At 63.0% G+C, this 115343-nt stretch carries 106 protein-coding genes and 7 tRNA genes (1 of these 113 only partly in view); 85 read left to right on the forward strand and 28 right to left on the reverse strand.

Annotation, left to right across the window (positions count from 1 at the left end):
* The 3 genes in view from rapZ to whiA are tightly spaced (at most 1 nt apart) and all read left to right on the forward strand, a layout consistent with a single transcriptional unit that may run on beyond the window.
* Window positions 1-796: the 3' portion of an RNase adapter RapZ gene (gene rapZ / locus C2L71_RS03240; RefSeq protein WP_103264357.1), read on the forward strand. It extends 233 nt beyond the left edge of the window; only the last 796 of its 1029 coding nucleotides appear in the window; the start codon falls outside the window, past its left edge; its stop codon occupies window positions 794-796.
* A 1-nt stretch (window position 797) separates the two neighbouring features.
* Window positions 798-1931 carry a gluconeogenesis factor YvcK family protein gene (locus C2L71_RS03245; protein ID WP_239926277.1) on the forward strand — a complete coding sequence of 378 codons (1134 nt, stop codon included), beginning with the start codon at window positions 798-800 and terminating at the stop codon, window positions 1929-1931.
* The gene (gene whiA, locus C2L71_RS03250) at window positions 1910-2842 is read left to right on the forward strand and encodes a DNA-binding protein WhiA (protein ID WP_103264358.1); all 933 of its coding nucleotides are present in this window, start codon (window positions 1910-1912) and stop codon (window positions 2840-2842) included. Before C2L71_RS03245 ends, whiA begins: the two co-directional genes overlap by 22 nt.
* 87 nt (window positions 2843-2929) lie before the next feature.
* Here whiA and C2L71_RS11905 read toward each other — a convergent pair whose 3' ends face one another.
* Entirely contained in the window at window positions 2930-3877 is a 948-nt protein-coding gene (locus tag C2L71_RS11905) for a LysR family transcriptional regulator (protein ID WP_170042422.1), read from the reverse strand.
* 230 nt (window positions 3878-4107) lie between these two features.
* Between C2L71_RS11905 and C2L71_RS03265 the strand changes: the two genes are divergently transcribed.
* The 12 genes from C2L71_RS03265 to C2L71_RS03320 all read left to right on the forward strand — a co-directional run bounded on the left by C2L71_RS03265 (window position 4108) and on the right by C2L71_RS03320 (window position 16581).
* A complete protein-coding gene (locus C2L71_RS03265) occupies window positions 4108-7245 on the forward strand; it encodes a molybdopterin-containing oxidoreductase family protein (RefSeq protein ID WP_129588469.1) in 3138 nt (1045 codons plus the stop codon).
* Entirely contained in the window at window positions 7245-7823 is a 579-nt protein-coding gene (locus tag C2L71_RS03270; RefSeq protein ID WP_103264361.1) for a 4Fe-4S dicluster domain-containing protein, read from the forward strand. Before C2L71_RS03265 ends, C2L71_RS03270 begins: the two co-directional genes overlap by 1 nt.
* A gap of 2 nt (window positions 7824-7825) precedes the next feature.
* Entirely contained in the window at window positions 7826-8704 is an 879-nt protein-coding gene (locus tag C2L71_RS03275) for a DmsC/YnfH family molybdoenzyme membrane anchor subunit (protein WP_157938920.1), read from the forward strand.
* Between the two features lie 76 nt (window positions 8705-8780).
* A complete protein-coding gene (locus C2L71_RS03280; protein ID WP_103264363.1) occupies window positions 8781-9467 on the forward strand; it encodes a TorD/DmsD family molecular chaperone in 687 nt (228 codons plus the stop codon).
* 1 nt (window position 9468) lies between these two features.
* Complete coding sequence (locus C2L71_RS03285; protein WP_103264364.1) at window positions 9469-10143, forward strand: 4Fe-4S dicluster domain-containing protein; 675 nt, start codon at window positions 9469-9471, stop codon at window positions 10141-10143.
* A 34-nt stretch (window positions 10144-10177) separates the two neighbouring features.
* Window positions 10178-11041, forward strand: a complete 864-nt coding sequence (locus tag C2L71_RS03290) for a 4Fe-4S binding protein (protein WP_170042424.1) — start codon at window positions 10178-10180, stop codon at window positions 11039-11041.
* A 215-nt stretch (window positions 11042-11256) separates the two neighbouring features.
* Complete coding sequence (gap, locus tag C2L71_RS03295) at window positions 11257-12258, forward strand: type I glyceraldehyde-3-phosphate dehydrogenase (protein ID WP_103264366.1); 1002 nt, start codon at window positions 11257-11259, stop codon at window positions 12256-12258.
* A 185-nt stretch (window positions 12259-12443) separates the two neighbouring features.
* Window positions 12444-13631, forward strand: a complete 1188-nt coding sequence (locus C2L71_RS03300; protein ID WP_103264367.1) for a phosphoglycerate kinase — start codon at window positions 12444-12446, stop codon at window positions 13629-13631.
* A gap of 61 nt (window positions 13632-13692) precedes the next feature.
* Window positions 13693-14463 (forward strand): triose-phosphate isomerase, encoded by a 771-nt coding sequence (tpiA, locus tag C2L71_RS03305; RefSeq protein WP_103264368.1) that lies wholly within the window; start codon window positions 13693-13695, stop codon window positions 14461-14463.
* 32 nt (window positions 14464-14495) lie between these two features.
* Window positions 14496-16106 carry a 2,3-bisphosphoglycerate-independent phosphoglycerate mutase gene (gene gpmI / locus C2L71_RS03310; protein ID WP_103264369.1) on the forward strand — a complete coding sequence of 537 codons (1611 nt, stop codon included), beginning with the start codon at window positions 14496-14498 and terminating at the stop codon, window positions 16104-16106.
* Window positions 16107-16152: 46 nt separating this feature from the next.
* Window positions 16153-16410: a preprotein translocase subunit SecG gene (secG, locus tag C2L71_RS03315; RefSeq protein WP_103264370.1), complete on the forward strand. Its 258-nt coding sequence runs from the start codon at window positions 16153-16155 to the stop codon at window positions 16408-16410.
* 82 nt (window positions 16411-16492) lie between these two features.
* A tRNA-Leu gene (locus tag C2L71_RS03320) sits at window positions 16493-16581 on the forward strand.
* Between the two features lie 110 nt (window positions 16582-16691).
* Here C2L71_RS03320 and C2L71_RS03325 read toward each other — a convergent pair.
* Window positions 16692-17591: a LysR family transcriptional regulator gene (locus tag C2L71_RS03325; RefSeq protein WP_103264371.1), complete on the reverse strand. Its 900-nt coding sequence runs from the start codon at window positions 17589-17591 to the stop codon at window positions 16692-16694.
* 107 nt (window positions 17592-17698) lie between these two features.
* Between C2L71_RS03325 and C2L71_RS03330 the strand changes: the two genes are divergently transcribed.
* The 3 genes from C2L71_RS03330 (at window position 17699) to C2L71_RS03340 (ending at window position 20443) form a co-directional block, all read left to right on the forward strand.
* Complete coding sequence (locus C2L71_RS03330; RefSeq protein ID WP_170042426.1) at window positions 17699-18613, forward strand: DMT family transporter; 915 nt, start codon at window positions 17699-17701, stop codon at window positions 18611-18613.
* A 230-nt stretch (window positions 18614-18843) separates the two neighbouring features.
* The gene (locus tag C2L71_RS03335; protein WP_103264373.1) at window positions 18844-19749 is read left to right on the forward strand and encodes a cation diffusion facilitator family transporter; all 906 of its coding nucleotides are present in this window, start codon (window positions 18844-18846) and stop codon (window positions 19747-19749) included.
* Complete coding sequence (locus C2L71_RS03340; RefSeq protein ID WP_103264468.1) at window positions 19739-20443, forward strand: HAD family hydrolase; 705 nt, start codon at window positions 19739-19741, stop codon at window positions 20441-20443. The genes C2L71_RS03335 and C2L71_RS03340 overlap by 11 nt, the downstream gene beginning before the upstream one ends.
* 181 nt (window positions 20444-20624) lie before the next feature.
* Here C2L71_RS03340 and C2L71_RS03345 read toward each other — a convergent pair whose 3' ends face one another.
* The 6 genes from C2L71_RS03345 to C2L71_RS03370 all read right to left on the reverse strand — a co-directional run bounded on the left by C2L71_RS03345 (window position 20625) and on the right by C2L71_RS03370 (window position 25725).
* Window positions 20625-22013: a radical SAM/SPASM domain-containing protein gene (locus C2L71_RS03345; protein WP_103264374.1), complete on the reverse strand. Its 1389-nt coding sequence runs from the start codon at window positions 22011-22013 to the stop codon at window positions 20625-20627.
* 207 nt (window positions 22014-22220) lie between these two features.
* A complete protein-coding gene (locus tag C2L71_RS03350; RefSeq protein WP_103264375.1) occupies window positions 22221-23669 on the reverse strand; it encodes a sodium-dependent transporter in 1449 nt (482 codons plus the stop codon).
* A 235-nt stretch (window positions 23670-23904) separates the two neighbouring features.
* Window positions 23905-23980 (reverse strand) — tRNA-Gly (locus C2L71_RS03355).
* A gap of 42 nt (window positions 23981-24022) precedes the next feature.
* Window positions 24023-24096: transfer RNA gene (locus tag C2L71_RS03360), tRNA-Cys, on the reverse strand.
* 65 nt (window positions 24097-24161) lie between these two features.
* Window positions 24162-24237 (reverse strand) — tRNA-Gly (locus C2L71_RS03365).
* A 192-nt stretch (window positions 24238-24429) separates the two neighbouring features.
* Entirely contained in the window at window positions 24430-25725 is a 1296-nt protein-coding gene (locus C2L71_RS03370) for a CaiB/BaiF CoA transferase family protein (protein WP_103264376.1), read from the reverse strand.
* A 326-nt stretch (window positions 25726-26051) separates the two neighbouring features.
* Between C2L71_RS03370 and C2L71_RS03375 the strand changes: the two genes are divergently transcribed.
* Window positions 26052-26126 (forward strand) — tRNA-Val (locus C2L71_RS03375).
* A 162-nt stretch (window positions 26127-26288) separates the two neighbouring features.
* Here C2L71_RS03375 and C2L71_RS03380 read toward each other — a convergent pair.
* Window positions 26289-26432 carry a zinc ribbon-containing protein gene (locus C2L71_RS03380; protein WP_103264377.1) on the reverse strand — a complete coding sequence of 48 codons (144 nt, stop codon included), beginning with the start codon at window positions 26430-26432 and terminating at the stop codon, window positions 26289-26291.
* Window positions 26433-26637: 205 nt separating this feature from the next.
* Between C2L71_RS03380 and C2L71_RS03385 the strand changes: the two genes are divergently transcribed.
* Both C2L71_RS03385 and C2L71_RS03390 read left to right on the forward strand, forming a co-directional pair.
* On the forward strand, window positions 26638-27834 hold the full coding sequence (locus C2L71_RS03385; protein WP_103264378.1) for a GAF domain-containing sensor histidine kinase: 1197 nt from the start codon (window positions 26638-26640) through the stop codon (window positions 27832-27834).
* The gene (locus C2L71_RS03390) at window positions 27831-28475 is read left to right on the forward strand and encodes a response regulator (RefSeq protein WP_103264379.1); all 645 of its coding nucleotides are present in this window, start codon (window positions 27831-27833) and stop codon (window positions 28473-28475) included. Before C2L71_RS03385 ends, C2L71_RS03390 begins: the two co-directional genes overlap by 4 nt.
* 61 nt (window positions 28476-28536) lie before the next feature.
* Here C2L71_RS03390 and C2L71_RS03395 read toward each other — a convergent pair whose 3' ends face one another.
* From C2L71_RS03395 to C2L71_RS03420, 6 genes are all read right to left on the reverse strand, one after another.
* Window positions 28537-29445: a 4Fe-4S binding protein gene (locus C2L71_RS03395; protein ID WP_103264380.1), complete on the reverse strand. Its 909-nt coding sequence runs from the start codon at window positions 29443-29445 to the stop codon at window positions 28537-28539.
* Complete coding sequence (locus C2L71_RS03400) at window positions 29442-29699, reverse strand: chaperone NapD (RefSeq protein ID WP_103264381.1); 258 nt, start codon at window positions 29697-29699, stop codon at window positions 29442-29444. Before C2L71_RS03400 ends, C2L71_RS03395 begins: the two co-directional genes overlap by 4 nt.
* A gap of 135 nt (window positions 29700-29834) precedes the next feature.
* Window positions 29835-30167, reverse strand: a complete 333-nt coding sequence (locus tag C2L71_RS03405) for a nitrate reductase cytochrome c-type subunit (protein ID WP_103264382.1) — start codon at window positions 30165-30167, stop codon at window positions 29835-29837.
* A gap of 5 nt (window positions 30168-30172) precedes the next feature.
* Complete coding sequence (napA, locus tag C2L71_RS03410; protein WP_239926279.1) at window positions 30173-32776, reverse strand: nitrate reductase catalytic subunit NapA; 2604 nt, start codon at window positions 32774-32776, stop codon at window positions 30173-30175.
* A gap of 65 nt (window positions 32777-32841) precedes the next feature.
* Complete coding sequence (locus C2L71_RS03415; RefSeq protein WP_103264384.1) at window positions 32842-33450, reverse strand: 4Fe-4S dicluster domain-containing protein; 609 nt, start codon at window positions 33448-33450, stop codon at window positions 32842-32844.
* A gap of 266 nt (window positions 33451-33716) precedes the next feature.
* A complete protein-coding gene (locus C2L71_RS03420) occupies window positions 33717-34487 on the reverse strand; it encodes a teichoic acid transporter (protein WP_103264385.1) in 771 nt (256 codons plus the stop codon).
* Window positions 34488-34929: 442 nt separating this feature from the next.
* Between C2L71_RS03420 and C2L71_RS03425 the strand changes: the two genes are divergently transcribed.
* The gene (locus tag C2L71_RS03425) at window positions 34930-36030 is read left to right on the forward strand and encodes a TerC family protein (protein WP_103264386.1); all 1101 of its coding nucleotides are present in this window, start codon (window positions 34930-34932) and stop codon (window positions 36028-36030) included.
* 22 nt (window positions 36031-36052) lie between these two features.
* On the opposite strand, the gene C2L71_RS03430 is transcribed toward C2L71_RS03425, so the two are convergent.
* On the reverse strand, window positions 36053-36961 hold the full coding sequence (locus C2L71_RS03430; protein ID WP_103264387.1) for a diacylglycerol/lipid kinase family protein: 909 nt from the start codon (window positions 36959-36961) through the stop codon (window positions 36053-36055).
* A gap of 72 nt (window positions 36962-37033) precedes the next feature.
* On the opposite strand from C2L71_RS03430, the gene rnd reads away from it, so the two are divergent.
* The 5 genes from rnd to C2L71_RS03455 all read left to right on the forward strand — a co-directional run bounded on the left by rnd (window position 37034) and on the right by C2L71_RS03455 (window position 42247).
* Entirely contained in the window at window positions 37034-38182 is a 1149-nt protein-coding gene (gene rnd, locus C2L71_RS03435) for a ribonuclease D (RefSeq protein WP_103264388.1), read from the forward strand.
* 262 nt (window positions 38183-38444) lie between these two features.
* Window positions 38445-39116: a zinc metallopeptidase gene (locus C2L71_RS03440; RefSeq protein WP_103264389.1), complete on the forward strand. Its 672-nt coding sequence runs from the start codon at window positions 38445-38447 to the stop codon at window positions 39114-39116.
* Between the two features lie 11 nt (window positions 39117-39127).
* Window positions 39128-40582 (forward strand): exodeoxyribonuclease VII large subunit, encoded by a 1455-nt coding sequence (xseA, locus tag C2L71_RS03445; protein ID WP_103264469.1) that lies wholly within the window; start codon window positions 39128-39130, stop codon window positions 40580-40582.
* On the forward strand, window positions 40579-40836 hold the full coding sequence (xseB, locus tag C2L71_RS03450; protein ID WP_103264390.1) for an exodeoxyribonuclease VII small subunit: 258 nt from the start codon (window positions 40579-40581) through the stop codon (window positions 40834-40836). Before xseA ends, xseB begins: the two co-directional genes overlap by 4 nt.
* Window positions 40837-41005: 169 nt before the next feature.
* Window positions 41006-42247, forward strand: a complete 1242-nt coding sequence (locus C2L71_RS03455) for an acetate/propionate family kinase (RefSeq protein WP_103264391.1) — start codon at window positions 41006-41008, stop codon at window positions 42245-42247.
* Window positions 42248-42403: 156 nt separating this feature from the next.
* On the opposite strand, the gene C2L71_RS03460 is transcribed toward C2L71_RS03455, so the two are convergent.
* Window positions 42404-42763 carry a histidine triad nucleotide-binding protein gene (locus tag C2L71_RS03460; protein ID WP_103264392.1) on the reverse strand — a complete coding sequence of 120 codons (360 nt, stop codon included), beginning with the start codon at window positions 42761-42763 and terminating at the stop codon, window positions 42404-42406.
* A 314-nt stretch (window positions 42764-43077) separates the two neighbouring features.
* On the opposite strand from C2L71_RS03460, the gene C2L71_RS03465 reads away from it, so the two are divergent.
* Window positions 43078-43566, forward strand: coding sequence for a DUF1269 domain-containing protein (locus C2L71_RS03465; RefSeq protein WP_103264393.1), 489 nt, complete (start codon window positions 43078-43080; stop codon window positions 43564-43566).
* A gap of 151 nt (window positions 43567-43717) precedes the next feature.
* On the opposite strand, the gene pta is transcribed toward C2L71_RS03465, so the two are convergent.
* Window positions 43718-44719: a phosphate acetyltransferase gene (gene pta, locus C2L71_RS03470; RefSeq protein ID WP_103264394.1), complete on the reverse strand. Its 1002-nt coding sequence runs from the start codon at window positions 44717-44719 to the stop codon at window positions 43718-43720.
* Window positions 44720-44921: 202 nt separating this feature from the next.
* Between pta and glf the strand changes: the two genes are divergently transcribed.
* The gene (glf, locus tag C2L71_RS03475; RefSeq protein WP_103264395.1) at window positions 44922-46136 is read left to right on the forward strand and encodes a UDP-galactopyranose mutase; all 1215 of its coding nucleotides are present in this window, start codon (window positions 44922-44924) and stop codon (window positions 46134-46136) included.
* Window positions 46137-46140: 4 nt separating this feature from the next.
* Window positions 46141-47163, forward strand: coding sequence for a glycosyltransferase family 2 protein (locus C2L71_RS03480; RefSeq protein ID WP_103264396.1), 1023 nt, complete (start codon window positions 46141-46143; stop codon window positions 47161-47163).
* Window positions 47164-47214: 51 nt separating this feature from the next.
* Here the strand turns inward: C2L71_RS03480 and C2L71_RS03485 are convergent, their stop codons facing one another.
* Entirely contained in the window at window positions 47215-47553 is a 339-nt protein-coding gene (locus C2L71_RS03485) for a transporter (RefSeq protein ID WP_103264397.1), read from the reverse strand.
* Between the two features lie 133 nt (window positions 47554-47686).
* A complete protein-coding gene (locus C2L71_RS03490) occupies window positions 47687-49393 on the reverse strand; it encodes an OPT/YSL family transporter (RefSeq protein ID WP_103264398.1) in 1707 nt (568 codons plus the stop codon).
* Between the two features lie 139 nt (window positions 49394-49532).
* Between C2L71_RS03490 and C2L71_RS03495 the strand changes: the two genes are divergently transcribed.
* Window positions 49533-50411 (forward strand): type III pantothenate kinase, encoded by an 879-nt coding sequence (locus C2L71_RS03495; protein WP_103264399.1) that lies wholly within the window; start codon window positions 49533-49535, stop codon window positions 50409-50411.
* Window positions 50412-50478: 67 nt separating this feature from the next.
* Here C2L71_RS03495 and yfcE read toward each other — a convergent pair whose 3' ends face one another.
* The 3 genes from yfcE to C2L71_RS03510 form a co-directional block, all read right to left on the reverse strand.
* Entirely contained in the window at window positions 50479-51024 is a 546-nt protein-coding gene (gene yfcE, locus C2L71_RS03500) for a phosphodiesterase (protein ID WP_103264400.1), read from the reverse strand.
* A gap of 41 nt (window positions 51025-51065) precedes the next feature.
* Window positions 51066-52289: a deoxyguanosinetriphosphate triphosphohydrolase family protein gene (locus C2L71_RS03505; protein ID WP_103264401.1), complete on the reverse strand. Its 1224-nt coding sequence runs from the start codon at window positions 52287-52289 to the stop codon at window positions 51066-51068.
* Between the two features lie 118 nt (window positions 52290-52407).
* Window positions 52408-53574, reverse strand: a complete 1167-nt coding sequence (locus C2L71_RS03510; protein ID WP_103264402.1) for a baeRF8 domain-containing protein — start codon at window positions 53572-53574, stop codon at window positions 52408-52410.
* A 230-nt stretch (window positions 53575-53804) separates the two neighbouring features.
* On the opposite strand from C2L71_RS03510, the gene C2L71_RS03515 reads away from it, so the two are divergent.
* Both C2L71_RS03515 and dnaG read left to right on the forward strand, forming a co-directional pair.
* Window positions 53805-53996, forward strand: coding sequence for a hypothetical protein (locus C2L71_RS03515; protein ID WP_103264403.1), 192 nt, complete (start codon window positions 53805-53807; stop codon window positions 53994-53996).
* A 10-nt stretch (window positions 53997-54006) separates the two neighbouring features.
* Entirely contained in the window at window positions 54007-55890 is a 1884-nt protein-coding gene (dnaG, locus tag C2L71_RS03520; protein WP_103264404.1) for a DNA primase, read from the forward strand.
* A gap of 47 nt (window positions 55891-55937) precedes the next feature.
* Here dnaG and C2L71_RS03525 read toward each other — a convergent pair whose 3' ends face one another.
* Window positions 55938-56606 carry a 5-formyltetrahydrofolate cyclo-ligase gene (locus C2L71_RS03525; RefSeq protein WP_204600450.1) on the reverse strand — a complete coding sequence of 223 codons (669 nt, stop codon included), beginning with the start codon at window positions 56604-56606 and terminating at the stop codon, window positions 55938-55940.
* Window positions 56607-56794: 188 nt separating this feature from the next.
* Here C2L71_RS03525 and C2L71_RS03530 point away from each other — a divergent pair, with 188 nt between their 5' ends.
* From C2L71_RS03530 to C2L71_RS03655, 26 genes are all read left to right on the forward strand, one after another.
* The gene (locus tag C2L71_RS03530) at window positions 56795-57223 is read left to right on the forward strand and encodes an NfeD family protein (RefSeq protein WP_103264406.1); all 429 of its coding nucleotides are present in this window, start codon (window positions 56795-56797) and stop codon (window positions 57221-57223) included.
* Window positions 57220-58149 (forward strand): SPFH domain-containing protein, encoded by a 930-nt coding sequence (locus C2L71_RS03535; protein ID WP_103264407.1) that lies wholly within the window; start codon window positions 57220-57222, stop codon window positions 58147-58149. Before C2L71_RS03530 ends, C2L71_RS03535 begins: the two co-directional genes overlap by 4 nt.
* Before the next feature lie 183 nt (window positions 58150-58332).
* Entirely contained in the window at window positions 58333-58887 is a 555-nt protein-coding gene (def, locus tag C2L71_RS03540) for a peptide deformylase (protein ID WP_103264408.1), read from the forward strand.
* A 2-nt stretch (window positions 58888-58889) separates the two neighbouring features.
* Window positions 58890-59843, forward strand: coding sequence for a methionyl-tRNA formyltransferase (gene fmt / locus C2L71_RS03545; RefSeq protein WP_103264409.1), 954 nt, complete (start codon window positions 58890-58892; stop codon window positions 59841-59843).
* A 103-nt stretch (window positions 59844-59946) separates the two neighbouring features.
* A complete protein-coding gene (locus C2L71_RS03550; protein WP_239926282.1) occupies window positions 59947-61302 on the forward strand; it encodes a transcription antitermination factor NusB in 1356 nt (451 codons plus the stop codon).
* Between the two features lie 56 nt (window positions 61303-61358).
* Window positions 61359-62330, forward strand: a complete 972-nt coding sequence (glpX, locus tag C2L71_RS03555; RefSeq protein WP_103264411.1) for a class II fructose-bisphosphatase — start codon at window positions 61359-61361, stop codon at window positions 62328-62330.
* Between the two features lie 153 nt (window positions 62331-62483).
* Window positions 62484-63068 carry a helix-turn-helix domain-containing protein gene (locus tag C2L71_RS03560; protein WP_103264412.1) on the forward strand — a complete coding sequence of 195 codons (585 nt, stop codon included), beginning with the start codon at window positions 62484-62486 and terminating at the stop codon, window positions 63066-63068.
* A 122-nt stretch (window positions 63069-63190) separates the two neighbouring features.
* The gene (locus C2L71_RS03565; protein ID WP_103264413.1) at window positions 63191-64972 is read left to right on the forward strand and encodes an AMP-binding protein; all 1782 of its coding nucleotides are present in this window, start codon (window positions 63191-63193) and stop codon (window positions 64970-64972) included.
* Entirely contained in the window at window positions 64969-65730 is a 762-nt protein-coding gene (locus C2L71_RS03570; RefSeq protein WP_103264414.1) for a hypothetical protein, read from the forward strand. The genes C2L71_RS03565 and C2L71_RS03570 overlap by 4 nt, the downstream gene beginning before the upstream one ends.
* 92 nt (window positions 65731-65822) lie before the next feature.
* Window positions 65823-66029, forward strand: coding sequence for a 4Fe-4S binding protein (locus C2L71_RS03575; RefSeq protein ID WP_103264470.1), 207 nt, complete (start codon window positions 65823-65825; stop codon window positions 66027-66029).
* A 3-nt stretch (window positions 66030-66032) separates the two neighbouring features.
* Window positions 66033-67097: a 3-methyl-2-oxobutanoate dehydrogenase subunit VorB gene (locus C2L71_RS03580; RefSeq protein WP_103264415.1), complete on the forward strand. Its 1065-nt coding sequence runs from the start codon at window positions 66033-66035 to the stop codon at window positions 67095-67097.
* A 1-nt stretch (window position 67098) separates the two neighbouring features.
* Window positions 67099-67938, forward strand: a complete 840-nt coding sequence (locus C2L71_RS03585; RefSeq protein ID WP_103264416.1) for a thiamine pyrophosphate-dependent enzyme — start codon at window positions 67099-67101, stop codon at window positions 67936-67938.
* Window positions 67935-68471, forward strand: coding sequence for a 2-oxoacid:acceptor oxidoreductase family protein (locus C2L71_RS03590; RefSeq protein WP_103264417.1), 537 nt, complete (start codon window positions 67935-67937; stop codon window positions 68469-68471). The genes C2L71_RS03585 and C2L71_RS03590 overlap by 4 nt, the downstream gene beginning before the upstream one ends.
* 51 nt (window positions 68472-68522) lie before the next feature.
* Window positions 68523-69074, forward strand: coding sequence for a helix-turn-helix domain-containing protein (locus tag C2L71_RS03595; RefSeq protein ID WP_103264418.1), 552 nt, complete (start codon window positions 68523-68525; stop codon window positions 69072-69074).
* A gap of 235 nt (window positions 69075-69309) precedes the next feature.
* Window positions 69310-70983, forward strand: coding sequence for an AMP-binding protein (locus tag C2L71_RS03600; RefSeq protein WP_103264419.1), 1674 nt, complete (start codon window positions 69310-69312; stop codon window positions 70981-70983).
* 185 nt (window positions 70984-71168) lie between these two features.
* Window positions 71169-72023 carry an aminoglycoside 6-adenylyltransferase gene (locus tag C2L71_RS03605; RefSeq protein ID WP_103264420.1) on the forward strand — a complete coding sequence of 285 codons (855 nt, stop codon included), beginning with the start codon at window positions 71169-71171 and terminating at the stop codon, window positions 72021-72023.
* Window positions 72024-72247: 224 nt separating this feature from the next.
* Complete coding sequence (locus C2L71_RS03610) at window positions 72248-73108, forward strand: aldo/keto reductase (RefSeq protein ID WP_103264421.1); 861 nt, start codon at window positions 72248-72250, stop codon at window positions 73106-73108.
* Between the two features lie 74 nt (window positions 73109-73182).
* Window positions 73183-74211, forward strand: a complete 1029-nt coding sequence (gene nudC / locus C2L71_RS03615; protein ID WP_204600451.1) for an NAD(+) diphosphatase — start codon at window positions 73183-73185, stop codon at window positions 74209-74211.
* Between the two features lie 212 nt (window positions 74212-74423).
* Window positions 74424-74921 carry a DUF5067 domain-containing protein gene (locus C2L71_RS03620; RefSeq protein ID WP_103264423.1) on the forward strand — a complete coding sequence of 166 codons (498 nt, stop codon included), beginning with the start codon at window positions 74424-74426 and terminating at the stop codon, window positions 74919-74921.
* A 101-nt stretch (window positions 74922-75022) separates the two neighbouring features.
* A complete protein-coding gene (locus C2L71_RS03625) occupies window positions 75023-75442 on the forward strand; it encodes a transcriptional regulator (protein WP_103264424.1) in 420 nt (139 codons plus the stop codon).
* A 30-nt stretch (window positions 75443-75472) separates the two neighbouring features.
* Entirely contained in the window at window positions 75473-76813 is a 1341-nt protein-coding gene (locus C2L71_RS03630) for a serine/threonine protein kinase (RefSeq protein WP_157938921.1), read from the forward strand.
* A gap of 123 nt (window positions 76814-76936) precedes the next feature.
* A complete protein-coding gene (locus tag C2L71_RS03635) occupies window positions 76937-78430 on the forward strand; it encodes an APC family permease (RefSeq protein ID WP_239926284.1) in 1494 nt (497 codons plus the stop codon).
* 41 nt (window positions 78431-78471) lie between these two features.
* Window positions 78472-79680 carry a putative ABC transporter permease gene (locus C2L71_RS03640; protein ID WP_239926286.1) on the forward strand — a complete coding sequence of 403 codons (1209 nt, stop codon included), beginning with the start codon at window positions 78472-78474 and terminating at the stop codon, window positions 79678-79680.
* Between the two features lie 191 nt (window positions 79681-79871).
* On the forward strand, window positions 79872-81293 hold the full coding sequence (gene amrA, locus C2L71_RS03645; protein ID WP_103264427.1) for an AmmeMemoRadiSam system protein A: 1422 nt from the start codon (window positions 79872-79874) through the stop codon (window positions 81291-81293).
* The gene (gene amrS / locus C2L71_RS03650) at window positions 81286-82164 is read left to right on the forward strand and encodes an AmmeMemoRadiSam system radical SAM enzyme (protein WP_239926288.1); all 879 of its coding nucleotides are present in this window, start codon (window positions 81286-81288) and stop codon (window positions 82162-82164) included. The genes amrA and amrS overlap by 8 nt, the downstream gene beginning before the upstream one ends.
* A 171-nt stretch (window positions 82165-82335) precedes the next feature.
* A tRNA-Sec gene (locus tag C2L71_RS03655) sits at window positions 82336-82432 on the forward strand.
* Window positions 82433-82592: 160 nt separating this feature from the next.
* On the opposite strand, the gene selB is transcribed toward C2L71_RS03655, so the two are convergent.
* Both selB and selA read right to left on the reverse strand, forming a co-directional pair.
* The gene (selB, locus tag C2L71_RS03660; RefSeq protein WP_103264428.1) at window positions 82593-84527 is read right to left on the reverse strand and encodes a selenocysteine-specific translation elongation factor; all 1935 of its coding nucleotides are present in this window, start codon (window positions 84525-84527) and stop codon (window positions 82593-82595) included.
* 11 nt (window positions 84528-84538) lie between these two features.
* Window positions 84539-86062: an L-seryl-tRNA(Sec) selenium transferase gene (selA, locus tag C2L71_RS03665; RefSeq protein ID WP_103264429.1), complete on the reverse strand. Its 1524-nt coding sequence runs from the start codon at window positions 86060-86062 to the stop codon at window positions 84539-84541.
* A gap of 135 nt (window positions 86063-86197) precedes the next feature.
* On the opposite strand from selA, the gene C2L71_RS03670 reads away from it, so the two are divergent.
* The 6 genes from C2L71_RS03670 (at window position 86198) to C2L71_RS03695 (ending at window position 91795) form a co-directional block, all read left to right on the forward strand.
* Window positions 86198-87457, forward strand: coding sequence for a glycosyltransferase (locus C2L71_RS03670; RefSeq protein ID WP_103264473.1), 1260 nt, complete (start codon window positions 86198-86200; stop codon window positions 87455-87457).
* A 159-nt stretch (window positions 87458-87616) separates the two neighbouring features.
* Window positions 87617-88453, forward strand: coding sequence for a formate/nitrite transporter family protein (locus tag C2L71_RS03675; protein ID WP_187143245.1), 837 nt, complete (start codon window positions 87617-87619; stop codon window positions 88451-88453).
* A gap of 239 nt (window positions 88454-88692) precedes the next feature.
* Window positions 88693-89436: a formate dehydrogenase accessory sulfurtransferase FdhD gene (fdhD, locus tag C2L71_RS03680; RefSeq protein WP_157938922.1), complete on the forward strand. Its 744-nt coding sequence runs from the start codon at window positions 88693-88695 to the stop codon at window positions 89434-89436.
* A gap of 308 nt (window positions 89437-89744) precedes the next feature.
* Window positions 89745-90374 carry a sulfurtransferase-like selenium metabolism protein YedF gene (gene yedF / locus C2L71_RS03685; RefSeq protein WP_103264475.1) on the forward strand — a complete coding sequence of 210 codons (630 nt, stop codon included), beginning with the start codon at window positions 89745-89747 and terminating at the stop codon, window positions 90372-90374.
* 35 nt (window positions 90375-90409) lie between these two features.
* Window positions 90410-91552, forward strand: coding sequence for an aminotransferase class V-fold PLP-dependent enzyme (locus C2L71_RS03690; RefSeq protein ID WP_103264431.1), 1143 nt, complete (start codon window positions 90410-90412; stop codon window positions 91550-91552).
* A gap of 3 nt (window positions 91553-91555) precedes the next feature.
* Window positions 91556-91795, forward strand: a complete 240-nt coding sequence (locus tag C2L71_RS03695; RefSeq protein WP_103264432.1) for a putative Se/S carrier protein — start codon at window positions 91556-91558, stop codon at window positions 91793-91795.
* 265 nt (window positions 91796-92060) lie between these two features.
* Here C2L71_RS03695 and selD read toward each other — a convergent pair whose 3' ends face one another.
* A complete protein-coding gene (selD, locus tag C2L71_RS03700; RefSeq protein WP_103264433.1) occupies window positions 92061-93116 on the reverse strand; it encodes a selenide, water dikinase SelD in 1056 nt (351 codons plus the stop codon).
* Window positions 93117-93668: 552 nt separating this feature from the next.
* A tRNA-Pro gene (locus tag C2L71_RS03710) sits at window positions 93669-93745 on the reverse strand.
* Window positions 93746-94425: 680 nt separating this feature from the next.
* Here C2L71_RS03710 and C2L71_RS03715 point away from each other — a divergent pair.
* The 20 genes from C2L71_RS03715 to C2L71_RS03810 all read left to right on the forward strand — a co-directional run bounded on the left by C2L71_RS03715 (window position 94426) and on the right by C2L71_RS03810 (window position 115261).
* On the forward strand, window positions 94426-95688 hold the full coding sequence (locus tag C2L71_RS03715) for a RidA family protein (protein WP_103264435.1): 1263 nt from the start codon (window positions 94426-94428) through the stop codon (window positions 95686-95688).
* Between the two features lie 242 nt (window positions 95689-95930).
* Window positions 95931-97397, forward strand: coding sequence for an MATE family efflux transporter (locus tag C2L71_RS03720; RefSeq protein ID WP_103264436.1), 1467 nt, complete (start codon window positions 95931-95933; stop codon window positions 97395-97397).
* 243 nt (window positions 97398-97640) lie between these two features.
* Window positions 97641-98960 (forward strand): electron transport complex subunit RsxC, encoded by a 1320-nt coding sequence (rsxC, locus tag C2L71_RS03725; protein ID WP_239926292.1) that lies wholly within the window; start codon window positions 97641-97643, stop codon window positions 98958-98960.
* Between the two features lie 3 nt (window positions 98961-98963).
* Window positions 98964-99968 carry an RnfABCDGE type electron transport complex subunit D gene (locus C2L71_RS03730; protein WP_103264437.1) on the forward strand — a complete coding sequence of 335 codons (1005 nt, stop codon included), beginning with the start codon at window positions 98964-98966 and terminating at the stop codon, window positions 99966-99968.
* A complete protein-coding gene (locus C2L71_RS03735; protein WP_239926294.1) occupies window positions 99965-100600 on the forward strand; it encodes an RnfABCDGE type electron transport complex subunit G in 636 nt (211 codons plus the stop codon). The genes C2L71_RS03730 and C2L71_RS03735 overlap by 4 nt, the downstream gene beginning before the upstream one ends.
* Window positions 100597-101304 carry an electron transport complex subunit RsxE gene (gene rsxE / locus C2L71_RS03740; RefSeq protein WP_239926296.1) on the forward strand — a complete coding sequence of 236 codons (708 nt, stop codon included), beginning with the start codon at window positions 100597-100599 and terminating at the stop codon, window positions 101302-101304. Before C2L71_RS03735 ends, rsxE begins: the two co-directional genes overlap by 4 nt.
* Window positions 101301-101897, forward strand: a complete 597-nt coding sequence (locus C2L71_RS03745) for an electron transport complex protein RnfA (protein ID WP_187143247.1) — start codon at window positions 101301-101303, stop codon at window positions 101895-101897. The genes rsxE and C2L71_RS03745 overlap by 4 nt, the downstream gene beginning before the upstream one ends.
* Window positions 101898-101911: 14 nt before the next feature.
* Window positions 101912-102715 (forward strand): RnfABCDGE type electron transport complex subunit B, encoded by an 804-nt coding sequence (locus C2L71_RS03750; protein ID WP_103264438.1) that lies wholly within the window; start codon window positions 101912-101914, stop codon window positions 102713-102715.
* A 313-nt stretch (window positions 102716-103028) separates the two neighbouring features.
* Complete coding sequence (locus C2L71_RS03755; RefSeq protein WP_187143249.1) at window positions 103029-104945, forward strand: NADH-quinone oxidoreductase subunit 5 family protein; 1917 nt, start codon at window positions 103029-103031, stop codon at window positions 104943-104945.
* An 18-nt stretch (window positions 104946-104963) separates the two neighbouring features.
* Window positions 104964-105842: a complex I subunit 1 family protein gene (locus C2L71_RS03760; RefSeq protein ID WP_103264440.1), complete on the forward strand. Its 879-nt coding sequence runs from the start codon at window positions 104964-104966 to the stop codon at window positions 105840-105842.
* Between the two features lie 12 nt (window positions 105843-105854).
* Entirely contained in the window at window positions 105855-106298 is a 444-nt protein-coding gene (locus C2L71_RS03765) for an NADH-quinone oxidoreductase subunit B family protein (RefSeq protein ID WP_103264441.1), read from the forward strand.
* A gap of 1 nt (window position 106299) precedes the next feature.
* A complete protein-coding gene (locus C2L71_RS03770; protein ID WP_103264442.1) occupies window positions 106300-107013 on the forward strand; it encodes an NADH-quinone oxidoreductase subunit C in 714 nt (237 codons plus the stop codon).
* 1 nt (window position 107014) lies between these two features.
* Complete coding sequence (locus C2L71_RS03775) at window positions 107015-108103, forward strand: hydrogenase large subunit (protein ID WP_103264443.1); 1089 nt, start codon at window positions 107015-107017, stop codon at window positions 108101-108103.
* Between the two features lie 6 nt (window positions 108104-108109).
* Complete coding sequence (locus C2L71_RS03780) at window positions 108110-108502, forward strand: 4Fe-4S binding protein (protein WP_103264444.1); 393 nt, start codon at window positions 108110-108112, stop codon at window positions 108500-108502.
* 107 nt (window positions 108503-108609) lie between these two features.
* Entirely contained in the window at window positions 108610-109260 is a 651-nt protein-coding gene (locus C2L71_RS03785; RefSeq protein ID WP_103264445.1) for a CDP-alcohol phosphatidyltransferase family protein, read from the forward strand.
* 397 nt (window positions 109261-109657) lie between these two features.
* Window positions 109658-111607 (forward strand): VanW family protein, encoded by a 1950-nt coding sequence (locus C2L71_RS03790; protein ID WP_239926298.1) that lies wholly within the window; start codon window positions 109658-109660, stop codon window positions 111605-111607.
* Window positions 111608-111682: 75 nt separating this feature from the next.
* Window positions 111683-112993: a phenylacetate--CoA ligase family protein gene (locus C2L71_RS03795; RefSeq protein ID WP_103264481.1), complete on the forward strand. Its 1311-nt coding sequence runs from the start codon at window positions 111683-111685 to the stop codon at window positions 112991-112993.
* Window positions 112990-113418 carry an ACT domain-containing protein gene (locus tag C2L71_RS03800; RefSeq protein ID WP_103264446.1) on the forward strand — a complete coding sequence of 143 codons (429 nt, stop codon included), beginning with the start codon at window positions 112990-112992 and terminating at the stop codon, window positions 113416-113418. The genes C2L71_RS03795 and C2L71_RS03800 overlap by 4 nt, the downstream gene beginning before the upstream one ends.
* Before the next feature lies 1 nt (window position 113419).
* Entirely contained in the window at window positions 113420-114793 is a 1374-nt protein-coding gene (locus tag C2L71_RS03805) for a D-alanyl-D-alanine carboxypeptidase family protein (RefSeq protein WP_103264447.1), read from the forward strand.
* A 24-nt stretch (window positions 114794-114817) separates the two neighbouring features.
* The gene (locus C2L71_RS03810; protein ID WP_103264448.1) at window positions 114818-115261 is read left to right on the forward strand and encodes an FHA domain-containing protein; all 444 of its coding nucleotides are present in this window, start codon (window positions 114818-114820) and stop codon (window positions 115259-115261) included.
* Window positions 115262-115343 lie beyond the last annotated feature (82 nt).

Here is a 115343-nt window from a genome sequence, read left to right on the forward strand (position 1 = left end):
CTTTACAAACTTGAACAGCGAGCTGAAGAAGCTCAAAGCGCTCGGCATCTATTATAGGGTGCTCTTCCTCGATGCTGACGACGAGAAGTTGGTTGCGCGCTACAAGTCGAGCCGCCGCCGACACCCGCTTTGCACGGACGGCTCCTCCATCGCGCAGGGTATCGAGCGCGAGCGCGACTTGCTGTTCGAGTTGCGCGAGAGCGCCCATCACGTGGTAGACACCACCGACATGCTCCCTGCGCAGCTCCGCGCGACCATTCGGGCTCTGTTCGCACCCGGTTCCGAGCAGCAGGGACTGTCGGTGACCGTCTACTCGTTCGGGTTCAAGCATGGTGCGCCGCTCGACGCCGACCTCGTCATGGACGTTCGCTTTCTGCCGAATCCCTACTACGAGCCGCAGCTGCGTGGCCTCACGGGCCTCGATAAGCCGGTTCGCGATTTCGTGCTGTACCGTCCCGAGACCGAAGAGTTCGAAGCGCGCTGGCGGGCGCTGCTCGACTGCGTCATGCCCGGCTACGTTGCCGAGGGCAAGCAGCAGCTCGCCATCGCTGTGGGATGCACCGGTGGGCAGCACCGCTCTGTTGCGCTCGCGGAGTCTACAGGCGACTACCTGAAGACGAAGGGCTACCGCGTGAGCATCGCGCATCGCGACCTGGCGCTTGCCGAGGGCGCCGACGGGCGCCTTATCGCCGATCCGCGAGCAGCGGCGCCTGGCTCGTTCGAGGATCCGTGCTCCACGGGGCCGGCCTCGGACGATTCTGCGAGTCGCGTGCTCTCGCCGGATTCGAAGGCATAGGATGTCGACGATGGAAATGCCTGCATTCAGTCACGATCCTTCAGCTACCGCTGCGTTCGCGGCGCTCGAATCCGAGCGTTCGGTCGTCGTGCCTGGCGAGCGCCTCCGTGCTGTCGTCATAGGTGGAGGCACGGGCGCTCCGGTATCCATCAGGACGCTTTTGTCCATGGGATTGGAGACGAACGCCGTCGTGGCGATGGCCGACGATGGAGGCTCCACCGGCATCCTGCGCGAGGAGGCCGATGTGACGCCGCCGGGCGACGTGCGCAAATGTATCGCCGCCATGGCCTCCGATGCGAGCGATCCGCTCACGCGCGCATTCAAGTACCGATTCTCCTTCGCACGCAACCATACGCTCGGCAATCTCATGCTCTCGGCGCTCGAGGATGCGGCAGGATCGTTCCCCGAAGCCGTCGCCATCTGCGAGCGGCTGCTGAACGCGCGCGGGCACGTGTACCCCTCCACGCTCGATCGGGTGACCCTTGTCGCGCGAACGCGCGACGGCCGCTACATCGAGGGCCAGGCGGTCGCGTGCCATTCCCGCACGGCGCTTGATCAAGTGGCGCTCAGCGCTGCCGATCGCATCGTTCCCTATGCGCCGGCTCTCACAGCCATCCGCGAGGCCGACCTCATCGTGTTGGGTCCGGGATCGCTCTTCACATCCATCATCCCGAACCTCCTGGTACCTGGCGTCGTCGATGCCATTCGCGCTTCGAAAGGCGCTACCTTGTTCGTGTGCTCGCTCGCCGATATGCAAGGCGAGACGTGGGGTCTGACGGCACGCGAGCATGTCGAGGCTCTTATGGATCACGGGATGCAGGGGCTCGTGGACTACATGCTGGTTCATACTGTCGTACCCCTCCGGCCCGATAGCCCGGCGACGGGTCTGTTCAGCGCTGTCACGGGCGCAGAACCAGAGCATGCCTCGACATCTGGGATGGACGATGCGGTGCTGTCCGGGCGCATTCGCCCTGTACGCGTGAGCTATCATGACGTGCAGGCCATTCAGGCGCAGGGACCGGTCGTTATTGCTCGCAACCTGGTGGATCCGATCCGTCCGACGTGGCACGACCCGAAGGCTCTGCGCGACGCGTTCTCGGGGGTGTTGAAGCTATGTCGTTCACGTCGGAGGTAAAAGACGAGCTCGCACGCGTTCCCCCGGCGTGCACGCATTGCGAGAAAGCGGCGCTTGCCGCACTCGTGCGCATCGAGGGGACACTGTTCCTCAGCGGGCAGGGAGCCTATCGGCTTGAGGTGGCCACCGACGCTCCCGGCGTCGCACGTCTGATTATCAGACTCCTTCACGAACTCTACCATGTTAAGACCCATCTCACCGTGCGTCGCAGCGTGCTGCACAAGACCCCGAACTACTTGATCGAGGTGCCGTCGCAGCTGCATCTGGCCGAGTCCCTCGCGGATATGGGAGTGCTTGCCGACGACGGCGGACTCGAGATGGGGGTCAAGCCTGACCTTGTCGAGAAGCAGTGCTGCTCGGCCGCCTACCTACGCGGTGCGTTTCTAGGCGGCGGGTTCGTCGCCGATCCGCGCGGCGATTTCCACTTCGAGATCACGGTCGAAAACGAGGCTTTAGCCGAAGGCATCGTGGAGCTGCTCGACCAGAAGGGCATCAAGGCGCGCATCATGCAAAGGCGCAGTTCCTACATGGTCTACCTCAAAAGCGGCAGCGCCATTCTGGAGTTCCTTGCCTTTACGGGCGCACATCAGAGCGCGCTCGCTATGGAAAACGCACGCGTTATCAAAAGCGTCCGCAACGATGTGAACCGCATGACGAATGCCGAAGTGGCGAATCAGGCAAAGGCCGCGAGTGCGTCGGTGGATCAGCTGTTCGCCATACGCGTCGTGCTCGAGGCTCACGGTATGGAGAACCTGCCGCCCGCCTTGCAGGAGTTCATCAGGTTGCGGGTGACGTACCCCGATGCCACGATCAAAGAGCTTGGTGAACGCGCAAACCCGCCGCTGTCGAAATCGGCGGTCTACCATCGCGTGCGCCGCATCGAGCAGATGGCGAAGGAGGCGCGAGGGTAGGGCGCTCTTCGGGATACCGACGGACTTGATGCGGCGAGGCGGCGCACGCGCGGGCTCGCCGTACGCCGAGCCCGCCGGTCCCGCAGCTCACACACGTCCACGCGCAAGCCAATGAGCGTTGATCGGACAGATGCTTTCCGAGATGTTCAGCAGTACCTCCCGAAAGATCGTGATCTGGTCGGCCTGCTCGTTCTTGCGCCAGATGAGGTGGTAGGGGAAAGCCGCGTCAGGCTCTTCGATGGGCAGGGGAAGGTAGTCATCCAGCGAGCCGGGAAAGAGCCGCTTGGAGAAATTCGAGCGCGGGGTCACCAAGATGCTTTCCTCCAGATTCGAGAACGAGAAATCGCGCGTTGAGTCGGCGAAGATAAGCTCTTGCTCGACAACGACGCCATGGCGGCGGAAGAACTCGTCCACGGCAAGGGTTCCGCGCGCGAAGCCGAGGCTGCCGATGGGGTGTACGACCAACCGTCCCTCCAGATCATGCACGGATATTGCTTCGCGATCCGCCAGCGGGTGCTGGCGACTCACGATGGCCACCAAAGGCACCGTTGCCAGAATGCACGAATCGCAGCGCGGATCGGTCTCTTCGTCTTGCAGGGCGACCTCGACAAACAGATCGATCTGCCTCGACGCAAGCTGATCGAAGGGCGACTGGGTGCCGCAATGCGCCAAGGAGAGCGTGAAGCCGGGATCGTGCGCAGCCAGATATGCTTTCGCCTCGGACACCAACCTCACCATAGCGTCGTCCTCGATGCTCCCCGCCAGGCGGACTTCGCGCGTCGCGGATCTCACGTGCCGTTTGGCCTCATCGTAGAGATTGAGCATCTTCTGCGCGTCGATGCTGAAGACGCGCCCCTGCGAGGTCAGTTCGATCCCCTGGAGGTTGCGTTTGAACAGCGTGCAGCCGAATTCCTTTTCAAGCGCGGCCATGTGCTTGCTCAACGAGGACTGCGTGAGATTGAGGTACTTGGCTGCTGCGGTGAAATTCATATGCCGAACAACGACGAGAAACTCGTTCAGATAGCTTGAATTCATGTCCCTCTCCCCGCGAGGCGCTTCGTTTTGGAATGGCATGATTCCATTGCGCGATCGCATTGCGCTCGAATCGTCATGTCTTTGATTCCCCTTCTGGTAAGTATAAATGATTTCAGAGGCATCGTCGTGAAAGGGGGACGTGCCAAAAGACAGCGAATACGAGCAATCTTGAGGCTCGGGGGGATTCGAGAGGCGCTCTGAGCCGTCGATCGAAGAGGAGGAGATGCAACTTGTCAACGAATACCATGAGTCGGCGCACATTCGCCAAGGTGGGCGTCGGATCGGCCCTCGCCGCGGTTCTGGCTCCGGGCTCACTGACCGGATTGGAGCAGGCGAGCGCCGAAGAGCTCAATGCCGACAACGGAGAGGTCAAGCGCATCCGCAGCCACTGCCGCGCCTGCGGAAAGATGGAATGCCCGATCTGGGTCAGCGTGAAGAACGGGCGTGTGATCAAGATCGAGGGGGACGAGTCGGCTATTTCGTCGCATGGCAACTGCTGCTGCAAAGGCCGCGGCGCCATGCAGGCGCTATATCATCCCGACCGCATCAAGTACCCGATGAAGCGCACGAATCCCAAGGGCGAGGATCCCGGCTGGGTGCGCATCTCGTGGGATGAGGCCATCCAGCAAGCGGCCGACGGGCTGAGGAAAATCGTCGAGGATCCGAAAAACAACGGGTGGCATTCCATTAAGATTCTGCACGGCACCGGCCGTACCACCACATACGCCACCGAGAGTCTGCCGGCGGTGGTGGGGACTTCCAATCAGGGCTCGACCGCGGGGCAGGTATGCAAGGGTCCGCGTATTGCAAGCGGCGCGATGATCGCCTATGCATCTCCGCACTGGGTGGCCAGCAACGATGGTGCGAAGTGCTTCTTCCAATGGGGTACCAACCAGGAGGTTTCGAACTACGACACGGCCGGCAAGGTGGCCGCTGAGATGAAGTCCAATTCCGAGGTGTCGATCTGCGTTGGCCCGCGGCTGCAGAATCTGGGCAAGGAGTGCGACTATCAGCTGCATCTTCGGCCCGGCACCGATGATGCACTTGCGCAGGCCCTGATCAACGTCATCATTCAGAATAAAACCTACGACGAGCTGTTCATCAAGCGCTGGACCAACGGCCCCATGCTCGTGGTGGACGATCTCGAGCCGAGCGGGTTTGCATGGACGAACAAGTACGAGATGCCCGGCGCCTATCCACTCAATATACGCACCCGTCTGCTCAAGGAGAGCGATATGGTGGAGGGCGGTTCGCCGCAGAAGTTCGCGGTGTGGAACGCCAGGCAGGGCAAGGTCACCTTCTTCGACGCGCCGTCGGGTTTGTGGGAAGGCGAGACGGGCCCGACGTATCCCGACCCGGAGAAGGACTGCGAGGTGCTGCATCCCAGCTACCTGACTCCCGAGGACGACAACTACGACGACACCGCTGCTTTGAACACGATCGATCCGGGCTTTCCCGAGGCGCTTAACCTCGACCCGGCGCTTGAGGGGGAGTTCGAGGTCACGCTGAAGGACGGCAGGACGGTCAGGGCCGTCCCTGTGTGGCAGCGGTTCGCCCAGCGCGTGGCGTACTGGACGCCCGAGCGCGCCGCCGAGCATTGCTGGCTTGACGCCGACCTGATCCGCGAGACGGCGCTTGCCTACAGCAAGGAGCCGGGCATGGGCGGCATCATGTACAACCTACCCATCGAGCATACTGGCAACGCGACCGAGACGTGCCGCACCATCTTGTGCCTGAGCGGCGTCACCAACAATATCGACACGTTCGGCGGCAATCGCGGAAGCGACCTGCTCTACTTCTTGTACAACACCTATTTCCAGTACCATACGCCCTTTGTCGACAATAAACTGACGCCGGACCAATCGGGCCAGTGCGCCGGCGCGGTGGGCGAGGACGGCACGCCGGGCGCGGGGCGCTTCCCGCTCATCCCCTGGGCCGGCCAGGTGGGCAACGCAGCTATCTTCCACGATCAAACCACCTGCACCGACCAAATCATGTCGGGCAAGCCCTATCCCATCCGCGGCATGATCTCATGCACGGGCAGCCACTTCCATTCCGGCAACGCCGTTGCCAACTGGGAGGCATTCAAGACGCTCGATTTCTACCTGGGCTGGGAGCTGTGGTGGACGCCGACCATCGAGCTTGCCGACATCGTCTTGCCGGCGCGCCACTTCTTGGAGAATACGTGCGTGCGCGCTTCGCAGAACGGCGAAGGCGGTTTCGGAGCCATGGTCAAGATCGTCGAGCCGATGGCTGAAAGCAAGTGGGACAGCCTCTCCCTCATCAACGAGCTGGCTCCCGCGCTCGGCGCACCCTGGTGGCCCGCGGATAAGTCGCAGGTCCCGTTCCTCGGGCAGTTCGGCGACGCGCAATGGCCAACCGAGGAGCAGGCGCTCGACATGTCGGTCATCACCATGAAGCCCATGGACTTCATGGGTGGACACGTCATGCAGGCGGGCGGCCCGACCGAGCTGGGGCTTGACGGCGCCCCGTTGCAGTTCGACAGCTACCAGGATTTCTGCGACAAGTTCCAGGAGCATGGGCAGTGGTCGCTCAAGAAAATGTCGCCGTTTGGCTATTACAAGCGCTATCTGTGGGGTTGGCTGCGCTCGGTTGAGGGGTACTTCGATTCCGAGAGCGAGGACTTCATGGTGACCGGTAAGCCCGGTCCGCTCGGATTCCCCACGCCGACGGGCAAGTTCGAGTTGTGGTCGACCGTCTTGGAGTCATACCCCGCCGACACGCAGGGCGTGGAGCGCGAGGTCGGCCTTGAGGACGATTACCTGGCGGCTCTGCCGATCGTGCGCGAGCCCTACGAGAGTCCCTATCAGACCCCCGAGGTCTACGAGGAGTATCCGCTCATCATGACCACCGGGCACCGCAACCCACTGTACTTCCATAGCGAAGGCCGTCAGCAGCCCTACATGCGCGAGCTCTACCCCGTGCCGCATTTCCAGATTCACCCCGACACGGCCGCCCAGCTCGGCATCGAGCAAGGCGACTGGTGCTGGATCGAGTCGCGCCGCGGAAGGGTCCGCGAGACGGCCGATCTGTTCGCCGGCATCGACCCGAGGATCATCGAGGCGGATCACGGCTGGTGGTATCCCGAGCTGCCCGCGCCGAAACACGGCTGGGATCTCTCGAACGTCAACGTCCTGGTCGATCAGTACGCCCAGGACCCCGTTCTGGGCAGCACGACTCTGCGCGCCTATCTGGTGAAGGTTTACAAGGCTACGCCGGAGAACTGCCCGGACGGCCATGTGGTGCCGCGCGATCCCGACACCGGGATCGAGATCATCACCTCGGGCGACGATCCGCGTCTGAGGGAGTGGATGCCCCTGACCGAAGAAGAGAAGGAGGCGCTGTAATGCAGTATGCGATCGTAACCGAATGCAACAAGTGCGTATGCTGCTATGCATGCACGGTTGCCTGCAAAGTGGAGAACAACCCGCCTCTGGGCAACCATTGGACGAAGATCCTGCGCGTCGGCCCCAATCCCATCAACGAAGGCGATACGTTTCCCGACGTGGAGATGTACTACCTGCCGATGAAGTGTCAGCACTGCCGCACGCCGGAATGCGTGAGCGTCTGCCCTACGGGCGCCTCGCAGAAGCTGGAAGACGGCACCGTGCAGATTGACAAAGAGAAGTGCATCGGATGCCAATTCTGCGTGATGGCGTGCCCCTATGATGTGCGCGCGCTCAACAAGGAAACGAAGGTCGTCGAGAAGTGCACGATGTGCGAGCAGCTGATCGCGGCCGGCGGGCAGCCGGAATGCGTGAGCGCCTGTACCGGAGGCGCCCTGCACTTCGGCGACCTCGATGACGCGTCGAGCGAGGTATCAAAGCTGGTCGCCGAGGCGGGCGACAGGGCCCATACCCTGCCCGACGTCGGCAACGGGCCGACAAACATCTATATCCTCGACAAGCAGAAATGGAGGCTGTGAACATGGAGCTCCAGTGGCCTCTCGTAGTCTTCACCACATTCATATGCCTGTCCGCCGGGACGTTCGGGTTCATCTCCGTCGCCTCGATGAAGAAGGAGTATGCGCGCATACAGCTCCCCGGCCTCATTACGGCGTTTGCCGCGCTCGTGATCGGAGGACTGGCAAGCGTTCTGCACCTCCAGACGCCGGCGCGCTACTTCGGCCAGTTCGGCAATATCACGTCGGGCATCAACCAGGAGCTCATCGCGCTTGGCCTGGTTGCCATCACCATGGTGGTCTACTTCGTGCGGCTCAGGCGAAAGGGCGATGTCGGAAGGGCGGTCAAAGTCGTCTCGGCGCTGCTCTCGGTCGTGCTCGTGCTCGTGATGAGCCATTCCTACATGATGGCGTCCATGCCCGCATGGAACACCATTTTGCTGCCGCTGTACTACCTGTTGGATGCCGCCTCGCTGGGAGCGCTTGTCATGGCGCTGCTCATGGCCGTCTGCACGGAGGATGACACGGCTTGCTCGAAGGCGATCGTCGTCGCGATTGCGGCCGTCGTCCTGCTCGCGCTCGCAGTCGTGGCCTTCGCTGTCTTTTTCTGCTCGCTTGCCGGCGCCGGATACACGCAGGCGATGCACGTCGATCTGCTGACGGTGCCTCCTGTCGATCCCGCCTCGATTGGCGAGCGGATGCTCTCGGGCGATCTTGCCATGCTGTTCTGGGGCGGCGTCGTGGCGGTGGGACTCGTCCTTCCGCTGGCGGCCCTGGTCGTCTCGCGCAAGGCACCCCGGGCAAGCGTTGGGGCGACGGCGACGGCGGTCGTCCTGGTTCTTCTGGGCGGGCTGGCCTTCCGCGCGTTGCTCTACTGCGCCGGCGCCTCCCTGCTGGTTTACTGACATTGAGCGATTCCGCGCGCCCGCCTGCCACGCGCACGGGCGCGCGGATACGCGCGGCACCTGAGAGGATGCAGTTATGGAAGCAACGAATTTGGCGGAGCTTGACGACGCCATGCGCCATCGTATGGAGATGTACGCCTTGCTGGCGCGCCTGTACCGCGAAGAAGTCGACGGGGATCTTCTGCAGATGCTGCAGGAAGGCGGCGTGACGGTCTCTGGGGACGCATCGCTTGACGAGGGATTGTATCTCATGCGGCGCTATCTCGCATCGTCCGATGCATCGACGCTCGATCTGGCGAAAGACTACGCCAAGGTATTCTGCGGCGCCGCTTCGACCAACAAGACCGCGGCCTATCCCTACGAGTCGGTCTTCACGAGCGAGAAGGGCCTTCTCATGCAGGAGGCTCGCGACGAGGTGCTTGCGTGGTACCACCGTTACGGCCTCGGGCGAAGCGAACGGTATCACGAGTGCGAGGACCACGTTGCGCTCGAGTTCGAGTTTTTCGCATTCCTCATCGGCAAGTATCTCGATGCGTCCGCGTCCGGGCAAGCGGCCTCGGCCGAACAGCTGCTGGCCGCACAGCGGGATTTCATGCAGGGACACCTGGTCAATTGGGTGCCGGCGTTCTGCCGGCACGTGAACCTCCGAGCGAAGACGGACTTCTATCGCGGCTTGGCGCAGTTGACGGCGGCCTACGTGAAGCGGGATTTCGCCGCATTGAAGGAGACGGCGGGCGCATTCGCGAGCGCGGAGCGGTGCTAGCATGGCTGGCGAAGCGGGCTCGGCGAAGCCGAAGGCGCCTCATGGCCCGAGCATGGGCCGCCGGGATTTCGTGTACGCAGCCGGCGCGATAGCGGGATTGGCGTGCGTGGGCGGCGCCGCGAAACTCGCGCCCGGAGACGAGAGTCTGATTCGACCGCCGGGAGGCGGCGACGAACAGGAGTTTTTTGCCCGGTGCACGCGCTGCGATCGCTGCCGCAGCGCGTGTCCCACCCGGGTCATCGCGCCGGCGACGCTCGAGGACGGACTGCTCTCAATTCGAAGCCCCAAGATGAACTTCAAGTTGGGATGGTGCAATTTCTGCGGGGCGTGCGCCGAAGTCTGTCCGACCGGCGCGCTTGCGACGTCGGGCGGCGCGCGCTTCGCGTTCGATCCGATGCCCGATGACGAGTTCTTCGAAACGTCGCTCGTGCTGGGGCATGCGGTTGTCAACGAAGACCGCTGCATCGCCTGGAAGGGGCAGAGCGCATGTGTTCTGTGCTCGCAGGCGTGTCCCTACGAAGCGATATCGCTTGACGAGTACGACAGGCCTGTGGTCGATGAGAACGCATGCAACGGCTGCGGGGTCTGCGAAAACCGCTGTCCGTCCTCCCGGCTGTTGAGCTATGGGGGAGGGGATGTGCGCGGCATCGAGGTGGAGCCTGCGCTCGTGCGCTGACGGAGCACCTCTCCTTCGAGAAAGAGTGCGTGTCATGAAAAGAAAGATTCCGGTGACGTATCTCCGCGTGGCTGCCATGCTTTTGTTTTTTGCGCTCGTGCTTGTCGGGCTTGCGACGAACCTTGCGCCGGGTACCCCGTCCTCGTTCGGATTCGGCAGCATCGCGGCGATATGTCCGCTCGGCTCGCTTGAGGTGCTCATCGCATCGAAGACGTTCATCCCGCTGGCGGTGGCCTCCTTGGCGTGCCTGATCATCATCGCCTTCGTGCTGGGCAAGGTGTTCTGTGGCTGGGTCTGTCCCGTGCCCCTGTCCCTGCTGCTCGCCCCGAAAAAGGAGCGCGAGCTTTCCCGCGAGGCCGACGACGAGGACGGCGACCCCGTCTTGTCGCATCCTCATCCCGAGACGAGGGCGCGCCCTCGTTTTGATTCACGCTTCGCGGTGCTTTTGGGTGCGCTGGGTTCAACGGCGGTGTTCGGATTTCCGGTTTTCTGTCTTGTGTGCCCGATCGGCCTGACGTTTTGCCTCGTCATCGGGCTGTGGCGGCTCATTGGTTTCAACGAGCCATCCTGGCTGCTCATCGTGTTCCCGCTGCTTCTCGCCCTCGAGCTGTTCGTGTTCAGAAGGTGGTGCCATAAGATATGCCCCCTGGGCGCGATCATGTCGCTCGCGAGCAGTCTGAACACGCGGCTGCGGCCCCATGTTGATCGAAGCAAGTGCCTGCGCACCACCGAGGGCATCGCCTGCACCCGATGCAAAGACGTCTGCTTTGAGGAAATCAACCTGCACGACGTTGACCATTCAAGGCCCCTGTGCGAATGCACGAAGTGCAAGGACTGCTCGTCGGTTTGCCCGGTCGGCGCCATCAGTTTCGGCAAGACGAAGCAGCCACGTCCTTAAGACGCTGTCCGCTCAAACGCCATAAATCCATACATGCATGCTGTCTGCATACGCGCAGACAGCGGTTTTACGGCTGAAATCGGCCGTTCACCTTCGTGCTCGACATATCGGGCAGGTGGCGATCGAGAGACGCGGCTAGAATGGTGCGCGTTCGTGTTGTATCATCGTATTCGTGCCGTAATTGAGTAAGAGTATCTTTATGAAAGGGGATACGCATGGCAACCAAAGTAGGCATTAACGGATTCGGTCGCATCGGCCGCCTGGCGTTCCGCGCGATGGTGGACGATCCGGAGATCGACGTCGTTGCCATCAACGACCTCGGCGACATTCCGACGATGGCCCACCTGCTCAAGTACGATTCCATCCACGGGCGCGCCTTCGACACGGTCGAGGTCACCGAGGACGGCTTCGTGGCTGACGGCCATGCGGTCAAGGTGCTCTCCGAGCGCGAGCCGGCAAACCTGCCCTGGGGCGAGCTGGGCGTCGACGTCGTCGTCGAGTCCACGGGTTTCTTCACCGACGGCACGAAGGCCAAGGCGCACCTCGATGCGGGCGCCAAGAAGGTCGTCATCTCCGCGCCGGCTAAGAACGAGGACATCACCATCGTCATGGGCGTGAACGACGACCAGTACAACAAGGACGAGCACAACATCATCTCCAACGCTTCTTGCACGACGAACTGCCTGGCCCCCTTCGCGAAGGTGCTCATGGACAACTTCGGCATCAAGCGCGGCTACATGAACACCATCCACTCCTACACCAACGACCAGAAGATCCTCGACCTTCCCCACAAGGACCTGCGCCGCGCCCGCGCGGCCGCCATGTCGATGATCCCCACCACCACGGGCGCGGCCCGCGCGGTATCGCTCGTACTGCCCGAGCTCAAGGGCAAGCTCGACGGCTTCGCCACCCGCGTTCCCACGCCGGACGGCTCAATGGTCGACCTCACGGTGGAGCTTGAGAAGGACGCCACCGCCGAGGAGATCAACGCCGCGATGAAGGCCGCCGCCGAAGGCCCGCTCAAGGGCATCCTGGAGTACACCGAGGACCCGATCGTCTCCATCGACATCGTGGACAACCCGCACTCCTCCATCTTCGACAGCAAGCTCACCATGGTGCTGGGCGGCGAGGGCAACTTCGTCAAGTGCATCTCCTGGTACGACAATGAGTGGGGTTACTCGAACAGGGTTAAAGATTTGGTTAAAATCCTTCTGTAGAAGATTTTAACCAAATCATGACGCTGCGGGGCACTGTGGCACCCGATCTTCGCACGATGCCGCGGACTCGCGTACCCAAGTACGCGTCGCCCGCGCCATCCCGCGAACCTCGGGCACCACAGTGCCCCTCGCTGTCTTACTAGTGCCAACCTGTTCGACAAAAGGAAAACCTTTAGGAGGGCCCCATGGCCGACATCAAAACCATCGACGAGCTGGACGCGCACGGCTTGCGCGCGCTCGTGCGCGTCGACTTCAACGTGCCGGTGAAGAACGGCGTCGTCACCGACGATACGCGCATCCGCGCCGCGCTGCCCACCATCGAGAAGCTCGTCGCTCAGGGCGCGCGCGTCGTGCTCATGAGCCATCTCGGCCGACCGGCGGGCGAGGGCTGCGAAGAGGCGTTCTCGCTGCGCCCCGCCGCCCAGAAGCTCTCGGAGCTGCTGGGCAAGCCCGTCGTGTTCGCAACCGACACGGTGGGCGACGACGCGCGCGCGAAGGCCGCGTCGCTGCGCGACGGCGACGTGCTCGTGCTGGAGAACCTGCGCTTCGATGCGCGCGAGAAGAAGAACGACCTCGCGTTCTGCGAGGAGCTGGCCGCGCTCGGCGACGTGTACGTCAACGACGCGTTCGGCACCGCGCACCGCGCCCATGCCTCCACGGCCGGCGTCGCGGCGCTGCTGCCGGCGTACGCGGGCTACCTCATGCAGCGCGAGGTGGGCACGCTCTCGGGCATGCTCGAGGAGCCGCGCCGTCCCTTCACCGCCATCCTCGGCGGCTCGAAGGTGTCCGACAAGATCAAAGTCATCGACGCGCTCATGGACACGTGCGACACGCTCATCATCGGCGGCGGCATGTGCTTCACGTTTCTGCTGGCTCAGGGCAAGCAGGTGGGCACGTCGCTCAAGGAAGAGGACTGGGTGGAGCGCGCGGCTGCCATGATCGAGAAGGCCGAGGCGCGCGGCGTGAAGCTGCTGCTGCCGGTGGACGTCGTCGTCGCCGACCGGTTCGCGGAAGATGCCGAAACGCTCACGGTTTCGGTCGGCGACATCCCCGGTGATATGATGGGCCTCGATATCGGGCCCGAGACGGCGAAGCTCTACGCCGATGCCGTGGCCGAGGCCCGGACCGTGTTCTGGAACGGCCCCATGGGCGTGTTCGAGATGCAGCCGTTCGAGGCCGGCACGAAGGCCGTGGCCGAGGCCGTGGCCGCCAACGCCGACGCGGACACCGTCATCGGCGGCGGCGACAGCGTGGCCGCCGTCAACAAGTTCGACCTGGCCGACAAGATGACGTTCATCTCCACCGGCGGCGGCGCCTCCATGGAGCTGGTGCAGGGCGAGGCCCTCCCGGGCGTGGAAGCGCTTAAGAAGTAGAAGATGTCCCGCACGGGGGCTTGCCCTCCATGCGGGATGTTTCGATGGAAAGGAAGACCTAATGGCACGCAAACCCATGATGGCGGGCAACTGGAAGATGAACAATACCGTGGCGGAAGCTGTGGTGCTCACGCAGGAGCTGTCCAATCGCTACAAAGGGTCATGGTCCGACCGCGCCGAGGTGGTAATCTGCCCGCCGTACGTCGACCTCAAACCGGCCGTGACCGTACTCGATTTCGACAAGACGAAAATCGCGGTGGGCGCGCAGAACGTATACTGGGAGCCGAAGGGCGCATTCACCGGCGAAATATCCATTCCCATGATCAAGGAGATCGGCTGTACGCACTGCATAGTTGGCCACTCGGAGCGCCGCGAGCTGTTCGGCGAGACGAACGAGGACGTCAATCGTAAGGTTAAGGCGTTGCTCGCGGCCAATATGACCCCCATCGTGTGCGTGGGCGAATCACTTGCGGTGCGCGACGAGGGCACCACTGACGAGTACGTCACCGCGCAAGTGCGTGCGGCCTTCGCGGGCGTCGAGCCCAACGATGTTGCGCGCAGCATCGTTGCTTACGAGCCCATCTGGGCCATCGGGACGGGTCGAACGGCGACGCCCGAGCAGGCTGAGACCGTGTGTGCCGCCATCCGCGTCACGCTCGCCGAACAGTTCGGTCCTGAGGCTGCGGAATGCGTCCGCATCCTGTACGGAGGCTCCGTCAATCCCGGCAATGTTGAGGGGCTCATGGCGAAGTCGGATATCGACGGGGGGCTCGTTGGGGGCGCAAGTTTGGATGCCGCCTCGTTCGCCCAGCTCGTCGAAGCGTGTCTGTAGTCCCGCCTTTCATTCTGAGCGGAGTGAACGAAGTGAATGCAATCGAAGGATCCCATGCGGCTTCGGTCGACGATCTCGCCTTGCCGGCATGCCTCATTATAATGGACGGATTCGGCTTAGCTCGGCCCGGTTCCGGCAACGCCATCTCACTCGCCGACACCCCGAACCTCGATAAGATGTTCGCGGAGCGCCCGTGGACGCGCCTTGAGGCGTCGGGTGAGGCTGTGGGCCTGCCTGAAGGGCAGATGGGCAACTCGGAGGTGGGGCATCTCAACATCGGCGCGGGGCGCGTGGTGTTCCAGGAGCTCACGCGCATCAACCGCGCCTGCGCCGACGGCTCGCTGGCGGCGAACCCCGTGCTGAACGACGCGTTCGCGGCGGCCGCGCGGCCGGGCGCGGCGCTGCACCTCATGGGGCTCGTGTCCGACGGCGGCGTCCATTCGATGAACGAGCACCTCTACGCGCTCGCGCGCGCCGCGAAGGCGGCCGGCGTGGGGCGCATCGTGGTGCACTGCTTCATGGACGGGCGCGACGTGCCGCCGAAGAGCGGCGCGGGCTACCTCGAGGAGCTCGAGGCCGTGCTGGCCGAGCTGGCCGACGACGCGTGCATCGCCGAAGTCGGCAGCATCTCGGGGCGCTATTACGCCATGGATCGCGACAACCGCTGGGAGCGCGTCGAGCAGGCGTGGCGCGCCATCGTGGCCGCCGAGCCGTGCACGGACGCGACGCCCGCCGAGATCATGGCGGCCTCCTATGCCGAAGGCGTCACCGACGAGTTCGTCGTGCCCACGGCGCTCTCCGACCGCGGGATGCGCGAGGGCGATGCGGTCGTGTTCTTCAACTTCCGTCCCGACCGCGCACGCGAGATCACGCGCGCCCTGGTGGACCCCGGGTTCGCTGGCTTCGATCGCGGCGCGTACCCGCAGGTGAGCTTCGTGTGCCTGACCGAATACGATCCAGAGATTCCCGCGCCGGTCGCCTTTGCGAAGGAGTTTCCCGAAAACGTCTTGGCCGATACGCTGGCCGAAGCGGGTCTTCGCCAATACCACATCGCCGAAACGGAGAAGTATGCTCATGTGACGTTCTTCCTGAACGGCGGCCGCGAAGAGCCGAAGGCGGGGGAGGAGCGTGCGCTCATCCCGAGCCCTAAAGTGGCCACGTACGACCTCAAGCCCGAGATGAGCGAGCCCGATGTGGCCGCCACGCTGGCCGCGGCCATCGACGACGGCGTGGCCGACGTCTATATCGTGAACTTTGCGAACTGCGATATGGTGGGCCATACGGGCGTCATCCCGGCCGCCGTGGCCGCCGTGGAGGCGGTGGATGCGGGCGTGGGCGAGGTGCTCGCAGCGCTCGAGCGCGCGGGCGGCGTGGCACTTATCACAGCCGATCATGGCAATGCCGACAAGATGATCGCCGAAGACGGCAGTCCCTTCACGGCTCATACGACGGCGCTCGTGCCTCTCGCGCTCGTCGATTTTTCGGGACGGGGACGAACGCTCGACGGCTCCGAGGGCGCGCTCTGCGACATCGCACCAACGCTTCTGGACCTTGTAGGTCTCGAAGCTCCGGCTGCTATGACGGGCAGAAGCCTTCTCGTGTCGGCGCATGCTTGCCCCGATCCGCACGTTTCGCTATACTGAATAACTCGCATACCGATATCACTTTGAACGAAAGAAGAGACCAACCTTGAACCCGCTTCTCATCATCACGCTCATTCTGCTCGTCGTTTCGGGCGTCGGCCTCATCGTATTTATCCTGTTGCATTCCGGCAAGGGCACGGGAATCTCCGATATGATCGCCAGCTCGGTGTACTCCACGCAGACCGGCACGAGCATCGTCGAGAAGAACCTCGACCGCATCACCATCGTGTTCGCGATTGTGTTCATGCTGTCGCTCATTGTGCTCATGATCATCTACCCGCATGGCACGATCGCATCGAGCTAGACGGCAAAATTGACGAAAAAGGTTCTTCACAAGGGGAGTCAGTTCGGGTAGAATAACCTGCGTTGCGCAAAGCGCGAGCAATGTCGGAGTGGTGGAACGGCAGACACGCTAGCTTGAGGTGCTAGTGCCCACACAACGGGTGTGCGGGTTCAAATCCCGCCTCCGACACCAGCAAAATCGAAACACCTGCTTCTGCAGGTGTTTTTTGCATTCGGGCCCAAAACTCCTGCATCGCAGCCTCAGGTCCGCCCTGCGTTCTGCCGCCTGGTGCATTCGGTCCATCACCGCGTATCTTCCGATAGGGTTTGGTGCGGCTTTCCGTCGTCAGTCGCGAAGTCGAGGAACGTGCGGACGATCGGAGACGGTTTGCGTCGTCGGTTCCAGGCGATTCTGATCTCTCGATATGCGGGGTGCTCGAGGTCGGTTGTAACGACCCGGTATGGGGCGCGCAGCAGGCTCAGCTCGTAATCGAGGCTTATGCCGAGTCCGCTTTCCACCATGGCTACGGCTACAGCGTCCTCGCGCACGCTGTAGTCGATGCGAGGGCGAATGCCATAGGCGCGGAAGTACGATCTGAATCGATTGCCGTCTCCCTCTTCGATCATAATGAAAGGATGCTTTTCGAATTCCGAAAGAGGGAGCGGGCAGTCTGTCGGACCGTCGAAATGCTCGGGAAGCACCGCGACGATTTTGTCGCGGAAGAAAAACCGGCTTTCGAACTTAGCATCGACCGGATCGACGAGAAAGCCAAGATCGACACGGCCCTCATGCAGCCAAGTCTCGATGTCGGAATAGGTGCCGTGCAGTATTTCGAAGTCGATCCCCGGATAGTCTGCTTTGAACGAGCCGATGATCCGGGGGAGTGCGTGGGTGGAAACACTGCTGAACGACCCGATACGCACCAGTCCCGTTTCCAAGCCTTTGCAGGCGTCGATCTGCTCATGAAGCGCTTCTTCGGCTGCGACGAGGTCTTGGACGAACGGAAGCAGCCTCTCGCCGTCCGACGTCAACGATACGCCGTTGCGGTTACGTGCGACGAAGGTCACGCCCCATTCTGCTTCGATCGAGTTCAGAAGATGGGTGATGCCCGATTGCGTGTAGCCGGTCTTCTCTGCGGCTTTCGTGAGGCTTCCGAGCCTCACGACTTCGATAAGCGTGCGATAGCGTCTGCTCATAAGCATGCAGCTTTCTCATGAATAAAATTATAAACATGCGTTTCACAAATATACAGCAGCCGCTTACCATATGTTTGGCAAAGATGCGGTCTATCGAAAAAAGGAGCAGCAGCATGTCTCAGAGGAAGAGCGAGCTTGTGCTTATCAGTATCGCGATGGCATGGGGTCTTTCGTGGCTGTTCATGAAGATGGGCATCGAGAGACTCTCGCCGCTCGATATCGTGTTCCTGCGCTTCTCCGTCGCCTTCATCGCGGTCGCCGTCGTATTTCGCCGCCGGCTGCGCGGCATCTCGCGTTCCACGGCGCTCTGCGCCTGTGCGAGCGGAGCCGTCCTTTTCGGGGTGTGTACGAGCGTCCTGTACGGACTCGGCACCACCATGGCCTCCACGGGCGGCTTCATAATCTCCGTCCAGGTGGTGTTCGTCGCTGTTTTTCAAGCCGTGCTCGTCAGGAAGCTGCCGCGGCTGGGGATTGTGATAGCGGCCGCGCTCTGCATCTCGGGCGTGTGCTTCCTCACCGATGCGAATCCGCTCGACTTCGATGCCGGCTCGCTATGGATACTGCTTGCAGCTTCCCTCAATGCGGTGTACATCGTGTTCGTCGGCTCCGTCTCACATCGGGTGGACTCCTTTCAGCTTGGGGCGTTGCAGCTGGGCGTCGCGGCGCTTCTTGCAGGCGCAGGGACGGTATGCTTCGAAACGATCGTGCTTCCCGCGACGCCGCAGCAGTGGATCGCCGTTCTCGGGCTCGGGCTTCTGTGCAGCGCATACTGCTTCGTGATGCAGCCCGTCGCGCAGCAGAATTCGACGCCTGAACGCGCGGGCATCATCTGGTCGTCGGAAGCATTGTTCTCGGCGGTGTTCGCGTTCGTCTTGTTGGGCGAGCGGTTTGCGCCGCTCAACTACCTCGGTGCCGCGCTCATGATGTCCGGTGTGGCGATCGCCTTGACGGATTGGGATCGAGTGCGAATGCGGCTGCGCGCCCCGACCGCGTGCAGTGCGGTCGACGGCGCCGAAGCATCGCGTTGATCGACTGGCCGAAGAGCGGCGAGGGCGGCGGCAAGGAGCAGGCGACGGCTTGTCGCCGACAGCCTCATTTTCATCCGACGGTTTCGAAAGTGCGCTATGATGGTCGGATCCGCCCGCATGTGGCCTTCGAGGTAAAGAGCGTCGCGCAACCCGTGCAGGCAGCCTGTCGGAGGGCCGGCCGCTTGCGAGGGACGGCGATTATTCCGTTCGAGCACGAAAGAGGACGCGCCATGGCCAAGGCGTTCGCATCGAAAAATCCCGTATCGCAGCGTATGCGCTCCATCAGGCGCGTGCTCTGGATCGTCCTCATGCTCAACCTTGCCGTCGCTGCGGCGAAGTACGTCTACGGCGTGATCAGCGGTTCGGCTTCCATGCAGGCCGACGGTATTCACTCGGTGTTCGACTCTGCCGGCAACGTCGTTGGGTTGGTAGGCATCGCGCTCGCGGTGCGCCCGGCGGACGAGGGGCATCCTTACGGTCACGCCAAGTTCGAGACCTATGCGAGCCTCGCCATCGGCGCATTGCTGCTTCTGGCTGCCTTCGAGGTAGGCTCGAGCGCGATCGCGAAGCTTGTTTCCGGGGTCTTTACGGTCGAGGTCACGCCGATCTCTTTCGCTGTCATGATAGGAACGCTTGCAGTGAACCTGGGCGTGACGACGTACGAGCGCCGCTGCGCGAAACGGCTTAAAAGCGAAGTGCTTGCGGCAGATGCCAATCACACGCTCTCCGACGCGCTCGTATCGGTGGGGGTTATCGTTGGACTCGTCGCGGTTTCGCTCGGATTTCCCATAGCCGATCCTATCATGGCGCTGGTGGTCACGCTTGCCATCCTCGCGACCGCCTACGATGTCTTCAAGCATGCATTCGCCACGCTTTCAGATCATGCGCGCATTCCCGAGGACGATCTTCGGGCGACGGCCATGTCGATTGCGGGTGTGCGGGGCGCCCACCGAATCCGCACGCGCGGCACGGAGGGCGAGGTGTACGCCGATCTGCATGTGCTTGTGGCTCCTGACATGACGGTGGTTGCAGCCCATGAGCTGGCGGAAGCGGTCGAGTGCTCTGTCCAGCGGCGCTATCCGAATGTGGTAGAGGTTCTCGTGCACATCGAACCCGATGACGGCCATGAAGAGTAGGACGATACAAGCGGTGTGTTTCGACGTGGGCTCGACGCTCATCAGACCGTGTCCCTCGGTGGCTGAGACGATGGCGCGAGTGGCGGCGGAGCGCGGTCATGACCTCACGGTGCGCGATTTCGAGCCGTATATGCCTGCGATGGACGCCTACTACGAGGCCGAATACTTGCGCGATGGCGACTTCTGGTGTTCGCACGAAGGGTCGACGGCCATCTGGCTCGATCAGTACCGCTACGTGTGCCATCTGGTCGGCATAGGACACGATGCTGACGGCATGGCTGGCGAGGTCCATGCGGCGTTCGAACGTTCCGACCACTGGGAAGCCTATCCCGATGTTCTGGGATGCCTGCGCGCGCTCAAGGAACTCGGGTTGCTGCTTGCCGTCGTCTCGAACTGGGACGCGGGTTTAGAAGATCTGCTGCGCGGCATGCAGCTGCTGCCGTACTTCGACGAAGTGGTGTCATCGGCAGTCGTGGGCTACCGCAAGCCCGATCCCGTCATATTCGATCTCGCATGCGAGCGCTTGGGTGTCGGGGCGGCGCATGTTGCTCATATCGGCGACCGTCCTGACGCCGACGGCGACGGGGCTTCAGCCGCAGGAATCCGCCCCATCATCATCGACCGTCGCGATGCGGAAACCGACTGTCCTCACGTCCGCGTGAGAACCCTTTCGGACATTCCAAGCTTGCTGTAGGTGATGCTTCACACGTCGAAGCCCCCCGGCCGGTTCGGACGCCCGGGCCCGCCGGCAGCGAAAGAGCTCCAACGAGCAGGCGGCTCTTGCGGGCGGAGGCGCATGGGATGAGGGGCTTTCGCACCTGCTCGGCGCCTCCGCACGTCCTCTCCCTGCGAGAGTCGCCTCGTAGGTTGCAGGTCTACTTGCGCCTTCCCGCGTTCGGGCCGCTCGTCCAGTGCCCCTCCTCCCAGAGGCTCTGCGCTACGGGCGCCCAGTGGTCGGCCGTAGCGTGCGTCTTGGCGCAGAGCGCTGCCGCGTCCTCCGGCTCTTCCAGGTCGGTAGAGTGCGCGCCCGAGGCAGCCACCATCTGGGCCAGGCGGTCTTTGTTGTCTAGCACGGGGCAGGGGCGCAGGTGGTTGTCGTTGAACGGCTGGTTGTCGTGGTAGGCCATGAACAGCGGCCGCTTGAGCGCTTCGAGGATAGGCGTGGTGCGGATGTTCGCGTCGGAGAAGTGGATGAACGCGCAGGGCTCGATGTCGCCGTTTGCATTGATGTGCAGGTAGCGCCGCCCGCCGGCGATGCAGCCTTGCGTGAACTCGCCGTCGTTCCAGAAGTCCATGGTGAAGATGGGCTTCGTCTTACGGAAGGCTCTGATCTGGCGGTACATGAACGCACGGTCCTCGGCTGTGGCAAGGAGGTCGGTCGGCGCCGAGGCCCCCACGGGCATGTAGGTGAAGAACCAGGCGAACTTTGCCCCGCGCGCCACGAGGTCGTCGATGAACGCCTCGCTGCCGATGGAGGCGGCGTTCTCGTGCGTGTAGCAGCATGACACGCCGAAAGGCAGGCGGTGGCGCTTGAGCACGGCCATGGCGTGCACGACGGCCCGGTACGTGCCGGAGCCGCGGCGGGCGTCCGTGGCCTCCTCGAAGCCCTCCACCGAGATCGCGGGTATGAAGTTCCCCACGCGCAGCATGTCCTCGGCCAGCGTGTCGTCAATGAGGGTCGCGTTTGTGAACGCCGTGAACGCGCAGTCGTCATGCTTCTCGCACAGCCGGATGATGTCCCGCTTGCGCACGAGCGGTTCGCCGCCCGAGAACAGGTAGAAGAACACGCCCAGCTCCTTGCCCTGCTCCACGATGGAGTCCAGCTCCTCGAACGAGAGGTTCAGCCGATCGCCGTACTCGGCAGCCCAGCAGCCGGTGCAGTGCAGGTTGCAGGCGCTCGTGGGGTCCACGAGCATGGCCCACGGCACGTTGCAGCCGTGCTCGGCCGCTGCGGCGTCCTGGCGGCGCAGGCCGATGAGGCTTGCGTTCACGAGGAAGTTCTCGATCGCCTTCTCGCGCACGCCGGGATCGATATCGGTCCACAGGCTTCTTAGTAACGTCATCCAGTTGTTGTCGGGATCGTCGATTACCTGGTGGAACAAAGCACGTTGCTCCACCAGGTAATCGTTGGGCATCAGCACGTCCACGGCCCTGAGGATCTTGGGCAGCTGCACATCCGGGTCGCCCCCTTGCACGTATCCGAGGATGGTTCGCGCGATCGCTGCCTGCGCGCTTTCGGCCAGCGTCTTCTTCGTTTCCGCCATGTACCGCTCCTTTGTTGTAGAACCCCGTTCGCCCCAAGGGCCGTGCTGCGCGCCCGTCGCAGCGAAGGCCGCCGTAAACGGCGGCCTTCAATATCGACCGGGCACGTCGGTTTTTCGATACAGCAGTATAAAAACGATGTTTTACACGAGCATTGCAAAGGCGGATCGTTCAACGAATCGTAACGCGCACGTGAAGATGCGTCTGCGTTAGACCATCCCGAGCCACACGGCGATCTTCGGAACGTAGCCCATCGCAAAAATCGCCAGGATGAGCGCTGGGATGCCGAATTTAAGCCATAACCGTGACCAGGCTGGGAATCTTGCGCCTTTGCCGGCGTCTGCTTCAGCCAGAAAATTATCCCAACCCCAACCGCTCTTTGTGACACAGAACAAGACGAAAAACAGGCTGCCGAGCGGCAACAGGTTGTTTGAGACGATAAAGTCCTCGATGGATTGGATGTCGCCAAGAGCGGGCACGGTCACGCCGGAGAGCACGTTGAATCCGAGGGCGCACGGCAAGCTGAGCACCGTAACGATACCGGCCGTGCGTGCAACGGCTGTTCGGCGCGTCCAGCCCCACTTGTCCATCGACCAGCTTATGAGGTTCTCGAACACCGCGATGATGGTGGACAGCGCGGCGAAGCTCATGAACACGAAGAACAACGCGCCCCACAGCTGGCCGAGCGGCATTTGGTTGAATACGCTGGGCAACGTGACGAACACGAGGCCCGGCCCGCTGTCAGGCTCCACCGCGAATGCGAAGCATGCCGGGAAGATAATGAGGCCAGCCATGAGCGCTACGGCTGTGTCCAGCCCGCAGATGCGCAGCGCCTCGCCGGTGAGCGAGCGCTCCTTGCCGATATAGCTTCCGAAGATCTCCATGGCGGCGATGCCCAGCGACAACGTGAAGAACGCCTGGCCCATGGCTGCGAATACCGCGTTGCCGAACGTGGCCCATTGTTCTGCAGCCGTTGCGCCTGCAAACAATTTGCCGAAGTCCGGAACGAGGTAGAACGCAAGGCCCTCCAACCCTCCCGGCAGCGTGACGGCGCGTATCACGAGCAGCGCCATGATGCCCAGCAGGCACACCATCATCGCTTTCGTGATGCGCTCGACGCCCTTCTGGAGTCCCAGGTTGCACACGAGGAAGCCCAGCACGATGACCACGAGCATCCATCCCACGAGTTCAGTGGGATTCGCCAGCATGCCGTTGAACACGGCGCCGACGCCCGCGCTGTCCAGGCCGTTGAACGCTCCCGTGCCCATCTTCACCACGAACGACAGCATCCAGCCGCCCACCGTGGTGTAGAACATCATGAGCACCATGCACCCGATGTAGCCCCACCATGAGAACCAGTGCCATCTACCTGACGGCTGCAGCGTGTCAAAGGCCTTCGCCGCGCTCTTTTGGCTGGCGCGCCCCACGGCGAACTCCATTACCATGACGGGAAGCCCCAGGATGACAAGGAACACGAGGTACATGAGCACGAAGGCCGCGCCGCCGTATTCCCCCGTGATGTAGGGGAAGCGCCACACGTTGCCCAGGCCGATAGCGCATCCTGCCGATATCAGGATGAATCCCAATCGCGACCCGAACCGCTCCCGTTCGCCGGTCGTCTCGATCTTCTCGGCTCCGGCGGCTTCTGCTCTCGCCATACCACGTCCCTTCGCAGCTTGTCTTGTACAAGATTGCCCTGTTGGCAAAACGTTGCAATTGTACAGCAAACAGATTCGGAAGGGGAGGCGGATAGGGGAAGGACGGGGAGCGGCGGAGTCGGGGAGGACGGGGGCTTCTCGCTCGCATATCAGTCAGAAGCTTCTCGATGGTTCGAGAACGACGGAATGAAAGAAAAACCCGCCGCGCGTTGCCGCATGGCGGGTCATGGTTTCGTGGAGCGGACGACGGGGTTCGAACCCGCGACCCCGACCTTGGCAAGGTCGTGCTCTACCAGCTGAGCCACGTCCGCTTATAGGGCTGTACAACATTCGCAGGCACAAAGGAAAGCGAATGGAGGCGACGCCCGGATTCGAACCGGGGGTGAAGGCTTTGCAGGCCTCTGCCTTACCACTTGGCCACGTCGCCACGCAGCGATCCGTCATGAAAAGGCCGGTCAAACCAAGTACGAATGACCGGCCTTGCACTGACGATGGAGCGGACGACGGGGTTCGAACCCGCGACCCCGACCTTGGCAAGGTCGTGCTCTACCAGCTGAGCCACGTCCGCATCGCGAGGAAATATGATATCCGAACGTACCGGGGCGCGCAAGTCCTTTTTTCAATTCGGTAGAAAATCAGGTTTCGGAGCCGGTCCGTGTGTCGTCGGTGCGGCAGTCGGGCGGAACGTGCTCTGGCTTGGGCTTGATGCCGGTTCGCCTTCGGCGAGAGCGTTTCGGTTCAGGGCCGCGCCTATCCACAACTATAGCCCCGCAGGACCGAAGGAGGGCTCTTCGATGGACTCGGGAGCTTCGCCATCGAAGCAGCGGACCCAGTTCATCTCGACAAAGCGCTCGACGTCCTCGCTGCTGTAGCCGAGTTCCTCCATGACGGCGGCGGTGTCGTAGCCTACTGGCTTCGCGCGCGTGATGACCGGGTCGCCCACGCTTTTCAGTCGCACGGGCGTCGTGGTGATGGCATGCTCGCCGATGCTGTCGTAGCGGATGGGCCGAAGGATGTCATTGGCGTAAGCTTCCTCATCGCGCATCACGTCGTCCATGGTGTTGCACATCGCATAGGGGACGTCTTTCTCCTTGAAAAGAGCCTCCCAGTACGCCCAGTCGTGTTGCGAGAAGGCATCGGCCATCATTTGGATGACGGTGCGCACCTCTCCGTTTGCATTGATATGGGCGCAGTTTGCGAAGCGTTCGTCCTCGGCGTACTCCTCGAGGCCGATCAGGCGCATGACGAAGGGATACCATGCATCGTACGATCCGTAGCAGATGAGGAACCACACGCCATCGGACGTCTGGTAGGCGTTGTTGGTGGGGCAGGGGGCCTCTTTGCGGTTCTTCGGGAACGGCACGCCGAAGGGTTGGGAGACGACGGGTACTTGCATGGCCCACAGCGCCATATGGTGCAGGTTCACGGTGACCAGGTCGCCGACGCCGGTTTTTTCCGCACGCCAGAGCGCGCTCATAAGGCCCATGCCGAGCGCGATGCTCGCGTTCCAATCGCCGAACGCCGCCGGCATATTGCCGGGCTGGAAGTGCTCGTCATCCTGCGGAATGGACATCAAAAGCCCACCGCGTGCCGAGTAGCAGGTGGCGTCGAAACCCTTGGCGTCCTTCATGGGGCCGCGTTCGCCGTAGCCGCGCATCTGGCCATAAACAAGTTTGGGGTACTTCTCATGCAGGGTCTTGTAGTCGTAGCCGAGCCGCTGGAGCGACGGATTGCGAAGGCTCGTCACGAAGATGTCCGCTTTGTCCAACAACTTCGACATGATTTCTCGTCCGCCTTCCGTGCGCATGTCGAGCGAAAGGAATCGCTTGTTGGCGTTGCTCATATCGAAAGCGGGGTTGTCCATGCCGAGCTCGGGCATGCCGAAGCCCGGCCCGTCCATGCGATGAAGGTTGCCCGAAAGCGTCTCCACCTTGTACACGGTGGCTCCGAGTTCGCCGAGTTGCCGTGGACAAGCTGGCATGGCAACGTAATCGCCCAGTTCGACGACGACGAGGCCCTCGAGACCGCGAGGGACGGTTTCTGGTCGTTCGGTCATGTCCATCTCCTTTGCATTGGCACACGTTTCTAAACCATGGAGACAGTATAGGCGAGGGGCGGCGCCACGTCTCTGAGAGATGGCTGGATCTCTCCGGAAGCTCGACAACGAGCGAGTTCGAGGTTCGTGAGAGGCGCACAGGGCATCCCGAGCTTCAAAGGATCTGCATGCGGCCGATCGTTGCGTTGTTGAATCGGGGAGAGGGATGATGCGTTGCGGCATGCGAGGTGGCTGCTGAATTTTTTAAAAACGGTCTTTGCCGCGCGGCTTCGTTCTGGTAGACTGTCTCCTTGCTGATGCGAAAACGCATCGCACTTCATCAGCATGGGCGATTAGCTCAGGGGGAGAGCACTACCTTGACACGGTAGGGGTCACAAGTTCAAATCTTGTATCGCCCACCATGCATATGATAGCCGGGAACCTCAGGTTCCCGGCTTTTTTATCGGCCGAACCCTGGGCGGTTTGCCTCCGGCGGCAAAAAGCGAATTCGATACGGAGGCGAGCATCGTTCTGTCCGGATGGACTCGAAGTGCCCGGCTTGCAACCGCCCGCTCAGGTGTCGGCTAATCCTTTTTCTCGAACTCATGGTGCCCGCAGTTGGGGCAGGCGGGCAACGCCTCGGTCTCGCTTGTGATGCGGACGATGTACCCGCAGTTCTTGCAGCGGTACGATCCCTCGCCCGGCTTGTCTCCAGTCTTGTACTCCATGAAAAGCTCCTTTCATCGGGTGCGTGCAGCCGAAAGACTATCACGCTCGTATTCCCGTCGGGCAGCGGTCGGAACCCGGATGCGCGACGGTTTGTTGACGGCGGGATCCTGGCCGACCGTGCAAAACAGCTCGACTTGGGGGATAATGGGTTGTCGAAGGGGAGCGCGACATACCCTGTGCTGCGACAGAGGGAAGGAGGGCGAGGTGGGCGCCTCGAATTTCAGCGACTATGTCCTGGCGGGTAAAGATGAGACGTATGCGGAGGCGGTCGCTGCCCTGAGGACGCGCCATGGTTTCGATTTTGTCGCGCTCGGCCTTACAGCATTCATCGGCGCGCCGCTCAAATGGGTGTACAGCGCTGGCGCGACAGGGGAGCGCTATCGTCGCATCGTGCTCGCACCCGGTCACGGTATCGGCGGCATCGTGATCAAAGCGGGCAAGCCGATGATGTTCATCGACATCGATGAAGAAATCGATCCGCGGGAATACTCGTCGTATCCCATCGTTTTCGCCGAGGATTTGCGCAGCTTCTGCGCACTGCCGCTCATGCAGGAAGGACGCGTGGTCGCCGCGTTGCTCTGCGCGTACCGCTCGGTGAGCAGTCGTCACGAAAAGGCCTACCGGCGGCTGATCGAAGATCTGGGCGGTCAGATGTGCGATCTGGACGTCGTGTCCGCCGACTTCATGGATTTCGAGCGCATCGCGTCCGGGAAACGTGCGGATTCCGCGCGTAACCCCATATACGTTCGTTCGGAGCTCTCGCGCGTCATCGCCGCACAGGAGGATGAGCGCAAGCGTATTTCACGTGAACTGCACGACGGCATCGCTCAGGAGTTGCTGGCCGTTTCGTTTTTGCTCAAGCGTCTTGATGCCCACGTTGACAGCGAAGGTGCCGCGCTCGTCTTCAACGCGGCGAACGACATCGATCGCATTCTAGATGAACTGCATAACATATCGGTGGAGCTCAGGCCCTTGGCGCTCGATCATCTGGGCTTCGTTGCGGCGTTGCGTTCCCAGGCGGCGGTATTCGAAAAGACTTACGGTGCTGAGATTTTGTTCGCGGGTGGTCTCTCGTGCGACCGGTTCGACCAGGCGCTTGAGACGCAGGCGTACCGCATTTGCCAAGAGGCCATTCTGAACGCGTGCAAGTATTCCGACACCGATCGCATCTATGTAACGCTTGAGGACTCCGATGGTTGGCTGCACGTGAGCGTGGTGGATCATGGTTGCGGGTTCAATGCCGATGAGCCTGAGATCAAGGGGAGCGGATGCGGGATGCTCGGCATGCAGGAGCGCGCCAATATAATAGGAGCGACGTTGGACGTTGCGTCGGGGCAGGATGGGACGAAGGTTACGCTCGTTGCTCCGATGCATGCGACGGAAGGCAAGGAGGGGGCATGATACGCATCATGCTGGCCGACGACCACGAGGTGGTGCGTGCGGGCTTCAAGATGATACTCGAGCAAGATCCCGAGCTCGAAGTGGTGGCAGAGGCCGCCGATGGAGCCCAAGCGTACGCGGTGGCGGCGCGCGAGAAGCCCGATATCCTCCTTATGGATATCTCCATGCCGCCGGGGCAGAGCGGGCTTGTCGCATGTGAAAAGATTGCCAAGGACTTTCCTGCAACCAAGGTCATCGTTCTCACAATGTTCGCCGAGCCGGAGTATCTCTTCTACACCCTGCGCGGTGGCGCATCGGGTTACGTATTGAAGAACTCAACCTCCGAGGAGCTTATCGCTGCGGTTCGCGCCGTGGCCGGCGGAGGCAGTTACATCCATCCTAAGATGGCAGCTCTCCTCACAAAGCACCTCGTGGACGGCGGCGAAGAGCATGATCGCTCGTACCAGCAGCTATCGAATCGCGAACTGGAGATATTGCAGCTGTTGGCCAAGGGCTTCACGAACAAGGAGATATCGGAGCAAATCTACCTATCCGTGAAAACCGTCGAGGCGCATCGCAGCAAGATCTACCAAAAACTCGGTTTCAAGACCCGAGCCGACCTCGTAGACTACGCGCTGCGCCACAAGCTGCTCAACGTGTAAAAACGCTCAGGAGCACGCGCATTCGGTCTCCGCCTCTGCCCGTTACGGGAGCATGCGGCCTTTACGCTTGCTCGGCCGCGGGTTCCTCCGTCTCCGCAGGCTTCGCACCGCGGCCGAGCCCGAAGGAGAGCGCTTTGGTGGGGCAGGCGTCGATGCAGGCGCCACATGCCATGCAGTCTCCTGCGCGGACGACTGCATCCTCGCCTGCGAGCGCGGGCTCGAGGATGACCGGATCCGCCAGGCAGGAGCGCTTGCAGGCGTTGCAGTGGATGCAGGCCTCCTGATCGAGTTTGACGTTTACCAGGCCTGCGCGTCCAAGCGCCTCGTAGAAGCCTCCCAGCGGACAGAGCGCGCGGCACCATACGCGATGACCCCAGAACAGCTCAGCGAGCATGATGGCGGCCAGCATCCACAGTCCCGTGACCGCGCCGAACAGCACCCCCTTGTTGAGCGCGCTGATGGGCGAGAACGCCTCGAATACGGGAACGCTCGTGAGGGCCGAGAGTGCAAGCACGCCCAATGCGATCCAGAGCTTAGCCCGGCGTGGAACGGGCGCCTCGCGCACTTCGATGCCCAGCTTGCGTCTGAATGCGTCCTCGATCTCCAGCACGAGATTGACCGGGCATACCCATCCGCAGAATGCTCGTCCTCTGATCAGGCCGTATACTAACACTATTGGCAGCGCGGCCAGCAGCCACTCGACCGGCGCAGTCTTCGAGGCGACGATGACCTGCAGGACCCCGAATGGGTCTAGAAGGGCGAGCCCGCCGACGGAGGAGGAGGAAAGGCTGCCGAAGAAGGACAGGTCGGCAGGAGTGGAGAGCGGGTCGTCGCCGCCGACGGAAGCCCCGAACAGGCTCCAGCCCGCTATGAGCACCGGTGCGGCAAACAGCGCTATTGCCGCCACCTGCACGATGTGGCGGAACCAGGTCCAGCGAAACGAGCGAGACGCATCCGGGGTGGCGCTCATCGCGATCCGGCCTCGGCGAGGGTGGGGTCGTCTTCGAAGTTGGCGTACACGAGGTTGATGCCCGTGACGCCGGGAATGTCGATGAAACCGCTCGCGATGGCATGCGAATCATCGACGGTCTCAGCTTCGATGGTGACGACGATCTTGTAACCGTTCGTCTCGTGCACCTCGACGCCCGCGCGCTCTGCGAGCTCGGCCGACACCTTGTCGGTGCACTCGGGCTTCGTCTCCACGACCAGACTCGATATTACCATGATGCTCCTCGCCTTCGTACTTGTTGCTTCCGGTATCCGTGGGTCGGACCGGAGAGGGAAGGACCGGGAGGGTTGTGCGCCCTCCCGGTCTGCGCGTCCAAAGGCCTTCGGGCCGATGGGGCGCTCGGGCTCTCGCTATCCCTGCACGTGGCAGGTAATGCACTGCGTGCGGGTGGGTTCGAGTTCCTTCGAATTCGAACCGCCGTCCGCGTAATGGTCCTCAGGCAGCGCGACCGATCCGTTGAGCATGGGATTCGCCTGATCGTTCGCACCGTGGCAGCCATAGCATCCGTTCGCGCCGAGACTGTCGAAGCGTCCATCGTGCGTGGCGGGCATGAGCGGCGCGGCCCCTTCGGGGATGCTTGCGTTGACGTCCGCTTTTGCCGGCTCGCTGCTGCAGCCTGCCACGGCGCCCAGCCCCGCGGCCATCGTCATGACGAGGGCCGCCGTAATCAAAGACTTCTTCATCGGTTTCACCCCTCGATCTTCGCGATGGACACGCAGGTCTTCTTGTAGTCGGGTTCCTTGGACAGCGGGCAGTACGTGTCCTGCACGGCCAGGTTGATAAGTGTTTCCTCTGCGAAGAAGGGAGCGAACACCGTGCCTGCTGGCGGTTGGGTGCGCCCGGCTGTGGACACCTTAATGTCGAATTCTCCGAACCGCGATGTCACTTTGACCATGTCGCCGTCCTTCACGCCCAGTGCAGTACAGTCCTCCTGGCTCATGTTGAGCAGTGCCTCGGGCAGCGCTCGGTCAAGCTCGGGTATGCGGCGCGTCATGGTGCCGGTGTGCCAGTGCTCGAGCAAACGGCCGGTGACGAAGTAGAACGGGAACTCGCTGTCGGGCGTTTCCGCTGGCGGTTCGTAAGGGCGGAACACCACCGAGGGCTTGGATTTTGCGGATTTGTAGAAGCTGACGTCGTTCGCAAGTCCGGGGGTGCCATACTGGGCGACGCCCACCTCGTCGAAGCCGTCTTCCTGCGCCCCGTTCGAGAAGCGCCACTTCGTGGGCAGCCACGTGCCGTCGACTTCGCGCACGGGCCAGGTAAGGCCGTGGTGGGCCAGGTACTCGTCATAGGGAGCAAGCTGCTTGGCCTCCATCTTCAGCTTGCCTTCGAACGTCCCGTCGGCATTGTCGTTGATAGCCTTGGCTTTTTCGTTCATGCTCGGGTTCGAGAAGATGCGGTACTCCTCCCAGATAGCCCGGTTCGTCTCGCGATCGTCGCCCTTGAAGTCAGCGGCATCCTTGTCGTAGATGAAGCCGAAGAGGTGGTCGAAGGCGTCCTCGCCGTCGATCTGCTCGCCGTCGAGGACGCGGCGCGCCACTTCCATGATGGCCCACAGATCCCACTTGGCCTCTCCCGGAGGATCGACGGCCTTCTCGAATACAGAACTGCGACGCTCGGCGTTTCCGAACTGGCCCTCGCGCTCGACCCACAGCGCTACGGGGAACACCACATCGGCGTACTTGGTGGACATCGTCGGATACACCTCGTTCACCACGATGAACGTGTCGAAGATGCCCTGGTTGTCCTCGCCCTTGCCGAGGAAACGCGTGAGGTTGGGCATGGACTGGGCCCAGTTGTTGTGTGCCGTCCACAGAAAGCCGAGATTGCCCTTGGACATCTCGCGGAATATCTTCACCGTGTGCATGCCGGGCTTCTGAATTTCGTCAAGGTAGCCTTCCGGAAGATCCCAGATGGCTTCGGTGTAGCGGCGGTGCTGGGGGTTCTTCACCACGAGGTCGGCCGGTAGACGGTGCGAGAACGTGCCCACCTCGCGCGCCGTTCCACAAGCGGAGGGTTGTCCGGTGAGCGAGAAGGGCCCGCAACCCGGCTTGGCGATTTTGCCGGAAAGCAGGTGGATGTTGTACAGATTGTGGTTCATCCACGTGCCGCGATTGTGCTGGTTCACGCCCATCGTCCACAGCGACATGACTTTGGCATCCTTGTCCGCGAACACCTTGGCGAGTTCTTCGAGGTCCTCGACGGGCACTCCGGAGAGCTCGGAGGTGTATTCGAACGTGTAAGGCGCCAGGCGTGCCGCGAACTCGTCGAACGTGATAGGGGCGACATCGTCCACCGTCTTGCCGACATCGGAGGCGTCGTAGCCGTCGTCGGTGGCATTGCCGATGTTCTCTGTGCCTTGTTTGAACTGGAGGTGGTCGTTCACGAACGCCTCGTCGTAGAGCTTGTTTTGCACCAGGTAGTTGGCGATGCAGTTGGCGATGGCCAAATCGGTGTTGGGCTTGAAGAGCATGGTCTTGTCGGCGCTCTCGCTCGTGCGGGTTTTGATGGTGCCCAAGTCGTAATGCCTGACCCCCTCGCCGGAGAGCTTGCGGGCAGTCAGGCGCGAGTAGAGCATCGGATGTGCTTCGGCCATGTTCGCGCCCCAGGTAACGAACACGTCGGCGTTGTCGAAATCCTCGTAGCAGCCGGCGGGTTCGTCGGTCTGGAACACGTTCATGAAGCCCACGACGGCGCTGGCCATGCACAAACGCGCGTTGGGATCGATGTTGTTGGACAGCAGTCCCGCTTTCCAGAACTTTGCGGTGCAGTAGCCTTCGGTGATGGGCTGTTGGCCGCTTCCCCAGAACGCCAGGCGGTTCTTGTCGTTCTTCCATGTTTCCTTGAGCTTGGACGACACGAGTTCGAGCGCCTCGTCCCACGTCGCTTCGCGCAAACCCTCGTCGGTGCCCTTTGTGGAGCTGTCATCGCGGATGAGGGGTACGGTCAAGCGGTCTTCGCCGTACAGGATCTTCGCTAAGTAGTACCCTTTGACGCAGTTGAGGCCGCGATTCGACTGGTTGTCCGGGTCGCCCGTGACACTGATGAGCTTGTTGTCCTTCACCTCGCAGATGACGCCGCAGCCGCATCCGCAGAACCGGCAAACGGCCGTGTACTTCTGACCTTCGCCTGCCGCGCCCGCCGTTGCGTTTCCGCTTGAGCAGCCCATAAGCGACGACATCGTTCCCGCCGCTGCGGCGCTTGCCAGCGCGACGGCCGTCGCTTTGACGAATCCTCGTCTTGAGATGTCCATGACACCCCTCCTTCTGTTCCCGTCGTTCTGTTCGTCCATGGTTTCCTCGTCCTTCAACGGTTCTGAGCCGTTCTTGCAGGCCGCGATTCGCTGCGCAGCAGCCGTCAAGCCTCGCCTCCGTCCGCACGTTCGGCATCCGTTGCGATGCGGATGGGTACCTCGGGTTCGCTTACCACGCAACGCTCCACGCACAACCCGCATCCAACGCATTGCTTCTCGTCGATGACAGGGGCGAACACCGAATGGATGGCGTCGCCTTCGCGGAGGCGATAGTCGATTGCGATGGCCTTGTCGATAAGGGGGCAGACGCGATAGCACACCTCGCAGCGCATGCCCTGGAAAGCGATGCAGGCGTCCTCGTCGATGACGGCGACGCCCATGCGGACGTCAGAACGCTCGTCGATGTCGCGCAGTGCGCCGGTCGGGCATGCTGCGACGCAGGGGAAGTCCTCGCAGAGGCGGCAGGCCTGAGAACGTGCATCGACGATCGGCGTGCCCACAGCCATGCCCACGTCGCTGCCGGCGGGCCGGATGGCGAGGTAGGGGCAGGCCTGCATGCATGCGCCGCACTTGATGCAGTGCGCCGAGAAATCCGATTCTCCGTGTGCTCCGGGGGGCCGCAGCAAGAAGGTCTCGCCGCGCGTTGCGCAGTATGCGGCTTGGAGCACGACCATTGCTGCCGATGCGCCTGCTACGATGCTCGATATCCTCATGCACTCCTCCTTGTCGAAATGAATCATGCACCTGCGGGCGCTTTGCGCCTATCGGGGTATGCGCGGGGAAGGAGAAGGCAAAACCCTTCATAGGGGAAGGGTTTTATTCTATTTTTAGTTAAGAATAATATTGACGTGGGAAGAGGCGAGGTTATCTGCAGGGCGGAACGAGGATCGTGCAGTGCAGGTTATCTTCGCATGGAAGCACACAAAACGCCGGACTCGCCGAGGCGTCCGGCGTTTTGCCGGTCGAGTCGTGGAGGGCTTTACGCGGTTATGCGCACGCCGACATACGTGGCGCTTTCGGGCAGTCCGGATATGCTGTAGACCTCGGAAAGCGCGATGGCCGAGACGCGCCACGAGTACGTCGTGCCGTTCACGTCGATGGATCCGGCGCGGAAGGTGTTGCCCGCCTCGTCAACAGCCGTCTCGCTCGCCGTGGATACGTCGAAGCCCTCCGCCGCGATGGCGGCTTCGACAGCGGCATCGACGCCTCCAGATGAAAAATCGGTGTAGCGCAGGCGCATGCCCAACGCGTTCTCGCGTTCGACCGTGAACGTCCATGACCCGTTGAGCAGGCGCGCGGCGTCGGGCGCATCGAGGTTCGCGACGCCTTGCTGGTAAAGCAGGCCCGCCTCCGCCAAGCTCACATCGGAAGGCAGCTTGACGAGTTCGAAACCGGCGCCGTCCTCCGAGGGCGAGGGCTCGTAAGTGGTGAAACCTGCATCGGCGAAGGACTGCTTGATCGAGGCGTCGTCAAGCTGGATGAGCGACGGCAAGCTCGGCAGATCGTAGGTCACTTCGCGTGCGAGGTTCTCCTCAACGCTCGCCTGGGAACGCGCCGCGCTGCCCTGTATGGAATCCAGCACGTTGAACAGCAGCACGCCGCCAATGAGAGCGGCGATCGCTACGAAAACGGCCATGAGAGCCAGCTGGCGTCGGGGCATATCGAGCGGTCTGAGCAGGCCGCTGCCGTCCAGGTAGCGAATCGGTCCTTCGTTGTCGATGTATTCTTTTCTCTGTGGCTCGAATAGCATTGCGACTCCTGCTGCGGTTCTCGTTTCGTGTGGGCACGTCGTGCGTTCTGCGCATTATAGCATTGCCGGGCAGAAGCCCTTCTGCGGAATGCGCCCAGCCAAAGCCGGGCGCATTCCGATGCCCGGTGGACGACGTGGGCGCTGCAAGGGTCTATGCCCTGGCAGGTCGAGATCGCCGCGAAAGGAGACGGGGTTGTGTGCTTTGCCCGGTTCCGCATTGTGGAGCTGCTCGCCTCGTGTTAGGATACGTCTCGCCCGTGGGGGAGTAGTTGGCATGCGGCGCAGAGCGCATGCGGCACGTTCAACATCATGGCCTGAACAGCCTGGCGTGTCTGAAATAACGAGACTCACGGCGCCGCTGCACGATCGTGCAGCGGCGCCGTGAGTCTTTTTTTATGGAGATGCCCCGGCGGTGAAGCGGACAAGACAGAAGGAGCATTCGGTGGACCTTTCGATTTTCACGACGCCTGAAGCATGGATCAGCTTGGTGACGCTTTTATTCCTCGAGATCGTGCTCGGGGTTGACAACCTCGTGTTCATCTCGATCACGACGAACCGCCTGCCGGCGGACAAGCAGCATATCGGCCGTAAGATGGGCCTTGCCGGCGCGCTTCTCATGCGCATCCTGTTCTTGTGCTTTGCCTCGTATCTTGTGCATATGACAACGACTCTGTTCTCCGTGAATCTCGGCGCATATGAGCACGGCTTCTCGGTGCGCGATCTCGTCTTGCTTGCTGGTGGCGCGTACCTCATATACAAGGGCATCGATGAGCTGCGCGATACGCTCAAGCTCACCGAGCTCAAGGCCGAGCACTGCGAGGAGCACAAGGCGCTGCACATGATAGGCCTGCCGCAGGCCGTGGGCACCATCATGGTCATGGACCTGGTATTCTCAATCGACTCGGTCATCACGGCCGTGGGACTGGCCGACCACCTCATCATCATGATCATCGCTGTCATGCTGGCCGTGATACTCATGATGATTTTTATTGATCCTATCTCCGACTTCATCAACGGGCATCCCGAAATGAAGATGCTCGCTCTCACATTTATCGTGGCTATCGGTGCGCTTCTGGTCATGGACGCAGCCGGGTTCCACACCGGTATCGAACTGCTTCACATGCCGCTCGAGAAGCTTATTGTGTACTTCGCCATGGTGTTCTGCATCGTGCTTGAACTCATCCAGATGCGCTACAATGCGAACGTTCTCGCATGGCGCAAGGAGCGTTGGAAGAACGAGACGGCTGCGCAGATCGAAAGCGTGCGCACCGGGATGCTCGAGGAGCTGCGCCGCGACGCTGCCGAGCAGGACAAGGTCTCGAAGCAGGCCGATGGGCGAGCCGAGCGCATCACACCGGTCATCATCGGCAACAACGTGTACGTCATGATGCCAATGGACGGGGAGGACGCCGCCTCGTTCAAACAGCTCATGCTCGAGTCTGCTCAAGCTACGAGTGCATTCGCCGATCCGCTTGAGATCGAAGCCGAGACCGTGGAGGATGCGGGTTCGGAACCGTCGTACGAGGTGCCCGAGAAGAAGTGAGTTGTCCGGATGGGGCCCTCCGTCACGCTCCGAAGAGCTCGTAGCCTTCCTCGGAGACGAAGAAGCGCGCGGCGCGCGGAAGGATGCGAGCCGAGAAGGGCGTCGTAAGCCGTGTGGCTTCTCCGTCGTACTGCACTTCCATGGGCGGGTCGGCTACAACGTGCACGGTGCGGGCGCGGTGCAGCTCGAGGGCTTCGGTGCGGTCGGGGAAGTCGCCGCCGCGGTCGAGCAGCCCGGCAAGCACTGCGGGGATGAGCTCGAAGGCGTTCTGGGCTTTAAGCACCACGACGTCGAATACGCCATCGCGCGGTTCGTTCTCGTGGGTGACCGTGATGTCGAACTGAATTTTCGAGAAGTTGACAAGCAGGATGCCCAGTCCTTCGCTCTCGATGGTGGTGTCGTCCAGCTCGATGGAGAAACGGGATTTCTGCGGCAGAGGGTTCGCGATGGCTGCAGAGAGGTAGGCCATTGGACCGAACAGACGCTTGGCCGGTTCGGCTCCGTGCATGATAGCGGCATCATAGCCGGCTCCGGCCATGATGCCGAACCCGAACCTTCTGCCAGCCACTTCGATCTCGCCGAGGTCGAAGTCGAGCGTTCGTCCCTCGCGAACCATCTTTGCCAGGGCGTGGGGTTCCATCGGCGAGGCGAGGTTGAGCGTTAGCAGATTTGCCGTGCCGGCGGGGAACGGAAGGATGGGGATGCCGGAATTTGCCAACAGGTAGCTGACCGTCGCCACGGTGCCGTCTCCGCCGCTTGCCACCACGGCGTCGAAGCCTTCGGCACCGGCGAGCAGAGCGCCGACGTCGGTTGTGCCGTCGGTTGAGCGCAGACACACCTCGTCGCCGTCACGGGCGAAGGATCGTACGAAGTCGTAGACGGCCCCTTCGCCGAAGCCCGATGCAAGGTTGTTGATGACGAGCAGTTTCACAGATTCCCTTTCAGTTGCTATGATGGCATGGTACAACATGGAGCGAGAGTCGCACAAGGTAAGGAACAATCGGTGTACATAGCAAACCAGGAAGATTTTGCGGCGTTCGCCGAGCGCGCCGCTCGTTCGAGCGTGCTCGCCATCGACACGGAGTTTCTGCGCGAGAAGACCTATTATGCAAAGCTGTGCCTCATCCAGCTTGCCACCGATGACGAGACGGCTATCGTGGACCCGTTCGCGGTGGACGATCTCGGCATACTCGCCCCGCTGCTCCTGAACGAGAACGTCGTGAAACTATTCCACGCCGGCAGTCAGGATCTCGAGATTCTACTGCGCGAGGTGGGCGTTCTGCCGAAGCCCATCTTTGACACGCAGACGGCGGCGGCGCTTCTGGGCCATACCCAGCAGATCGGATATGCGGCCCTCGTGCATGCCGAATGCGGGGTCACGCTCAAGAAAATCGACTCGTTTACCGACTGGTCGCGTCGGCCGCTCTCCGATTCACAGCTCGACTACGCCGCCGACGACGTCGTGTATCTGCCGCGCATGTACGAGCGCATGCGCGCAGAACTCGAGCGCAGGGGCCGGCTCGCATGGTTGGCGCGAGACTTCGAGGATATGAGCGACCCGGCGAAATACGCAGCCGACGAGCGCGGCCGCTATCGACGCCTCAAGCGCGTCTCGCAGCTGTCTCGCCGTCAGCTCTCGGCTGCGCGCGAAGTGGCGGCATGGCGGGAGCTGGAAGCCCAACGGCGAGACGTGCCGCGCAAGTGGGTGATCACCGACGAGCAGATCGTCGAGGCTTGCAAGCGCGAAGCGCGCACCATCGACGAGCTGTTCATGGTGCGCGGCATGCGCGAGCGACTGTCCACGCGCGATGCGCGTGCGGTGGTGGCGCTCATGGTTACGGCGCTCGACGCTCCGCCCGAGACCTGGCCCGAACCCGATCGGTGCGCCAAGAGCGAGCCGAACGTCGATGCGCAGCTCGATCTCATGACCGCCATCGTGCGTCTGCGCGCTAAGGAAAGCGGGGTGGCGATCCCGACCCTTGCAAGCCATGATGATCTGGCCCGTGTCGCGCGAGGCTACCGCGAGGGCGTTGACCTTTTGCGCGGTTGGCGACGCTCGCTGGTGGGCGAGGAGCTGCTCGATCTCCTCGACGGCAAGATTCGCTTGAGCCTGGACGGCGCCGAGCTGAACGTGGAGCGTCGGGAGGCGTGATCGGTTCGGCGGGCCGGGAGCTTGCGGCCGATGCGCGCCGGGCGGTGTCGTTCAAGTTTCGGGAACCGCGTCGATAGGAGGGGCCTCGCGTTGCCACCGCGATGCCGAATCGTGGCTGTTTCGTGAACGAAAGTTACGGAAGTTTGACGCTCGGGCCCGGCCTCCCGGGGGCCTGTGCGGCGCTCCAGTATAATACGGAATCGTACGTGGAATGCAGTCCGAGAGGCTGCGGAGTCTACCCCTTTGAAGGAGTGTTCGACCTATGTTCGGATTGAGCTCGGGCTACCTGCTGCTGATCCTGGTGACGTTGGCCATCGGCGGCTTCGCGACCTGGTATGTGAACTCTCAACTCAAAAAGTACAAAAGGGTGCCCATCTCCACGGGGATGACCGGCGCCGAGGCGGCGCGCCGCATGTTGCAGTACTATGGCATCTCGGGTGTGGAGGTGCGCCGTGGCGGACCCGGCCAGGACTTTTTCGATCCGCGCACGAACTCCGTTACGCTTGGGCCGGATTCCTTCGAAGGCCGATCGATCACGGCGACGGCGACTGCGTGCCACGAAGTGGGACATGCCTACCAGTACGCCCAGGGGTACGCGCCCATGAAGATTCGCGGCGCGCTCGTGCCCGTGGTGAATCTGGCCTCGAACGCCTGGATGTTCCTGCTGCTGATTGGCATCGTCATGCAGTTGACCGGCCTCATCGACCTTGCCATTATTCTCTATGCGTTCGCGGTGCTGTTCCAGATCGTCACGCTGCCGGTCGAGTTCGACGCTTCCCGCCGCGCAATGGTCTACATGCAGGCGACGGCTCTGCCTCAGGCGGAGCAAAGCGGCGCGTTCAGCGTGCTGCGCGCCTGCGCGCTCACCTACGTCGCCGCTGCTCTCACCTCCATCTTGCAGCTGCTGTGGCTCCTCGGCCAGCGTCAGGACTAGCAGGCGTGATTGTGAGGGCTTCGGAGGAAGGGGAGCGGGCGGCGGCGCTCGGCGACGCGCTCGCACGCGCGCGGGCGGCAACCTCGCGCGGCGCAGTCGTCGACGACAGGTCCGATCAGCCGCTTAGCGTGTCGGCGGCGATGGCGCTTGCAAAGGGCGCGCTCGAGGGCGTGGCCGTGCGTTTGGTGGGCGAGGTGTCCGAGGTGTCGAACAAGCCCGGGTACAAGGCCGTGTACTTCACCGTGAAGGACAAGAGCGCGGCGCTTCCCTGCATGATGTGGAACAACCGGTTCCGGGCTGCGGGAGTGCCGCTGCGCGTAGGGCAGCTTGTGGAGCTGGCCGGACAGTTCACGCTGTTCGCACCCAAGGGGCGCATGAATTTCGACGTGGTCTCGCTCAAGCTGGCGGGCGAGGGCGATCTTCGGCTCAAGGTTGCCGAGCTCGCGCGAAAGCTCGAGGCCGAAGGGCTCATGGACGCAGCCCGTAAGCGGCCGCTTCCGATTTATCCGGACGTCGTCGGACTGGTCACATCGCCGCGCGGTGCCGCCGTCCACGACGTGCTGCGCACGCTGCGCCGCCGGTTTCCGCTTGCGCGCGTGCTTTTGGCAGGCGTGGCCGTGGAGGGCGCCGCCGCGCCTGCGGGCATCATGGAGGGGATGCGTCAGGTGGTGGCAGCCGGGGCCGAAGTGGTGCTCGTCGTAAGGGGCGGCGGCTCTTTCGAGGACCTGATGACGTTTAGCGACGAGCGGCTCGCGCGTACCATCGCACGCTGCCCCGTGCCGGTGGTGACGGGCATCGGGCACGAGCCGGACACCACCATCGCCGATATGGTAGCCGACGTGCGTGCTTCGACGCCGACCGCAGCAGCCGAGGCCGTCAGCCCTGCGCGCGAGAGCCTCGAACGGCATTTTTCAGCGCGGGCGCGAACGCTTGCCGCCTGTGCCGGGCGTGCGGTCGAACGTGCGGGCGCAGACGTGCGCCGTTGCGCGACGAGACCGCTGTTCTGCGATGCACAAACGGTGTTTGCCGCCGAAGCGCAGACGCTCGATATGATGGGCGACCGCCTGTCCAGGGCGCTGCCCGCAAATCTTGAGCGCGACAGAGGGCTGGTCGTGCGTCAGCGCGAGCGGCTTGCGCGCGTCATGCCGGCGGCAGTGGAGCGCGAAGGCGCGCGAATGGCGCGCTGCCGCGAGCGTTTGGTCGCCTGCGGGGGTTCGATCGTGCCGCGGTTCTCGCAGCAGGCGGCTGTGGGCGCCGCGCGCTTGCACGACCTCTCGCCTCTCGCCGTGATCGCGCGCGGCTACGCCGTCGCGCGCACGGCTGCCGGGACCGTAGTCAAGAGCGTGGAGGATGTTACTGCGGGCGACACGGTGGACGTGTCCGTGACCGATGGCGTGCTGAATTGCCGCGTCGAGCGTACGCGGCGTGTCGATACGGAAACAGTCGAGTGGGAGGATGCCGTATGAAGGAGCAGGAGGACGCGAGTCCTATCGATGAGCTGACGTTTCGCGAGGCTATGGCCGAGTTGGATGGTATCGTGCGCGTGCTCGAGAGTAACACGCTGGAGCTGGAAGACAGCCTGCAAAGCTACGAGCGCGGCGTGGCCTTGCTCGCGTCGCTGCAAGGCCGTCTTGCCGAGGCCCAGCAGAAGGTGGACGTGCTGATGGGCGAGCTCGCGGCCGATGCCGACGACGCCTCGCGGGATGCTACGCTTTCGTAAGCTTCCTCGTCCACGGGGCCGTTGCCGGAGGAGAAAGAGGGCGTGCTAACCGGGCTTTTTCGGTGAGCGGCATGCCACTGACCGAATCAAGTGGTGGAAGCCTTTTAACGACCACAGGCCTTACCTACAATTGTCTTTCGAGCGAACGACAGGTTAAGGAGGCAGGCCGTTGAACGTACTTGTCATCAATGCGGGATCATCTTCCTTGAAGTACCAGCTGGTCAATCTGGAGCGCAAAGAACTGATCGCGAAAGGCATTTGCGAGCGCGTCGGATCGAACAGCGCCTTCCACAAGCATGGCCTCGACGAGAACGAGGTGGTTATCGATGCCAAGATGGCGGATCACGATGACGCCATCGCCCTCGTGCTGGAATCGCTCACGAGCGGATCTGCAAAAGCCATCGACTCGCTTGACGAGATCGATGCGGTGGGGCACCGCATAGTGCAGGGCGGCAAGTACTTCGATCGCTCGGTGCTCATCGATGAGGACGTCGTTGCGAAGATTGACGAACTCGCGGAACTCGCCCCCTTGCACAACAAAGCCGCGCTGATGGGCATACGCGCCTGCCAGAAGCATATGCCCAGCGTCCCCATGGTGGCCGTGTTCGACACGTCGTTTTTCCAGACGCTGCCTCCGAAGGCGTACATGTACCCCTTGCCCTACGAGTTGTACGAGAAGTACGCCATTCGCAAGTACGGTGCGCATGGCACGTCGCACCGCTACATCGCGGAGCGGGCCGCCGCCGTCCTCGACGAGCCGATCGAGGACTTGAAGCTCATCACGTGCCACCTGGGCAACGGATGCTCCATGGCGGCAATCGACCACGGTGTGGCCGTGGACACCTCGATGGGGCTGACGCCGCTCGATGGCCTCATGATGGGCACGCGCTGCGGCGCCATCGATCCGGCCATCGTGCCGTTTATCATGGAGCACGAAGGCCTTTCCACTGCCGAGGTCAACGATCTCATGAACAAAAAATCGGGCCTGCTGGGCATCTCGGGCATCTCCAACGATCTGCGCAGCGTTCGCGACGCGTCCGAAAAGGGCGACGAGCGCGCCATGCTCGCTTACGATATGTACTCGAACTCCGTGAAGAAGTATATCGGCAGTTACATAGCGGTCATGGGCGGTGTGGACGCCATCGTGCTCACGGCTGGCGTCGGCGAGAACTGCAAGAAGATGCGCCGCATGATTTTCTCGGGCCTGCAGCCGCTCGGCATTATCCTTGACGAGGAAAAGAACCGCGCTCGCGGTTTCGAGCGCGAGATTTCATCGGAGAACTCGCAGGTGAAGATCATCATCATCCCCACGAACGAAGAGTACATGATCGCACGCGACACCTATGACATCCTGCATGAGAAGGTGGGTGTCGAGGGCGGCGTCTTGGATGAGGTGCCGATGCTTGCATAGGCGGCTGGAACGAAGAAGCGCGAAGGGCGCGTTGTAAGCCTTCGAAGAAGCGCGAGCGAACGTTCGAACAACCATCGGCGGCCATGCGGTCGCCGATGGTTGTTTTCATGCTCTGTTTCCAGTTTTCGGAGCCGTTCGATGCGGCTCTTCTGCGGCTTATTCCGCCCGCTGGGAGTTCTCGAAGGTGAAGCGTCCCATCTTCACGCCTCCAAGAAGATGGATGTGGAGGTGGGATACCGTGGCCGCCGAATCCTCGCCGGTGTTGATGACGCAGCGGAAGCCGGACTCGCCGACGCCTTTGAGATCGGCCACGTTCGGCGCGACGGACAGAAGGTGGCCCAGCACGTTGGCGGGCACGTCGTCCTGAAGGTTGTCGTAGTGCTTCTTGGGAACGATCAAGGTATGCACCGGGGCTTCTGGCTCGATGTCGTCGAACGCGAAGCACACATCGTCCTCGTACACCTTTCTGGCTGGTATCTCACCGGAAATCAACTTACAGAACAAGCAGTCGCTCATGGTCCGAAACCTTTCTTCTCGCGATAGGGCGTGCCTCGGGGGCGCCTGAATATTGTACCCCGGCTCGCAGCGCTGGACGAGTCGGTTTCCGGTTTGCGCTTGCTGCGTGCTGAAAAGAGGGTCGATAGGGCCGCCTGTGCGGCGTCCGCCGCAGAAGCGGGACCGAGCATAGCGCTCTGTTGTCCCGGCGATGCGAACACCGCAGGGCGCTTACATGGCGATGCCAGGCTGATTGCGGATGCGGGTTCCAGCGCGCTCCAGATCTCCAAGACGGTAGAGTTGAGGTATCTGCGAACCATCGAAAGGAGTCCCGCATGAGTACGCTTTTAGTGCTCGGATACCCGAGCGAGGCGGAAGCAACGTCCGCCTATCAAAAGATCCTCGATCTTGACAAGAACCTTATTGTAAGCCTGCAATCGATCGCCGTCGTGGCCCGTCGCGCCGACGGCAAGTACGACGTCGTCACGCCTGGCTCGAAGGTGGGGACCTCGGCCGTTTGGGGTCTGTTCTGGGGCGCCCTGTTCGGCCTTTTGTTCTTCGTGCCGGTCTTCGGGGCTGCGCTCGGAGCCGGCATCGGGGCGCTTACCGGCGCTATCGTGAAGCGCGGCGTCGACAAGGACTTCCAGGAGCGCGTCCGCAACCTGCTTTCCTCCGATGACAGCGCTGCCGTGTTCATGGTGGTCGACGAAATGACCACCGATAAATTCGTCGACGCCATTAAGCCGTTCGGCGGCGAGGTGCTGCAGACTTCTCTCTCTGTGAAGGATGAAGAGGAGCTCAAGCACGCCCTGTTCAAGGGGTAGGTAACGGCTTTCAGCCGAATGGCTGGGCCTTCCGGCAAAACGAACGAGCGGGACTGGAACGAGGATTTCCAGTCCCGCCTTTGTTTTTCGCTTGCGGCGCCGCACCGCGCCGGCGCGGCAGCGAGCAGATCGGACCGGCTCGTCTTGGCCGCTATTCGGCTTTCATAGCCTGACACTGCACGCAGGTGATGGCGATGACGCCCACGATGTCGTCGGCCGTGCAGCCGCGCGACAGGTCGTTCACGGGCTTGGCTATGCCTTGCGTGACGGGACCGTAGGCTTCGGCATGTGCGAGGCGCTGCACGAGCTTGTAGCCGATGTTACCGGCGTCAAGGTCGGGGAACACGAGCACGTTGGCGCGGCCTGCTACAGGTGAGTCCGGCGCCTTCGATGCGCCCACGGAGGGCACGATGGCGGCGTCGAGCTGCAACTCGCCGTCGAGGGCCATCTGCGGCGCGAGCTCCTTTGCGAGCGCGACCGCCTCGATCACCTTGTCGCGGTCGGCGTTGGCCACAGTCGAGCCATGTGTAGAATGGGAGAGCATGGCGACGGCCGGCTCGGTGCCCATGAGCGTGCTCCACGAGCGGCCGGAGTTGACGGCAATGTGCGCGAGCTTTTCGGCGTCGGGCTGGATCTCCAGTCCGCAGTCGCTGAAGAGAAACGTCCCGTTCTGTCCCAAATCGCAATTCGGGACGACCATGACGAAAAACGAGCTGACGAGCTTCACGCCCGGCGCGGTCTTGAGAATCTGCAGCGCAGCGCGCAGCACGTCGGAAGTGGCATGGCAGGCGCCGCATACCATGCCGTCGGCATGCCCGAGCTTCACCATCATGGTTCCGAAGTACAGCACGTCGTCGACGAGGCCGAGCGCTTTCTCTTCGGTCATCCCCTTGGCACGACGCAACTCGAAGAGGGCCGCGGCGAACGCCTCGCGCTCGGGGGCCGTGCGAGGATCGATGATGCGCGCGCCGTCGAGCGCGTAGCTGCTGGCCTCGATGGCGGCGGCATCGCCGAGGATGACGAGGTTCGCCACATCGTCGGCGAGGATGCGTTCGGCCGCGGCGAGCGTGCGCTCGTCATCGCCTTCCGCCAGGACGATCGTCTGGCGGTCGGCTTTGGCGCGGGCAAGCATGGAATCGAGGAATGAACTCATGGAAAGCCTTTCTCTCATCGACTGGGCGACGCTACCTGTGCATTCGCTCCTGGTTTTGTCCACTTTGTATGATAATCCACGCACCCTGTTCGCTTGCCGGTAAAATAGCTTCCGGCGCGTTTCGGCGGGCAAGAAGCCTGCTTGCTTATACGTTTGAGAGAGGGGCAGCTTCGAAGCTGCCGTGGACGAGGAAGGTTGCCTCATGGGAGTTCGGTACTGCGACTTCAAGGATATTGACAGGGGAGACTTCGACGCAGTGGTCGTCGGCAGCGGGTTTGCGGGCGGCGTGGTGGCGCGCGAGCTGGCCGAGCGCGGCGGCCAGCGGGTGCTCGTGATCGAGAAGCGCTCCCACATCGGCGGCAACATGTACGACGAGGCCGACGACGCCGGCATCCTCGTCCATCGCTACGGACCGCATATTTTCCACACCAACGACAAGCGTGCGTTCGACTACGTGCGCCGCTTCACCGAGTGGCGCGACTACCAGCACGAGGTGCTGGCCGATTGGTACGGCACGTACCTGCCGGTGCCGTTCAACAAGAACTCGATGGAGATTGCTTTCGGCAAGGAGAAGGCGGCGCGCCTCACGGAGAAGCTCATCGAAACATTCGGCGACGAGCGCAAGGTGACCATCACCGAGCTGCGCGCCCAAGACGACCCCGAGCTGTCCGAGATCGCCGACTTCATCTACAAGAACGTGTTCCTCTACTACACGCAGAAGCAGTGGGGCCTTACGCCCGAGGAGGTCGACCCCTCTGTCACGGCGCGCGTGCCCGTGTTCGTGTCACGCGACAATCGCTACTTCCAGGATGCATACCAGGGCATGCCGGCCGAGGGCTATACGCCGCTGTTCGAGCGCATGCTCGATCACGAGAACATCCAGGTGTGCCTGGACACCGAAGCTGAGAACGTGTTCGAGCTGGAGTTCGAGAGCAGCGACGAGAGCGCCCCGCTGTCCGCGATCCTCATCAAGAGCGCGCCGTTCGAGGGCCCCATCGTCTACACCGGTCCGCTCGATGAGCTGTTTCTGTCGCGCTTCGGCCGTCTGCCGTACCGCAGCTTGGACTTCGTGTACGAGACGCACGACGCCGAGCACATGCTGCCCTGCGGCACGGTGAACTTCACCGTGACCGAGGACTACACGCGCATCACCGAATTCAAGTACCTCACGGGCCAGAAGAGCGACAAGACCACCATCATGAAGGAGTACAGCCGCTCCTACGACGATCCGAAGCGGCAGATCCCGTACTACGCCATCGTCGGCGATGAGAACGCCGCTCACTACGAGCGCTATCGCGAGCTTACGAAGTCGCTGCCGAACTTCCACCCGCTCGGACGCTTGGCCGAGTACCGGTATTACAACATGGACGTCATCATCGGGCGAGCGCTCGCGCTTGCCGACGAGCTGGTGGGGTAGGATCGTGAAGACCATCTCGTTCGCGGTGCCCTGCTACAATTCGGCTGCATATATGGATGCATGCATCGAATCGCTTTTGAAATGCGGCGACGATATCGAAATCATCATCGTCGATGACGGGTCGACGAAGGACGACACCCCGGCCAAGGCGGACGAATGGGCGCAGCGGCATCCGGGCATCGTCAAGACCGTGCACCAGGAAAACGGCGGCCACGGCGAAGCGGTGAACACGGGTCTTGCGAATGCGACCGGTTTGTACTTCAAAGTGGTCGACTCTGACGACTGGCTCGACGAGGTCGCCATGCGCGACATCATGGCGTATCTGCGCCGCCAGGCGGAGCTGCCCGCCCCCACTGACCTTGTCATCGGCAACTACGTGTACGAAAAGGTGTCGGAAGGCTCGCGCACCGTCATGCACTACCGCAACGTGTTTCCCGAGGGCCGCGAGTTCGGCTGGGACGAGGTGGGGCACTTCGGTCAGAGCCAGTACCTGCTCATGCACTCGGTGATCTACCGCGCCGAGCTTCTGCGCGAAATCGGTCTCCAGCTGCCGAAGCACACGTTCTACGTGGACAACCTCTTCGTGTACGTGCCGCTGCCGCACGTGAGGACCATCTACTATCGCGATGTGGACATGTACCGCTACTTCATCGGCCGCGAAGACCAAAGCGTGAACGAAAGCGTCATGAAGGGCCGCATCGACCAGCAGCTGCGCGTGACGCGCCTCATGATCGACGCGGTGCGCCTGCCCGACGCAGTTCCCGAGAAGCGCCTCGAGCGCTACATGGAGAACTACCTGTCCATGATGATGTGCATCTGCTCCATCTTCCTGCGCATGATCGACACCGACGAAGCCGAGGACAAGCGCGAGGGCATTTGGGACTATCTCAAGGAGAAGAACCCTGAGGTGTACCGGCGCATTCGCCGCAGCGTGTTGAACATGGGCACGAACCTGCCCACCGGACTCGGCCGCAAGATAGGCATCACCGGCTACCGCATGGCCCAGAAGATTTTCAAGTTCAATTAGCAGGAAGGCGGCCCGCGGGCCGCCTTCCCCCATCCCCGGGGGAGCGCGGCGCTACTTCCGGCGGACGAACTCGTAAAAGGCGAAGATGATAGAGACGACGGTGAGCACGCACACGATGAGCTCCGCCATGTTGTTCGCGTAGTCGGTCTGGTCGGGGTAGAGCGCGCCGACGACGAGGAAGCCGGTGCACCAGATGAGCCCGAGGGCAAGGATCGTGCCGGTGATGAACCGCATGGCTACGGAGCCGGCCTTCCAGAGCCGTTGATAGCCGACTATCGTCTTTTCCGAATAGGATCGCGTGCGATTCAGCCGATACTTCATTCCGCCGGCAGCGACGCCGAGGACGGTGCCGGCGGACAAAGCCGCGCAAAGGGTAATGATCACATGCATGGACGGGAACTCCGCTCACTGTAGGCTCGGGACGAGCGCGCCGCGCTCGTCCCGGCATGGTATCACGAATCACCCCAGCTCCGTGAGCCGTATCGCAGGCGGGGCGTATCTTCGGGGCTGTTCGGCAGCTCGTCTACGCTCCGAGGCCCGTGGCCACGGCTGCGAAGGCCACAAGCACGCCGATGATGGATTCACCGCCCAAAAGGCCGCTCGACACGACGAGTCCTGTTTCGTTCTGCTCCTTCTCGCGCGACGCGCGCTCTTCGGGTGCGAGCTTTGCGCGATGGCGTTTGCATACGGCGTCGTAGACGACCTTTGCCATGGCGCCCAGAAATGCGGTGAGGGACATATAGAACGGCAGATAGATGCCCAACCCCAACATCATCGCAGGGAAACCGACCAGGTAGAGCAGAAATCCGCCAGCAAGCCCGATAGCGAACGCGGGAACCGAGGGAATGCCCGACACCATGGTGGCCACGACTGACGCTTGCGCCGACACGAACGAGGCGGTGGGGCCGAACGCCTCGGGGCCGTATGCGCCCAAAAGCACGGCCATGACGGCGACGGCCACGAAGGCGCCGAGCACCGCGCCGACTGCTTGGCCGATCCACTGGGCCTTCGGCGAGGTGCCCAGGACATGGCCTGCGTGGAAGTCGTTCATAACATCGCCGGCCAAACCGCACGCCACGGCCACGATGCCGGCCACAAAGAACAACTGCACCTGCGGCAGATCGGAGACGGCCGCCACTGCGAGAAGCACGATAAGGCCGAATATTTCCATGGGGTCTATACCCGTCTGTCCGACGCTTTGAGCGCTCATGGCCGTGGCTACCCAGGCCAGCAGCACCACGATGAGGGACGGCAGGGGGCCGAGGCCCAGACCGAAGCAGATGACGAGAGCGACGGCAGCTACGGCGCAGGCAGCGATGCCGGCGCTCACGCGCAAGCGACGGAGCTTCGAGCCGCCCTCTGCGGGCGCGTCATCGTCGACTGCCCGCAGTGAGACGGAGCCCTTCGTGTCGCGCAGCATGCGGATGGCCTTCGGCAGGATGTTCTTGAAGATGACGCCCAGTCCTGCACCCATCATGACGCCCATGCCGAGGCTTGAGACGATGCCCTGACCGCTTGCCACATCCCATAGCCCCGCAGCCGAACCGCCCACGATGATGCCGAAATTGCCCAGCAGCGCACCGGCGAACCACACCGTCACCGCGCCCGTTCCTACGAGGAAGCCTACCGCGAGCAGCATCGGCGAGTTGTAGATGCCGAACATGACGCCGGGAATGGAAACGTTGCCAAGCAGCATCGCGGGAATGGCGCCGAACCAATCGCGCAGCGCGGTGTACGCGCCGGCCAGGCCCATCGATCCGAACAGCTTCCAACCCGTCTTGCCGCCGGCGTCGCCTGCGATGAGCGTTTGAGCAGCCGCTTCGCCGATGGGGTACTCAAGCTCCGCGTCCTCGATGAAGTGGCGGCGCAGCAGCACCGTGCACACCAGGCCGAGCACCACGCCCGCCAGAGCGACGAGCAGCATTTCGAAGATGCTTGTCGCATCGGCGAAGCCGAGCATCCAGATGCCGGGTATGGTGAAGGCAAGTCCGCCTGCCACCATGGCGCCGGCCGACATGACCGTATGGGTGACGTTCGCCTCGTTGAGGCTGGCGCGTCCGCGGCTGATCGCTTTGAGGAAGAACAGCGATATGATGGCCGCGAACACGATGGGCCAAGGAAGCGCCCCCATCTTGAGGGCCGTGTACACCGACGCCGCGGTGATGATGATGCAACCGACGCAGCCGATAAGCAGACCGCGCAGCGTCAGCTGCCCTTTGACAGAATCCATTTTCGAGCTCCTTCTCGCATATCCGCTTCCCCTTGTCTCGGGAAGTCGGGTTACTGAACGGGCGCATACAGTATAATCATCCGCAGGTGCCGGCACAACGGCGATTTCGAAAAAGGACGCGCGACGGAAGGCGGTGGCGATGGGCGGCATACGGAAGGCGGTGGCCGACGCGGATTGCCCGGAGGCCGTGGTGGAGGCAAAGCGGCCTCGGCGGACGGCCGATGGTCCCGTGCTCGCCGTGGACGTGGGCAACTCGGTGACGAACCTGGGCCTGTTCGAGGGCGGGGAGCTGGCTGCGACATGGACTGCGACTACCTCCGAACTCCTCACGACCGATGAGGCCTGGGCGATTGCAGCGTCCTTTCTGCGCCTTGTCGAGGACGGAGCGCTGTCCGAGATCGGCGGGGCGGTGCGTCTGCGCGATGGCATCGTCGCCTCGGTCGTACCTGATCTTACCGACTCATGGGTAACTGCGATCAGCCGGATGAGCGGGCGCAGGCCCCTTGTCGTGGGTCCCGGCTTGAAAACCGGCCTAAAAATGCGCTACAACGACCCTGGTCAGCTGGGCGCCGACCGCATCGCCGACCTCGTGGCCGCCAAGGGTTCTTATGCGCATCCTCTGATCGTGGTCGATTTCGGCACGACGACTAATTTCGAGGTCGTCGATCCCGAAGGCGCGTTCATCGGAGGCGCTATCGCGCCCGGCTTAAAGCTGTGCGCGAAGGCCCTTGCCGACGCCGCCGCGCGTCTTCCCGTGGTGGAGCTCATCGCCCCAGCCTCCATGGTGGGGAAGAACACACGCGAAGCAATGCAGGCAGGCATCGTCATGGGCGAGATCGCCCGCATCGACGGCCTTATTGACCTGATGTGGGGCGAACTGGGGTACGAGACCGACGTGGTGGCGACGGGATCCGATGCCGACATGCTCGCGGCGCTCTCGAAGCGCATCCGCAGGGTGGACGAGCATCTCACTTTGCGAGGTCTTGCTTTGCTGCATGCCATGAACCGCCGTGATTGACTATGTGTGCGAAGCCGCTGCGAGCGAGCGTTCGCCGAGTTGCGTGACGGTATCCGCGTCCGCGTGGTTACCAGCCGGCTTCGCGCAGGGTCACGCCGTCGAGCGACTTGAGGGCGAACGCGCCATGATCGTACACGGCGTAGCTCGCTGAGCCATCCTTCGGTATGGATGTGCTGCCCGGGTTGACGAAAAGCACGCCGTTGCGACGATCGAGCGACTTCACATGGGTATGGCCGGTCAGAAGCGCGCTGCCGGGTGCGAGCGCGGGCGATTCGTCGGGTGCGAAGCGCGGCACGTGGCCGTGTGAGAGGAGCAGTTCGTGGTCGTCGATTTCCATGAGGGCGTAGTCGGCCATGCAGGGAAAGGCGAGCACCATCTGATCCACTTCGGCATCGCAGTTGCCGCGTACGGCCACGATGCGATCCGCCCATTCGTTCAGGATCGGTACGACCTCCTTGGGAGCGTATCCATCGGGCAGGTCGTTGCGGGGGCCATGGTAGAGCAGATCGCCTAAAAGCACGATGCGGTCGGGTGTCTCCGCCTCGACGCGCGTTGCGAGTGCGCGCACGGCCGATGCCGATCCGTGCAGATCGGATGCAATAACAAGCTTCACGGTGCTCCTTCCTCGAGTCGGGCTTCAGGTGGGCGCGAATGCTACAGGTCGGCGCAGTAGCCGCTGGCGATGATGTGCTTGTCGCTTCGTGGGAACAGGTGCGCGTAGAGGGCCATGAAGTAGCTGTCGGTCATGGAGGCCAAGTAATCGACGACGATCTGATTCGCTTCGGTGCGCAGATACCCTTCGGGTGTCACGCTGCGCGACTTCGCGCATAGGCTCGCCACGTGGTGCCTGAATACCGGCGAGGCTTCGTCGCCCGTTTCCAGATCGCGCAGCAGCCGGTCGTAGAGTTCTTCGAACATCTCTTCCACGATGTTGCCCGCGCCGCACACCATGCCTTCTCGTTCGTAGATGAACTCGTAGTTCTGGCGCTTGGCGCGCTTGAGATCGGCGAACGCCTCTTCGCTCATAGCGATGCGATCGGTTCCATAGGAGTTGTTGACGATGTCGACGGTCAGGTTGTTGATGATGCGCGCGTTGTCGCGGCCGATGTAGTCGCTTTCGAACGCGTCAAGCGAGTCCAGCACGCCCATATCGAGCGCATCGGTACGATCCTTGCCCACGTAGGCGATCATGTCGGAGACGCGTACGACACAGCCCTCCAGCGTGGAGGGGCGCAGCTCCTTGATGGCATGCTCGTCGGCCGCGCAGGCTTCCACGAGCGCGTCAAGCTGCTCGAAGGCGGCCGTATCGCCGGTGCGCAGCACCTGTCGGGCGAACTCGCCGTTATGGCACAGCACGCCATCGAGCGTTTGCAAGCTCACGTTGCGACGGTACAGTCGATCGAGCACGCGCACGGAATGCACGTTGTGGTTGAAATAACGTCCCGTTCGCTCATGGTAGCACTTGCTCAGGAAACGCTCGCCGGCGTGGCCGAACGGCGTATGGCCCACGTCATGGCCGAGGGCGATGGCCTCGATGAGCTCGCAGTTGAGACCCAGAAGCGAGCCGATGCCGCGTGCGACGCGGCTCACGAGCTGCACATGTAGGCCCCGTCGGCAGATGTCGTCGTTCTCAACGAAGGAGAACACCTGGGTTTTGCCAGCGTATCGGTTGTAGGCCGGCACGTTCAGGATCTTCTCGATATCGCGCGCGAACGCAGGCCGAGCGAGCGTCGCATCGTCGTGGAGATTGGGTTCGCGCCGCACGACGTCCGCATCGTCGAAAGCGTGCGGATTCGCGCGCCCCGAGGCCCGATCGGCGCGGATGGCTGCTTCGATCTCGGGGTCGAGCGTGCGGTACGGGATGGGTGCGTGTTCCATGCGGCGTCCTCTTTCGTTGCGATCGAGGACATTGTAGCGCACAGCGGTACCCGTTGGGACGCTAGAGCATGAGAGCGCCCGAAGAGCCGGTTGCGGGCGTTCGGGAGGCCCGCTCCACTCAATACCGATACAATGCTGCGATGCCGCTATCGCCAGGGACGTTTTCGGGGGGAAGCTCGTAAACCTCGGCGTCCTGCGCGAGCGCGGCTCGCACGAAGCCGTCGGCCAGCTCGGGTCCCTGGAAGCGGCCGTGTGGCTCGCGCTCGAACAGGTACACCTCGCCGGTCTCGTCGTTGAAACCGCCGGGAATATAGGCCCCTTCGGTCAAGAACAGCGCCCGTACCTTGCGCTCGACCAGCGCGAGTCCGATTGTCTCGAGGTTGGTCGTTGCGCGGTTGTGCGCCTCTGCGTCGCCGAACCCGTTCAGCAGTCTGCCTGCTCGTGCGGCGCGTTCGCGCTCGAGCACGCCTTTCGCTGCATCCAACAGCTCGGGCGCCTCGAGTCCGCCAATGTCCTTCTCAATGCCTTCGTCGAGCAAATGAGGGATCGTTGAGATGCGGCGGAACGCGGTTTGATGCTCGGGCAAGCTCACGAGGATCACGGGCAGATCGGTTCCTCGCACAAGATGGTCGGTCACCACTTCATTCACATGCTGGAAGAACTTGCCCGCCTCCTCCTTGCGTACTTCCTTGCGCGACTTGTAGCCGTGGTAGGGCGGCAGATGGTTCTCAAGCGATGAGTAGTCCAGCGCTCCTTCATGGCCGTCGTACACGAGCGGGAACTCTTCGCTGAACTCATCGAGCACATCGGCGGGAAGTTCCACGCGGTCGAGTGAGCCGAAGTCGCCGCGCACGAAAGCGAAGCGGTCGGCCGACAGTCCAAGAAGGAAGTAGCGCGAACCGAACTGTAATTCGCGCAGCAAGGGGCGCGTGTAGAATCGTTCGCCCACGAATACGAGCGGACCTGCAGCGTAGTCCATTCGGTACAGGTAGACTTGGTCGTTGCTCGCGAGCACGGCAAGGCTTCCGCCGGACGCGCCGCCTGCAAGGTCTTCGAGGTGCATGGCGACCTCGTCGAGACGCCCATCGAGGTTGGCGTGCTCGCGATGCTCGTACTCCTGGGCGAGTTTACTGCGCACCTCTTCCACGAGGTTCTTGAACTGGACGCGATCCTCCTCGGCGCCGGCGCGGCCGTGTAGGGGCAGGTAGATCGATGCAAGCGGGGGATTCGCATGCTCGAAGAGGGCCGAGTCGAAATTCGCAAGTGTCGAAATGCCGTCTTCCATTGTAGTAACCTCCGTGTCGGGTGCCGTGCGCGTCGAGAAGCCGCGCCGTGTTCGCAGGCTTCCAGCATACCAGCGGACTCGGATGCGAGCGCACCCGCAGCCTTCTTGTCAGCGCGCGGTTGGCGACCCGGCATTGAGGTCGCCGCTTTCGCCTGACGGTTCGGCTGGAAGCGTGCGGGCTTGCGCTATACTGTGCGAAACCGTGCGGCACGATGAAGGGAGGGCGGCGCATGAAGGATCGGAGCGGAGTGTACGCGGCCATCGCGGTGCTGAGCTTCATCATGATGGCGGTCAGCTTGGCATGGGCGTACGCGAACGCGGGAGAGGGCGGTGTTGGCCTGGGAGAGCTGCTGCCCTCCATTGGCCTGGGGGTCTTGTTCTTGGTGAATATTGTGCTCTCGAAGCAGAACAGGCGGAGGTAGAGGCTTCTTCATGGCGGGAACCATCAGCGAGGAGGACATCCAGAAGGTTCGCGAGGCATCCGATCTCGTGGCGGTTATCGGCGAGCGCTCTCCGGTGAAGCAGCGCGGACGCGACTTCTGGTGCTGCTGCCCTTTGCACAACGAGAAGACCCCTTCGTTCAAGATCGACCCCTCCACGCAGCTGTGGCACTGCTTCGGCTGCGGCGAGGGCGGGGATGTGTTCTCCTTCATCATGAAGACGGAGGACCTGTCGTTTCCCGAGGCGGTTCGGCGGCTGGCGGATCGAGCGCACATCGACATCGCCGTCGCCGACGGCCGGCCGGGCATCGGCGGCAATCGCAAGGCGCGCCTCAAGGCGGTCTGCGCCGAGACGGCCGCGTTCTACCATCGCCAGCTTATGCGCGACCCCGGACCCGACGCTTCGTCGGCACGCAGGTACCTGAGCGCGCGCGGTTTGGGCGGCGACGTGCCGAAAACCTGGCAGCTTGGGTTTGCCCCTGGTCGCGGCCAGCTCGTGCGGCACCTTTCTGCGGCGGGATTCAATGCCGAGGAGATGTCGCAGGCCAACGTCGCGCTTGTCGGCAAAGGCGACGGCAAGCTGCGCGACCGCTTCTACAACCGCATCATGTTCCCCATCAACGACCCGCAGGGCGAGTGCATCGCCTTCGGCGGCCGCGTGGTGGGCAAGGGGGAACCGAAGTACCTGAACTCTCAGGAGACGCCGCTGTTCCACAAGTCGCAGGTTCTGTACGGCATGGACAAGGCGAAAGCCGCCATGGCATCGACGGGCGTGGCCGTGGTGGTGGAGGGCTACACCGACGTGATCGCGCTGCACGAGGCGGGCGTGAAGAACGCCGTGGCGACGCTCGGCACCGCGCTGACCATGCGCCACATCCGGCTGCTGTCGCGTCATGCTCGGCACCGTATCGTGTACCTGTTCGACGGCGACGAGGCGGGGCAGCGCGCCGCCGATCGCGCACTCGCGTTCATCGACGATTCCATGACGCCCGAAGCGGGCAAGAGCCGTATCGAGTTGGCTGCCGTTACGCTGCCGGACAACCTCGACCCGGCCGACTTTGTGGCTCAGCGCGGTGCCGACGAACTGCAGGAGCTCATCGCATGCGCCCAACCGCTGCTGAAGTACGGCATCGAGCGCCGCCTGGCTCGCCACGACCTCGGACGTGCTGAAGGGCGCGCTGCGGCACTGGTCGATGCGCTACAGGTGCTGGCCCCCATCAAGGACTCCATGCTCGCGCGCGATTATGCTGTGCAGATCGCCACGAGCGTGCGGGCTCGCGAGCAGGATGTGATCGACCAGCTGGCGCGCCTCAAGCCTCCTCGCGCGGAGGACGACGGTCCTGCGGAGGAGCGTTCTGACGGGCCGGCGGCGGATCCGGGATCGGTTGCCGAGGCTGGCGCAGATCTGCCTCGGGCCGAGCTCAACCGGCTCCGCTTCGAGCGCGAATTGCTGAGCCTTGCGGCTCAGCGCCCCGACCTCGCGCTGCGCCATGCCGATGCGCTGGCGCAGACGCAGTGGCATGGACGGGCGCATGCACTCGTCGCGCAGAGTTTGCTCGACACGCTTGCGGAGAACCCCGCCGCCCCCGCCGCGCTTGTTGTCACGAGGGCGGCGCAGGCGCTTCCTGCGGCCGCGAGCATCTTGACCTCGGGATCCATGACCGATGCGGCCGAGCCCGATACATTGGCGGCCTTCCTTGTGGAGGAGCTTGCCATCGGCGATGTCGAAGATGCTGTAGCCGCGCTGAAGGCCCGGCTCGCCGATCCTGCGCGCATGCCCGCCGACGAGTACGAGATGCTCTACGAGGCCGTGGCCGCCATGCAGAAGGATCTAGGGCGTCGGCGTCAGAACCACCGGCCGCTCGCTTCCTCGTAAAAGGCAGCTGCTCGGTCGGGCCGCGGGACGTGCTCGCTTTTTCGACCTCAACAGAATTCGATGCGGGGGAGCGGCACGTCGTGGGCTTCGACGGGCAGATTGTCGAACCTCTGCTCGGCGAACGCTATGCCCATAACGATCGCGTCGTCGCGCAGATTCCCAAGGAACCGGTCGTAATTCCCGCCGCCGTATCCAAGGCGGCAGCCGTTGTCGTCGAAGGCGACAAGCGGTACCGCCATCACATCGATGTCGCAGGGGTCGACGGCCCGCAACGGCGCGAGAGCAGGATCGCATGAGGCGATGGCTTTGGCGGGCGCTGCGATGAACGCCGCCTCGCGCGCGTCGAAGGTCGCCCGGTCCACTTCGAAGAACGTCATACGAACCCGCGCGGATGTGGCTGACGGACGGGTCGGATCGGGCGCGCCGGCGGCCTCGGCGGCGCGCATCATACAGGGCACGCACACGCGGCAGCCGCGCTCAAGCGCTTCGTGCACGAAGGTCGCCAGGTCGGGCTCGCTTCCCATGGCGCAGTATACGGCGACGAGCGCACCGGGCCGCAGGGCCTGCGCGCAGCATGTCGTGAGCCGTGTGCACAGCTCCTCGCTTCGGCGCGCGCGTTCGTCGGGAGGTATGGCGTCGCGCAGGGCGAGCGCGCGGGCGCGGGCGCCCGCCTTCTTCCGGGTTGCTGCATCCGATGTTTCGGCAGGTCTGTTCATGTCGGCCAGTATAGCAGCAAGCGGTCTTCGAAACGGCATACGGCGCCGGATCCGCACGGCGCACGCGCCGGCTGGACGCGGGGACGCCTCTGTGCGGCACGAGTGCCATGAGCAGCGGAAGGCCCGGGCAGCCCGCCTTGGTCGGCGGTGGGATATGGTATGCTCTAGCACGACAGAAAGGAGGCGCCATGAGCCCCTTCGTTTGGCTGATCGTTGCCGCGGTTATGGCTGTGGTCGAGATTGCTTCGCTCAGCCTTATAACCATGTGGTTCGTCGTCGGCGCGCTTGCCGCCTTCGCGGCGAATCTGTGCGCCGTCGATCCCTTCGTTCAGATCGCGGTGTTCTTAGCCGTGTCGGTGCTGTGCCTGGTCGTGCTGCGGCCCGTCTTCGTGAAATACCGAGACCGCGGCAAGCTCGAAGAGCCCACCGTCGTCGGCCAGGAGGCCGTCGTGCGAGAGGCTGTCGATAACGACCGCTTCGTCGGCCGCGTTGAGACGGCCGACCACATGACCTGGGCTGCTCGCTCAGCCGATGGGATGCCTATCCCGGCTGGCGAGAATGTGGTGGTGGTCGGGCAGGAGAGCGTCAAACTCATCGTCGAAAGGAAACCGTCATGATCTTTCTCATCGTGCTCGTGGTGCTCGTGGTGCTGTTCAGCGTCACGTGCATCAAGATTGTCCCGCAGGCCGAGGCCGCCGTCGTCGAGCGCCTGGGTTCGTACCTGACCACCTGGAGCAACGGCCTGCATGTGAAGGTGCCGTTCATTGACCGGGTGCGTCCCTATGTGACCCTCAAGGAGCAGGTGGCCGACTTTCCTCCCCAGCCCGTCATCACGAAGGACAACGTGACCATGTCCATCGACTCGGTCGTGTTCTTCAAGATCATGGATCCGAAGCTCTACACCTACGGCGTGGAGAACCCGCTCGTCGCCATAGAGAACCTGGCGGCAACCACGCTGCGCAACATCATCGGCGACTTGGAGCTGGATACCACGCTCGTATCGCGCGACACCATCAACGCCAAGATGCGCTCCATCCTGGATGAGGCCACCGATGCCTGGGGCATCAAGGTGAACCGGGTGGAGGTCAAGAACATTACGCCGCCGGCCGCCATCCAGCAGGCCATGGAGAAGCAGATGAAAGCTGAGCGGGAGAAGCGCGAGGCCATTCTTCTGGCAGAAGGCGAGAAGCAGTCGGCCATCACCGTGGCCGAGGGCAACAAGCAGGCTCAGATCCTGGCTGCCGAAGCGGAGAAACAGGCCGTGATCCTGGCCGCCGAGGCCGAGAAGGAGAAGCAGATTCGCGAGGCCGAAGGCGAGGCGTCGGCCATCCTGAACGTGCAGCAGGCTACCGCCGACGGCATCCGCATGGTGCGCGAGGCCGGCGCCGATTCGGCAGTGCTCACGCTGCAGGCCTTCGAGGCTCTGAAGAGCGTTGCCAACGGACGGGCGACGAAGCTCATCATCCCCTCCGAGATCCAGGGCATGGCGGGTTTGGCCGCCAGCCTCAAGGAGATCGTCGTCGACGACGAGCAGGGCAAGTAGGACGAGCGATTGCAGGTGTGCGCGGAAAGCGTCGTGCACGCCTGTACGCCTGCCTTCTGACCTCGCGTTCTATGGAGCTTTTCCGCAGGCCACTGGACAATGTTCACTCAAGAACGGACAATGGGGCCATGACCGCATCCGCGGCGCGTACGGCGCCGCGTTTCCTTATGAAGAGCGAAGGACGTGCTGAACGTGATCACTATCGTGCAATCGCCCGATCCGGTGCTGAACACGGTGTGCGAACCGTGTGATCTGGATGATCGAGGCCTCAAGAAGCTGGCCAAGCAGATGGCCAAGGCCATGTATAAGAACGACGGCTGCGGCATCGCCGCGCCGCAGGTGGGCGTGACCAAGCGCCTCGTGGTTATTGACTGCGACCAGGACGAAACGGGTGCGCAGAACCCCCTCGTGCTCGTGAACCCTGTACTCGTGTCCACCGAAGGCGATCCGATCGTGCTGGGCGAGGGGTGTCTGTCCTGTCCCGGTATTTCGGTGTCCATTGCCCGCCCGCCCTTTGCGCGCGTACGCTATTTCGACCTTGATGGAGAAGAATGGGAAGTGGAAGGCGACGGGCTGCTTGGGCGCTGTCTGCAGCACGAGCTTGACCATCTCGACGGCATCACCATGTTCGAGCGGTGCGACCCCGTGACGCGTCTGCAGGCGCTGCGCGACTACGAGGTGGCGCTTGCGGCTGGGGCGCGCCCCGGCGAGACGTCGCTCGATCCGCAGGTGCGCTGATCATGCGCGTCGTGTTCATGGGCACGCCTGCGTTCGCCGCTGCGATTCTAGACAATCTCGTGCAGCAGCACGAGGTTGTGGCTGTTTACACGCGTCCCGACGCGGTGCGCGGCCGCGGCAGGCGTCTGGCGCCTTCGCCGGTAAAGGAAGCGGCTCTCCGCTATGGGATCGAAGTCCGCGCGCCGCGCACGCTGCGCGCTGCCGACGTTCAATGCGAGCTGGCCGCGCTTGAGCCGGACGTCATCTGCGTGGCCGCCTACGGCGCCATCCTGCCACCCGAGGTGCTGGCTATTCCCACGTACGGTTGCTTGAACGTACACGCATCCCTGCTGCCCCGTTGGCGCGGAGCCGCTCCTATCGAACGCGCCGTTCTCGCAGGAGACGAGGCAACCGGCGTGTGCATCATGCGCATGGAGGAAGGTCTCGATACGGGAGCGTACTGCGTTTGCCGCAAAGCCGACGTTGCCAATAAGAGCGCGGGGGAGTTGACTGATGAGCTGGCTGATCTCGGATCGCATGCGCTGTTGACGGCGCTCGTCCATGTGGAGCGAGGGGCGGCCGACTGGAAGGAACAGGACGAGACGCAGGCGACCTACGCCTCCAAGATCGAGAAAGGGGAGCTCGATCTGCACCCTGGCGATGGGGCGGCTGTGCTGGTCCGCAAAGTACGCGCCTCGAGCGAGGCGCACCCGGCGCGCGCCGTCGTCGCGGGGCGCGCGGTGACCGTGCGGACTCTGAGCGAACCAGGAGACGAGGAAGGCCGCCGGGTTGCCGCTGGCATGGAACCGGGGGAGGTGCGCTTCGCTGCGAGGCGGTTGCTGCTGGGCGCCTCGGACGGTGCCGTGGAGGTCCTGTCTCTCAAACCGGATGGCAAGCAGGAGATGGACGCGAAGGCGTTTGCGGCTGGCATACAGGGCATCAAGACCGGCTCGACGTGGGAGGGCCTCCATGGCTGATCACCGCGATGCCTCTCGCGCAGACGCGCCCCGCGCATCGCGCCCCCGTGGCGGCCGGCCCTCGAAAAGCCCGCAGGACGCGCAACGCGCGCCTCGTTCCGCCATGCACTCGAAGGTGAGTCCGGCGCGCCTCGCGGCGCTCGAAGCGGTGCGCCTGGTGCGCGAACGCGATGCATTCGCGCAGGATATTATTGCGAAGCGCATCGATTCTTCCGATCTTGAGCCCGAGGATCGTGCGTTCGCCACGAAGCTTGTGCTGGGAGCGGTGAGCGCGCAAGGGACTCTCGACGAGATCGTCGACCGAGCGCTGCGAAGTCCGTCAGACGTGCAGCCCGACGTGCGCGATGCCCTGCGCCTGGGAGCCTATGAAATCGTATTCCTCGACAAGTCGCCCCATGCGGCTGTCGATCAAGGCGTCGAGCTCGTGCGCTCGATTGCGCCGCGAGCGGCGGGTCTCGCCAATGCAGTGCTGCGCAAGATCGTCATGCTGAAGGCGTCGTTTCCCTTCGGCGATCCCGCGCGCGATTCAGAGGCGCTCGCGCGCCTGCATGCGTTTCCTGCATGGTTGACGCGCAGACTTGTCGCCGATCTCGGCCTTGAGGACGCCCTTGCCTTCATGCGGGCCTCGAACCAGCCCGCACCGTTGTTTGTGGCCGTGAACGCCGTGAAGACGTGCGACGAAGATGTGCTGGCAGTCTTTGAAAAAGCTGGAGAAGGCATCGAGCCTGCCAGCATCGGCGAGGTGAGCGTGCCGGGCTGCTATCTCGTGTCCGACGGCCGTTCGCTGCTCGTGCCAGAGCTTCGACGGCTGCTCGCGCAGGGCAGGCTGCTCGTGTCGGACGCCGCTTCCCAGCTCGTGGCTTCCTCGGTGCTGCCGGAGATAAAGCCTGGCTCGTTTTTGGAGATCGGAGCCGGCCGCGCCACGAAGACGATTCTGCTTCAAAGCGACGCCTGTCGCACGTACGGCGCTCAGATAGAGCGGTATGCGACGCTGGATAACCACGAATTCAAGACGAGGATCCTGCTCGATCGCGTTGCGCAGTACGATGTTCGGGTATCCGAGGCGCTGACGGGAAACGCACTCAATTTGGGAGCGGTCGTGGGCGAGAGGCTCTTCGATGCCGTATTCGTCGATGCGCCCTGCTCGGGCTTGGGCACGCTGCGCCGCCATCCCGAGATCCGTTGGCGTTTGAAGCCCGAGTCCATCGCTTCGTTCGCCCGCACGCAGCTCGCGCTGCTTGAAGAGGCTGCTGGGCATGTCGCACGCGGCGGCATACTGGCCTACGCCACGTGCACGGTGACGAACGAGGAGAACAGCGGCGTGGTGCAGTCGTTCCTTTCGAGCGAAGCGGGTGCGAGGTTCAAGCTTGTTCCTATCGCAGGCCGCTCGTGCGTGGCGACGCGGCTGCTCGCCGGATCCTCGGACGCCCATTTCGCAGTTCGATTCATTCGCACGTAGCGACGTGGTAGAATCGCCGCGATGTGAGGACGGTAAACCCCGAAGGAAGGAGCCCCATGCACCCCGCGCGTCTTCTGGATATGCTCGCCGTCGCTGAGAAAGCGGCCATCGCTTCGGCAAACTGGATCGGGAGAGGCGATAAGACGGCGGCAGATCAAGCGGCCACGACAGCTATGCGCGACGCCTTCAACGACCTTGATATATGCGGGCGGATCGTCATCGGCGAAGGCGAGCGCGACGAGGCTCCCATGCTCTTCATCGGCGAGGAGCTGGGGCTTGGCGGGGAAGAACTTGATATTGCGGTCGATCCCCTCGAGGGCACGAATCTGTGCGCGTTCGGCAAGCCCAACGCGCTCACGACCGTTGCGGTGGCGCCACGAGGAACGCTGTTGTACGCGCCCGACACCTACATGGACAAGATCGCCGCCGGGCCCGCCTGTACGGGCGTAGTCGGTATTGACAAGGCGCCGGCCGAGAACGTGGCCGCCGTTGCCAGAACGCTCGGCAAGTCCGTGGAAGACGTGGTCGTATGCATTCTCGATCGCCCGCGCCATCAAGATCTGATAGCCGCCGTGCGCGCAGCCGGCGCGCGCATACGCCTCATAGACGACGGAGACGTATTCGGAGCCATCGCGACGGCGGTGCCGGGGACGGGCATTGATCTGTACCTTGGTTCGGGCGGCGCTCCCGAGGGAGTGCTTGCCTGTACGGGCCTCAAAGCCATCGGCGGCGTGTTCGAAGGGCGTTTGCGCTTCGACCTGGACGAGGACGGCGAGGAGAAGCGCTGTCGGGCCGAGCAGACGGCCGAGGTGGACCTTGACGGCGTGCTGACCATGGATATGCTTGTGCGATCTGACGATGCGGCCTTCGTCGCGTGCGGCGTGACTGACGGCGAAATGGTTTCTGGGGTGACGAGGGCTGACGGTTCGATCGTCACCGAGTGCGTTCTCATGAATGCAGCTGATCGGACTGTGCGTTTTGTCAAGACGTGCCATCGCGGAGAAACCGGCGCGGTACGATTCAGGTAGCCGCGAGCGGAACCGCCGCTCGCGGAGAGTGCGGGTATTTTCTCCAAAAACGCTCGAATGGGAGCAGTTTGCTATACAATAGGAGCGTTTTTTCACCAGGAGGCGCCTGAGCATCGGTGTCTTCGCGAGCTATGAGAAGGAGGTCCAGCGACTGTGGAGCCGAACATCAAAGAGGTGGCGGGGCGCATTCGGGCGCTGCGCGAGGACCTCGACATCACCATGCAGGAAATGGCCAACGCCACGGGGCGGTCCGTTTCTGAATACGCCGCTCAGGAGTCGGGCGAGCAGGATCTGTCGTTCACGTTTTTATACAAATGCGCCGACCGTTTGGGCGTTGACGTCATCGAGCTTCTGACCGGCGAGAATCCGCATCTGTCGGGATACTCGCTCACACGTGCCGCCGATGGTCTGTCCATCAAGCGCCGTGCGGGCTTCGAGTACCTGCATAAGGCCCCGCACTTCAAGAACAAGCTTGCCGAGCCGTTTCTGGTCACGGCTCCGTTTTTGGAGGAAGAGCAGAACGAGCCCATTCACCTGTCCTACCATGTGGGCCAGGAGCTCGACTTCATCATCTCCGGCAAGATGCGCTTCGCCTACGAGGATCATATCGAAGAGCTCGAGGCGGGAGATCTGCTCATGTACGATTCGGGCCGCGGTCACGGCATGATTGCAACGGGCGGCGAGCCGTGCACGTTTCTCGCCATCGTCATGAAGCCCCATGGAGAGACGATTATCTAGGCGCTGCCGCCGTTTCCGTTCCGCAGGTGCGCAACGGGCCTTCGGTTAGCGCCGTATACCGTATCGTTTTATCCGTCCAGCGGCCGTGCTGCCGCATCGCATATCAGAGGGAAGAAACCAATATGAGAGACATCAATCTCCGCTTCGTCGAAGAAACCTACGACGAGGAAGGGTTGCTCGTCGATTTTGTCGTGAAGTGCCCTGCGAATTTCAACTTCGGCTACGACGTGGTCGACGACATCGCCGAGAACGATCCTGACCGCCGCGCCATGGTGTGGTGCAACCCCGAGGGCGAGGAGCACGTCTTCACGTTCGCCGACATGAAGCGCTGGTCGGATAAGACGGCCAACTTCTTGGCCGAAGCGGGCATCGGCCGCGGCGACATGGTGATGGTCATCTTGCGCCGCCATTACCAGTTCTGGTTCGTGGCGACGGCGCTCGCGAAGCTGGGTGCCGTCATGGTGCCGGCCACCTTCATGCTCAAGGAACACGATCTGGAATATCGCTTGAACGGCGCGTCGATCAAGGCTATCATCGCCACCTCTCTCGGCGATATCGCCGACGTGGTGGACAACGTGGATGCGGCATGCCCGACGCTCGAGGCGAAGATACTCGTGAATGGAGCGGGCGGCGGGCTCACGCCCGAGGACGCGGACGGCAACCTCGTGTTCCCCGATGACGGTCTGCCGCTGGGCGCGGCCCTGTCCGGTCCGGACGGCATCTGCGCCGCGCCCGTTGAGCGCGCGGGCTGGCTCGATTTCAACACGGGCGTGCGCACCGCCTCCGCAGACTTCGCGCGTGTGCCCACGTTGGCGTCCGACCCCATGCTCATGTACTTCTCGTCCGGCACGTCGGGCAATCCCAAGATGGTGCTCCATGATTCCGAGTACGCTATCGCGCACCTCGTGACGGCCAAGCACTGGCACAATGTGCAGCCTGACGGACTCCATTTCACCATCGCTGATACGGGCTGGGGCAAGGCCGTGTGGGGTAAGTACTACGGCCAGTGGCTCATGGAAGCGTGCGTGTTCACGTACGACTTCGATCGTTTCCATCCCGCCGAGATCCTCTCGCTCATCAGCAAGTACGGCATCACGACGCTCTGCTGTCCGCCCACGATGTACCGCATGATGATGGCCGAGGACGTGGACGCCTTCGATCTGTCCACGCTCGTGTACTCGACGACGGCGGGCGAGGCGCTGAACCCCGATCTGTTCGACTTCTGGAAGGAACACACGGGGCTCACCATCTACGAGGGTTTCGGCCAGACCGAAACGCCGCTCACCATTGCGAACCTCACGGGGTCGGTGCCGCGTCCGGGCTCCATGGGAAAGCCGGTGCCGCTGTACAACGTGGAGATCCAGCGCGAAGACGGCACCCGTTGCGATACGGGAGAGACCGGCGAGGTATGCATCGACATCCACCAGAAGGCTCCCGGCATCATGCTCGAATACTACCGCGATGCAGAAAAGACCGAAGCGGCCATGTGTGATGGCTGGTACCATACCGGCGATACCGCCTGGTGCGACGAGGATGGCTACTTCTGGTACGTGGGCAGGAACGACGACGTCATCAAGTCGAGCGGCTATCGCATCGGTCCCTTCGAGATCGAGAGCGTGCTCCTGGAGCACGAGGCCGTACGCGAGTGCGCCGTCACTGGCGTGCCCGATCCCACGCGCGGCAAGGCAGTGAAGGCCACCGTTGTGCTGGCCGAGGGCTTCTCCGGCTCCTCCGAGCTCACGCGCGAGCTGCAGGCTTGGGTGAAGCACCGGACCGCGCCGTACAAGTATCCCCGCATCGTGGAGTATGTAGACGCGCTGCCCAAGACCGTGAACGGCAAGATCCGCCGCGCTGCCATCCGCCAGGAAGACGAAGCGGCTAAAACCCCCGAGGGTCTGGTGTGATCGCGTCTGCTCCCGTTATTGTCGTGTGCGGGCACTATGGGGTGGGCAAGACCAATTTTGCCATCAACCTGGCGCTCGATGCAGCAGCGGACGGGCATGACGTGACGTTGGCCGATCTGGACGTGGTGAACCCGTATTTTCGCTCGAGCGATTATCGATCGTTGCTGGAAGGACGCGGCGTGCAGGTGGTCGCACCGGTCATGGCGGGCACTACGCTAGACGCTCCGAGCATATCCGGCCGGGTGTCGACCGAGATCGAGCAGGCGCAGGCTTCGAGACTTCCCGAGGCCGCCGAGTTTTGCAGGTCGAACGATCCGGCCGCGGCAGCCCGCCATCTGTGCGAGCGGGTGCTGATCATCGACGCGGGAGGCGACGATGCGGGGGCAACGGCGCTCGGTCGGTTTGCGCCCGCCATCGATCGAGCTCCATACGAGATGCTCTACGTGGTCAATGCTCGACGCAACCTCACGCAGCAGCCCGAGGAGGCTGCGGCCGTGCTTCGCGAGATCGAGGCGAAGGCGCGTCTCGCAGCCACCGCCGTCGTGAACAACACGCATTTGAAGCAGGACACCGACGAGCAGACGATTGCGCGCGGGGTGCCCTTCGCGCGTGCTGTGGCCGACAAGCTGGGCCTGCCGGTTGCGTGCACCACTGTGCCCACTCGGCTCGTCGACCGGGAAAGTGGGCTCTTTGGGCCGAATAAGACTCCGGAAACGCTCTATCCTGTGCAAGTATATGTACGCACGCCCTGGGAATGACGCAGGGCTGCATTCCGCGTTCGCTGCGACGAGCGATCGCGGGCGGGGCCTGCGCCGCCGCGCAGGTGCACGAAGACGAGGAAGGTTCCAGAATGCCGAGGATCATAGTAGACGATCATTTCTGCAAGGGGTGCGGTCTGTGCGTCGACTCATGCCCCACGCATATCATCGAGCTCGATCAAGCCAGGATCACCGCCAAGGGCTACCATCCGGCGACGTTGATCGACGAGGAGCGGTGCACGGGCTGCATGTCGTGCGCCCTCATGTGCCCGGACGTCGCGATTACGGTTGAGAGGTAGATCATGGCTGAGAAAGTGTTGATGAAAGGCAACGAGGTCATGGCCGAGAGCGCCATCCGCGCAGGATGTCGCTTCTTCTTCGGCTATCCCATCACGCCGCAGACCGAGCTTGCGGCCTACATGTCCAAGCGCATGCCAAAGGTAGGTGGCACCTACCTGCAGGCCGAGAGCGAAATCGCGGCAATCAATATGGTATACGGCGCCTCCTGCGCCGGCGCGCGCGTGATGACGTCCTCCTCCTCGCCGGGCATCTCGCTCAAGGGAGAGGGCATCTCCTACATGGCCGGCTGCGATCTGCCGGGCGTGATCGTGAACGTCCAACGCGGGGGCCCGGGGCTCGGCGGCATCCAGCCGTCTCAATCAGACTACTGGCAGGCCACGCGCGCGACCGGCCACGGCGACTTCCACGTCATGGTGTACGCGCCCTCAACGGTGCAGGAGATGGCCGATTATGCGTTCCTCGCCTTCGACAAGGCAGATGAATATCGCATCCCCGTCATGCTTTTGGCCGATGGCATGCTCGGCCAGATGATGGAGCCGGTGGTTTTGCCCGAACCGAAGGGGGAGCTGCCCGAGAAGCCGTGGGCGACGAGCGGTCACAAGAACAAGCGTGCTCACAACATCATGGACTCGCTCTACCTGACGGCGGAGGAGCTTGAAGATCTCAACGTTGCGCGCTTCGAGCGCTATCAGAGCATCCTGCGCGACGAGCAGCGAGCCGAGCTGTTCATGACGGACGATGCCGATATCGTGCTCGCGGCATACGGCGCGTCCGCCCGTATCGCTCGCAGCGCGGTCGTCGCTGCGCGCGAGAAGGGCATCAAAGCCGGCCTTGTGCGCCCCATTACCCTCTGGCCGTTCCCGACGGATGCGTTCGAGCAGGTCATGTCTCATGCGAAGCTGTTCCTTACGGTCGAGATGAGCATGGGCCAGATGGTGGACGACGTGCGTTTGGCATCTGCAGGAAGGGTGCCGGTCGAGTTCTTCGGCCGCACGGGCGGCATCATCCCCACGCCGGTGGAGGTGCTGGCCAGGATCGAGGAGCTTTCAGGAAAGGTTGGTGCGTAGCATGAGCGCAGAAGCAAAGGTTGTGTTCCAGCGCCCGCACGCGCTGCTTCCCGTGGTGACGAACTACTGTCCCGGATGCCCGCACGGCATCGTGCATAGGCTTGTGGCTGAGTGTATCGACGAGCTCGGCGTCGAGGGGGACACCGTGGGCATCGCCCCGGTGGGCTGCGCCGTCACTTCGCCGGACTTCTTCGGCTGCGACATGATCGAGGCTGCGCATGGGCGCGCGCCGGCGGTCGCAACGGCCGTGAAGCGCGTGCACCCGGACAATGTGGTGTTTGCCTACCAGGGCGATGGAGATCTCGCCTCCATTGGCATGGCTGAGACCATCCATGCGGCCACGCGCGGCGAGAACATTACGGTCATTTTCATCAACAACGCCATCTATGGTATGACGGGTGGTCAAATGGCTCCCACAAGCCTGCCGAACCAGGTGACGCAGACCTCGCCCTACGGGCGCGATGTGGCGACGGCGGGCTATCCTATACGTGTGTGCGAGCTTTTGAGCTCGCTCGACGGCGTGGCCTACCTTGAGCGCGTGACCGTCGACTGTCCCAAGAACGTGCGCAAGGCGAAAAAGTCCATCATGAAGGCGTTCCGCAACCAGGTGGACGGCGTGGGATACTCGCTCGTTGAGGTTGTGTCCACCTGTCCAACGAACTGGGGCCTCACGCCGCAAGATTCATTCGATTGGATGCGCGAGAATATGCTTCCGTACTACCCGCTGGGCGTGTACAAAGATGTCGTAGCCGACGGCTTCGCCAACGCCGCCGAAGCGGCCGCAGCGCGCAATGCGGACTGTCCGGTTGCGCACCCTGCGACGGAAGGGGGCCTGCGATGAGCCGCACCATGAACGCCGTTCTCGCCGGCTTCGGCGGCCAGGGCATCCTGTTCGCCGGCAAGATCATCGCCATCGCGGGACTCATCGAGGATCGCGAGGTGTCGTGGCTGCCCTCCTATGGGCCCGAGATGCGCGGCGGTACCGCGAACTGCAGCGTGTGCGTGGCCGACGACCCCATCGGCAGCCCGCTCGTGCTGCGTCCTGACGTGCTCGTGGTCATGAACCAGCCCTCCCTCGACAAATTCGAGGGTAGCGTGCAGCCTGGTGGCATCGTTGTAGCGGACTCGACGCTCGTACAACGCATTCCCGCCATCCCCAACGTGAAGGTATGCGCCGTGCCCGCGACGAAGCTCGCCGAGGAAAACGGCTACAAGGCCCTTGCGAACGTGATTCTGGTGGGCAAGCTGTTCGCGGAGACGCACTTCTGTTCCGAGGAGACCATTCGTGCCGCCGTCGAGCAGTGCGTACCCGCCAGCAAGAAAGCGAAGCTGCCGTCTAACCTCGCGGCACTGGAGATCGGCATGAACGCGTAGGGTTCATTTTCTGCAGACGGACCTGCGAGCAGGACGGGTGAAAGGACGAACATGGTAGCTGAACTTGTCGAGATCGGCCTGCGCATCCAAGGCTTGCGCGAGGCATGCGATGTGACGCGCGAGGAGATGGCGCGCGAGTTGGGCGTGCCGCTTGAGAAGTACATCCACTGGGAAGAGACGGGCGACGATGTGCCCATCTCTGCGATCTATCATATGGCGCATCATTTTGGCGTTGAATTCACCGAGATCCTCACAGGCACAGCGGCCAAGCTGGACACCTATCAGGTTGTGCGCAACGGCGAGGGACGCGAGGTCGATCGCTATCCGGGATATCATTTCGAGGATCTGGCCTGGCGCTACTCGGGTAAGATCATGCAACCGCTGCTGGTGGTGCTCGATCCCACCGACGAGCCAGCGAAGCTCGTGACCCACACCGGTCAGGAGTTCAACTTGGTGCTGGAGGGCACGGTCGTGGTCACGTGGGCGGACAAAGAGTTCGAATTGAACGCCGGCGACAGCATCTACTTCAATCCCGAGCATCCGCACGGGCAGCGCTGCGGTGGCGATGTGCCCGCCAAGTTCGTAACCATCATTGCGGAGTAAGATCCAACATGCGAGTTCGGGACGGGAGGCGGCCAGGGGTGCCGTGCTCGAACGGTCCTGAGCTCGCGCGAAAGTTCCCACAGAGGCTTTCGGCTCGTGCGGAACTGCGCACGGCGCCCTCGCCCCCTCCCGTCCCGGCGTGCCGGTTCGGTTGACCAGAAGCGATGGTGAGAACTTGTCGGGCGGTTCTTGAGCCCTTTTGCAGACCTGCGAGATGAGAGAGAAAGATACGATCGTGAACCATATCCTGAAAAAGTACTGCCCTCGCATCGAGTTCGACTCCTACGAGGACTTCTTCGAGAACTTCCAGATAAACGTGCCCGAGGCGTTCAACTTCGGCTTCGACGTGGTGGACGAGTGGGCGCGCGTCGAGCCCGGGAAGCGCGCGCTCGTGTGGTGCGACGATCACGACCATGAGCGCACGTTCACGTTCACCGACCTGTCGCGCCTGTCGAACCAGGCGGCCAACGCATTTCGCAAGCTCGGCATCGGCAAGGGCGACGTGGTGATGATGATCCTGCGCCGCCGCTGGGAGTATTGGGTGTGCGCCGTGGCGCTGTGCAAGCTGGGTGCTACCATCATCCCGGCGTCGTTGCAGCTCACGAAGAAGGACATCGCGTACCGCGCCAACTCTGCGCAGGTGAAGATGATGGTGTGCGTGGACGATGACTACGTGTGCACGCAGACCGAGGAGGCGCTGCCCGAATCGCCTTCCATTGAGAACCGCATCATCGTGGCGGGCGAGCGCCCGGGCTGGACGCCGTTCGACGAGCTGATCGTCGGCGAGTCCGACGAGTTCGAGCGCCCGTGCGGCGAGGCCGGCGTCACGAGCAAGGACACCATGCTCATCTACTTCACGTCGGGCACCACCGGCATGGCGAAGGCTGTGTGCCACAACTTCGCGCATCCGTTGGGACACATCATCACGGCGAAGTACTGGCAGCAGGTGGAGGAGGACACGCTGCACATGAGCGTGACCGATTCCGGCTGGGCGAAGTTCGGCTGGGGCAAGATCTACGGCCAGTGGATCGCCGGCGCCACCATCTTCGCCTACGACATGGACAAGTTCGTGCCCACGAAGCTGCTGCAGAAGATTCAGGACTACCGGCTGACCACGTTCTGCGCGCCGCCGACGATGTACCGCTTCATGCTGCAGGAGGACGTGGGCGCCTACGACCTGTCGAGCGTGCACAACTTCGCCACGGCGGGCGAGCCGCTGAACGCCGAGGTGACCATCGCGTGGAAGCGCCTGACGGGCAAGAACATCCGCGAGGGCTTCGGCCAGACCGAGGGCCCGGTGCTCCTGGCCACGTTCCCGTGGATCGAGCCGCGCCCGGGCTCCATGGGCAAGCCCTCGCCGCTGCTGAACATCAAGCTGCTCGACGAAGAGGGCATCGAGGTGCCCGACGGCGAGGAGGGCGCCATCTGCGTCACGGGCCTCAAGGAGGCGTACCCGCCGGGGCTGTTCACGGGCTACTACCGCGAGCCGGAGCGCACGCGCGAGGCCGTGGGCGGGGAGTACTACAACCTGCACGACATGGCGTGGCGCGACTCGGACGGTTACTGCTTCTTCGTGGGCCGCAACGACGACGTGATCAAGTGCTCGGGCTACCGCATCGGCCCCTTCGAGGTGGAGAGCGCGCTCATCGAGCACGACGCCGTGGTGGAATGTGCCGTCACGGCCGCGCCCGACCCCATCCGAGGCAAGGTGGTGAAAGCCACAATCGTGCTGGCAAAGGGTTGGGAGCCGAGCGACGAGCTGGTCAAGGAGCTGCAGAACCACGTGAAGAAGACGACGGCGCCGTACAAGTACCCGCGCATCGTCGAGTTCGTGGACGAGCTGCCGAAGACCATCGGCGGCAAGATCAAGCGCAAGCTCATCCGCAACAACGACGGCATCGAGGACTAGCGAGAGGGCGCCTGCGGGCGCCCCCAGCGCTGGCGGCGCATTTGTTTTCGAACCCAACGTTCCGACTCCTTCTTCGCCATGACGGAGGGGCTGCGCGTCGCAAGGATGATTCAGAAGGCGCGTTTCGGGGACGAAAACTGTACGCTTCGGGCGACAATGCACGCACGTGGCTGTAAGAAGGGCGGATGATGAGGGATTCTGTGGAAATGTTCGCCTTGTTCAAGGATGTCGTACGGTCTGACGAGCGGATTCGCACCATGACGTTGGAAGGGAGTCGCGTTAACCCCGCCGTGACACCCGATGCGTGGCAGGATTACGATCTTACGTTCTTGGTGACGGACGTGGGGAGCTTCACGCGCTCCGATGAGTGGCTCGCGCGTTTCGGTGACATCGTGCTCATGCAGAAACCGGAGGCGATGGAGCTGTTCCCGCCCGATTTCCCCACAGGGTGGTTCTCGTACCTCATGTTGTTCTCGGATGGAGTGAAGATCGACCTCACCCTGATTCCCTGCGAGGATTGGGGCGAGTATTTCGCGTCGGACTCGCTGATCCGCGTGCTATACGACAAAGACGGGATCTGCCCGTCGCTGCCTGAACCGACGGATGAGCGGTTCTGGTTGCAAAAGCCGCCTTCGGCGCATGTCCGCGATTGCGCAAACGAGTTCTATTTTGCTTGCACGTATGCGGCGCGGGGGCTGCTGCGCGACGAGCTGCTATTCGCGAATTGGACGTTCGAGCAGATCTTGCGCATCGAGCTGCTACGGATGCTCGAGTACGTTGCCGGAACGCGCAACGGCTTCCCGCTGAACACGGGCAAGCACGACAAATGGCTGCCCCGGTTCTTGACGGCCGACGAGCAAGCGGGCCTGCTCGCGACGTACCGACTCGATTCTGTCGACGCGACATGGAATGCTTTGCGCTCGGCGATGGACCTGTTCGAGCGCGCCATGGTGGAGACATGCGACTCGCTCGGCTACGATCGTCCGGACGATGGCTCGAAAACGTCAGTGTACATCGACGCACTGGAGGGCCTTCAATAGCCTGCTGCGCATGTCGGCTGCACGTGCGCTTGCGTTTCCGCCTGCCTATCGGAAGATGGTATTGTCGAACGCGTACTCGGCGCATATCGCCCTCGTGCGCTTCCTCCTACGATCATGCAACAATGCGAGACGGGCGCTATCATGCGCGAATCGAGCCGGGTAAGGTTGATCTGTCAAACGACCAAGGCCGCCACGCGGCGAGGTGGCGAATTAGGAGGACGCATATGGCAAACCTGCAGAGTCCGCGCGATACGATCGCGCTGCGCAACGGATACGAGATACCCTGCATCGGATTCGGCACGTGGAAGATGCCGGATGGCGAGACGGGTTTGGAAGCTGTTCATCAAGCGCTTTCTGACGGCTACCGTCACATCGATACGGCGGCAGCCTACGATAACGAGGAAACAGTGGGTAAGGCGCTCGCCACGGCGGGTATCCCGCGCGAGGAACTGTTCGTCACCACGAAGGTGTGGAACTCGGACCGCGGTTATGATGCGACGCTCAAGGCGTTCGAGGAGTCGCGCAGGAAGCTCCACCTTGACTACGTAGACCTGTACCTCATACACTGGCCGGCGGCTCGCGGCGCCGATGCCGACTGGCAACGCACGAACCAGGAGACGTGGCGTGCGCTCGAGACGCTCTACCTCGACGGCAAGGTGCGCGCCATAGGCGTGAGCAACTTCAAGCCGCACCATCTGGAGCCTCTTATGGATGCGGCTGAGATTCTGCCCATGGTGGACCAGATCGAGCTGCATCCTGGTTGCAACCAGCAGGTCACTCGCGAATTCTGCAATCGCCACGACATCGTGGTGGAGGCATGGTCGCCGCTCGGGAGTGGGCGGGTGCTCCAGAACCAGCTGCTTATCGACATCGCGGCCAGTTACGGATGCACGGTGGCGCAGCTGTGCCTGCGCTGGTGCTTGCAGCGTCGCGCTATTCCGCTGCCGAAGTCGGTCGATGCTGGCCGCATCGCCGAGAATGCCCGTATCTTCTGGTTCGACCTCACCGACGAGGATATGCAGCGCATTGATGAGCTTGATCCGCTCGGGCAGTCCGGCCTCGATCCTGACACGGTCGACTTCTAACCTTCTTCCTCGCACGGGGCCGCCGAAAGGGCTACTATAGGATGGTTGCTACTTCGCGGGAAAGGCGGGCTGACGTGTTCCAGGATATAGAGCCGGATTCGTATTGCAACGATTTCGCTTGGGTCGAGCCGGACCCGGAGGATCGCGTCCTTGTCTATCGGGGGGCCTCCGTACTGGCGGCGCCTGCGCCTCGGGCCGATGCGGGCGCTGCGCCCGCATCGGCCGACCGGGTCGAGGGCGACACCGCGTCAAGCGCGCCTGTCGGGCAGACGCTCGTCTTCCCGACGTACGGCCTGCTCGAGGACGCGGGCGCGATCGGCCCGGACAGCGCTGAGGGGGGCATCGCCCGCGCGGATGGCGAGCATCCGTCCGCTCTCTTCCTGTTCACCGTGGGAGACGAGGCCTATTTCCGTTGCGAGGTGGACGACGAGGCGCTCGATGAGCTACTGTCGGATGCGTCCGCCGGGGATTCCGATCGTGCGCCGGCATGGCGGTTCGTGCCGATCTCCGAGCTGCGCGACCACGGCTCGCGCAGCCGCGCGTTCGCGGGCTTCGTGGGCTACGAGTACGATTCCTGGTACGTGACGAGGCGCTTCTGCGGGCGTTGCGGCGCTGCGCTCGTCCACGACCTGGTCGAGCGCATGGTGCGCTGTCCGCAATGCGGCTGCATGGAGTTCCCCAAGCTGTTTCCCGCCGTCATCGTGGGCATCGTGGATCGTGAAACCGATCGCGTCCTGGTGTCGCGTTACGCTGGGCGGGAGTACAAGCGCTACGCACTCATAGCCGGCTTCTGCGAGATGGGCGAGACCGTCGAGGAAACGGTGCATCGCGAGGTGAAGGAGGAGGTGGGCCTTGCGGTGAAAAACCTGCGCTACTACCGGAGCCAGCCGTGGCCGCCGTCCTCCTCGCTGCTGTTCGGCTTTTTCTGTGATCTGGACGGCAGCGATGCGATAACGCTCGACGAACACGAGCTCGAGCATGCCGAGTGGCTTGACCGTGCCGATCTGCCTGCCGACGACGGTCACTCGCTCACGCGCGACATGATGCGAGTGTTGCGCGAGCGCAGCGAGGAGCGCTTCCCTGCGACTTCCTTGCCCTTCTGAGGGGCGAGGCCCCGTTGGTCGAAGGTGCGTTCGGATAGCCGCTTAGCGCGTTCTGACCGCGGCATCCGTCAGAGCGCATGTCGCGCAATCGTGGGGGGTTCGCTAGTCCTGCTTCCGTCTGCGGGAACTTAGCTGGTAGCTAATGTTTTGCGAAGTGCGTTCTTATACCCTTTGTTCAGGTTCTCAATGAATGTAACGAACAAGGAGGAACAATGAAGAAGCGTTTCGCAATGATGGCGGCGGCCTGCGCCGTCGCAGGGTGCCTGGGCATGTTCGGCTGCTCGTCGGGCGGCTCGGAACCGGAGGCTACTGATCAGCCTGAAGAGCCGCAGCAGGCATCGAAGGCGGAGGAAGCTCCGGCCGAGGAGGCGAAGTATGCGGTCACGATCGACGACTGCACGACGACGACGGACTACTCGGGAAAGTCGGCAATCGTGGTGACGTACACGTTCGAGAACGCTTCGGACGAGGCACAGAGCTTCATGGTGGCCATTTCGGCGAAGTGCTTCCAAAACGGCGTGCAGCTGGACACCGCCATCGTTGACGACATCGATGCGCAGAGCACCATGAATGACGTCAAGCCTGGCGCCTCCACGACGGTCCAGCAGGCCTACCTGCTTGACGACCAGTCCGATGTGACGGTGGAGTGCTCCGAGCTTATCAGCTTCGATAACGAGATCCTCGCCGAGAAGACGTTCTCGGTCGCGTAGGTGTTGATGCGGCCGTCTCGTGCGGGCAAACTCCTCACGAGACGGTCGCGCCATCTGATACCATGCATTCCAAGCCAAAGAGAAGAAGAAGGAAGCGCCGCGTGGAAGAGCCTTTGACCGACGAGCTGCTCGACGAGCTTCTGAGCGCACCCGATCCCCAGACGTTTGCCAATGCGCGCAATATCGGTGTGCGGAGCATGTCCGACTACCTGCAGCAGCTCCTCGATGAGAAGAGCCTCGTACGCGCCGAGGTCATCCGACGTGCGGGGCTGAACGAGACGTTTGGCTATCAGATTTTCATGGGACAGCGCGGCGCCTCGCGCAACAAGGTCCTGCAGCTAGCGTTCGCAATGAAGCTTACGCTCAAGGAAGCGGATCGGTTGCTGCAGGCCGCGGGTGTCAACGAGCTGTACTGCAAGAACCGTCGCGATGCCATCATCATCTTCTGCCTCGATCGAGGATACGATCTGCAGAAGACTGACGAAGAACTCTATCGGTTCGGCGAAGACACCATCTGCTGAACGCGTCGCTCGTGCATTCGATCGATGCTCGTGACGCGCGTTCGCTCGCGTTTCTGCTACCATGAACCTATGATGCTGGATGAGCTTGCAGAACATCTCAATGCCCTTCAACGCGATGATTGCTATCGCGTCGACGCCGTATTGAAAGAAAGCCCATACGAGACAACCGAGCGCGTGTACTTTCGCGGTGAGAACGGCGCCGAGCTCGGGCCGTTCGTCCGCAAGAGCATCGACCGCGACGCTGGCCTTGGCGGCGCTTACGAGCGCATCCGGGACGCGCAACGCGCCGGTCGGCGCTTCGAGCACCTTCCGCTCATCATCGATTGCTACGATGTGGGAGACCGCCTGGTCGTCATCATGGAGTACGTGGCGGGGGAGACGCTCGCCGACATCGTCTATCGCAATGATCCATCGATAAGCTTGGCCCGCGATGTCTTTCCGCGGCTTTGCGACGCTGTTGGCGAACTCCACGAGGGCTTCGACGTACCGCTCATCCATCGCGACTTGAAGCCATCGAACATCATGTTATCGCGCGACAGCATGACCATCATCGACCTCGGCATAGCGCGCGCGTTCAAAGAGGAGTCCGACGAGGACACGCGGCATTTCGGCACGCGCGCCTACGCGCCGCCGGAGCAGTTCGGCTTCGGACAGACCGATGTGCGCAGTGACGTGTACGCGCTTGGCATGCTGCTGTACTTCTGCCTGACCGAAAAAACGCCTGACGCGAAGGCACGCAGGGAGGGGTACGCTTCGGAGCATGTTCCAGAGCCGATGCGCCAGGTGATCGCTCGCGCCGCGGCGTTTGACCCCGCGGATCGTTACGCCGGAGCCGCCGAGGTAAAGCGCGCCTTTCTCGAGGCCGTCGCGCGCAGTGCGCCTGCACCGTGCGAGGTGTCTGAGTCGCAGGAACCCGTTGCTCCCTCGCCGGAGTCCCGCGTTCCAGCGGCCGCCGTCGGTGCGCCGATGCCGGCATACGCCGCGCGCCCGAGCGTCGCCGCGTTCGCCTCCTCGCCTCGCACGGGATTGCTGGCCCGTATCCCGAACAGGGTCGGAATTATCTGGGATATCGTTCTACTCCTCGTATTCATACTGTTTTTCGTCGTTACCACGGAGATGGTGTTCGCTCCGGAGCCTGGCGCGAGCGGGGCGGCGGCACCGCTTCCTCTGCGTGCATTTTCCTATTACGCGCTTTTGTTTATGCTGGTAAGTCCCATCCTCTACCTGCTCGCCGACCGTCGGCCCCTGCGCAGGCTCCTGCCGCCATTACGCGCCTGCACGCTCAAGCGCGAGCTTGTCGTATGCATCTTCATTATGATCGTAGGCTTTTTCGCCGTCGGCATTTCGAGCCAGTTCTTCCCACCGGTCTAACGGCCCTCCCACGCGCGGGTTACGTTCCCATCCGCCTGCTTTTGTTCTCATGCGCTGCGTCTAGAGTAGGTCGGACGGTGCGCGCCGTGGCGCGCGACGACCGAACCTGGAAGGAGCCGCTGCATGGGAAACGAGGTGAAGGAGCCGAAAGGCGCGCGCATGGAAACGAAGGGCAGCGCCGCGCCGGAGCCGCGCAGAGCCGTTGAGGGGGCGCGGACCAAGCATCCGCCATCAAAGCATGCTGCCGCTTTCGAGATGGCGCCAAATGACGGCTCGGACATACCGAGAAACTCATCGCAGCAGTTCAAGCGCGTGCTCACAGTCCCTGATCTCATCGTGTATGGACTCATCTTCATGGTGCCGATCGCGCCTTTCGGCATCTACGGCGGCGTGTTCCACGACTCCGGCGGCATGCCCGCCCTTGCGTATCTCGTAGGCACGGGAGCTATGGTATTCACAGCGCTCTCGTACTCCATGCTCATCAAGGAGTTTCCTGCATCTGGCTCGGTGTACGCCTATACGACGCGCGGAATGGGCAAGGGTATCGGCTTCGTGTCAGGCTGGACGCTGCTGCTCGATTACATCCTCTCGCCGGTGCTCCTATACGTTGTGGCGTCAACGGCGCTCTCGGGCATCGTACCCGAAGTGCCAGCGTGGGCGTTCGCAGTGGCCTTTGTCGTGTTCAACACCTTCGTCAATGTGCGGGGCGTGCAGCTCGCCAATGTCGTGGACAAGGTCGCGCTCGTGCTCGAGATCCTCGTGCTCGCTGTTTTCGTCGTGCTCGCCGTGCGTTGGCTCGCCACTGATCCCGCATCGCACGGCTTCACGCTGGCCCCGCTGTACAATCCCGAGACATTCGATCCGGCCGTCGTGGCCAGCGCGGCGTCGCTTGCGGTGCTCTCGTTTCTGGGCTTCGATGGCATCGCAACCTTGTCTGAGGAGGCCAAGGACGGCCGGCGCGGACCCGGTCGCGCCATGATGGCCTCACTCGCCATTATCGGCACCTTGTTCGCTCTGCAGACGTATCTGGCGGGATGCGTGAGCCCTGACGGCGCAGTGTTCGCGAGCGACCCGAATAATGCCTTCTACCTGGTCGCGCAAGTGGTGGGCGGACGATGGCTCTACGTGGTATGCGCGATTGCGACCGCGCTTTCGTGGGGTATTTTCACGGCGCTTGCCGCGCAGACAGCCGTATCACGCATCCTGTTCGCGATGGGCCGAGATGGGAATTTGCCGCGGCCGCTTGCGAAGATCCATCCGAAGTACCGCACGCCTTACGTGGCCACGCTGTTCGTCGGAGTGTTTACGCTCGTGGTCGTCCTGACGTTCGGGCAGCTGGGCACCGACACTATCTCGCTGTTCGTGAACTTCGGCGCGCTCACCGCGTTCTTGCTGCTACACGTGACCGTTATCTGGTACTTCTTCATCAAAAAGCGCGATGGGCGGTGGGGCGCGCATCTGCTCGTGCCTCTGGCCGGCCTGCTCGTCATCGGCTATACGTGGCTCGGCCTGGACATCCAGGCGAAGATCCTCGGTCTGGCATGGATGTCGGCGGGCATCGTCTACTACGTCGTGCTTCGCTACGTATTCAAACACGATGTGAAGGTGGGGGATTAGGCGGGATGGGTCGGCCTGGCCGTGGAGGGCCCCCTGGCGTCGTGCGCACGGAGGACGTCGGGTGCCGATGCGATCCGTCGGGGTACGGGAAGGGCGGCACGCCGCTTTCGCAGCGGTTGCTTGCCGTTTTCGGCCTGATAGCGTGCGCGGCATCCTTCGGCGTGCTCGCATTCACATCGTGCACGTTCGTGCAAGCGGCTTTCGCAGGCGCCGCCGGCCCGGCGTCGGCCACCATCTTCATCGCGCTCGTCGCCTCCTCCCTCGCTTCAGGCGCGTTGTTCGCGCTTCTGGCGGCGCGGTTGTTCGCGGGAAGATGCCTGCATGCGGAACGCCTCGCATGGATTTTGGTGGTTCTTTCCGTGCTGCAGGCCGTCGTCACGCTCATGTTGTACGGACTGACGCCGCGTCATGCGGGGTTCCTCGTCCAATTCGTCGTCGCTGCGACGGTGGCGAGCTACTTCGATCCGCTGCTCGCCCATGAGCGTACCCGTTGGCGCGAGCGCGAACGCGGGACGACGGGAGGGTTTGAGCCTCCTCATGGAGGCAGTGCGCGAAACGGCGAGGAAGGGCAGGACGGCGGGCATGGATTTGTCAAGCTCAACTTCTTCAACCTGTTCTGGGTGTTCTTCATATGCAGCATAGCTGGTCTCGCGGTAGAGACCGCCTACCACTTCCTCGTCGTCCAACCCGGCCACTACCAGGACCGGGCAGGTCTTTTGTTCGGACCGTTCTCGCCCATCTACGGGTTCGGCGCAGTGCTCATGACGGTGGCGCTCAATCGTTTCCATGGCAGGAGCGTCGTGCTGATTTTCCTGGTGAGCGCCGTCATCGGAGGTGCGTTCGAGTTCGTGGTCAGCTGGATCATGCAGTTTGCTTTTGGGCTTGTGGCTTGGGACTACTCGGGCACGTTCCTGTCCATCGACGGGCGAACCAACGGCATGTTCATGGCTATGTGGGGCGTGCTGGGGGTGTTGTGGGTCAAGCTTTTCCTGCCGCTCGTCCTGCGGCTTGTCAGGCTCATACCCTGGCGGTGGCGTTACGGGGTAACGGCGGTGTGTGCTGCACTGCTGCTGGTCGACGGTATCATGACCGTGCAGTCCGTCGACTGCTGGTACGAGCGCGAGGCCGGTGCGCCCATCGATACGCCGGTTGAGCGGTTCTATGCAGAGCATTTCGACGATGCCTACATGCAGAGCAGGTTTCAGTCGATGTCGATGCATGTCCACGAAGCGGCTCGCGTCGATCGCTAAGCCTCTGCTGCCGTCCTATTCGCAGGCGCTCGACGGTCGGCTACGCGCTAGGCGCGGAGACGGGGCAACGCTTGCGTATCGGTTTGCCGGTCGAGCGGATGCTGGCTCGCGGCCGTGCGCGCAAGAGCGTACAATAAAATCAGCCTGTCGTTTCGAAAACGGCGGGAGTCCATCCGCGGAAGGAGCCTCCAATGAGCATCGTAGCCGCTTACGTCGTCCCTCATCCGCCCCTCATCGTTCCATCGGTTGGCCGCGGTCAGGAGCGTGCCGTTTCGGAAACCGTCGCCGCCTACGAGGAGGTGGCGCGTCGTATTGCCGCGCACGCCCCCGACACCATCGTCGTCGTCTCGCCCCATGCGCCGCTTTTCAGGGATTGCTTCCATGTATCCACCGGCGACGCCGGCCGTGGGGACATGGGGCGGTTCGGCGCGTGGGAAACGTCCATGACCGTGCCCTACGACGCGGCTTTCGCCGCATCGGTGGCCGCCTGCGCCCGCAAGCACGGCGCGCCCATCTGCGGCAGCGGCATGGCCGACGGCGAGCTCGACCACGCGACGTTCGTTCCGCTCTCCTTCGTGAACGAGGTCTACAACGGTTATCGACTCGTGCGCGTTGGGCTTTCGGGTCTTGCTTCTGAAGCGCACCGCGCGCTCGGCCGCTGCATCGCGGAGGCCGCAGTCGATTTGCATCGGCGCTGTGTGCTCGTGGCCAGCGGCGATCTGTCCCATCGACTCAAACCAGACGGGCCGTACGGCTACGCGCCCGAGGGTCCCGTATTCGACAACGATGTGACGGCTCTCCTCGATGCGGGCGATTTCGAAGGCCTTTTCAAGTTTAACGAAGCTTTCCTCGAGGAGGCCGCGGAGTGCGGGTTGCGCTCGTTCCAGGTGATGGTTGGAGCGCTGGAAGGGCTTCCCGTCACGCACGAGCTGCTGAGCTACGAGGGGCCCTTCGGTGTGGGGTACGCCGTGGCGGCGTTCGAGGTCGAGGGCGTGCAGGGCGACGGGGCCGTAGCGGCGGGGATCGACGAAGAGGCCGACGCCCGCGCGTCGGACGATAGAGCGGCGCAAGGCGCCGTCGACCCGTATGTCGCGCTGGCGCGCGCGAGTGTCGAGGGCTACGTGCGCACGGGTCGCCCCATCGCACGGCCCGATGGCCTGCCTCCAGAACTCGTCGAAAGCCGCGCAGGCGTGTTTGTATCGCTGCACGAGGACGGCGATCTACGAGGTTGTATAGGCACCATCGAGCCGACAACCGGGAACGTGGCCGACGAGATCGTCCGCAATGCCGTTGCCGCGGCCGTCGAAGACCCGCGTTTTCTCCCGGTGCGCGCCGACGAGCTGGATGCGCTCTCCTATTCGGTGGATGTGCTGTTCACACCTATGCCCATCGCCTCCGTCGACGAGCTCGATCCGTCGCGCTACGGCGTGATCGTGACGAAGGATACGCGGCGCGGCCTGCTGCTGCCGAATCTCGACGGCGTAGACACGGCGGCCGAGCAAGTTGCCATTGCCAAGCGCAAGGCGGGCATCGATCCTGCCGACTCCGACGTTGCGCTCGAACGTTTCGAGGTGGTGCGCCACGAGCGGGGAGGCGGCCCCCGCCGTGGATGAAGATTGCAGGAACCGCGGACGAGAAAGCATACGCGCAGACGAGTCCCGGACGGTCTGCCCGGTCTGCCCGCATGCCTGCTCCCTGTCGGAGGGGCAGCGCGGGCTTTGCCGCGCGCGTATTGCCCAAAGCGGGGAGGTGGCGAGCGAGAACTACGGCCGTCTTACCTCCATCGCGCTCGATCCCATCGAGAAGAAGCCGCTCGCGCGCTTTCGGCCCGGCGCGTTCGTGACGTCGGTGGGGTCGTACGGCTGCAACCTGCACTGCCCCTTCTGCCAGAACGCTTCCATCGCCTGTGCAGGACTCGACGACGTCCGATGGCGCTTCGTGGCGCCCGAGGCGCTCGTCGATCTTGCTGTGCGCACGCGCGGCAGCATCGGCATCGCCTACACCTATAACGAACCGTTCGTGGGCTTTGAGTATCTGCGCGATACGGCCCGCCTGGCGCATGATGCTGGCTTGGCGAATGTGGTTGTGACGAACGGCATGGTGAACGAGGGACCGCTTCGGGAGGTGCTGTCCCTCATCGATGCGGCGAACGTCGACCTCAAGGGGTTCTCGCAACGCTTCTACGACATCGTGGGCGGCGATTTGGAGACGGTCGAACGGACGATCCGGCTCATGGCCGCCTGTCCGACCTGTCATCTGGAGGTGACGACGCTCGTCATTCCCGGCATGAACGACGACGAGCGCGAGATCGAGGAGGCGGCGGCATGGCTGGCCTCGATCGACCCGTCGATTCCGTACCATCTCACACGCTTCTTTCCCTGCCATCGCATGGCCGACAAGCAGCCCACGCCGCTTGAGGCCCTTCGATCGCTGGCCACGGTTGCGCGCCGTCATCTTGACGACGTGCTGCTGGGAAACTGCTGATGACTAATGCGGCGCCACAGCTTGCTCTGTGACCGTCCGAGGCAGCGCGGGGCCGGTGACGCCCGCTGACGCAAGGCGGGCATTCCGAGTGCGGCAGCGGAAAGTCGAGGCATTTCGCCTGGGGATGCGCTATCATGAACCGGCATCGAAATCCGATGTCCTTTCCAGCACGGAGATGGATGGGCCCTGGTGGGCCCCGCGGCCTTCAAAGCCGCTGTGAGGCGCGCAGAACGTCTCGGGTGCGTTCGATTCGCATGCATCTCCGCCAGAACGAATGACGCAAGGCCGCCGCGCATACGGCGGCCTTGTTGACGCAGGATGCGGGGAAGGCGCATGCGGATGCGGGGCGCTACGATGAAGAGCGCCCAGGTGCGTGCCGCGATCTCCCGATCCGCCCGGTTCGCAGGCGGTCAAAAGCGAGGCCTTGTTCAGGCGTTCAGCACGCGCTTATCGTCGATGCGCCGGGTGAGGCCCGTCGCATCGAAATACTCCAGCAAGGGAATGGCGTATTTGCGGCTTGTGCCCATCGCGTCCTTGAGCTCGGCCGCTGCAGCCGGGGTGTCGTTCGAGAGTCTTGCGCGCACGGCTTGCTCGAACCTTTCGAGGGCGGCGACGTCCAAGTAGAAAACCTGGCCTATGCGCACGATGCGTCCCTGCTGCTCCAGGGTGTTGAGCGCGCGATAGGCGAGCGAAGGCGCCAAGCCGCTTCCGGCAACCAATTCGTCGAGCATCGGGGGCGCGCCGGCCGCCTCCTGCAGTGTCGATGCGAGCAGCTCGGTCGCTTGCTCCTCAAGGCGCTTCGCGCCGGCTCCGGCCCGGGGGTGGCTCGCCTCGCCGCCGGAGACGACCGCCACTCCCTGGGAGATGGCATCGGCCAGCAACGCATCGAAACAGGCGGGTGTGGCGCGAGGCATGCAGCGGCGTCTGAGCGCCTCCTTCGCGATGCCAGGTTGGGAGGGCTGCTCGGCATGAAATCTCAACAGCGCGTTCTCGATGGCCGTGCGGTGTCTTTGGAGCACTGCACGGGATGCCCAGCGGTCTTCCGTTCCTGTTTCGCCTTCGAGGCGTACGGCGCCTCCTGCCGCTTCGAGCGACTTGAGCTCGCGTCGGGCGGTCTTCTCATCGAGCCCCGAAGTCTGTGCGAGCTCGATCGGAGTGACGGGGAGAGAGGCGAGCGAGAAGGCAGCTTGCGCGATGGAGGCCTCGCTGCCGTTGCGCAGCGCGTCGAGCAGCGCCTCGTCCGCTGGTGGCATGGTTGATGTTCTGCGCGGATGCGCGCGCAGCACCATCCCGCCGCCCACAACGTGCATTGGCGAATAGGATCGCAGCACGAAGCGATCGCCCCAGGCTGCCGGCAATGGCTCATCGAGACGCACCTGGGCGTAGGCCGTCTCACCCTGCGCGAGGGAGGCGCGGCCATTCATGAGCAAGACGCGTCCCGTCACCTCGCGGGTTCCGTGAGCCACGTGCATGCGCGAGCCGCTTTCCAGGGGCTTGCTCCAGCCTGCCGCACCAAGGAAGGAAACGGATGCGTCGAAACGGTCGGTGACCGAGATCGAGTCCGGCGCCGCCGCGAAATCACCCGGGCGCACCTCGTCTACGCCGACTGCATGTAGGTTGAGTGCGACGCGGCGGCCCGCTTCCGCTCGCTCGACAGGTCGTCCATGCACTTGCACGCCGCGTATGCGAGCGCGCAGGCCGTGCGGGAGGATCTCGACCTCGCTGCCGACCGACGCCGTCCCGCTCCAGAGCGTGCCGGTGACCACCGTGCCCGCTCCGCGCACGGTAAACGCGCGGTCGATCGGCAGGCGCAGGGGCGCTTCGCGCTTCGTGCGCTTCGCTCCCTTTGCCGAGCGAGCGAGGGCGGATCGCAGCTCGTCAAGGCCCGAACCCGTGCGGCTTGACACGGGTACGATTTCAGCTGCGGCGAAGGGGGTCGAAGCGAGGCGCGCTCGCACTTCGTCGGCCACGAAGCCAGTCCACTCCTCGTCCACGAGATCCGCCTTCGTGAGCGCGACGACGCATGCGGTGATGCCGAGCAGTTCGAGTACGGCAACATGCTCGATGGTTTGCGGCATGACCCCGTCGTCGGCGGCGATGCAGAGGAGCGCCATGTCGATGCCTGTCGAACCCGCGATCATCTGGCGTACGAAGCGCTCGTGGCCTGGCACGTCCACGACGCCCATGATCGTTTTATCGGGAAGCTCGAGGCGCGCGAATCCCAGCTCGATGGTGATGCCGCGTTGCTTCTCTTCGGCTAGACGGTCGGGATCGGTGCCGGTGAGCGCGAGCACGAGCGAGGACTTGCCGTGGTCGATGTGGCCTGCGGTGCCCAGGATGAGCGCGGGTGCGGTGTCGGTCATGGAAGGCTCCTTCAGGAGGAAGCGGACGGGGAAGCGGTATCCTCGGAGAATGCTCGGGATGCGGGCGGCTCTTTGATCTGGGAGGCGACCCGTGCGAAGTATGCCGCCAGCGCATCGGCTATTTCGATGATCTCAGCGTCCTCGACAAGCGTGCGAACGTCAAACAAGAGCGCTTCTTTCTTGATGCGGCCGATCACCGGCACGTCGCGCTCGCGGACGAGTGCGCGCTCGCAGTCGAGCGCGTCGCCGCGCGAAAACTCGACGCGTACGGCGAACGTGTCGATGTTGCACATGGGCAGCGCGCCGCCGCCGGAGCGCGCAATCTCGGGCACCACGCAGAGGGACGCGAAGCCTTTCGGTATCCGCCCCTTGATAGCCGCGCACAGCGCCTCGGCACGGGGAAGCAGGTCTTCGACGGGCGCCGAAAGCATGGCGAGCGTGGGTATTTCAGAACGTGCGCGCTCCTCGTCCAGATAGAGCCGAAGCGTCGCCTCGAGCGCGGCAAGCGCCATCTTGTCCAAACGCAGCGCGCGGGCAAGCGGATTGCGCTTGAGGCGATCGATGTGACGCTTCGCTCCCACGATGATGCCCGCTTGCGGACCACCTAGAAGTTTGTCGCCCGAGAACGAGACGAGGTCGCAACCTGCGCGAAGGGACTCTGCTACGGTGGGCTCGGCGTACTCGCCGAAGCAATCGAGGCGGACGAGTGCGCCTGAGCCTTGATCCTCGAACACGAGCACGTCCCCGTTTCCGACGCCTCTCCGGGCGCGGCGTGCATTCTCCTCGTCGGCCAGCGCGCGCAGCTCTCGCACGCCCACGCTTTCGGTGAAACCGATGAGTCGGTAGTTGGAAGGGTGCACCTTGAGGAGCATGGCCGTCTCGGGCGTCAGGGCGCGCTCATAGTCGGCAGGATGCGTTTTGTTCGTCGTGCCGACTTCCACCATGGCGGCGTGGCTGAGCGCCATGATGTCCGGGATGCGGAAGGATCCGCCGATCTCCACGAGTTCGCCGCGGGATACGATCGCCTCGTGGCCGGAGGCGAACTCGGAGAGCACCATCATGACGGCGGCGGCGTTGTTGTTGACGGCTAGGGCCGCCTCGGCTCCCGTAAGATGGCAGATAAGCCGCTCGTAATGCGCATGACGGCTGCCGCGCGCCATTGCGTCGACGTCGTATTCGAGCGTCGAATAGCTGCGCGCCGCCTCCGTTACGGCCTTGACGGCGCTTTCGGCGAGCACGCTGCGCCCGAGATTCGTATGCACAATCACTCCCGAGGCGTTCACCACGCGCCTGAGCGAGGGCTTCTCAAGCCGCGCCGCACGTACGCAGGCTTCCGATGCGATGGCGTCCGCGTCCACGGCATAGGGGGCATCGGCCAAGATGGCCTGTCGCGCCGCATCGACCGCCTGGCGCACCGCATCCACGACGACGGGACGCGCGAGCCGTGCGAGCAGTTCTTCGATGCGCGGATCGTGCAGCAGCTCTTCGATCTGAGGGAGCGCTCGCAACCGCTCGCGCTGCGAAGATTGTGCCATAGGTGTGAGCCTTCCTGCTTTCGTTCGTGTTCGAGGAAGCGCGCTGTGCGCGACCGTATCCACCATAGCCGATTTTGCGCGCCTGCGGTCAATTCTGTCGCAAACTGGTTCGCAGCTTCGGTTACCATGGTGCCCATGAGACTCCTTCATATCACCGCCCAGAAGCCCGACAGCACCGGAAGCGGCGTTTACCTCGCCGAGCTTGCGGGGGCGTGCGCGCGCCTCGGCTGCGTCCAGGCTATCGTCGCCGGCATCGGCCCCGATGACGATCCGGTCGTCCCGGACGGTGCGGCCTTCTTTCCCGTGCGCTTCGAAACCGGAGAGCTGCCGTTTCCCGTATGCGGCATGTCCGACGAAATGCCTTATAAAGCAACGCGTTACCGAGATCTTTCGCCTGCCATGGTGGCGAGCTTCGATGCTGCGTTTGCGCGTGCCGTACGGGCCGCCGTCGACGAACTGCGACCCGATGCCGTGGTATGCCATCATCTCTACCTCGTCACCTCGCTTGTTCGCACACTGCTGCCCGATGTGCCTGTTGTCGCGGTCTGCCATTCCACCGACGTGCGCCAGATGCGCCAGCACGGGCTTGCGCGGGACCGCATTGCGCATGCGGTACGCGCTCTCGATGCAGTGTTCGCCCTCCATGAAGCCCAGAAGCGCGACATCGTAGAGGTCTATGGGGTGGACGAGGAGCGCATTCGCGTGGTGGGTACCGGCTACAATCATGCCGTGTTTCGAACCGACGACGAGGTTCACAACGATCTAGGACCTCGTTCGGCCGTGAGCGCAGGTGCTGAAGAGCTGCCCGCTCAGGCGCGCCGTGCGGCAAACCTCGTGTACGCGGGCAAGATATGGCGCAAGAAGGGGGTTTCGAGTCTCATTGCTGCCCTCGCCGAACTCTCCGTTGAACCTGACGGCCTTGTGCTGCGGCTTGCTGGCGGGCATACGAATGAGGACGAGTACCGACGCATGCTCGCCCAGGCGGAGCAAAGTCGCTATCGGATCGAGTTCCTCGGCAAACTCGCCCAGTCCGATCTCGCACAGGAGTATCGACGAGCCGATGTGTTCGTGTTGCCGTCATTTTTCGAGGGGCTTCCGCTCGTCGTCGTAGAGGCGCTCGCCTGCGGCTGCACGGCGGTCGTCACCGACCTGCCCGGCATTCGCCCTTGGATCGAGGCCCAAGCGCCCGATGCGCCCGTGATCTTCGTCGAGCCGCCGCGCATCGTCAACGCCGACGAGCCCGTGGCCGAGGATCTTCCCGCTTTTGAGCGGCGCCTCGCCAAAGCCATCGAGAGCGCTCTTCGGGTGCCGCCCAGGCGCTGCGATCTTGCGCATCTGTCGTGGGACGCCTTGGCTGCACGCGTCCTCGACGTCTGCGCAGATCTTGTCCGCTGATGTCTCGGCGGATTCCCTTCGAGGCGAAAAGCCCCTACGTTGCGGATCGCTCGCAGCTGGTCGCTTTCCGCTCTAGGCGAGCGCCGTTGAATGTGCGATGATACTGCGTTCTGGGGCATCGCGACGAGATGCGGTGTGCGACGAGGAAAGGGATATAGCATGGCTCTGACGCAAGACGAGATAAAAGCCCTCAAACCTGATGCTCTGGCGCCGGCCGAGACGACGGAGAAAGCCGAGACGCTCGGCCAGACGAAAGCGGCCATGCCCTTTGCGAAATGCTTTGTTTCCGCAATGCTCGCCGGCGCGTTCATTGCATTCGGGGCCATGTATTTCTGCGTGTTCTTGGGCGACCCGACCATGCCGTTCGCGGTGCAGCGCCTGGTTGGGGGCATATGCTTCTGTCTGGGACTCGTGCTCGTGTTGTGCTGTGGCGCCGAGCTGTTCACCGGCAACACGCTTTTGATCTGCGCGAAAGCAGCTGGGAAAATATGCTGGGCCGATACGCTCAAGAACTGGACGGTGGTATGGGTCGGCAACTTGATCGGTGCGCTCGCGGCAGTGTTCCTCGTCTTCATGGCGGGCGTCGCCGGTATGAACGGCGGGGCCGTGGGCGAGGCGATGGTGAGTGTGGCTGCGGGCAAGGTATCGCCGGACTGGGTTACGCTTTTTTTCAAGGGCATTATGTGCAATATCCTCGTTTGCCTTGCCGTGTGGATCGGGTTTTCCGCGCGTACCGTTGCCGATAAAGTGCTCGGAATCCTGCTGCCCATCTCGGCATTCGTAGCTGCCGGCTTCGAGCACTGCGTGGCGAATATGTTCTTCTTGCCGATGGGCTGCCTTTTGAACGCGCTGGGCGTGGGCGCTGTCGACGCCGTCACATTCGGCGGCATCTTCTACAACCTCTCGGCTGCCACGCTCGGCAATATCGTCGGAGGTGTCTTGGTCGGCCTTGCCTACTGGTTCATCTACCGCAGGAGCAAAGCGGCTGGAAAGTGACGACGCGGCGGCTGTGCCGGGTGCGGAGCGTCTCGATAAAACCGGCGTGGGGGTCCTGCGCGGCACCGGTTTTTGCAGATCGGCAGGTTTGAAGACGGTGGGAGCGGCTCTCGGGACACGTTTCTGGCGAAAAGAGGAAGAAGGCTGCGATGGGCGAAACGGCGGATATGCGAACTGGGACCGACGGCGGGCGTTTTTCCCGTGCAGTGGGAGGTTGCGTGCGTATAGCGGAAGATGGTGTGCAGGAACGCATCGAAACGGTGGCGTTGGAGGTGCCTTTCGCGGTAAGCATTGACGGCGCGTTCTGCGATGTGCTGTCCTGCACGCCGCGCGATCTCGAGGATCTTGCGTTCGGCTATGCCTTCGCCAAGGGCGTTGTGGAAGGCCCTGAAGACGTAGCCGGCATCGTCGTCAGCGAGCTCGGCGAGTGTTACGGCGCCGACGTGCATCTGCGCGAAGGCCTTCGTCTCAATCGCGGTGCACCGCTGGGCTCGTCGAGGGAAGCGACGCGCACCAAAGGGTCCCTCGCAGCGCTGCCGCCCTACTTTCCTGCACATATGGTGCATCTGCCCGACGGAGAACCGTTCGCCCGGCAGGCCGTGTGGAGGGCGGCTGAAGGGTTGGCTGCTCGCCAGCGCATGCATCGGGAGACGGGCGCAACGCATGCGGCCGCGTTCGTTGATCGCACCGGCGGGTTCGTCTGCATGAGGGAGGACGTTGGACGTCATAATGCGGTTGACAAGCTCGTCGGAGCGCTCTCGCGCGCAGGCGTCGACCCGAGGGACGGATTCGCCTATCTGTCGAGCCGTTGCGCGCTCGAGCTTGTTAACAAACTTGCGCGTTTCGGCGTCGCGCTGGTGGCGACCGTGTCTGCCCCGACATCGGCTGTGCTCGACTACGCCGTGGAGGCAAACGTGACGCTCGCCGCTTTTGCACGAGGCAACCGCTTTACCGTCTACACTCACCCTGAGCGTATCAGCTGAACGCTCGCGTGCCGTTCGCCGGCGGTTCCGGCAGCCGGGCGGATGCTGGCTGCAGCCTGCGGAGCGCTTCGATAGTATGACGGCACGAGGCTTGTATCGGCCGCCTTTCTGCAGGGCGCGTCGTTCTGCGAAGCAGGCCTCGTCTGGATGTGCGCGTTCCGAATGCGCGCTTTTTCGTGCGCGGCGCACGGGTTCGATTCTGCAACAGTGTTGCAATGCTTTCTGCATATGGAAAAGAATATAGAACGGGAAGGTCGGCAAGGAGATTCAGCATGACCGGTTATCGTCCCCTGTTGAAGAGTATCGACATGGAGCAGATCGACGCGCGGGGCCAGGCGTGCCCGCTGCCTGTGGTACGTGCCAAGAAGGCGCTTGCGGCTATGGGGGAGGGCGTGCTCGAGGTGCTCGTGGACAACGAGACCGCGGTGCGCAACCTCGAGGCGCTCGGCAAGACGCTCAAGGTGGAAGCGTCTGGCGAGGAGCGCGGGGCGTCGACGTTCGCGGTGACGTTCGCGAAGGACGCTCCGACGGGCGGCGGGGCTGCCGACGGCGCGGATGCCACGACGGTCGGCGCGGATCCCGTCGCCGAGGCGGCGCCGACGGGCGGCGTCGTGGCGGTGATTCCGTCCGAGTTCATGGGATCGGGCGACGACGAGCTGGGGGCGGTGCTCATGAAGGGCTTCGTGTTCGCCCTCACCCAGCTCGACGAGCTGCCGGAAACGGTGCTCATGTACAACAGCGGCGTGAAGCTGGCATGCGCCGGCTCATCGTCGCTCGACGACCTGCGTGCGCTGGCCGAGGCCGGTGTGGAGGTCATGAGCTGCGGCACGTGTCTCGCCCATTACGGGCTGGCCGAACAGCTGGAAGCGGGCGAGGCCACGAACATGTACGCGATCGTGGAGAAGCAGGCGAACGCGCGCGGCATCATCCGCCCGTAGGGTCGAAGACGCGCGAGGACAAGGACCGTGGAGCCATGATCTACTTCGATAACGCGGCCACCACTGCTGCCAAGCCGCCGGCGGTGGCCGAGACGGTGGCGCGCGCCATCAACGGGTTCGGCGGCGTGGGCCGTGGCGTGCACGAGGCGTCCCTCGACGCGGGCTTGGCCGTGTTCCATGCGCGCCAGCAGCTCGCGCGCCTGCTCGGCGCGGGCGACCCTGCGCGCGTGGCGTTCGCCAGCAACGCCACCGAGGCGCTCAACACGGCCGTCAACGGGCTCGTGCGCCCGGGCGACGCGCTCGTGACCACGGCCGCGTCGCACAACTCGGTGCTGCGCCCGCTGTACCGCGCGGTCGACGAGCGCGGATGCTCGCTGACCGTGGTGCCGCACGACGCGCGCGGGGCGCTCGACTACGACGCGTTCGACGCAGCGCTCGAGCCGAGCGTGCGCCTCGCGGTTGTCACCCACGCCTCAAACCTGACGGGTGACGTGTACGATATCGCCCGCATCGCCCGCATCTGCCGCGAGCGCGGTGCGCTGCTGCTGGTGGACGCCGCCCAGACAGCCGGCGTCGTGCCCATCGACATGGGGCGCGACGGACTCGACCTCGTGGCGTTCACGGGGCACAAGAGCCTGTACGGCCCGCAGGGCACGGGCGGCCTCGTCGTGGCGGAGGGCGTGGACGTGGAGCCGCTCAAGGTGGGCGGCTCAGGGACGCATAGCTACAACCGGCGCCATCCCGCGCGCATGCCCGAGCGGCTGGAGGCGGGCACGCTCAACGCCCACGGCATCGCCGGTCTGGGCGCGGGACTCGCCTACATCGAGGAGCGCGGCGTCGAGGAGATAGGCGCGCGAGTGCGGGCCCTGGCAGAGCGCTTCGAGCGCGGTGTGCGCGGCATCGAGGGCGTGCGGGTGCTGGGCGGGGGCGGCGACGTAGGTCGCTGCGGCATCGTGGCGCTCAACGTGGGCGAGCTGGACTCTGCGGCGGTGGGCGATGCGCTCAACGCCGAGTTCGGCATCTGCACGCGCGCCGGCGCCCACTGCGCGCCGCTCATGCACGAGGCGCTGGGCACCCAGAACCAGGGCGCGGTGCGGTTCAGCTTCAGCAGCTTCAACACAGCAGACGAGGTGGACGCCGGCATCGCCGCCGTGGCGGCCATCGCCCAGGAAGCCTGATCCGTGCGCAGGAAGACGCTGAAAGCCGTGGTGACGTTCGCTTCTGCGAGCGATGCGATGGCCGTAGAGGCTGCCGCGCGCGAGGCGGGCTTTCCGGGCAGGATGATCCCCATACCGTCCGAGATATCCGCCGGCTGCGGCCTCGCCTGGTGCGTTCCCGCCGAGGAACGCGACGCGCTGCTCGGCGCCCTCGCCAGCGGCGGATTGGCGTACGAGGAAGTGCACGAGGCGGAGCTGTACTGAGCGTCCAGACGGAGCCGAAATGGCGGAAACGCCCACGCTCCCCGCTAGGAGCGCGTGGAATTGGCGCGAGCGCATTCGGAGCACCGTGCCTCGCATGGTATCAGATCGCGGTGAGGCATGTTTCCTGCGACGCGCCCCGAGCTCGTCTCGGTGTGCGCTCATCCTGCCAGATTCAGCGGCTTTCCGACGGTTCGACTGCGCGAGGCAGCGCGGTAGACTGTGTGCCAGCTGTGATCTGACCGGGCGCTCGGCGAGCGCCCGGTCGCTACCGCATTCGGATCTTCCCGGCGCCCCCGGCGCCCACGCGCCCGATCAGCGCGGGGCGGCGCCTAGCGGCGCGCTCGAACGCCTCCGCGAACGCGTCGGCCTCCTCGCTCGCCACGGCCACGAGCAGGCCGCCCGACGTCTGCGGGTCGCACAGCACGCCCATGCGGTTCTCGAACTCCTCGTCGTCGAGCGTGCCCTGCTCCACGAAGGCGCGCGCCCACTCCACGATGCCGAACGTCTTGGCGGGGCGGCAGAAGTCGCACGAGTACCCGTAGGCGCCCTCGAACAGGGGCAGGTCGTCCCAGAAGAGTTCGGCCGAGACGCCCGAGGCGTCGAGCATCTCGTGGAGGTGGCCCGCCAGCCCGAAGCCCGTCACGTCGGTGGCGGCACGCGCGTGCACGCTCGCCATCGCCTCGGCACCCGCACGGTTGAGCTCCATCATGGAGTCGATAACGGGACGCATGCTCTCGTCGTCCTCGAACCCGGCTCGAAACGCCGAGTTCATGAGCCCCGAGCCGATGGTCTTCGTGTAGAACAGCGCGTCGCCTGGCAGCGCGCCGCCGTTTCTGACGATGCGGTCGGGATGCACGGTGCCGAACACCGACAATCCGTACTTGGGCTCGTCGTCCTCGATGGAGTGGCCGCCCACCACGAACGCGCCCGCCTCGGCCACCTTGTCGGCCCCGCCGCGCAGCACCTCGCCCACCACGTCGGTGCCGAGGCTGCAGGGGAACGCGAGGATGTTGAGTGCGGTTAGCGGCTTTGCGCCCATGGCGAACACGTCGGACAGTGCGTTCGCCGCGGCGATGGCGCCGAACTCGTAGGGATCGTCCACCACCGGCGTGAAGAAGTCGAGCGTCAGCACGGCAGCCGTCTCGTCGTTCAGCCGGTAAACGGCGGCGTCGTCGGACGTGTCGAAGCCCAGCAGCAGGTCGGCGTCGGGAGGCGGCGCGATGTCCTTCAATATTTTTTCGAGGTCGCCCGGACCCCACTTCGCCGCTCAACCGCCCTTCTCGGTGAGGTGGGTGAGGCGTATGCGCTCGGTCTCGCTCATGGCCGTTCCTTTCCGCGTTCGACTGGATTTCACGGTCCGCTTGCGCGTTCTTTTCCACGATCTGCCAGCAAGTATAGCAGCCGGCGCGCATCGGGTGCATCCCGCTGCCGTCTGTGCCAGCGTGGCATACGATGCGATAACGGCTCCTCCGTCGCATCCCTCGGAAAAGGAGTGACTTCATGATGGTAGCGGAGGTTACGTATCGAACGGTATCATCTACCATCCGTGCGGTTCGCATAAAGGTATCATGAAGTATGCGCCTGTCGGACCGGTGCCGCCGGACCCAACCGGTGCCATCGGAATCAAATCTACCAGGACCAAAAATGGAAACAGAGGAGCCATCCGAGAAGCAGGAGGGCGGGAGTGCCGAGCAAGAACCGTCCGCGACTTCGATCCCGGATACGCCCGAGATAAAGGAATGGCCGCCATGTGTTCCGAACAGTGCCGTATCGGTTGCGCCCATTTGCGGGCGATGTGCGGGTAGAATCGTGTACGGTATTTGAAAACAGAGCAGGCCACCAAGCAAATTGCCTGATGACCTGCTTGAATTGCTGGTCGGGTTGACAGGATTTGAACCTGCGACCCCTTGACCCCCAGTCAAGTGCGCTACCAAACTGCGCCACAACCCGTTGCATGCGTTCGGCGGCCTCTGCCGGCTACCCAAACAGCGTTGACTATATTAACGGTAACCGATTCCGTTTGCAAGAAGAATTTGACCATTGAAGACGGCGCTCGACGTCGCCAGCCCGCGCGCATCGCCGATCGCGCCCGCGGACTGCTTGTCTGCCGTCATGTCGGCATGCGCACTGCTGAAAGACGGATGATGATGCAGATATTAGATCCCCTCGATCGCAATTCGGCGATGAACGGGGGGCTTCTCGGCAAGCCTTGCCGGCGTCCATGCCGTCATCGCGAATCGGGGCTCAGGCTGGCGTCGTTCGAGCGCAGCCGGTTTCGGCCGTATGGAAGACGGGTTTGCCGCTGCAATTGTCGCCTTCTTGTGAACGCGCGCAGAGAGTGGAAGGCTAATCGGTGAGCGGTAGGATCGAGTATCCTGTATGAATCGCGACTCTATCATCTGTTTTTCTGCATGGCGGCCTCGAAGGGGTTTCAGAAACATCGGCGAACGGTTCGCCGTGAGCCTTTCCGCTGGTCGCTAAATGTGCGAACGATGTTTTGTGCAACTGCACAAAACGTTATACTGCAGCCTTCCCGAGAAGCGGAGGATTTCGCCGAGGCGAGCCGTCGGGGATGCTTGCGCAGGACGCGCGAGCGAAGGATGCAGGAATCCGAACGAAGGAGAACCGATATGGCAGACAACGTGGTGCTGGCAAGGAATACCGACGAGGCGCCGAAGAGCCCTCGGCATGCGCAGACTGTGGCTTTCTCTCACTACAACAACCTGTCCGCCCAGCTGCCCATCGATCCCGCCACGGGGGAGTTGGTGAAGGGCGGCATCGAGGAGCAGGCGCTGCAGTGCTTTGAGAATATCGAGGCCATCGTCACGAGCATCGGCCATGTGATGAACGATATCGTACGCGTCACGGTGTTCGTGCGCGATATCCAGGACATGGACGCGGTCGACGAGGCGTACCGGTCCTTCTTCCCGACCTACGTGCCCGCGCGTACGGTCGTTGCGGTCGACGCGCTGCCTCTGGGCGCCTTGGTGCAGATCGAGGCCCTTGTTTCGAACGGGGAGGGCACCATTCCGGACGCGCCGCAGGCGGGCGACATCCTCAAGTACGTGAACGACACGCCCGAGGCTCCGATGAGTGCCCTGTCCAGTCAAAGCGTGGCGTTCTCGCACTACAACAACGTCTCCGCCCAGCTGCCCATCGATCCCAAGAGCAGTCAGATCGTCGTCGGCGGAGTGCAGGAGCAAGCCGTCCAGTGCCTCAAGAACATCAAGGCCATCCTCGAGAGCATCGACGTTCCTTTTGATGACATCGTGAAGGTCACGGTCTTCCTCAAGAACCTCTCCGATCTTGAAGCGGTGAACGAGGTCTATACGCGTTTCTTCCCCGACTCGGGCATCGCACGCGCCGTTGGCTACCTGCCCGCGCGCACGGTGGTTGGAGTTGCCGGTCTGCCCATGCACGCGCTCGTGCAGATGGAGGCCGTGGTGTCGCATGGCGACGGCACGCCCCCGCAGCTGGTCGAAGACCGTCACGGCCTCATCATCGAGGCCGCCGACGCAGCCGACGCTCCGAAGGACGCCCTGTCCAGTCAAAGCGTGGCGTTCTCGCACTACAACAATATCTCGGCCCAGCTCGGTATCGACCCTGCAACGGGCGAGCTGGTGTCCGGTGGAGCGGTCGAGCAGGCCGAGCAGGCGTGCAAGAACATCAAGGCCATCATCGAGAGTGTGGGTCACACGATGGAAGACGCGGTCAAGGCGAACATCTACCTGCGCGACCTCGAGGACATGGACGCTTTCGAGGACGTATACGCGAAGTACTTCGTCGGAACTCCTGCACGACGGGTGGTGGGCGTTTCGTCCCTTCCGAAGGATGCTCTCGTGCAGATCGACGCCATCTTCGGCAACGCCGAAGGAACGCCGCCGATCGCGTAGTGCCTCCTGCGTTGAGAGCCGTCGCCCGCCTTGCTCTCGGGTGGCGGCTCTCGTATACTATCAAGGTTCGGGATGACCCGAATCCCGACGGCGTCCAGCTCCGATTCCTGGAATGTTCCGCCGATGGGTCTTGTTCGCCGGGACAACCCGGGAAACTCCGCGATCGCACGGCACGGCGCGCCGCTTCGATAGGGCATAGCCGTCCTCGCCCTGATCGCGCTGCGAGAACGATAGGCTCGATCATGCAAGAAGAAAGGGAGACGCTGGGCGCGCCGACCGAGGATGAGGTCCGGCGACGTTCGAATAACCACAAGATCGACCGCATGGGTGTCGAGAGCACGTTCAAGCTGCTGCTCGAGTTCTCCATTCCTGCCGTCGTCGGCGTGCTCGTGCAGATGCTCTACAACGTCATCGATGCCGTGTACGTGGGCCATGCGGTCGGTGCGGACGGTCTTGCCGCCACCACGGTGGCGAATCCTATGATGACGGCCATGGTCGCTGTCGCCATGCTGGTAGGCGTGGGCGGCAACGCGTTGGCGGCTATCAAGCTGGGCGAGCGGAAGAAAGCCGTTGCCGAGCGCGTGCTTGGCAACAGCCTCGTGCTACTGCTCGCAGCTGCAGCCGTGCTCTGGGTCGTTTCCTTTTTTGCGCTCGAGCCTGTCTTGCGTTATTCGGGTGCCGACGGGGACGTGCTTCCGCTGGCCATGGATTTCATGACGGTCATCGTCGCGGGCGCACCGTTGCAGTTCATCGCATTCGGCATGAACAACTTCATCCGCACGGCAGGTCATCCGAACCGCGCGCTCGGATCGATGCTCATCGGCACGGCGGCGAATGTGGTGTTCGGATATCTGTTCATCATCGTGCTCGAAGGCGGCATGCGCGGCGCCGGCCTTGCAACCGTGTGCTCCTGGGCGCTCTCGGCGATCTTTGTCATGCAGTTCTTTTTGAAGAAGAGTTCTCCGATGCCCTTGCGCGTGCCCTCGCTTATGCTCCAGCCGCGCGTGGCCCTGCGCATCTGCGCGCTCGGCATCGCCCCCGCCGTCATGGAGCTGGGCTTTGCCGTATCGTCGATGATCGAGAACAACCTGCTCGTGTTCTACGGTGCATCAGATCCGCTCGGTGTCGACGGTGCGCTCGCGGTTATGCGCGTGCTATCCGCCGTGGGCCTGTTCACCTTTATGCCCGCTATGGGCATCGCCATGGGAGCGCAGCCCATTATCGGCTACAACTACGGCGCGCGCCAGTTCGATCGTATGAAGCGCGTGCTATGGCAGGCCATCGTGCTGGGTATTGCCATCACGACGCCGTTATGGGTAACCGTAGTCTGTGCGCCGGACATGTATGCGCACCTGTTCGGATTGCCCCGAAGCTACCTTGCCGAAACCGCATGGGCGCTCGTCCTCTACCTCATGTTCATCCCCATCCTGCCTATTCAGACCATCGGGGCGAACTACTTCGACGCGACCGGCCAGGCGCTCAAGGCCACCGTGCTCACGTTGACGCGCCAGATACTTTTTCTTATCCCGCTCCTTGTGGTATGTCCCATGGTGCTGCCGCAGGTGCTGCCCTTGACGCCCTTGGAGAGCGTGTGGTTTGCGCCTTCCATCTCGGATATCACGTCAACGCTGATCGTCGTCGGCTTTCTTGCCGCAGAGCGCCGACGCCTCAGACGCCTCGAAAGCGAGGATGCGGAACGCGCGCGCTGAGCGTCGGACCAAGCCGTTCGCCTTCTCACGGCGCCCGTCCAAGGGCGGGAATTGCCAGTCGCCAAGGACCATTTCCCCTTTGGCCGTTCTTCGCTATCGCAGCTTGGCGTACAGGTCTTACCATGGGACGATCATGTCGGCGTGCTGCGTTCCGCGAAAGGCCGTCGATCCCGCTGCCGCGACGTCGGCGGGATGCGCGGAACGCCCCGGACCTGTGTCCGGCGAAGGGGGAGGGGACGATCCATGGCACGGGTATCGCTGTTCAGCCGCGCACGCGGGGCCGTCGTGCCCCATCGCAAAGATACAGCCGAGCTTCCGACGCAGGCCATGCCCGTGCCGGGGGAGATCATGATCCCCATGCAGCAGCATATCGGCGCTCTGTGCGAGCCCGTCGTGAAGAAGGGCGACCATGTGGACGTGGGCAGTCTCGTCGGACATGCGCCTCGCGGATTGTCCGCCGATATCTTCTCGGGCATCTCCGGCACGGTGACGGCTATCCAACCGGTGTACTACTCTTCCGGCAAAAGCGATACCGCCGTGATCGTGGAATCTGACGGGAAACAGACGGTTGCCGATGCGGTGCAGCCGCCCGACGTGTCGGATCGCGCATCGTTTCTGGTCGCCATCAGACGCAGCGGGATCGTCGGACTCGGCGGCGCGGGATTTCCCACCGACGTCAAGCTCGATCCCCCCAACCTCGATGACATCGACCTCTACATAGTGAACGGCACCGAGTGCGAGCCGTACCTGTCCACCGACTATCGCGAGATGATGGAGTGCGCCGACGATATCCTTTTCGGGGTGCGCGAGACGTGTCGGTACCTCGCAATCCCGAAGGCGCTCATCTGCATCGAGAGCAATAAACCGAAAGCCATCGCGCACCTGCGCCGACTCACGGCCGACGATCCGGCTATCGAGGTGAAAGCGCTGCCGAGTCGCTATCCGCAAGGTGCCGAGAACGTGCTCGTGCACAACGCCTCGGGCCGTGTCGTGCCGCGCGGCAAGCGCCAGACCGACGTGGGTGTCATGCTCAACAACGTGACCACCATGGCCGCCATCGGCCGCTTTTTGGCGACGGGCATGCCGCTCGTAAGGCGCCGCTTCACCGTCGCGGGCGATGCCGTAGCCCGTCCCGGCAACTACGACATCATCGTAGGCACGCGTGTGCGCGACGTCATCGAGTACGTGGGACTCGTAAAAGAGCCGCGAAAAATCGTGTTGGGCGGCCCCATGATGGGCAACGCCCAGATCGATCTAGACTATCCCGTTATTCGGCAGAATAACGGAGTTCTTGTATTCGGCGAGGAGGGCATGACCCGTCCGGCCACCACCCCTTGCATACGATGCGGACGGTGCGCGAGAGCCTGTCCTATGAGCCTTTCTCCCGTTGAAATCAAGAAGGCCTACGCCGTTGAAGATATCGAGCGGCTCGACGCGCTGATGGCCGATTTGTGCATGGGCTGCGGCACGTGTTCGTTTGTGTGCCCTGCGAAGCAACCGCTCTCGCAGACGAGCAAGCTCGCGCGCGACTTTATGCGCACCGAGATGGCGAAGAGGAGGTAACAGATGAAGAACGTGGAACGCGCGGAGAACGTCTCGAAGCGCCCGCTCGTCCTCTCGACGGCACCGCACGTGTTCGATGGCCTCACGACACGCAAGATCATGCTCAACGTCGTAATCGCCCTCATGCCTGCGCTTGCGGCTTCAGGGATCATCTTCGGAGCGAGGGCGCTGCTCGTTGTCGCTGTGACGGTGTGCTCGTGCGTGGCGTTCGAGGCTCTGTGGTGCGCGCTGCGCAAACAGGATCAGACGGTGGGCGATCTATCCGCGGTCGTTACCGGGCTTCTGCTTGCGTTCAACCTACCTTCCACCATTCCGCTCTACATGGCGGTCATCGGTTCGTTTGTCGCCATCATCGTGGCAAAGGCTCTGTTCGGTGGCATCGGCCGCAACTTCGCGAATCCGGCCATTGTCGCCCGCATCGTGCTGTCGGTGTCGTTTACAGCGGCGATGACGGACTTTGCGGCACCGCAGATAGCGGGTTTAGCGGCATCTGGCGTTGACGCCGTGAGCTCAGCCACGCCGCTTGCTCCTGCTGCGGCGTCGTTGTCGCTGCTCGACCTTGTGCTCGGTGTGCATGCTGGTGCCCTCGGCGAGACGTGTGGTGCGGCGCTTCTGCTCGGGTTCGTGTGGCTGCTCGTCACGCGTACCGTCACGTTCACCATCCCCGGCGTATTCGTAGGCACCGTCGTCGCGCTCAGCGTGCTCACCGGCAACGACGTGGCCACCCAGGTATTCTCAGGCGGCCTGCTTCTCGGGGCCATCTTCATGGCCACCGACTACGTAGGATCGCCGACGTCGTTCAAGGGCCAGGTGGTTTTCGGTCTGGGACTCGGTCTCATCACCTGCCTCATCAGGTTCTGGGGCAATATGAACGAGGGTGTGGCATACGCCATCCTCATTATGAACCTCGTCGTGCCCTACATCGATGCGCTCACGCGCCCGGCTCCGTTGGGCGGCGAGAAGCGCAGGTTCGTACTGCGCGGCAGGGGAGAGGGGAGGAGCGAATGATGGGCAAAACGGTGGAGACGAAACAGCGGCGCGACGCCCCGCAAGAAGAGATGGTCAACCGTGAACTCTGGACGGCATCGGCCAAGCCGATCGCTGTCCTGGTGGTGATATGCGCCGCGGTTGGCCTCCTGTTGGGCTCCGTGAACAATCTCACGTTGCCGGTCATCACGGCGAATCGCGAGGCGGAAGCCTGGGCTACCTACTCGTCCCTTATCCCCGATGCACCTGATTTTTCAGCGCTGCCGTGCGATGTGCCGGGGGTGACGGCGTGCATGGAGGCTGCGGGAGGCACGGGCTATGTTGTGACGGCGCAAGCAAAGGGCTACAGCGGCCCGGTGCCCATGGGGATTGCCTTCGGACCGGACGGCATCATCGTCAACGTCGTCGGCTTGAAAAACACTGAGACGCCCGGGCTGGGCACGAAGGTGGCCGATGAGGAGTTCTCCTCCCAGTTTGTCGGCCGTGCGGCCGAGCCTTTGACGATAAGCGATATCGATGCCGTCACAGGCGCGACCATATCGTCGAAGGCGGCTCTTACCGCCGTCAACGAAGCGATCGAAGCGTATCGCGGGATCGCAATGGGGCAGGATGCTGCAGTGCCGGCCGCCGAGAGCGGGAAGGAGGCCTCATGATGAGCGGGATGGCGAAAGGAAAGAGCATGTTCACGGTGTTCTCGAAAGGCATCCTCGCAGAAAATCCGGCGCTCAGACAGATGCTGGGCCTGTGCCCCACGCTTGCCGTGACGACGGCGGTGACGAACGGCATCGGCATGGGCGCGGCCACAACGTTCGTGCTCGTATGTTCGGGCGTCGTGGTATCGCTTTTGCGCGGAGTCATCCCGACGAATATGCGCCTTCCTGCTTTCATCACCGTGATTGCGGGGTTCGTGACGCTCGTCATGATGATCGTCGAGGCGTACTTGCCTGAGCTGAATGCGGCGCTTGGCATCTACCTGCCGCTTATCGTGGTGAATTGCATCGTGCTCGGGCGCGCCGAAGTATTCGCTTCAAAACATCCCGTGCGCGAAGCTGCGCTCGACGGCTTCGGAATGGGCGTAGGGTTCACGGTCGCGCTCGTTCTCATGTCGGCCGTGCGCGAGGTGCTCGGCGCCGGCACATTCGCAGGCATCCCGGTGCTCCCCGATTTCATCGAGCCCATGACCGTGTTCGTTATGCCTCCGGGCGGCTTTGCCGTCTTAGGCGTGCTTATCGCCGGATCCGTGGCCGTCGAGGCCCTTCGCCGGCGCGCGGATGGCAGCGAAACGAAGGAGGCGATGCTCCCGGAGGATGCATGCGCCGCATGTGGAATGTGCGACTTGAAGGAGCGTGAGGCATGATGGCCGAGTTCGCCGCGATCCTGTTCAGCATGATCCTCGTCAACAACTATGTGCTCGTGAAGTTCCTCGGCGTGTGTCCGTTCCTCGGCGTGTCGAAGAAACTCGATTCGGCGGTGGGCATGGGCTGTGCCGTAACGCTCGTCATGGTGCTGGCTACGTCTGTCACCTGGCCCTTGCAGCAGCTGCTGGATGCGCTCGGATTGGGATATCTGCAAACCATCGCGTTCATTCTCGTGATAGCCGTGCTCGTGCAGATGTTGGAGATCACGGTCAAGCGGTTTTTACCTGCCTTGCACGAGGCGCTCGGCGTATATCTGCCGCTCATCACCACGAATTGCGCGGTTCTCGGCGTGGCCATCCTTGCGGTGGACGAAGGGTACGGCTATCCCGAGGCGCTCGTATGCGCGCTCGGCGCAGGCCTCGGCTTTCTGCTGGCGATGGTGCTGTTCAGCGGTGTAAGGCGCCGTGTTGACGAAGCAGATCCCCCTCGGGCATTTCGGGGCATGCCCATCACGCTTATGTCGGCGGCCTTCGTCAGCCTGAGCTTCATGGGCTTCGCCGGTGTGGTTGATAATCTATTCGGCGTGCTGTAAGGGGGTAGCGGGCAATGGACGGCATTCTTTGGACCGTGGTTCTCATGGCGGCTGTCGGGCTCGTGGGCTCGGTGCTCCTGTCGATCGTGTCCCGCAAGCTCGCCATTGGCGAGGATGAGCGCCTGGCGTATCTCGCGCGCATTCTGCCGGGCGCGAACTGCGGTTCGTGCGGGCATCCCGGCTGCGAGCAGTATGCGCGCGCCTTGCTCGCGGGGGCAGAGCCGAACGCGTGCACGGTCGGCGGCGATCGGGTTGCGGTCGAGTTGGCTGCGTTTCTTGGCGTGGAGCCTGTTGGGGTGGTGCGGCGCGCCGCGTATGTGGCCTGCAAGGGCTCGCGGGATAAAATCGATCCTGCATTCGAGTTTCAGGGTGTGCCGAGTTGCCGCGTGTTCAGCACGATGTCGTATACGAGCCTCTCATGTCCTTTTGGCTGCTTGGGTTTCGGGGACTGCCGCGAGGCGTGCGCATTCGACGCCATCTCCGTCAAGGACGGCATCGCAAGCATTGATGCTACTGCGTGCACCGGATGCGGCGCCTGCGTCGACCTGTGCCCGCGACACGTCATCAAGCTCGTCGGAGAGGGGGAGGCGAGCATCGCCGCGTATGTCGCTTGCATGAACACGATGGGCGGTCGCAGGACTCGCGAGGTGTGCTCTGCAGGTTGCATCGGCTGCTCGAAATGCGTGAAGGCGTGCCCGACCGGAGCCATTTCGGTGGAACACGGCCTCGCGCGCGTCGAGGCCGGCGCGTGCACGGGCTGCGGCGCGTGCATCGAGGCGTGTCCTACCGGCGCGCTGGGCGCGCTTTCGTTCTCATAACCTTTCCGACGCATCGTGCTGTGCGGTGCGCCGCAGTCTCCGCTACACAGCCGCATCGAACCGCAGCCCTTCGTGCTGGGAAGCTGAAAACCGTTCGCCGAGCATTCGGAGCGTTTCTCGTCCAGCGAGCAGCCGCACGCGGCCTGATCAAGCCGTTCGTGCTCCTCGGGTGCAGCTTCGGACCCCCTCGTCCTCCCCGCTTTGATACAGTGCAGCAAGCCGCAGCGCAGCTGCCCGCTCCAACCAATCGGGCGACTGCGCTGCTTCGCATCCGTGTTCCTGCAAGTAAAGCGAAGGGAGAAGCTACGTGGCTATGCTCGGGTTTTTAATCCTTTTCCCGCTGGTTGTTGCTGGCGTCCTGCTGGTCGTGCGCAACAACCGGGCGAGAAACGCGATTGTCGGAGCCTCGGGGCTCGTCATAGGCGTGGCATCCATATGGCTGGCAGTGTCCTATCTGGGCGCCCCGTGGGTGCAGTTCGAGTTCTATTCGCCAACCGTCGATTATGTCTGCATGGCCGTGAGCGTGCTCATTGCGGTGGCCATCCTGTACTTCGGCATCAAGTACAAAAACGTGTGGGCGTGCGTACTCGCGACCGTCCAGCTCGTCGGATCGCTCGTGTTCGAGTTTGCGTTCGCTCATGGCATCCTTGTGACCGAGGGGCTGTACCTTGACTCATTGTCGCTGCTCATGGCGTTTATCATTGGCGTCATCGGAAGCGGCATCTGCGTGTACGCGCTCGGTTACATGGAGGATTTTCAGGCGCACGAGCCCGAAGGCGCAAAGGATCGTCGACCGACTTTCTTCGCCCTCATGTTCGCCTTCCTTTCTGCCATGTTCTTCATCGTGTTCTCGAACAACATGCTGTGGCTGTTCACCGGCTGGGAAGTCACGACCGTGTGCTCGTTCCTCCTCATCGGCTACACTCGCACCGACGAGGCTATTAAGAATGCCTTCCGCCAGATCATCATGAACCTGCTCGGCGGCATCGCGTTTCTCGGGGCGCTCTATGTATGCGCCATCCAGTTCAACACGCTGTCGTTCCTCGAGTTTTTGCAGATCGGCGTTCAAAACCCGACGTTGGTCGTGCTGCCGGTGACGGCGCTCGCGTTCGCCGGCCTCACAAAGGCCGCCCAGATGCCGTTCCACACCTGGCTTCTCGGCGCTATGGTGGCGCCCACGCCCACGTCGGCTCTGCTCCACTCCTCCACCATGGTGAAAGCAGGCGTCTTCTTGCTGGTGAAGCTGGCACCGGTTATGCTCGTGTGCACGGTGCCGGCCGTCATGGTCGTTCTGGTGGGCGGACTCACGTTCCTGTTCTGCTCGTTCATGGCTATCTCGCAGAGCAACGCCAAGCGCGTGCTTGCGTACTCAACCATTGCCAACCTCGGCTTGATCGTGGCCTGTGCCGGAGTCGGCACGCCCGAAGCCGTATGGGCCGCCGCGTTCCTCGTGCTGTTCCACGCTATCGCGAAATCGCTTCTATTCCTGTGCGTCGGCACGGCTGAGCATCATATCGGCAGTCGCGACATCGAGGATATGGACCTCCTCTTCGAGCGCATGCCGCGTCTTGCGCGTTTTATGATGCTCGGCATCATGGTCATGTTCATCGCTCCGTTCGGCATGCTCGTGGCGAAGTGGGCTACGCTCGTGTCCTTCGCCGACACTGGCCAAGTGGCGCTCATAGTCATCCTGGGGTTTGGGTCGGCCGCCACGTTCATGTTCTGGGCCAAGTGGCTCGGCAAGCTCTCCGGCATCGCTGCCGAGCGTGAGAACGTGGAGACGACGGTGCATCCCAGCGAATGGATTGCCATTGTGATCATGGCCGTGCTTGTGGTGCTGTGCTGCGTGCTTTTGCCCTTCATATCGTCGTACGTGGTGGAGCCCTACGTGTACAGCGTGTATGCGACGCTTGGCCAGGACATCTCGTCCACCAACCTGTGGATTGCCTCTATCCTCACTGCCTTCGTGGTCATCGTCTTGTTCGCCGGCGTCGGTCGGCGCAGCAAGGCGAAGAAGGCCGACGTCTACCTGGCGGGCGTGGGCCGCAACAACGCCGAGCGCACGTTCACGAATGCGCTCTCGGGCGAGTCGACGGCCTCGGCGCGCAACTGGTATCTCGAGGGCATCTTCGGGGAACGGCGCATCTCGCCGATCGGGACGGCTATGTGCTCGGTTGTTATCGTCGTCGCGTTTGCAGCCTCTGCCGTAGCGCTGCCGGGACTGTTTTAGGAAAGGGCGTGGTCTGATATGTCAATGCTCGCCATACTCATCGGCACCCTCGCCTTCGCTCTCGTGGCACCTGTTCTGGGATGTCTGCTCGCCGGCGTCGACCGCATCGTTTCAGCGCGCATGCAGGGCCGTGTTGGCCCTCCGCTTCTGCAGCCCTACTACGACGTCCGCAAGCTTATCGAGAAGGATAACGTGTCGGTGAACTCGACCGAAGGGGTGTACGTCACCTGCGCGCTCGTGTTCGCCATCATTGCAGGTGGTATATTCTTCTCCGGTGGCAACCTGCTAATGTGCGTGTTCGTGATCACGTTGTCCAGTCTGTTCTTCATCGTGGCCGCTTATTCCACGCGCAGCCCCTACGCTGAGATCGGTGCGAACCGCGAGACGTTGCAAGTCATGGCGTACGAACCCATGGTGCTGTTTATGGCGGTGGCGTTCTACCTGGCAGCCGGCACGTTCGATACCGCTGGCGTATTCGAGCTCGGCACCCCGGTGATCGCGACCATCTGGCTCGTATTTTTGGGTTTTTTGTTCGTGCTTACCATCAAGCTGCGCAAGTCGCCGTTTGATCTGTCGTATTCGCATCACGCACACCAGGAGATCGTGAAGGGCATCACGACCGAGATGAGCGGCAAGACGCTTGCGAAAGTCGAGATCATGCACTGGTACGAGAACATCCTATTCCTCGGATGGATCGGCCTGTTCTTCGTATGGGGCAACCCGTTCTCGCTCATTCTGGCGGTCGCAGTCGTCCTGCTCGTGTACTTTCTCGAGATATGGATCGACAACAACTTCGCGCGTGTGAAGTGGCAGGCCCTGCTCAAATCGGCTTGGATCGTGGCGCTCGTCGCCGGAGGCGTGAACATCGCGGTCCTCACGTTCCTGCCGTATCTGTAAAGGAGCTGCAACATGACGTATGCAACCAAATCACCGTGGGTCATCCACTACGACGGCTCAAGCTGCAACGGCTGCGACATCGAGGTGCTCGCGGCTCTTTGCCCGGGCTTCGACGTCGAGCGCTTCGGTATCATCAATACCGGCAATCCCAAGCACGCCGATATCTTTCTCGTCACCGGCAGCGTGAACGAGCAGAACATCTCGGTCGTGCAGGAGATATACAACCAGATGGTCGAGCCGAAGGTGGTTATCGCGTGCGGTATCTGCGCATGCTCCGCCGGTATCTTCCACGATTGCTACAACGTGATCGGCGGCGTGGATAAAGCTATCCCCGTAGACGTGTACGCGCCAGGCTGCGCCGTAAGGCCCGAGGCCATCATCGATGCGGTCGTGCAGGGGCTCGGCATCCTGGAGGAGAAGTCGAAGGCCCTCCAGGAGCAGAAGAAGGGAGCGTGACATGGCGTTTGCAATCAAGTTCGCGCCGCTGACCGTCGAGGAGCTGCCGGCGCTTGCCGCTGCGAAGAAGGCCGACGGCTGGCGTTTTGTGCAGATGCTGTGCGTGAACACTGAAGACGGCATCGATATGATCTATTCGTTCATGAAGGACGATCTGCTGGAGAACCACGAGATCAAAGGCGTGCAGAAGGGAACGGCCATCCCCAGCATTACCGGCGAGTTCCTTGAGGCGTTCGTATTCGAGAACGAGTCCCATGACCTGTTCGGCGTCGACATCACGGATATCGCTATCGACTTCGGCGGGAACTTCTATGCGCTCGCGCAGAAGGAGCCCATGACGGTCATCTCGCCCGAACAACAGGCTGCGCGCGAGAAGGCCAAGAAGCTTGCTGCCGCCAAGGCCGCGAAAGAGAAGGCCGCCGGCGAACAGGCCCCGAAGACTGCCGACGACGCAGCCGCTTTGGAGGCGAAGCTTGCGGGCATGGATCCCGTGAAGGCCGCGAAGGTGCGAGCCGCGATGGAAGCGAAAGCTAAAAAGGAGGCGGCAGCGAAGCAGGCTGCCGTCGACGAGAAGGTCGCGGGCCTCGATCCTGAGAAAGCCGCCAAGGTGAAGGCCGCGCTCGAGGCGAAGGCCGCCCGCGAGGCTGCGAAGAAGAAAGCCGCTGAAGCGGAGGCCGACGAGGCCGGCGCGGCGGCAGAGGAGGAAGGTGAGTAGCATGGGAAAGGCGACCGTCATCCCGTTCGGCCCCCAGCATCCGGTGCTGCCCGAACCTTTGCATCTCGATCTCGTGGTCGAGGACGAAACTGTTATCGAGGCAATACCCCAAATCGGGTTTATCCATCGAGGCCTTGAGAAGCTTGTCGAGACACGCGACTACAACCAGTTTATCTACGTGGCGGAGCGTATATGCGGCATCTGCGCATTCGGGCACTCCATGGGTTATGCCGAAACGGTAGAGCGGCTTATGGGCGTGCAGATACCCGAGCGAGCAGAATATCTGCGCGTTATCTGGCATGAGCTCTCTCGTATTCACTCCCACGTGCTGTGGATGGGACTTGCCGCCGACGCATTCGGCTTCGAGAGCCTGTTCATGCACTGCTGGCGCTTGCGCGAGCGCGTGCTCGACATCTTCGAAAAGACTACGGGCGGGCGCGTCATCTTCTCGGTCGTGCAGGTTGGCGGTGTCGTCCGCGATATCGATGACGCGCAACTCGCTGAGATGAAGCGCGTGCTCGAGGGCATTAAAGACGACTATCGCCAGATATGCAATGCGTTTTTGAAGGACTCCTCGGTGAAGAATCGCACGGTGGGCGTGGGCTGCATCAGCCATGAGGACGCCCTCGCCATGAGTATGGTGGGACCGTTCGCACGCGCTTCCAACGTGAACAACGACGCGCGCTGCCTGGGCAACGGCGGCTACGGCAAGCTGGCCGATTTCCAGCCTGTGCTCGATGCGCAGGGCGATTGCTACGCCCGTGTGAAGGTACGTGCGCTCGAAGTGCTGCAATCCATCGATATCATCGAAGAGATGATCTCGAAAATCCCGGCGGGGGATATCGCTGTGCCCGTCAAGGGCGCGCCGGCCGCCGGCGCCGAAACGGCAAATCTTGTGGAACAGCCCCGCGGCGAGTGCTACTACTATGCGCGCGGCAACGGGTCGAAGTTTTTGGAGCGCATGCGCATGCGCACGCCCACGTCGCAGAACCTGGCCGGCATGGCCACGGCATTGGCCGGATGCGATCTGGCCGACGTAAACATGATCGTGCTCACCATCGACCCCTGCATCAGCTGCACGGAAAGGTAGGAGGACATGGGTGGATTCAAACTGGGGAAAATGACGCTCGGGTCGATGTTCAAGAAGCCTGAGACCATCATGTATCCCATCGAGAAAAAGACACCTCCTGCGGGTCTCAAGGGCCACATCGTGAACGATGTCGATCATTGCATCCTCTGCGGCATCTGCGAGAAGCGCTGCCCGTGCTCGGCCATTACGGTCGACAAGCCGTCCCGCATCTGGTCGATCGACCGTTTCCGCTGCGTACAGTGCGGAAGCTGCGTGCGAGCCTGTCCAAAGGATTGCCTTACCATGGACCCGGCCTATACGCCGCCCGCGCTGCAAAAGCACGTCGACGAATTCGAAGTGCCGGAGCAGCCGAACACGTCGAAACGTGAAAAACCCGTTGAAGTCGTCGATGAGGCGTGAAGCAGGTAGATATTTGCTAGAATAGTCGTTGGATTCGAGTGGACCGGGCCCGCACAAGGCGGCCCGGTCTTTGCATGGACGGTGCACCGGCGACAGAGGAAGAGGATATGGCGAAAACCAAGGGAGCGGATGCGCAGGCTACCGACAGGGTGTTCACGCTACCGAACCTCATCTCGGTCGTGCGCCTCTGTCTCGTGCCCGTCTACCTTGTCCTGCTCTTCAACGGCTTTGACGTCATGGCCGCCTGCATGTTTGCGCTCGCGGCGGGCACCGACTGGATCGACGGGCAGATCGCGCGCCGCACGAATACGGTGTCCAAGCTTGGCCAGCTACTCGATCCTGCGGTTGATCGCATCCTCATGATCGCCGGTGTCGCGGGGCTGTTCCTTGTCGGTCGGCTTCCTCTGTGGATTATCCTCGTCGTGCTCGCGCGCGACCTGCTGCTGCTCGCCGGCGGCGCGTACCTCGTCAAGCGCTACCGCATCCGCGTCGCCGTCATCTTTCCCGGAAAGGTCGCAACGACGTTCCTGTTCATCGGATTTGCGGGCCTGCTTCTGAACTGGCCGCTGCTGCCCGGGCTCGGGCTGGTCGACGCCGCCTGGCTCCCCGGCTTCAACGGCGACCCCGTGTCGTGGGGCATCTGGTTCGCCTACGCGGGCCTCGCGCTCGCGCTCGTCACGACGGCGTACTACGTGACCGCCGCGGCGGTCAAGCTCCGCGCCGCGAAGCGCGCGGCGGCCGCCGGCGAAGGGCGCTGAAGCCATGGCCGAGCGCCGGCCCGGCGCCGGGCAGCCCCGTCGGACGCGGCCTTCCGGCCGACCAGACGACGCCCGTCCGGCGCACACGGACGGGCGGAACGCCTCGCACCGCGTTGCCGACGGCAGGAAAGGTCATGCGGTTCCGCCGGCCGGCTCGTCTCGTTCGCGTGTGCGCATGCGCCCGGGATCGCCGAAAGAAAAGCCCGCCGCCGCTCGCGGCCGTGAGCGGGATCGCGCGAAAAGGCGCTCCTATGCTGCTCCAGCCGTCTGGACCAAGGACGGATCGCGGTCCTCATCGAAGCCTGCCGAAGCAGCACGCGCCTTCATACGCGTCCTGCTCGCAGGCTTCGCTCTGCTGGGCCGCGGGATCGCGCGCATCGGACGTGCCGTTTCGGAGTTGTTCAAACGCAGCCGCGCCCTGCTTGTCGGCACGGTACTCGTTGCGATGCTGCTGCTCGTCGGCCTCGTCGATTTCGGATTGAACGCCGGCAAGGCGTATCCTGGCGTGCACGTGGGAAACGTGGATGCGTCGGGTAAAACCTCCCAGGAGATCGCAGCGCTGCTCGAAGAGACGTACGGACCGCGCATTGCGCAGGGGTCGGTCGTCATCTACGCGAGTGACGAGGCCGCCGCAGACTTCGACGAAGGCGCGCCTTCTATTGCTGAGCAGCAGAGCGCCGAGGAGGCGAAGGCTTCCCGCACGTCATGGACGGCCGATGCCGCTTCCCTCTCTGCGACTTTGCCCGCCAATGAACTTGCTGATGAAGCCCTTTCCGTAGGTCGCGAAAAAGGTGGTCTTGTTGCGCGCATCGAGGCTGCGGTCGGAGGGCATGAGATCGGGGTCCGCGTCGTCTACGACGCCGATGAGCTTGAAGCGCTCGCCGCCGACATTGACGAGACGATCGGCACGCCGCGCTTGGACTACGGGTTCGTCGTGATCGATGGGGCGGCCGAGGTCACCGAGGGCAGCGACGGCGAGATGATCGACCGTGCGGTTTTCGAGAGCCAGCTCGACGAGGTGTTCCTTTCCGAACCAGGTACAGGTTCGTTCGTAGCACATGCCGAGTATGCCCCGGTCCGTATCGATCGACAGGCGGCGCAGAGGGCTTGCGACGACGTGAATGCCGCACTTGCGGATGGCGCCCGCTTTATCAGCGGAGAGGGTTCTTGGGATGCGGATGCGACCGCGCTGGGGGACTGGATTGTCGGTACCGTCGAGGAACGCGATGGAGGATTCGTGCTGGCGCCCTCTGTCGACGAGGCCCGGGCGAAACCATCGATCGTGTCCTTTTTCAAGGAGCAGCGCGGCGATGCTCGTCACTCCGTTGCGTTCGAGTCTTCGCAGGATGGCTCGATCTCCGTTCGCGCTCAGGGTATGGACGAGGTGCCGCTCGCTGCAGACACGGTTGCCAAACTCGATGATGCGCTGTTCGGACCCGAAGGCAAAGCGGCCCAGGCGCGCGCGTACGCCGAAGGAGCCGGGCAAGAGCCCGCTGCCGAGCCTGTCGCGGTCGACGTCGTCGTCGGCCCGATGCCCGAGACGCTTTCGTTCGACGAGGCGCTCGAGCGGGGGGTCATCGAGGGCATCTCGTCGTATACGACGGAGTTCTCGACCGGATCGGGAACCGAGAACCGTCAGAGCAACATCGCGCTCGTATCCGAATTCCTCGACAATTCCATCGTCGAGCCGCACGGCAGCTGGTCGTTTAACGAGACGTCGGGAGAGCGCACGGCGGAGCGAGGGTTTTTGGCGGCTGGCGCCATTGTGAACGACGAGTACGTCGACGAGGAGGGCGGCGGCGTCTGCCAGGTGGCGACTACCGTCTTCAACGCGGTGTACGACTCGGGCTTGCCCATCACCAAGCGCCGGAACCATTCGCTCTATATCGGCAGCTATCCGGCGGGCCGAGACGCGGCGGTCAGTTGGCCGGATCTCGACCTTGTATGGGAAAACGACACCGATAGCGCAGTTTTGATGCGGGTTACTTGTACAGATTTGATGCGGGTTACTTGTACAGATTCCACGGTTACCGCTACACTATATGGTGTCGATCCCGGTTACCGCACGAGCACGCAAGTGGGTGAATGGGAAGAGGGGGAGAAGCATAAGACTCGGACGGAAGTCGACGATTCGCTCTCTTCCGGCGAGAGGCATGTCAAGACGCGCGGAACCGATGGGAGAAAAATCACCATCGTCCGCGTCGTGAAGGATCGCGAGGGCGCCGTTGTGCGGGAAGACGTGTTCTCGTCCGAGTACGCCCCGATCACAGAGGTGATCGTCGCTGCCCCGGATGCGACTGCGCCTGATGGCGCCGAGGATGGCAAGGACGGCCCGAGCGCAGACTAGCGGAGCGGATCGATGAGGAAGCGATGACAGCGCCCGCACGGAGCGGACGTGATCAGAGGAAAGGTGAAGCCCAAGGTGTATTATCAACCGGACATTGAAACCATGCCGCTCGAACAGCTGCGCGAGCTTCAGCTCGAGCGCATGCAGTGGAGCGTGCGCCATGCCTACGAGAACGTGGCGTTCTATCAGCGGTCGTTCAAGGATGCAGGCGTCGAGCCGGGTGATCTTGCGTCCCTCGACGATCTGGCGAAGTTCCCGTTCGTCGTCAAGCAGGATATGCGCGACGCATATCCCTACGGGCTGTTCGCCGTGCCGAGCAAGGACGTGGCCCGCATCCATGCGTCTTCCGGCACGACGGGTCAGGCCACGGTTGTCGGGCACACGGCAAACGATCTGAAGAACTGGGGGGACTGTTTCGCGCGCGGCATCTACATGGTGGGTGGCGACCAGAGTTCGACCATTCAGGTATCTTACGGCTACGGCCTGTTCACAGGCGGTCTGGGGGCGCACGCCGGCGGCGAGGCCGTGGGCTGCTCGGTCATTCCCACCTCTTCGGGCAACACCAAGCGTCAGATCCAGATGATGAAGGATCTCGGCACCGACATCCTCGCTTGCACGCCCTCATACGCGCTCCTCATTGCCGATACGGCCATCGAAATGGGGTACGATCCGGCAAGCGACTTCAAGATTTCTGGCGTCATCTTGGGTGCCGAGCCGGCTTCCGAGAACATGCGTCAGGAGATTCGGGACAAGCTGGGCGTGCAGTACTGCGACGTGTACGGCCTGTCCGAAGTCATGGGACCAGGCGTGGCTATGGAGTGCGCAGCGGCGCATGGTCTGCATGTGGCCGAAGATCAGTTTTATGCGGAGATCGTCGATCCCGAGACGCTGCAGCCCGTGCCCGACGGCACGTACGGCGAGCTCGTGTTCACCACGCTCGTGCGCGAATGCTGCCCGCTCGTGCGCTACCGCACGCGCGATGTCACGCGCATCATCGCAGAGGAATGCAGCTGCGGGCGCACGCACCGCAAGATCGATCGCATTGTCGGCCGCACCGACGACATGCTCATCATTCGCGGCGTGAACGTGTTCCCGTCACAGATCGAGCAGGTCATTACCGCGTTCCCGGAGATCGCGCCACAGTACCAGATCATCCTCACGAACAAAGGTCCGCTCGATCGTGTTGAGCTCGACGTGGAGACGGTACCCGATTTCCCGTTCGACGAGATCAGAAAGCTCGAGGAGCTGAAAAAGCACCTGGCCGCCGAGCTCAAGAGCAATCTGCAGATCGCTGTCGACATCAAGATCGTCGAGCCGAAGACCATCGAGCGCAGCGAGGGCAAGGCGAAGCGCATCATCGATCTGAGAGAAGGGGGCCGCGCATGATTTCACAGTTGACCGTGTTCCTAGAGAACGAGAAAGGGCGCCTCGCGTCCGCCTGCCGCGCCATTTCCGACGCGGGCATCAACATGCATGCGCTGAATCTGGCGGACACCGCCGATTTTGGCGTGGCGCGCGTGGTTGTGGACGCTCCCGAGGCGGCCGCCGAGGCTCTGCGCAAAGTCGGTTACCGTGCTACGGTCACGCCGGTGCTGGGCGTGCGCGTGCCCAACCGTCCGGGCGGTTTGGCAACCCTGCTCGAGTTTTTGGACGAGCACGACGTCAACATCGAGTACGGTTATTGTTTCTCCGTTGATGAGGAGACGGCGGTTGATGTGCTCAAGGTGGCAGGCGAGCCGGCCATCGAGCAGCTGCTCGTCGAGGCAGGCTTCAAGCCGGTGAAGCCGGAGGATGTCTACCGCCTTGGCTAACATGGAACAACAATCGCGCACGGCGAGGGCGCGGATTCTCTCATGCGTCCTCGCTGCAGCCCTTGCCTTCTCGCTCGCGCTCGCACCTGGTGCGGCACTTGCAGACGTGCGCAAAGCCGACGTCGTGCTCGGCCAAACGGTGGATGCGCGAGGGCTTTCCATTGCACAGTGCCCCAGCATCGATGCCGAGTATGCGCTCGTCATGGATTCGGAGGGAACCGTGTACTTCGAGCGAAATGCGACAAGCCCCACGCAGATCGCCTCCATCACCAAGGTCATGACCGCGGTGGTGGCGCTCGATGCAGTCGAGCGGGGCGAGGCCACGCTCGATACAAAGGTGACGGTGAGCGAGCGCGCGGCGCACGTTGGAGAGTCGAGTGCGGGACTCGCTGCCGGTGACGAGATGACGCTCGAAACAGCGCTTCTGGCCCTCATGGTTCCTTCGGGCAACGACGCGGCGATAGCCATTGCCGAATCGCTGTCCGGGAGCGAGCAGGCTTTCGTGGCTCGCATGAACGAGAAAGCCGCCGAGCTGGGCTGCGTCGATACTGTCTTCGCGAATCCGCATGGACTGGATGCTGGAGAGTTCGCGGGAGACCAGCATAGCTGCGCTGCCGATGTGGCGAAGATCGTACAGTATGCGATGCGCGACGAGTCGTTCCGTGCTGCTGTCGGGGGCGGTGACGCCACTGTTCAAGTGATGCGCGCGGGCGCGACGGCCGATATTTTCCTCGAGTCGACTGATCGCTTCATGGATATCTACGATCCTGCCATCGGCGTCAAGACGGGGTTCACTGAGCTTGCGGGCAATTCGTTCGCCGGCGCAGCCGAAAAGGACGGGCTAGAAGTGTATGCGGTCGTTATCCATTCGAGTTCTGAGCAGCAACGCTTCGAGGACGCGAAGACGTTGTGCGAGTGGGTGTACGAGCATCGGGTATCCTACCAGCTGGCGAATAGTCCCCGCACAACGACTTTGAATGCGGATGGGCAGGCAGTGGAGGTGCCGCTCGTGGCCGAAGTCGCGCATTCGGCGTGGATCGACAAGACGGTCGAGGCGACGTTCGCCGATCCTGCGGCTACGGTGGACATTTTCGATCTCAACGGCAATGTGAGCCAATCGTTTGAATTCGACGAGCTTTCAGGCGATGTGAAGGCGGGCGACAAGGTGGGTACAGCCACCTTCAAGCAGCGCAACACCGTCATTGCGACGATGGATCTGGTGGCCTGCGAAGACGTAGACGCCCCAGATTTCTTTGAAGGCATCGGCATCTGGTGGGACCGTCTGTTCCGTGGATTCTCGGGACAGCCGCAGACCGCTCAGTCCACGACTGTGAACGAAACACCCCTTGTCGTAGACAAGACGGCAGCCGCCTGAGGCGCGCCGCGGAGAGGATATGCCATGAGTACTGTATGCCCTGTATGCAGCAACCCAATCGAACAGGACGCGTCGTTTTGCCCGCATTGCGGCTTCAAGCTGCTCGGATCAACGCAGCAGTTCAAGCCTGTGCTGCTGGCCGATGAGACTATCGAGCCCGAGGTGCCTCAAACCCAACAGGCCGAGCTGCGCGTGGTGCGCGGTCCTCAGACGGGCGTGGCATTCCAACTGGGCGACAGGGGCCTCACCGTCGGGCGTAGCCCGCAGTGCGATATCTTCCTGAACGACATGACCGTCTCTCGAGAACATGCCGTTATCGAGCCGGTAGACGGCGGCGGTTACGTTATACGCGACGAAAACTCGTTCAACGGCGTTTGGGTGAGCAACGACAGCATTGACGAGCATCGCCTCGCGTCGGGCGACATCATTCAGATCGGCGCCTTCCTGCTGCTGTACCAAGAAGGTTAGGCTCGAAGGCCGCCATCGAAGCGGCTTCGACAGCCTGCGAGTGCATTCCGCGCGCCGTTCGGGACGGTCGATCTTCTTTGAC

This window comes from Enteroscipio rubneri (assembly GCF_002899715.1).
In the GTDB taxonomy this organism is placed as follows: Bacteria; Actinomycetota; Coriobacteriia; order Coriobacteriales; family Eggerthellaceae; genus Enteroscipio; species Enteroscipio rubneri.

Bases quoted from the DNA above. Each gene is read 5' to 3' on its own strand.
- xseB (WP_103264390.1), top strand. From the start codon at position 40,579: ATGAAGGAGCAGGAGGACGCGAGTCCTATCGATGAGCTGACGTTTCGC.
- C2L71_RS03490 (WP_103264398.1), bottom strand. From the start codon at position 49,393: ATGGATTCTGTCAAAGGGCAGCTGACGCTGCGCGGTCTGCTTATCGGC.
- C2L71_RS03580 (WP_103264415.1), top strand. From the start codon at position 66,033: ATGGCTGAGAAAGTGTTGATGAAAGGCAACGAGGTCATGGCCGAGAGC.
- C2L71_RS03405 (WP_103264382.1), bottom strand. From the start codon at position 30,167: ATGAAGAAGTCTTTGATTACGGCGGCCCTCGTCATGACGATGGCCGCG.
- C2L71_RS03745 (WP_187143247.1), top strand. From the start codon at position 101,301: ATGATGGCCGAGTTCGCCGCGATCCTGTTCAGCATGATCCTCGTCAAC.
- C2L71_RS03635 (WP_239926284.1), top strand. From the start codon at position 76,937: ATGGGAAACGAGGTGAAGGAGCCGAAAGGCGCGCGCATGGAAACGAAG.
- selB (WP_103264428.1), bottom strand. From the start codon at position 84,527: ATGACCGACACCGCACCCGCGCTCATCCTGGGCACCGCAGGCCACATC.
- C2L71_RS03345 (WP_103264374.1), bottom strand. From the start codon at position 22,013: ATGGCGGAAACGAAGAAGACGCTGGCCGAAAGCGCGCAGGCAGCGATC.
- C2L71_RS03730 (WP_103264437.1), top strand. From the start codon at position 98,964: ATGAAGAACGTGGAACGCGCGGAGAACGTCTCGAAGCGCCCGCTCGTC.
- C2L71_RS03415 (WP_103264384.1), bottom strand. From the start codon at position 33,450: ATGAGGATATCGAGCATCGTAGCAGGCGCATCGGCAGCAATGGTCGTG.
- C2L71_RS03420 (WP_103264385.1), bottom strand. From the start codon at position 34,487: ATGCTATTCGAGCCACAGAGAAAAGAATACATCGACAACGAAGGACCG.
- C2L71_RS03530 (WP_103264406.1), top strand. From the start codon at position 56,795: ATGAGCCCCTTCGTTTGGCTGATCGTTGCCGCGGTTATGGCTGTGGTC.
- C2L71_RS03800 (WP_103264446.1), top strand. From the start codon at position 112,990: ATGATTTCACAGTTGACCGTGTTCCTAGAGAACGAGAAAGGGCGCCTC.
- C2L71_RS03525 (WP_204600450.1), bottom strand. From the start codon at position 56,606: ATGAACAGACCTGCCGAAACATCGGATGCAGCAACCCGGAAGAAGGCG.
- C2L71_RS03760 (WP_103264440.1), top strand. From the start codon at position 104,964: ATGTCAATGCTCGCCATACTCATCGGCACCCTCGCCTTCGCTCTCGTG.
- C2L71_RS03330 (WP_170042426.1), top strand. From the start codon at position 17,699: ATGTCTCAGAGGAAGAGCGAGCTTGTGCTTATCAGTATCGCGATGGCA.
- pta (WP_103264394.1), bottom strand. From the start codon at position 44,719: ATGAGTTCATTCCTCGATTCCATGCTTGCCCGCGCCAAAGCCGACCGC.
- fmt (WP_103264409.1), top strand. From the start codon at position 58,890: ATGCGCGTCGTGTTCATGGGCACGCCTGCGTTCGCCGCTGCGATTCTA.
- glpX (WP_103264411.1), top strand. From the start codon at position 61,359: ATGCACCCCGCGCGTCTTCTGGATATGCTCGCCGTCGCTGAGAAAGCG.
- C2L71_RS03810 (WP_103264448.1), top strand. From the start codon at position 114,818: ATGAGTACTGTATGCCCTGTATGCAGCAACCCAATCGAACAGGACGCG.
- C2L71_RS03690 (WP_103264431.1), top strand. From the start codon at position 90,410: ATGATCTACTTCGATAACGCGGCCACCACTGCTGCCAAGCCGCCGGCG.
- C2L71_RS03325 (WP_103264371.1), bottom strand. From the start codon at position 17,591: ATGCTTATGAGCAGACGCTATCGCACGCTTATCGAAGTCGTGAGGCTC.
- C2L71_RS03270 (WP_103264361.1), top strand. From the start codon at position 7,245: ATGCAGTATGCGATCGTAACCGAATGCAACAAGTGCGTATGCTGCTAT.
- C2L71_RS03605 (WP_103264420.1), top strand. From the start codon at position 71,169: ATGATGAGGGATTCTGTGGAAATGTTCGCCTTGTTCAAGGATGTCGTA.
- tpiA (WP_103264368.1), top strand. From the start codon at position 13,693: ATGGCACGCAAACCCATGATGGCGGGCAACTGGAAGATGAACAATACC.
- C2L71_RS03510 (WP_103264402.1), bottom strand. From the start codon at position 53,574: ATGGAAGACGGCATTTCGACACTTGCGAATTTCGACTCGGCCCTCTTC.
- C2L71_RS03440 (WP_103264389.1), top strand. From the start codon at position 38,445: ATGTTCGGATTGAGCTCGGGCTACCTGCTGCTGATCCTGGTGACGTTG.
- C2L71_RS03780 (WP_103264444.1), top strand. From the start codon at position 108,110: ATGGGTGGATTCAAACTGGGGAAAATGACGCTCGGGTCGATGTTCAAG.
- C2L71_RS03620 (WP_103264423.1), top strand. From the start codon at position 74,424: ATGAAGAAGCGTTTCGCAATGATGGCGGCGGCCTGCGCCGTCGCAGGG.
- selA (WP_103264429.1), bottom strand. From the start codon at position 86,062: ATGGCACAATCTTCGCAGCGCGAGCGGTTGCGAGCGCTCCCTCAGATC.
- C2L71_RS03735 (WP_239926294.1), top strand. From the start codon at position 99,965: ATGATGGGCAAAACGGTGGAGACGAAACAGCGGCGCGACGCCCCGCAA.
- rsxE (WP_239926296.1), top strand. From the start codon at position 100,597: ATGATGAGCGGGATGGCGAAAGGAAAGAGCATGTTCACGGTGTTCTCG.
- dnaG (WP_103264404.1), top strand. From the start codon at position 54,007: ATGGCGGGAACCATCAGCGAGGAGGACATCCAGAAGGTTCGCGAGGCA.
- C2L71_RS03575 (WP_103264470.1), top strand. From the start codon at position 65,823: ATGCCGAGGATCATAGTAGACGATCATTTCTGCAAGGGGTGCGGTCTG.
- C2L71_RS03550 (WP_239926282.1), top strand. From the start codon at position 59,947: ATGCACTCGAAGGTGAGTCCGGCGCGCCTCGCGGCGCTCGAAGCGGTG.
- C2L71_RS03485 (WP_103264397.1), bottom strand. From the start codon at position 47,553: ATGCATGTGATCATTACCCTTTGCGCGGCTTTGTCCGCCGGCACCGTC.
- C2L71_RS03585 (WP_103264416.1), top strand. From the start codon at position 67,099: ATGAGCGCAGAAGCAAAGGTTGTGTTCCAGCGCCCGCACGCGCTGCTT.
- C2L71_RS03775 (WP_103264443.1), top strand. From the start codon at position 107,015: ATGGGAAAGGCGACCGTCATCCCGTTCGGCCCCCAGCATCCGGTGCTG.
- C2L71_RS03275 (WP_157938920.1), top strand. From the start codon at position 7,826: ATGGAGCTCCAGTGGCCTCTCGTAGTCTTCACCACATTCATATGCCTG.
- C2L71_RS03505 (WP_103264401.1), bottom strand. From the start codon at position 52,289: ATGGAACACGCACCCATCCCGTACCGCACGCTCGACCCCGAGATCGAA.
- C2L71_RS03565 (WP_103264413.1), top strand. From the start codon at position 63,191: ATGAGAGACATCAATCTCCGCTTCGTCGAAGAAACCTACGACGAGGAA.
- C2L71_RS03750 (WP_103264438.1), top strand. From the start codon at position 101,912: ATGGACGGCATTCTTTGGACCGTGGTTCTCATGGCGGCTGTCGGGCTC.
- C2L71_RS03785 (WP_103264445.1), top strand. From the start codon at position 108,610: ATGGCGAAAACCAAGGGAGCGGATGCGCAGGCTACCGACAGGGTGTTC.
- C2L71_RS03340 (WP_103264468.1), top strand. From the start codon at position 19,739: ATGAAGAGTAGGACGATACAAGCGGTGTGTTTCGACGTGGGCTCGACG.
- C2L71_RS03670 (WP_103264473.1), top strand. From the start codon at position 86,198: ATGAGACTCCTTCATATCACCGCCCAGAAGCCCGACAGCACCGGAAGC.
- rsxC (WP_239926292.1), top strand. From the start codon at position 97,641: ATGGCACGGGTATCGCTGTTCAGCCGCGCACGCGGGGCCGTCGTGCCC.
- C2L71_RS03755 (WP_187143249.1), top strand. From the start codon at position 103,029: ATGCTCGGGTTTTTAATCCTTTTCCCGCTGGTTGTTGCTGGCGTCCTG.
- C2L71_RS03465 (WP_103264393.1), top strand. From the start codon at position 43,078: ATGAGTACGCTTTTAGTGCTCGGATACCCGAGCGAGGCGGAAGCAACG.
- C2L71_RS11905 (WP_170042422.1), bottom strand. From the start codon at position 3,877: ATGAATTCAAGCTATCTGAACGAGTTTCTCGTCGTTGTTCGGCATATG.
- C2L71_RS03395 (WP_103264380.1), bottom strand. From the start codon at position 29,445: ATGAGCGCCACCCCGGATGCGTCTCGCTCGTTTCGCTGGACCTGGTTC.
- C2L71_RS03460 (WP_103264392.1), bottom strand. From the start codon at position 42,763: ATGAGCGACTGCTTGTTCTGTAAGTTGATTTCCGGTGAGATACCAGCC.
- C2L71_RS03720 (WP_103264436.1), top strand. From the start codon at position 95,931: ATGCAAGAAGAAAGGGAGACGCTGGGCGCGCCGACCGAGGATGAGGTC.
- C2L71_RS03280 (WP_103264363.1), top strand. From the start codon at position 8,781: ATGGAAGCAACGAATTTGGCGGAGCTTGACGACGCCATGCGCCATCGT.
- C2L71_RS03335 (WP_103264373.1), top strand. From the start codon at position 18,844: ATGGCCAAGGCGTTCGCATCGAAAAATCCCGTATCGCAGCGTATGCGC.
- C2L71_RS03245 (WP_239926277.1), top strand. From the start codon at position 798: ATGTCGACGATGGAAATGCCTGCATTCAGTCACGATCCTTCAGCTACC.
- C2L71_RS03285 (WP_103264364.1), top strand. From the start codon at position 9,469: ATGGCTGGCGAAGCGGGCTCGGCGAAGCCGAAGGCGCCTCATGGCCCG.
- C2L71_RS03765 (WP_103264441.1), top strand. From the start codon at position 105,855: ATGACGTATGCAACCAAATCACCGTGGGTCATCCACTACGACGGCTCA.
- C2L71_RS03300 (WP_103264367.1), top strand. From the start codon at position 12,444: ATGGCCGACATCAAAACCATCGACGAGCTGGACGCGCACGGCTTGCGC.
- yedF (WP_103264475.1), top strand. From the start codon at position 89,745: ATGGAGCAGATCGACGCGCGGGGCCAGGCGTGCCCGCTGCCTGTGGTA.
- C2L71_RS03495 (WP_103264399.1), top strand. From the start codon at position 49,533: ATGGGCGGCATACGGAAGGCGGTGGCCGACGCGGATTGCCCGGAGGCC.
- amrA (WP_103264427.1), top strand. From the start codon at position 79,872: ATGAGCATCGTAGCCGCTTACGTCGTCCCTCATCCGCCCCTCATCGTT.
- C2L71_RS03390 (WP_103264379.1), top strand. From the start codon at position 27,831: ATGATACGCATCATGCTGGCCGACGACCACGAGGTGGTGCGTGCGGGC.
- C2L71_RS03770 (WP_103264442.1), top strand. From the start codon at position 106,300: ATGGCGTTTGCAATCAAGTTCGCGCCGCTGACCGTCGAGGAGCTGCCG.
- C2L71_RS03595 (WP_103264418.1), top strand. From the start codon at position 68,523: ATGGTAGCTGAACTTGTCGAGATCGGCCTGCGCATCCAAGGCTTGCGC.
- napA (WP_239926279.1), bottom strand. From the start codon at position 32,776: ATGGACGAACAGAACGACGGGAACAGAAGGAGGGGTGTCATGGACATC.
- C2L71_RS03350 (WP_103264375.1), bottom strand. From the start codon at position 23,669: ATGGCGAGAGCAGAAGCCGCCGGAGCCGAGAAGATCGAGACGACCGGC.
- C2L71_RS03535 (WP_103264407.1), top strand. From the start codon at position 57,220: ATGATCTTTCTCATCGTGCTCGTGGTGCTCGTGGTGCTGTTCAGCGTC.
- C2L71_RS03515 (WP_103264403.1), top strand. From the start codon at position 53,805: ATGAAGGATCGGAGCGGAGTGTACGCGGCCATCGCGGTGCTGAGCTTC.
- C2L71_RS03590 (WP_103264417.1), top strand. From the start codon at position 67,935: ATGAGCCGCACCATGAACGCCGTTCTCGCCGGCTTCGGCGGCCAGGGC.
- C2L71_RS03380 (WP_103264377.1), bottom strand. From the start codon at position 26,432: ATGGAGTACAAGACTGGAGACAAGCCGGGCGAGGGATCGTACCGCTGC.
- glf (WP_103264395.1), top strand. From the start codon at position 44,922: ATGGGAGTTCGGTACTGCGACTTCAAGGATATTGACAGGGGAGACTTC.
- C2L71_RS03805 (WP_103264447.1), top strand. From the start codon at position 113,420: ATGGAACAACAATCGCGCACGGCGAGGGCGCGGATTCTCTCATGCGTC.
- C2L71_RS03370 (WP_103264376.1), bottom strand. From the start codon at position 25,725: ATGACCGAACGACCAGAAACCGTCCCTCGCGGTCTCGAGGGCCTCGTC.
- C2L71_RS03400 (WP_103264381.1), bottom strand. From the start codon at position 29,699: ATGGTAATATCGAGTCTGGTCGTGGAGACGAAGCCCGAGTGCACCGAC.
- C2L71_RS03610 (WP_103264421.1), top strand. From the start codon at position 72,248: ATGGCAAACCTGCAGAGTCCGCGCGATACGATCGCGCTGCGCAACGGA.
- gap (WP_103264366.1), top strand. From the start codon at position 11,257: ATGGCAACCAAAGTAGGCATTAACGGATTCGGTCGCATCGGCCGCCTG.
- C2L71_RS03675 (WP_187143245.1), top strand. From the start codon at position 87,617: ATGGCTCTGACGCAAGACGAGATAAAAGCCCTCAAACCTGATGCTCTG.
- C2L71_RS03290 (WP_170042424.1), top strand. From the start codon at position 10,178: ATGAAAAGAAAGATTCCGGTGACGTATCTCCGCGTGGCTGCCATGCTT.
- whiA (WP_103264358.1), top strand. From the start codon at position 1,910: ATGTCGTTCACGTCGGAGGTAAAAGACGAGCTCGCACGCGTTCCCCCG.
- C2L71_RS03715 (WP_103264435.1), top strand. From the start codon at position 94,426: ATGGCAGACAACGTGGTGCTGGCAAGGAATACCGACGAGGCGCCGAAG.